The 115,343-nt window shown below is 62.5% G+C and carries 84 protein-coding genes, 4 pseudogenes and 1 other annotated feature (1 of these 89 running past the window's edge); of the genes and pseudogenes, 37 read left to right on the forward strand and 51 right to left on the reverse strand.

All coding sequences use genetic code 11. The annotated features are described in order from the left end of the window. Positions 1 to 33: 33 nt before the first annotated feature. The 3 genes from ACEN9Q_RS18150 to ACEN9Q_RS18160 all read left to right on the forward strand — a co-directional run bounded on the left by ACEN9Q_RS18150 (position 34) and on the right by ACEN9Q_RS18160 (position 2,487). Positions 34 to 498 (forward strand): universal stress protein, encoded by a 465-nt coding sequence (locus ACEN9Q_RS18150; protein ID WP_056440489.1) that lies wholly within the window; start codon positions 34 to 36, stop codon positions 496 to 498. Positions 499 to 626: 128 nt separating this feature from the next. Further along, a complete protein-coding gene (locus ACEN9Q_RS18155) occupies positions 627 to 1,271 on the forward strand; it encodes a response regulator (RefSeq protein WP_036232923.1) in 645 nt (214 codons plus the stop codon). A 421-nt stretch (positions 1,272 to 1,692) separates the two neighbouring features. Beyond that, complete coding sequence (locus ACEN9Q_RS18160) at positions 1,693 to 2,487, forward strand: Crp/Fnr family transcriptional regulator (RefSeq protein WP_056440490.1); 795 nt, start codon at positions 1,693 to 1,695, stop codon at positions 2,485 to 2,487. A 96-nt stretch (positions 2,488 to 2,583) separates the two neighbouring features. Here the strand turns inward: ACEN9Q_RS18160 and ACEN9Q_RS18165 are convergent, their stop codons facing one another. From ACEN9Q_RS18165 to ACEN9Q_RS18190, 6 genes are all read right to left on the reverse strand, one after another. Next, the gene (locus ACEN9Q_RS18165; RefSeq protein WP_082547896.1) at positions 2,584 to 3,687 is read right to left on the reverse strand and encodes a glycine zipper 2TM domain-containing protein; all 1,104 of its coding nucleotides are present in this window, start codon (positions 3,685 to 3,687) and stop codon (positions 2,584 to 2,586) included. Between the two features lie 68 nt (positions 3,688 to 3,755). Further along, positions 3,756 to 4,415, reverse strand: a complete 660-nt coding sequence (pdeM, locus tag ACEN9Q_RS18170) for a ligase-associated DNA damage response endonuclease PdeM (RefSeq protein WP_495625541.1) — start codon at positions 4,413 to 4,415, stop codon at positions 3,756 to 3,758. Continuing rightward, positions 4,412 to 6,934: a ligase-associated DNA damage response DEXH box helicase gene (locus ACEN9Q_RS18175; RefSeq protein WP_495625542.1), complete on the reverse strand. Its 2,523-nt coding sequence runs from the start codon at positions 6,932 to 6,934 to the stop codon at positions 4,412 to 4,414. Before ACEN9Q_RS18175 ends, pdeM begins: the two co-directional genes overlap by 4 nt. Further along, positions 6,931 to 8,562 carry an ATP-dependent DNA ligase gene (locus tag ACEN9Q_RS18180; protein WP_495625543.1) on the reverse strand — a complete coding sequence of 544 codons (1,632 nt, stop codon included), beginning with the start codon at positions 8,560 to 8,562 and terminating at the stop codon, positions 6,931 to 6,933. The genes ACEN9Q_RS18175 and ACEN9Q_RS18180 overlap by 4 nt, the downstream gene beginning before the upstream one ends. Continuing rightward, positions 8,555 to 9,604 carry a ligase-associated DNA damage response exonuclease gene (locus tag ACEN9Q_RS18185; protein WP_495625544.1) on the reverse strand — a complete coding sequence of 350 codons (1,050 nt, stop codon included), beginning with the start codon at positions 9,602 to 9,604 and terminating at the stop codon, positions 8,555 to 8,557. The genes ACEN9Q_RS18180 and ACEN9Q_RS18185 overlap by 8 nt, the downstream gene beginning before the upstream one ends. A gap of 19 nt (positions 9,605 to 9,623) precedes the next feature. Beyond that, complete coding sequence (locus ACEN9Q_RS18190; RefSeq protein WP_495625545.1) at positions 9,624 to 11,336, reverse strand: RecQ family ATP-dependent DNA helicase; 1,713 nt, start codon at positions 11,334 to 11,336, stop codon at positions 9,624 to 9,626. Positions 11,337 to 11,892: 556 nt separating this feature from the next. On the opposite strand from ACEN9Q_RS18190, the gene ACEN9Q_RS18195 reads away from it, so the two are divergent. From ACEN9Q_RS18195 to ACEN9Q_RS18210, 4 genes are all read left to right on the forward strand, one after another. Continuing rightward, positions 11,893 to 12,294 carry an ANTAR domain-containing protein gene (locus ACEN9Q_RS18195; RefSeq protein WP_495625546.1) on the forward strand — a complete coding sequence of 134 codons (402 nt, stop codon included), beginning with the start codon at positions 11,893 to 11,895 and terminating at the stop codon, positions 12,292 to 12,294. Positions 12,295 to 12,343: 49 nt separating this feature from the next. Continuing rightward, a protein-coding gene (locus ACEN9Q_RS18200; protein WP_495625547.1) for an IS5 family transposase occupies positions 12,344 to 13,206 on the forward strand; the annotation gives its coding sequence in 2 pieces (ribosomal slippage) (positions 12,344 to 12,713 and positions 12,713 to 13,206; 864 coding nt in all). Between the two features lie 122 nt (positions 13,207 to 13,328). Further along, on the forward strand, positions 13,329 to 13,622 hold the full coding sequence (locus tag ACEN9Q_RS18205) for a hypothetical protein (protein WP_495625548.1): 294 nt from the start codon (positions 13,329 to 13,331) through the stop codon (positions 13,620 to 13,622). Between the two features lie 220 nt (positions 13,623 to 13,842). After that, positions 13,843 to 15,081: a glycoside hydrolase family 30 beta sandwich domain-containing protein gene (locus ACEN9Q_RS18210; protein WP_495625549.1), complete on the forward strand. Its 1,239-nt coding sequence runs from the start codon at positions 13,843 to 13,845 to the stop codon at positions 15,079 to 15,081. A 294-nt stretch (positions 15,082 to 15,375) separates the two neighbouring features. Here ACEN9Q_RS18210 and ACEN9Q_RS18215 read toward each other — a convergent pair whose 3' ends face one another. The 11 genes and pseudogenes from ACEN9Q_RS18215 to ACEN9Q_RS18265 all read right to left on the reverse strand — a co-directional run bounded on the left by ACEN9Q_RS18215 (position 15,376) and on the right by ACEN9Q_RS18265 (position 31,435). Next, positions 15,376 to 16,224: an alpha/beta fold hydrolase gene (locus ACEN9Q_RS18215; protein ID WP_495625550.1), complete on the reverse strand. Its 849-nt coding sequence runs from the start codon at positions 16,222 to 16,224 to the stop codon at positions 15,376 to 15,378. 60 nt (positions 16,225 to 16,284) lie between these two features. Beyond that, positions 16,285 to 17,862: an alkyl hydroperoxide reductase subunit F gene (gene ahpF / locus ACEN9Q_RS18220; protein ID WP_495625551.1), complete on the reverse strand. Its 1,578-nt coding sequence runs from the start codon at positions 17,860 to 17,862 to the stop codon at positions 16,285 to 16,287. Positions 17,863 to 18,109: 247 nt separating this feature from the next. Next, complete coding sequence (gene ahpC, locus ACEN9Q_RS18225; protein WP_495625552.1) at positions 18,110 to 18,673, reverse strand: alkyl hydroperoxide reductase subunit C; 564 nt, start codon at positions 18,671 to 18,673, stop codon at positions 18,110 to 18,112. Positions 18,674 to 18,818: 145 nt separating this feature from the next. Next, positions 18,819 to 20,036: a hybrid sensor histidine kinase/response regulator gene (locus ACEN9Q_RS18230; RefSeq protein ID WP_495625553.1), complete on the reverse strand. Its 1,218-nt coding sequence runs from the start codon at positions 20,034 to 20,036 to the stop codon at positions 18,819 to 18,821. Further along, a complete protein-coding gene (locus tag ACEN9Q_RS18235; protein ID WP_056440514.1) occupies positions 20,033 to 20,647 on the reverse strand; it encodes a chemotaxis protein CheB in 615 nt (204 codons plus the stop codon). The genes ACEN9Q_RS18230 and ACEN9Q_RS18235 overlap by 4 nt, the downstream gene beginning before the upstream one ends. Next, positions 20,644 to 21,474 carry a CheR family methyltransferase gene (locus tag ACEN9Q_RS18240; protein WP_495625554.1) on the reverse strand — a complete coding sequence of 277 codons (831 nt, stop codon included), beginning with the start codon at positions 21,472 to 21,474 and terminating at the stop codon, positions 20,644 to 20,646. The genes ACEN9Q_RS18235 and ACEN9Q_RS18240 overlap by 4 nt, the downstream gene beginning before the upstream one ends. An 8-nt stretch (positions 21,475 to 21,482) precedes the next feature. Further along, positions 21,483 to 24,944 (reverse strand): response regulator, encoded by a 3,462-nt coding sequence (locus ACEN9Q_RS18245; protein ID WP_495625555.1) that lies wholly within the window; start codon positions 24,942 to 24,944, stop codon positions 21,483 to 21,485. A gap of 160 nt (positions 24,945 to 25,104) precedes the next feature. Continuing rightward, positions 25,105 to 27,663 carry an excinuclease ABC subunit UvrA gene (locus ACEN9Q_RS18250; RefSeq protein WP_495625556.1) on the reverse strand — a complete coding sequence of 853 codons (2,559 nt, stop codon included), beginning with the start codon at positions 27,661 to 27,663 and terminating at the stop codon, positions 25,105 to 25,107. A 75-nt stretch (positions 27,664 to 27,738) separates the two neighbouring features. Further along, positions 27,739 to 28,818, reverse strand: coding sequence for an SDR family oxidoreductase (locus ACEN9Q_RS18255; RefSeq protein ID WP_495625557.1), 1,080 nt, complete (start codon positions 28,816 to 28,818; stop codon positions 27,739 to 27,741). Positions 28,819 to 28,860: 42 nt separating this feature from the next. Continuing rightward, positions 28,861 to 30,138 carry a nucleotide disphospho-sugar-binding domain-containing protein gene (locus ACEN9Q_RS18260; RefSeq protein WP_495628970.1) on the reverse strand — a complete coding sequence of 426 codons (1,278 nt, stop codon included), beginning with the start codon at positions 30,136 to 30,138 and terminating at the stop codon, positions 28,861 to 28,863. 379 nt (positions 30,139 to 30,517) lie between these two features. Then, positions 30,518 to 31,435, reverse strand: a pseudogene (locus ACEN9Q_RS18265) (DDE-type integrase/transposase/recombinase). Positions 31,436 to 31,763: 328 nt separating this feature from the next. Here ACEN9Q_RS18265 and ACEN9Q_RS18270 point away from each other — a divergent pair. Further along, positions 31,764 to 32,513, forward strand: coding sequence for a CPBP family intramembrane glutamic endopeptidase (locus ACEN9Q_RS18270; RefSeq protein WP_082547898.1), 750 nt, complete (start codon positions 31,764 to 31,766; stop codon positions 32,511 to 32,513). A gap of 154 nt (positions 32,514 to 32,667) precedes the next feature. On the opposite strand, the gene ACEN9Q_RS18275 is transcribed toward ACEN9Q_RS18270, so the two are convergent. From ACEN9Q_RS18275 to ACEN9Q_RS18285, 3 genes are all read right to left on the reverse strand, one after another. Continuing rightward, positions 32,668 to 32,988 carry an IS5 family transposase gene (locus tag ACEN9Q_RS18275; RefSeq protein WP_056440527.1) on the reverse strand — a complete coding sequence of 107 codons (321 nt, stop codon included), beginning with the start codon at positions 32,986 to 32,988 and terminating at the stop codon, positions 32,668 to 32,670. Between the two features lie 147 nt (positions 32,989 to 33,135). Further along, complete coding sequence (locus ACEN9Q_RS18280; RefSeq protein ID WP_056440530.1) at positions 33,136 to 33,600, reverse strand: cyanophycin metabolism-associated DUF1854 family protein; 465 nt, start codon at positions 33,598 to 33,600, stop codon at positions 33,136 to 33,138. A 3-nt stretch (positions 33,601 to 33,603) separates the two neighbouring features. After that, complete coding sequence (locus ACEN9Q_RS18285) at positions 33,604 to 35,889, reverse strand: cyanophycin metabolism-associated ABC transporter (protein WP_082547899.1); 2,286 nt, start codon at positions 35,887 to 35,889, stop codon at positions 33,604 to 33,606. 339 nt (positions 35,890 to 36,228) lie between these two features. On the opposite strand from ACEN9Q_RS18285, the gene ACEN9Q_RS18290 reads away from it, so the two are divergent. From ACEN9Q_RS18290 to ACEN9Q_RS18305, 4 genes are all read left to right on the forward strand, one after another. After that, a complete protein-coding gene (locus ACEN9Q_RS18290) occupies positions 36,229 to 38,412 on the forward strand; it encodes a cyanophycin synthetase (RefSeq protein ID WP_495625558.1) in 2,184 nt (727 codons plus the stop codon). An 81-nt stretch (positions 38,413 to 38,493) separates the two neighbouring features. After that, complete coding sequence (gene cphA, locus ACEN9Q_RS18295) at positions 38,494 to 41,064, forward strand: cyanophycin synthetase (protein ID WP_495625559.1); 2,571 nt, start codon at positions 38,494 to 38,496, stop codon at positions 41,062 to 41,064. A 188-nt stretch (positions 41,065 to 41,252) separates the two neighbouring features. Next, the gene (locus ACEN9Q_RS18300) at positions 41,253 to 41,615 is read left to right on the forward strand and encodes a hypothetical protein (protein WP_157201824.1); all 363 of its coding nucleotides are present in this window, start codon (positions 41,253 to 41,255) and stop codon (positions 41,613 to 41,615) included. Positions 41,616 to 41,688: 73 nt separating this feature from the next. Next, positions 41,689 to 41,901 carry a hypothetical protein gene (locus tag ACEN9Q_RS18305; RefSeq protein WP_157201825.1) on the forward strand — a complete coding sequence of 71 codons (213 nt, stop codon included), beginning with the start codon at positions 41,689 to 41,691 and terminating at the stop codon, positions 41,899 to 41,901. Positions 41,902 to 42,063: 162 nt separating this feature from the next. On the opposite strand, the gene ACEN9Q_RS18310 is transcribed toward ACEN9Q_RS18305, so the two are convergent. Continuing rightward, complete coding sequence (locus ACEN9Q_RS18310) at positions 42,064 to 42,306, reverse strand: hypothetical protein (RefSeq protein ID WP_495625560.1); 243 nt, start codon at positions 42,304 to 42,306, stop codon at positions 42,064 to 42,066. A 396-nt stretch (positions 42,307 to 42,702) separates the two neighbouring features. On the opposite strand from ACEN9Q_RS18310, the gene ACEN9Q_RS18315 reads away from it, so the two are divergent. From ACEN9Q_RS18315 to ACEN9Q_RS18325, 3 genes and pseudogenes are all read left to right on the forward strand, one after another. Then, positions 42,703 to 44,259 (forward strand): glycoside hydrolase family 43 protein, encoded by a 1,557-nt coding sequence (locus ACEN9Q_RS18315; protein ID WP_056440541.1) that lies wholly within the window; start codon positions 42,703 to 42,705, stop codon positions 44,257 to 44,259. A 108-nt stretch (positions 44,260 to 44,367) separates the two neighbouring features. Next, positions 44,368 to 44,856 (forward strand): annotated as a pseudogene (locus ACEN9Q_RS18320) (beta-L-arabinofuranosidase domain-containing protein); the annotation flags it as partial. Between the two features lie 64 nt (positions 44,857 to 44,920). Next, entirely contained in the window at positions 44,921 to 45,535 is a 615-nt protein-coding gene (locus ACEN9Q_RS18325) for a beta-L-arabinofuranosidase domain-containing protein (RefSeq protein WP_495625561.1), read from the forward strand. Between the two features lie 142 nt (positions 45,536 to 45,677). Here ACEN9Q_RS18325 and ACEN9Q_RS18330 read toward each other — a convergent pair whose 3' ends face one another. Continuing rightward, positions 45,678 to 48,827, reverse strand: a complete 3,150-nt coding sequence (locus tag ACEN9Q_RS18330) for a TonB-dependent receptor (protein WP_495625562.1) — start codon at positions 48,825 to 48,827, stop codon at positions 45,678 to 45,680. Positions 48,828 to 48,887: 60 nt separating this feature from the next. Further along, positions 48,888 to 50,147: a hypothetical protein gene (locus ACEN9Q_RS18335; protein WP_056440549.1), complete on the reverse strand. Its 1,260-nt coding sequence runs from the start codon at positions 50,145 to 50,147 to the stop codon at positions 48,888 to 48,890. A 159-nt stretch (positions 50,148 to 50,306) separates the two neighbouring features. On the opposite strand from ACEN9Q_RS18335, the gene ACEN9Q_RS18340 reads away from it, so the two are divergent. Beyond that, positions 50,307 to 50,855: a hypothetical protein gene (locus ACEN9Q_RS18340; RefSeq protein WP_495625563.1), complete on the forward strand. Its 549-nt coding sequence runs from the start codon at positions 50,307 to 50,309 to the stop codon at positions 50,853 to 50,855. Positions 50,856 to 50,918: 63 nt separating this feature from the next. Here the strand turns inward: ACEN9Q_RS18340 and ACEN9Q_RS18345 are convergent, their stop codons facing one another. Continuing rightward, the gene (locus tag ACEN9Q_RS18345; protein ID WP_495625564.1) at positions 50,919 to 52,118 is read right to left on the reverse strand and encodes a XylR family transcriptional regulator; all 1,200 of its coding nucleotides are present in this window, start codon (positions 52,116 to 52,118) and stop codon (positions 50,919 to 50,921) included. Positions 52,119 to 52,620: 502 nt separating this feature from the next. Beyond that, the gene (locus tag ACEN9Q_RS18350) at positions 52,621 to 53,109 is read right to left on the reverse strand and encodes a helix-turn-helix domain-containing protein (RefSeq protein ID WP_495625565.1); all 489 of its coding nucleotides are present in this window, start codon (positions 53,107 to 53,109) and stop codon (positions 52,621 to 52,623) included. A 675-nt stretch (positions 53,110 to 53,784) separates the two neighbouring features. Between ACEN9Q_RS18350 and ACEN9Q_RS18355 the strand changes: the two genes are divergently transcribed. The 3 genes from ACEN9Q_RS18355 to ACEN9Q_RS18365 are packed head-to-tail and all read left to right on the forward strand — an operon-like array spanning position 53,785 to position 58,228. Then, on the forward strand, positions 53,785 to 54,381 hold the full coding sequence (locus tag ACEN9Q_RS18355; RefSeq protein WP_495625566.1) for a PEP-CTERM sorting domain-containing protein: 597 nt from the start codon (positions 53,785 to 53,787) through the stop codon (positions 54,379 to 54,381). 33 nt (positions 54,382 to 54,414) lie between these two features. Next, on the forward strand, positions 54,415 to 56,766 hold the full coding sequence (locus tag ACEN9Q_RS18360; protein ID WP_495625567.1) for a dockerin: 2,352 nt from the start codon (positions 54,415 to 54,417) through the stop codon (positions 56,764 to 56,766). A 34-nt stretch (positions 56,767 to 56,800) separates the two neighbouring features. After that, positions 56,801 to 58,228 (forward strand): glycoside hydrolase family 43 protein, encoded by a 1,428-nt coding sequence (locus ACEN9Q_RS18365; RefSeq protein WP_495625568.1) that lies wholly within the window; start codon positions 56,801 to 56,803, stop codon positions 58,226 to 58,228. Between the two features lie 241 nt (positions 58,229 to 58,469). Here the strand turns inward: ACEN9Q_RS18365 and ACEN9Q_RS18370 are convergent, their stop codons facing one another. From ACEN9Q_RS18370 to ACEN9Q_RS18380, 3 genes are all read right to left on the reverse strand, one after another. Then, positions 58,470 to 59,684 (reverse strand): glycoside hydrolase family 27 protein, encoded by a 1,215-nt coding sequence (locus ACEN9Q_RS18370; protein WP_495625569.1) that lies wholly within the window; start codon positions 59,682 to 59,684, stop codon positions 58,470 to 58,472. Positions 59,685 to 59,906: 222 nt separating this feature from the next. Beyond that, on the reverse strand, positions 59,907 to 61,952 hold the full coding sequence (locus ACEN9Q_RS18375; RefSeq protein WP_495625570.1) for an alpha-L-arabinofuranosidase family protein: 2,046 nt from the start codon (positions 61,950 to 61,952) through the stop codon (positions 59,907 to 59,909). A 108-nt stretch (positions 61,953 to 62,060) separates the two neighbouring features. Next, complete coding sequence (locus ACEN9Q_RS18380; protein ID WP_495625571.1) at positions 62,061 to 64,223, reverse strand: dockerin; 2,163 nt, start codon at positions 64,221 to 64,223, stop codon at positions 62,061 to 62,063. 781 nt (positions 64,224 to 65,004) lie between these two features. Here ACEN9Q_RS18380 and ACEN9Q_RS18385 point away from each other — a divergent pair. Then, positions 65,005 to 65,970, forward strand: a complete 966-nt coding sequence (locus tag ACEN9Q_RS18385; RefSeq protein ID WP_495625572.1) for a PA14 domain-containing protein — start codon at positions 65,005 to 65,007, stop codon at positions 65,968 to 65,970. Positions 65,971 to 67,067: 1,097 nt separating this feature from the next. On the opposite strand, the gene ACEN9Q_RS18390 is transcribed toward ACEN9Q_RS18385, so the two are convergent. The 8 genes from ACEN9Q_RS18390 to ACEN9Q_RS18425 form a co-directional block, all read right to left on the reverse strand. Then, a protein-coding gene (locus ACEN9Q_RS18390) for an IS3 family transposase (protein ID WP_495625573.1) occupies positions 67,068 to 68,290 on the reverse strand; the annotation gives its coding sequence in 2 pieces (ribosomal slippage) (positions 67,068 to 68,002 and positions 68,002 to 68,290; 1,224 coding nt in all). Beyond that, positions 67,896 to 68,012: a sequence feature (AL1L pseudoknot), on the reverse strand. Its footprint overlaps the gene before it by 117 nt. A 113-nt stretch (positions 68,291 to 68,403) precedes the next feature. Continuing rightward, on the reverse strand, positions 68,404 to 68,871 hold the full coding sequence (locus tag ACEN9Q_RS18395) for a hypothetical protein (RefSeq protein ID WP_495625574.1): 468 nt from the start codon (positions 68,869 to 68,871) through the stop codon (positions 68,404 to 68,406). 22 nt (positions 68,872 to 68,893) lie between these two features. Further along, positions 68,894 to 71,152 (reverse strand): RHS repeat-associated core domain-containing protein, encoded by a 2,259-nt coding sequence (locus ACEN9Q_RS18400; RefSeq protein ID WP_495625575.1) that lies wholly within the window; start codon positions 71,150 to 71,152, stop codon positions 68,894 to 68,896. Positions 71,153 to 71,378: 226 nt separating this feature from the next. Continuing rightward, positions 71,379 to 74,057, reverse strand: a complete 2,679-nt coding sequence (locus ACEN9Q_RS18405) for a DUF6531 domain-containing protein (protein ID WP_495625576.1) — start codon at positions 74,055 to 74,057, stop codon at positions 71,379 to 71,381. A gap of 925 nt (positions 74,058 to 74,982) precedes the next feature. After that, positions 74,983 to 76,338 carry an IS4 family transposase gene (locus ACEN9Q_RS18410; protein WP_495628971.1) on the reverse strand — a complete coding sequence of 452 codons (1,356 nt, stop codon included), beginning with the start codon at positions 76,336 to 76,338 and terminating at the stop codon, positions 74,983 to 74,985. 190 nt (positions 76,339 to 76,528) lie between these two features. Then, the gene (locus ACEN9Q_RS18415) at positions 76,529 to 76,969 is read right to left on the reverse strand and encodes a pentapeptide repeat-containing protein (RefSeq protein ID WP_495625577.1); all 441 of its coding nucleotides are present in this window, start codon (positions 76,967 to 76,969) and stop codon (positions 76,529 to 76,531) included. 4 nt (positions 76,970 to 76,973) lie between these two features. Continuing rightward, a complete protein-coding gene (locus ACEN9Q_RS18420) occupies positions 76,974 to 79,199 on the reverse strand; it encodes an RHS repeat-associated core domain-containing protein (protein WP_495625578.1) in 2,226 nt (741 codons plus the stop codon). A 187-nt stretch (positions 79,200 to 79,386) separates the two neighbouring features. After that, positions 79,387 to 82,101 carry an RHS repeat domain-containing protein gene (locus ACEN9Q_RS18425; protein WP_495625579.1) on the reverse strand — a complete coding sequence of 905 codons (2,715 nt, stop codon included), beginning with the start codon at positions 82,099 to 82,101 and terminating at the stop codon, positions 79,387 to 79,389. 266 nt (positions 82,102 to 82,367) lie between these two features. On the opposite strand from ACEN9Q_RS18425, the pseudogene ACEN9Q_RS18430 reads away from it, so the two are divergent. The 3 genes and pseudogenes from ACEN9Q_RS18430 to ACEN9Q_RS18440 form a co-directional block, all read left to right on the forward strand. After that, positions 82,368 to 83,060: pseudogene (locus tag ACEN9Q_RS18430) on the forward strand (IS5 family transposase); the annotation flags it as partial. A 234-nt stretch (positions 83,061 to 83,294) separates the two neighbouring features. After that, positions 83,295 to 85,940, forward strand: a complete 2,646-nt coding sequence (gene mutS, locus ACEN9Q_RS18435; RefSeq protein ID WP_495628972.1) for a DNA mismatch repair protein MutS — start codon at positions 83,295 to 83,297, stop codon at positions 85,938 to 85,940. A 2-nt stretch (positions 85,941 to 85,942) separates the two neighbouring features. After that, a complete protein-coding gene (locus ACEN9Q_RS18440) occupies positions 85,943 to 86,938 on the forward strand; it encodes a hypothetical protein (protein WP_056443017.1) in 996 nt (331 codons plus the stop codon). Between the two features lie 97 nt (positions 86,939 to 87,035). Here the strand turns inward: ACEN9Q_RS18440 and ACEN9Q_RS18445 are convergent, their stop codons facing one another. Continuing rightward, positions 87,036 to 87,578, reverse strand: a complete 543-nt coding sequence (locus ACEN9Q_RS18445; protein WP_056443020.1) for an FKBP-type peptidyl-prolyl cis-trans isomerase — start codon at positions 87,576 to 87,578, stop codon at positions 87,036 to 87,038. Positions 87,579 to 87,705: 127 nt separating this feature from the next. Here ACEN9Q_RS18445 and ACEN9Q_RS18450 point away from each other — a divergent pair, with 127 nt between their 5' ends. From ACEN9Q_RS18450 to ACEN9Q_RS18460, 3 genes are all read left to right on the forward strand, one after another. Continuing rightward, positions 87,706 to 88,842 (forward strand): JmjC domain-containing protein, encoded by a 1,137-nt coding sequence (locus ACEN9Q_RS18450; protein WP_495625580.1) that lies wholly within the window; start codon positions 87,706 to 87,708, stop codon positions 88,840 to 88,842. 2 nt (positions 88,843 to 88,844) lie between these two features. Beyond that, on the forward strand, positions 88,845 to 89,354 hold the full coding sequence (locus tag ACEN9Q_RS18455) for a DUF7931 domain-containing protein (RefSeq protein WP_495625581.1): 510 nt from the start codon (positions 88,845 to 88,847) through the stop codon (positions 89,352 to 89,354). Between the two features lie 246 nt (positions 89,355 to 89,600). Further along, a complete protein-coding gene (locus tag ACEN9Q_RS18460) occupies positions 89,601 to 89,867 on the forward strand; it encodes a hypothetical protein (RefSeq protein WP_495625582.1) in 267 nt (88 codons plus the stop codon). A 299-nt stretch (positions 89,868 to 90,166) separates the two neighbouring features. On the opposite strand, the gene bamC is transcribed toward ACEN9Q_RS18460, so the two are convergent. The 9 genes from bamC to ACEN9Q_RS18505 all read right to left on the reverse strand — a co-directional run bounded on the left by bamC (position 90,167) and on the right by ACEN9Q_RS18505 (position 98,292). Continuing rightward, complete coding sequence (gene bamC / locus ACEN9Q_RS18465; protein ID WP_229412726.1) at positions 90,167 to 91,282, reverse strand: NlpB/DapX family lipoprotein; 1,116 nt, start codon at positions 91,280 to 91,282, stop codon at positions 90,167 to 90,169. 32 nt (positions 91,283 to 91,314) lie between these two features. Next, the gene (gene dapA / locus ACEN9Q_RS18470; protein WP_056443031.1) at positions 91,315 to 92,211 is read right to left on the reverse strand and encodes a 4-hydroxy-tetrahydrodipicolinate synthase; all 897 of its coding nucleotides are present in this window, start codon (positions 92,209 to 92,211) and stop codon (positions 91,315 to 91,317) included. Between the two features lie 101 nt (positions 92,212 to 92,312). Further along, complete coding sequence (locus ACEN9Q_RS18475) at positions 92,313 to 92,867, reverse strand: class I SAM-dependent methyltransferase (RefSeq protein ID WP_495625583.1); 555 nt, start codon at positions 92,865 to 92,867, stop codon at positions 92,313 to 92,315. Further along, a complete protein-coding gene (locus tag ACEN9Q_RS18480) occupies positions 92,867 to 94,069 on the reverse strand; it encodes a tryptophan--tRNA ligase (protein WP_056443037.1) in 1,203 nt (400 codons plus the stop codon). Before ACEN9Q_RS18480 ends, ACEN9Q_RS18475 begins: the two co-directional genes overlap by 1 nt. Positions 94,070 to 94,076: 7 nt before the next feature. Next, positions 94,077 to 94,670, reverse strand: coding sequence for a site-2 protease family protein (locus ACEN9Q_RS18485; protein ID WP_307188999.1), 594 nt, complete (start codon positions 94,668 to 94,670; stop codon positions 94,077 to 94,079). Positions 94,671 to 94,775: 105 nt separating this feature from the next. After that, entirely contained in the window at positions 94,776 to 95,399 is a 624-nt protein-coding gene (locus ACEN9Q_RS18490; RefSeq protein WP_056443042.1) for an L-threonylcarbamoyladenylate synthase, read from the reverse strand. Continuing rightward, positions 95,396 to 96,295 carry a protease HtpX gene (gene htpX, locus ACEN9Q_RS18495; RefSeq protein WP_056443044.1) on the reverse strand — a complete coding sequence of 300 codons (900 nt, stop codon included), beginning with the start codon at positions 96,293 to 96,295 and terminating at the stop codon, positions 95,396 to 95,398. Before htpX ends, ACEN9Q_RS18490 begins: the two co-directional genes overlap by 4 nt. 194 nt (positions 96,296 to 96,489) lie before the next feature. Then, positions 96,490 to 97,329 carry a 3',5'-nucleoside bisphosphate phosphatase gene (locus ACEN9Q_RS18500; protein ID WP_495625584.1) on the reverse strand — a complete coding sequence of 280 codons (840 nt, stop codon included), beginning with the start codon at positions 97,327 to 97,329 and terminating at the stop codon, positions 96,490 to 96,492. Between the two features lie 84 nt (positions 97,330 to 97,413). After that, positions 97,414 to 98,292, reverse strand: coding sequence for an alpha/beta fold hydrolase (locus ACEN9Q_RS18505; protein ID WP_495625585.1), 879 nt, complete (start codon positions 98,290 to 98,292; stop codon positions 97,414 to 97,416). Between the two features lie 154 nt (positions 98,293 to 98,446). Here ACEN9Q_RS18505 and ACEN9Q_RS18510 point away from each other — a divergent pair, with 154 nt between their 5' ends. From ACEN9Q_RS18510 to ACEN9Q_RS18555, 10 genes and pseudogenes are all read left to right on the forward strand, one after another. Beyond that, a complete protein-coding gene (locus ACEN9Q_RS18510; protein ID WP_495625586.1) occupies positions 98,447 to 98,971 on the forward strand; it encodes a gamma carbonic anhydrase family protein in 525 nt (174 codons plus the stop codon). 3 nt (positions 98,972 to 98,974) lie between these two features. Further along, entirely contained in the window at positions 98,975 to 99,931 is a 957-nt protein-coding gene (gene hslO / locus ACEN9Q_RS18515) for an Hsp33 family molecular chaperone HslO (RefSeq protein WP_056443058.1), read from the forward strand. 136 nt (positions 99,932 to 100,067) lie between these two features. Further along, positions 100,068 to 100,553 carry a Dps family protein gene (locus ACEN9Q_RS18520; RefSeq protein WP_056443061.1) on the forward strand — a complete coding sequence of 162 codons (486 nt, stop codon included), beginning with the start codon at positions 100,068 to 100,070 and terminating at the stop codon, positions 100,551 to 100,553. Positions 100,554 to 100,862: 309 nt separating this feature from the next. Further along, positions 100,863 to 101,282 (forward strand): PAAR domain-containing protein, encoded by a 420-nt coding sequence (locus ACEN9Q_RS18525; RefSeq protein WP_056443064.1) that lies wholly within the window; start codon positions 100,863 to 100,865, stop codon positions 101,280 to 101,282. Between the two features lie 311 nt (positions 101,283 to 101,593). Continuing rightward, on the forward strand, positions 101,594 to 106,150 hold the full coding sequence (locus ACEN9Q_RS18530; RefSeq protein WP_495625587.1) for an RHS repeat-associated core domain-containing protein: 4,557 nt from the start codon (positions 101,594 to 101,596) through the stop codon (positions 106,148 to 106,150). 1,327 nt (positions 106,151 to 107,477) lie between these two features. Next, positions 107,478 to 107,762 (forward strand): hypothetical protein, encoded by a 285-nt coding sequence (locus ACEN9Q_RS18535; RefSeq protein ID WP_495625588.1) that lies wholly within the window; start codon positions 107,478 to 107,480, stop codon positions 107,760 to 107,762. A 155-nt stretch (positions 107,763 to 107,917) separates the two neighbouring features. Beyond that, a pseudogene (locus ACEN9Q_RS18540) lies at positions 107,918 to 107,998 on the forward strand (hypothetical protein); the annotation flags it as partial. Positions 107,999 to 108,089: 91 nt separating this feature from the next. Continuing rightward, the gene (locus ACEN9Q_RS18545) at positions 108,090 to 108,512 is read left to right on the forward strand and encodes a tlde1 domain-containing protein (RefSeq protein ID WP_495628973.1); all 423 of its coding nucleotides are present in this window, start codon (positions 108,090 to 108,092) and stop codon (positions 108,510 to 108,512) included. Beyond that, entirely contained in the window at positions 108,509 to 109,018 is a 510-nt protein-coding gene (locus tag ACEN9Q_RS18550; protein WP_495625589.1) for a hypothetical protein, read from the forward strand. The genes ACEN9Q_RS18545 and ACEN9Q_RS18550 overlap by 4 nt, the downstream gene beginning before the upstream one ends. 559 nt (positions 109,019 to 109,577) lie before the next feature. Continuing rightward, positions 109,578 to 110,117, forward strand: a complete 540-nt coding sequence (locus ACEN9Q_RS18555) for a hypothetical protein (protein WP_495625590.1) — start codon at positions 109,578 to 109,580, stop codon at positions 110,115 to 110,117. Positions 110,118 to 110,329: 212 nt separating this feature from the next. On the opposite strand, the gene ACEN9Q_RS18560 is transcribed toward ACEN9Q_RS18555, so the two are convergent. The 5 genes from ACEN9Q_RS18560 to pyrG all read right to left on the reverse strand — a co-directional run bounded on the left by ACEN9Q_RS18560 (position 110,330) and on the right by pyrG (position 115,081). Beyond that, a complete protein-coding gene (locus ACEN9Q_RS18560) occupies positions 110,330 to 110,608 on the reverse strand; it encodes a hypothetical protein (protein WP_056443074.1) in 279 nt (92 codons plus the stop codon). Positions 110,609 to 110,612: 4 nt separating this feature from the next. Further along, complete coding sequence (gene ftsB, locus ACEN9Q_RS18565; RefSeq protein ID WP_056443077.1) at positions 110,613 to 110,960, reverse strand: cell division protein FtsB; 348 nt, start codon at positions 110,958 to 110,960, stop codon at positions 110,613 to 110,615. A 68-nt stretch (positions 110,961 to 111,028) separates the two neighbouring features. Next, positions 111,029 to 112,315, reverse strand: a complete 1,287-nt coding sequence (eno, locus tag ACEN9Q_RS18570; RefSeq protein ID WP_056443079.1) for a phosphopyruvate hydratase — start codon at positions 112,313 to 112,315, stop codon at positions 111,029 to 111,031. A 238-nt stretch (positions 112,316 to 112,553) separates the two neighbouring features. Further along, positions 112,554 to 113,405, reverse strand: a complete 852-nt coding sequence (gene kdsA / locus ACEN9Q_RS18575) for a 3-deoxy-8-phosphooctulonate synthase (protein WP_056443084.1) — start codon at positions 113,403 to 113,405, stop codon at positions 112,554 to 112,556. Then, positions 113,402 to 115,081 carry a CTP synthase gene (gene pyrG, locus ACEN9Q_RS18580; protein WP_056443087.1) on the reverse strand — a complete coding sequence of 560 codons (1,680 nt, stop codon included), beginning with the start codon at positions 115,079 to 115,081 and terminating at the stop codon, positions 113,402 to 113,404. Before pyrG ends, kdsA begins: the two co-directional genes overlap by 4 nt. Positions 115,082 to 115,238: 157 nt before the next feature. Here pyrG and ACEN9Q_RS18585 point away from each other — a divergent pair, with 157 nt between their 5' ends. Next, positions 115,239 to 115,343, forward strand: partial view of a YjgN family protein gene (locus ACEN9Q_RS18585; RefSeq protein WP_495625591.1) — the beginning only. It continues 1,005 nt past the right edge of the window; 105 of the gene's 1,110 nt are visible here — the first part of the coding sequence; it begins with the start codon at positions 115,239 to 115,241; the stop codon falls past the right edge of the window.

Here is a 115,343-nt window from a genome sequence, read left to right on the forward strand (position 1 = left end):
GAGAATGTAGCGTGACGTGAGGGAGGACTCACCATGTACCAGAAAATTCTGATCACCACCGACGGCTCCACGGTATCGCAGCACACCGCCTGTGCCGGCGTCAAATTCGCCCAACAGATGGGAGCCGAAGTGCTGGCCCTGTTCGTCGCGCCCGAGTACCAGTACCCGGTCTATGTCGAGATCGTTCCGCCCGCCTACCCCAGCGAGGAGGAATACGTCGACCAGATGCAGCGGCTGGGCCAGGAATACATGGGCTCGATCGTGCGCTCGGCGGAAGGCTGCAGTCTCAAGCATGCCTGCATGACGGCGTTTTCCGATGCGCCGGCGCTCAAGATCGTCGACGTGGCGGAACAGCAACACTGCGACCTGATTTTCATGGGCTCGCACGGCCGCAGTGGCTGGGGGCAATTACTGCTAGGTAGCGTGACCAACAAGGTGCTGTCGCACACGAGCAAGCCCGTGCTGGTGCACCGGCTGATCCGCGAACCCGGCACCTGAGCGACTGACTTCAAGTTGCCGCACTGTCATCGGACAGTAGGCATTGTCCAAAAAAAGGCAACGTCAGTGTTGCTGACGTGATATCTTTTTACCTTCTATTTTACAATTGACCCCTTGGGGGACACTTTATGATTCGCATTGTCATCGCCGACGACCACACGATCATGCGCGAAGGTCTCAAGCGTATCCTCGACGGCGCGCTCGACATCGAGATCGTCGGGGAGGCCATCAACGGCTTCGAAGTGCTGTCGCTGGTGCGCCAGGGCGGCTTCGACCTGTTGCTGCTCGACCTGTCCATGCCGGGCCGCAGCGGCGTCGACCTGATCCGCCAGGTGCGCAGCGAGGCGCCCAAGCTCGCCATCCTGATCCTGACGATGCACGAGGAAGAGCAGTACGCCGTGCGCGCCATCCGCGCCGGGGCGCAGGGCTATCTCACCAAGGAAAGCGCGGGCACGCAGCTCGTCGGCGCGATCCGCAAGGTGGCGTCCGGCCGGCCGTACATCAGCACGGAAGTGGCCGAGCAGCTGGCGCTGAACATCATGGCGCCGAACGAACAGCTGCTGCACAAGCAACTCTCGGATCGTGAATTCGAGGTATTTTCCCTGCTCGTGGGCGGCAAATCGATCACCGAGATCGCCAACAACCTGCACCTGTCCGTGAAGACGGTCAGCACCCACAAGACCCGCATCATGCAGAAAATGGGCATGACCTCGCTGTCGGAAATGGTCCAGTATGCGGTCGCGCACCGTCTGCTGGCGCCGATGAAAGCCTGACAGGGCGCCGCCCGAAACAAATTTGACATTCTGACGACACTTTTTGTGCCCTGCTCCGGAGATTTTCCTGAACGCGCAGGGCCCAGTCCTCACTCGTAGTCCTACCCACGTTTCATTCGTATTCCCCTCTGGGCGGCCGGTTGGCAGTAAGAAAATTCCTACAGCTTGACGCTCCCTCCTACTACACATTCAGCCGTTGCTGATATTAATGCCGGACTCGTGTTGGCATACTGACTTCAGCGTTTCGACTTGCCTGCGGTCATACCCGTATCCAGTCAGTCCGCTCTGTGCTCCGACACCGCGCTGGCATCACCGGATCGCAGCTTGCTTCTTTGAAATCCTAAACCTGGAGATGAGTATGCAGTCCCAGCTAACTTCAGAACAACGCAACGCCTCCCCGTCGACCCTGCACTCGTCACAGATGGAAGCCGGACGTCAGCGCCAGGGTCGTCTCTGGTCGAACCTGAAAGAGGTCTGCGACCTGCTTCACATCCCGGCCGCCGTATCGATGAATACGGAGGAACTGTTGTTCCAGCACGTGCAGTTCAAGACCGGGCAGCGCGTGCACACGATCGGCCAGGCCTTCGACACCTTGTACATCGTCAACTCCGGCTTCCTGAAAACCGTGCTGATCGACGAATTCGGCAACGAACAGGTGCTCAGCTTCCCGATGAAGGGCGACATGCTCGGCGTCGACGGCATCCATACGCGCCATTACGCCTCGGAAGCCGTCGCCCTGTCCGATTGCGACCTGATCCTGGTGCCGTTCAAGAAATTGACCGCCCTCGGGCGCGTGCACGCCGAACTCGAGAACCTGATGTATGGCGTGATGAGCCGCGAACTGGTGCGCGAACAGGCCATGATCGGCATGCTCGGCGCCCTGTCGGCCGAAGCCCGCGTGGCGCGCTTCCTGATTTCGCTGGCGGACCGCTTTGCCGCGATGGGGTATTCGAGCAAGTTGTTCAACCTGCGCATGACCCGCCATGAGATCGGCAGCTATCTCGGCCTGACGCTCGAGACAGTGAGCCGTACCTTGTCCGCATTCAACGAAATCGGCCTGATCACGGTCGACCAGCGCACCATCGGCATCAAGGACCCGGAAGCCCTCAAGACGCTGCGCCGCCTGCCGCCATCGCGCGCGCGCGCCAAGCAGAACGCCAAGCACAAGGCCGAAGCGGACACCTCGGGCGATGGCCAGGTGCTGGCCACGGTCTGACGCAGCCACGCGCGGCCCGGCGCCACGCCAGTCTCACTGTCGACGATAAAAGCCGGTTCCGCGCGGAAGCCGGCTTTCTGTTTTTTGCGCCGCCGCTCAATCGCGGATCAGCACGCCATCGTTGACCTTCACCCGATCGCCGACGCGGAAGCCGGGATTGTTTTCGTAGGGGATGGTCTGCGTGGCACCGTTCGGATAGCGTACGACGACTTCGTAGCGCTGGCCCGCATGGGCATTGCGCTCGATCTCGCGGCCCGCGAGCGCACCGCCCACGGCGCCGGCGACGGTGGCCGCCGTGCGTCCGCTGCCGCTGCCGACCTGGTTGCCCAGCAGTCCGCCCACGACGGCGCCTGCGCCCGTGCCCAGGTAGCTGCCGTCGCCGCTGACCTGCACGACGTTGACGGCTTCCACCGTCGCGCAATTCGTGCAGTAGCGCGCCACGCGCGGCTGGCTGTTCGGGTTGATGCCCTGGCCATTGCCGCCCGCCATCAGCGGTTGGCCGAGCGTGGCGACCGAGTACCGGCCGTTGGCGCGGATCGTGGCCGTGACCGGGGCGTCCGGCGCGATATGGTCGTTGCGGCGGATCGTGTACAGGCCGCTGTATTCGCCCGGCCGCACTTCCGGCAGGAAGAAGATGCCGCGCGTGCCGGCGATCTGCACCTCGACCTTGGCGCCCGGCGTGCCGCGCACGGTGAATTTCAGCTCGTTGCCCGGCCCCAGGTCGTCGCTGCCGCGCACGTCGAAGCGGTCGACGTGCGGCATGTTGGACGCGGTACGGTCATTCCGGTCGTCATCGCGCCCCGGACCGCGCACGATCGATTCCGCCAGCAGCCGGGTCGTGACCATATTGTTCACGCGCAGATTGGCGGTGACGGCGCTGCCGGGATTGATGCGGTCGTGCGTGCCGATCGTGTACGTGCCCTGGTAGGTGCCGGGCGACGTTTCCGTCATCGTCAGGTTGCGCGTGGCGCCGTCGATGCGCAAGGTGGCGTAGCCGCCCGGCGTACCGTACAGGTCGAAGTTCAGTTCGGTGCCCGGTTCCAGGCGCCGCACTTCGTCCACGTTAAAACCCTCGATGCGCGGAGCCAGGCGCTGCGCGCGCGGGTGCTCCTGCGCCTGTGCGGGCGTCGTAACGGTCATCGTGAGCAGGGGCAGTGCGGCCACGACGGCCGCGGCCAGTGTCTGACGGGTTGTTGCCATGGAATCCTCCGACGCGTCTTGTTGTCGATACGACCAGCTTACGCCGCGGCCCCGTCGGGCTCGGTGCGTTAGCGTACGCTGTGCACGGCTTCCCCGGAGGTAATAAAAATGCGGTCGCCTTCGTCCGGACGCACGGTGTGTCCGCCGGTAAAAGATCCGAATGAAGGCAGGATCATCCGACGCGCCCCCACGACGAAACACGGCAGGCGCAGCGCGTCGAAACGTGTCGCCAAGACATAAACTGGGTGGACGTGGCCGGCCAGCACATACCCGGGCGCGTCCACGTCCGGGTGGTGGCAAAAGGAAAACGGCCCGACCGTGTACGGTTCGTCGACGAGGTCGATGCCGAGTACGGCGGCCGGATCGCCCGCATGCCTGTCGTGGTTGCCCCGCACGAGCGTCAGGATGAGGTCGCAGCGCCGCCGGCGCCACGCGAGCATCGCGGCCTGCGTGCCGGCCGCGTGGGCCGCGCGCGCGTGCAGGAAGTCTCCCAGGAACAGCACGTGGTGCGCGCCGGTCGCATCGATCACGGCGTCCAGGGCATCGAGGTTTTCGCTCGTCGTCCCGCGCGGCACGGGGATGCCGAACGAGCGGAACGCGGCCGCCTTGCCGAAGTGGATGTCGGCAATGGCCAGCAGCGACTCGCGCGCCCAGTACACGGCCTTTTGCGGCAGCAGCGCCAGCCGCTCGTCGCCCACGGCGATGGTCGCGCTGCCTGCGACGGTCATGCCTCGGCCGCCTTTTCCAGCTCGCGCACCATGCGCGCGACGCGGTCCGCCAGCTTTTCCGTGCTGACCTTTTCGCGGAAGCGCTCGACCATCAGCGGAAAGCCGAACGGCGTGGCGCGCTTGACCTCGCGGAAGGCGACGCGGCGCGCGTGCAGTTCGACGAGCGTGTCGCGCAGGCGCGTGAGTTCCAGTTCCTGCTCCAGCACTTCGCGCTCGGCCTGCGTGAGCAGCAGGTTGCCGCTGTCGTGCTTGCGGAAGACCTCGAAGAACAGCGACGACGACGCCTGCACCTGGCGCAGCGATTTCGGCTGGCCCGGATAACCCTGGAACACGAGCCCCGCGATGCGCGCCACTTCGCGGAAGCGCTGCTGCGACAGCTGCGTCGCGTTCAGGCTGTCCAGCACATCCTCGAGCAGGTGCGACGTGTCGAACAGGCCCACGTCGGCGCCCCGCATTTCCTCATCCCTGGCGGCGAACACGGTGGCCCAGTCGACCGCCTCGGGTGCCAGCAGCTCGAACCCGTAGTCGTTGATGGCAATGGAAAACGTGCTGGGCATGACGCGCCCGACGCGGAACGCGAACAGCGATGCGAGCCCGGTGTGCACGGCGCGGCCGGCGAACGGATAGACGAACAGGTGATAACCCTCGCGGCTCTTCATGCTTTCCACGACCAGCACGTCGCTGCCGGGCAGCGCCGACCAGCGCGCCTGGATCTCCAGCAGCGGCTGCAACGCCCGCATCTCCGGCCCGTCGAACACGCCCGCACTGGCCAGCTTCAACTCGTCCAGCGCCGCGTGCGCGAGCTCGGACGACAGCGGCATCTTGGTGCCCTGCCAGCGGCTGACGGCGCCGCGCGTCGAGTCCGAGCGCTTCACGAACGCCGTCATCTCGTGCACGCGCACGAGTTCCAGGATGCGGCCGGAAAACAGGAAGCGGTCGCCCGGCTTCATGCGCCCGATGAACGATTCCTCCACGCTGCCGATGCGGCCGCCGCTCACGTACTTCACCTGCATCTGCGCGTCGGAGACGATGGTGCCGATGCCCATGCGGTGGCGCCGGCCGATCTTCGCGTCGGGCACGCGGTAGACGCCCTCCTCGTCCGGCAGCACGCGCTGGTATTCCGGATAGATCGTCAGGCTCTGGCCGCCGCGCGCGACGAAGTCGAGCGCCCACTGCCATTCTTCCGGCGTCAGGTGCCGGTACGACCACGCGCTTTTGACTTCCTCGTACAGGTCGTCGGCGCGGAAGCCGCCGCCCAGCGCGACGGTGACGAGGTGCTGCACGAGCACGTCGAACGGCTTGTCCGGCACCTGCCGCGCCTCGATGCGGCGCGTGGCGACGGCCCGCTTGGCGCCGGCCGCCTCCAGCAATTCCAGGCTGTTGGTGGGCACGAGCGTCACGCGCGAGATGCGTCCCGGCGCGTGGCCGCTGCGGCCCGCCCGTTGCAGCAGGCGCGCGATGCCCTTGGCGCTGCCGACCTGCAGCACGCGCTCGACGGGCAGGAAATCCACGCCGAGGTCGAGGCTCGCCGTGCACACGACGGCTTTCAGGTCGCCGCGCTTGAGACCCGTCTCGACCCATTCGCGCACCTCGCGGTCGAGCGAGCCGTGGTGCAGCGCGACGAGGCCGGCCCAGTCGGGACGCGCCTCGATCAGGTTCTGGTACCACAGCTCCGACTGCGAGCGCGTGTTCGTGAACACCAGCGTCGCCGCGTGGCTGTCGATCTCCCTGACGACCTGCGGCAGCATCTGCAGGCCGAGGTGGCCCGCCCACGGGAAGCGCGCGACGCTGTCCGGCACGAGGCAATCGACGACGATCTGCTTTTTCAGGTCGCCCTCGACCAGCACCCCGCCGTCCGGATCGCCCAGCAGCACGCCGCGCGCATCAAGCAGGTTGCCCATCGTGGCCGACAGGCCCCACACGACGAGTCCCGGATTCCAGCGCTTGAGCCGCGCCAGCGCCAGCTGCACCTGCACGCCGCGCTTGCTGCCCATCAGCTCATGCCACTCGTCGATGACGATCATGTCCAGGTGCTTGAACTGGTCGCACGCGGCCGCGTGCGACAGCAGCAGCGACAGGCTTTCCGGCGTCGTGATCAACACGCCGGGCAGCGCTTTCGACTGGCGCGCACGCTCGGCCGCGCCCGTGTCGCCCGTGCGTGCGCCGATGCTCCATGTGCCGATGACGTCCGGGCTCGCGGCGCCCAGTTCGGCCGCCGACACTTCCAGCGAGCGCTGCGTGTCCGCGGCGAGCGCGCGCATCGGCGTGATCCACAACACGCGCAGGCCTGTGCGTTGGATCGTGCCGGCGCGGCGGGTGCCGCTTTTTCCCAGTTTTGCGCCGCGCAGCAGCGCCGCGAACCACACGGCGTAGGTCTTGCCCGCGCCCGTGTTCGCGTGCAGCAGCCCCGACTCGCCGGCCAGCGCGGCCTTCCACACGGCGCGCTGGAACGGAAAGATTTTCCAGCCGCGCGCGGCGAACCACGCGTCGACGGCCGCTTCCGCCTGCGTCTTGCTCATGGCGTGACGGCTCCCAGCAAACCCTTCAAGGTATCGAGCGTATCGGCCTGCTCGACCGTCTTGTCGTCGCGCCGCCGCAGGATGCGCGGGAAGCGCACGGCGATGCCGGCCTTGTGGCGCGTGGACAGCGCGATGCCCTCGAAGCCGATCTCGAACACCAGCGTCGGCCGCACCGAGCGCACGGGGCCGAATTTTTCCACCGTCGTCTTGCGGATGATGTTGTCGACCTGCGCGATCTCCGCATCCGTCAGGCCGGAATACGCCTTCGCGAACGGGACGAGCCTGCGCGCGTCGCCCTCGCCGTCCCACACGGCGAACGTGTAATCCGTGTACAGCGACGCGCGACGGCCGCTGCCCGCCTGCGCATAGATCAGCACCGCGTCGATGGCATACGGGTCGATCTTCCACTTCCACCACGTACCCACGTCCTTCGTGCGGCCCACGCCGTACTGCGCATCCCTCGCCTTGAGCATCATGCCCTCGACGCCGCGCGCCCGCGATTCCGCGCGCAGCTTGCCCAGGTCGTCCCAGCTGTCGGCCGTCACCAGCGGCGAGATGCGCAGCTGCGCCTGCGCGGCGCCGGTGACGAGCGTCTCCAGCAGCGCGCGCCGTTCGTGCTGGGGCAGCGCGCGCGTGTCGACGCCGTCCAGTTCCAGCACGTCGTACGCCAGCAGCACGGCCGGCAGCTCGGCCAGCAGTTTGCTTGACAAGGTCTTGCGGCCGATGCGTTTCTGCAGGTCGGCGAACGGCGCGGGCGCGTCGCCCCGGGTCCAGATCAGCACCTCGCCGTCGACGACCGTCCCTTCCGGCAGGATCAACCCCGCCAGTTCGGGAAAGCGGTCGGTGATGAGGTCCTCCCCGCGCGACCACAGGTAGTTCTGGCCGCCGCGCCGCACGAGCTGGGCGCGGATGCCGTCGTACTTCCATTCGACCTGCCAGTCCCCCATGTCGCCCAGCGCCGCGGGGTCGCCCTGCAGCTGGTGCGCGAGGAAGAAGGGATATGGCTGGCCGCCGCGCAGCTTGTGCTCGTCCTGGTTCTCCGCCGCGATCAGTTGCAGGAAGCCGGCCGCCGTCGGCTTCACGCGGCCGTCCGTCCAGCCCATCAGGCGCTGCGCGATCAGTTTCGAATCGACGGCCGCGATCGACGCCAGCGCGCGCGTGACGAGCAGTTTCGATACGCCGACGCGAAAGCCGCCGCCGATCAGCTTCACGAACAGGAAGCGTTCGCGCCACGTCAGCTCGTCCCAGTACGAGAACAGCGCCGCGCGGATCGTGCCCGGGTCGGCGCCGCGCAGGGGGCCGATGCGCTCTTCCATCCAGACGGCGAGTCCGATGTCGCTGTGCCGCGTCGGCGGCGGCAGGATGTGGGCGATCGTTTCGGCCGTGTCGCCGACGGCGGCATACGATTCGTCGAACAGCCAGTCGTCCAGGCCCGCGTACTCGATCGCGTACTGGCGCAGGAGTTTGCTCGGCACGGCCTGGCGCGGCTTGCCGCCGGCGAGGAAGTACACGGCCCACGCGGCGTTTTCCGGCGCGGCGCTGGCGAAGTAATTCTGCAGCGCCTCCAGCTTGCGGTTGGTGGCCGTGGTTTCGTCGAGGTCGGCGTACAGGCGGGCGAATTCACGCATCCTTCGCCTCCTCCGCCGGCGCTTGCGGCTCCCCGGGCGTGGCGCCGACGGCTTCGTCGTCTTCCTCGCCGTACTCCGTGTCGAACGCTTTCGCATCGAGCCCGATCTGGCACAGCCAGCGCACCATCACGGGAATCGACCCGTGCGTGACGATGACCTGCTGCGCGCCGGTGGCGTGGATCGCGTCCAGCAGGCCGGGCCAGTCGGCGTGGTCGGACAGCACGAAGCCGCGGTCGACGCCGCGCCGCCGGCGTGCGCCGCGCAGCAGCATCCAGCCGCTGGCGAAAGCGTCGCTGTAGTCGCCGAAGCGGCGGGTCCACGCCGAGCCGGACGCCGACGGCGGCGCCAGCACGAGCGCGTTCTTCAGGTCTGCCTTGTCCGTCTCGCTGACGAGCTGCGTGTGCGGCAGCGCCACGCCGCCCTCGCGGTAGATCCGGTTCAGCGGTTCGACGGCGCCGTGGCAGACGATCGGACCGATCGAGGGATCGAGGCCGCACAGCAGGCGCTGCGCCTTGCCGAACGCATAGGCGTACAGGATGCTCGTGCGGCCCTCGCCTGCATTGCGGCGCCACCAGCGGTTGATCTCGTCGAACACGTCCTGCTGCGGGTCCCAGCGGTAGATCGGCAGGCCGAACGTGGATTCCGTGATGAAGGTGTGGCAGCGCACGGCTTCGAACGGCGCGCAGGTGGCGTCCGGCTCGACCTTGTAGTCGCCCGACGCCACCCAGATCTCGCCTTCGTGTTCCATCCGGACCTGGGCGGAGCCGAGGACGTGGCCGGCCGGGTGCAGCGAGATCGTCACGCCGTTGTGGACGATGCGCTCGCCGTAGCCGACGCCGTCGATGTTGATGTCCTGGCCGAGCCGCGACTTCAGGATGCCGACACTTTGCACCGACGCCAGGTAGTGCTTGTGGCCCCAGCGCGCATGGTCGCCGTGCGCATGGGTGATGACGGCCCGGTCGACCGGCCGCCACGGGTCGATGTAGAACTGGCCCGGCACACAGTACAGGCCTTCCTTGCGTACGACGACCATGTCTCCCATGCGGTTGGCGTCCTCCCCGTCAGGCCGGGCTGACGAAACCGGCGACGAAGGCGCGCTGCTCGCCGTCCGGGAATGCGATGTGGACCTGGCCCCCGGCCACGGACAGCACGATGCCGTCGCCATATTTGGGCACCGTCACGCGCGCGCCCGCGTCGAACGCGGGCGCGGGCGGCGCGTCGCTGTCCGGCTCGCGGTCGAATTCGTCGTCGCGGATGTCGATGTCGTCGAGCAGCACGGCGGCCGGCGGATTCAGGCAGTTGTCGCAGCGGCAGCACTTCTCGAAGCCTTCGACCTCGTCGCCGAAGTAGTCGAGCAGCAGCTTCCAGCGGCAGAAGCCGCTGACGGCATACGACACCATCTGCTCCAGCGCTTCCTTGTCGCGCTCCTGCTTCTGGCGGTAGATCTCGGCCAGCGCCGCGAACAGCTTGTCGGCCGGTTCCGCGCTGCCGAGGGCATACGCGAGCTTGCGGTTCTGGCGCAGCAGCTTCGCATCCTTCAACAGCTTCAGGCAGACTTTCACGTGCGGCCCGGCGAGGTCGCCCGTCACGTCGCCGACCCGGTCCGGCGTGGCCGCCTCGTTCTCGGCCAGTGCGCGCACGGCCTCGTACACGGTGCGGATTTCGTCAGCCGTCGGGTAGTGCTTGACGAGGAAGAACTGCTGCACGCGCTTGTCGTCCTGCAGGAACAGCAGGGTGCAGCTCGCATCCTGGCCGTCGCGGCCCGCGCGCCCGGATTCCTGGTAATAGGCTTCCAGGTTGGCCGGAATCTGCAGGTGGACGACGAAGCGCGTGTCCGGCTTGTCGATGCCCATGCCGAACGCGTTCGTCGCCACCATCACGCGCCGCTCGCCGTTCATGAACAGGTCCTGGTTCGCGCGGCGCTCGGCGGCTGCCAGCTTGCCGTGGTAGAGCGTGACGGATTCGCCGGCGTCCAGCAGCACCTGGTGCATCTCCTCGGCCGCCTTGACGGTGGCCGCGTAGACGATGCCCGTCCCTGCCGTCGCGCGCACGAGGCGCAGCGCCTCCTCCAGCTTTTCGGCGGGGTTCGTCACCTGCACGACGCCGTAGTGCAGGTTCGGCCGGTAGATGCCCGTGTTGATGACCTTCATGCGCGGGCGGTTCAGTTGCCGGCCGATGTCATCGACGACGTCCTCCGTGGCCGTCGCCGTCAGCGCCAGCACGGGCGGGCTTCCCAGCGCGTCGATCGCACCGGCCATCTCGAGGTAGGCCGGCCGGAAGTCGTGGCCCCATTGCGAGATGCAATGGGCTTCGTCGATGACGACGAGGGCGATGCGCACCGGCTTGAGCACGTCGACGAAGTCCGGCATGGCGAGCCGCTCGGGCGTGCAGAACACGATCTCGCAGCGCCCCTCGGCGATCGCGGCCAGCGCCGTCCGCTCCTCCTCGGCCGACAGGCTGCTGTTGACCTGCGCGGCGCGGATGCCGAGTTCGCCGAGCTTTTCCAGCTGGTCCTTCATCAGCGAGATCAGCGGCGAGACGACGACCGTCATGCCGCCCATGATGCGGGCGGGGATCTGGTAGCACAGCGATTTGCCGCTGCCGGTGGGCATGATCGCCAGCGTGTCCTTGCCGTCGAGGACGCTGTCGATGACGCGCTGCTGGCCGTCGCGCAGGTGTTCGATGCCGAACACGTTATGCAGCAGGCGCCGGATGGTGTTGCGGCGGACCGCGAGCACGCCGTTGTGGAGGAGTTTGGGGTCGTGGGTCGTCATGATGAACCCACTCTAAGCCTGAGCACGGCGACACGCCATAGGACGCAACCTACAGCCACCGTAGGAGCGCTACGACGAGCTACCACAACCGCTCATACAGTGTCACGAGGCTTATTCCTACAGCACGACGGATTGCCAGCCGATAGTTTCCATGAAGCATACGACCTACCATGATATCAACACGACAGCATTCCGCACTCCCGGAGGTTCATCATGACCCGCATGTTCCCGACAGCCTGGACCGCAGCCTTCATCGCCCTCACGAGCACGGCGACGTGGCTGCTGTGCGCAACCGACGCACTGGGCGGCGTGCCGCCGCTGTTCTTTCACTGACGATGCAGCACCGTACCGCTGTGCCGGCCATGTGCCGGCGTACCCGCGTTTCGCTCTCCGCCTGAACCGCGTGCGGCCCGCTGGGGCTGCCCGCGCGCGTCCGCTGCACCGTCCACCGCATGACCCGCCGCAGCGCACCCGCCGCGGCTTTACATATTTGTTACAAATTAGCAGTTGAACAACACGAAGAAGGCCGCCATACCTGTGGCAGGAGGACTCATCCATGAAGTACGCTCTGTTATACGACGATGACGCGGCCGCGCGCCGCCACAGCGCCACCCTGCTCAAGTCGCTCGGCTACGTGGTTGCCGAGGCGGCGACGGCCCAGGCGGCGCTGAACGCCACACGGGCGCTGCACTTCGATGTGATCCTCACTGCGAGCGCGCACGCCGACGGCGAGCGGCGCGCGCTGCCGGGCGAGCTGTCGCGCCTGGCGCCCGACACGCCCACGATCCTCCTGCTGGACGACGACGAACCGTTCCCCCCGCTGTACGCCGCGTTCAGCGCCACCGTCACCAAACCGGTCACGGTGCGTGCCCTGCGCCATGCGCTGGAGTTCGGGCTGGACGGCCTGGGCGCTCGGCCCGTGCCGCCCGCCGTCCGGTACGAGCGGCGCGTGGGCTAGGGTCTGTCTGACTGAGGGAACGAAATTTTGTTTGGTTGGTCAGATGGCGATGAGCCGAACTGACCTAACTGAACAGCAATGGCGGCAGCTGGAACCACATTTGCCGCCCAATCCACATCACGGTCATGCTTATGTCGGGCACAGACACGTGATTAATGGGATCGTGTGGCGGTTGAGGACTGGCGCGCCTTGGCGCGACATCCCACCCCGCTACGGTCCTTGGCAGACCTGTTACGACAGGTTTGTGCGTTGGTCGCGCAACGGCACATGGCAACGTCTACTCAAGATCATGCAGGCGGCCGCGGATGCATCCGGCCGCATCGACTGGGACGGAGCCGCGCTTGATGCGACCCACGTGAAAGCTCAGCGAAGTGCCGCTGGGGCTCGAAAGACACTTCCTGCGGCAGAAAAAAGGGGGATGTAATTGACGAGTGGCTGGGGCATTCTCGTGGTGGACTCACCAGCAAGATCCATCTTTGCGTGGATGGAAACGGCCTGCCATTGTCCTTCATCGTCACGGCCGGCCAATGCAGCGACGCGGCGAACATCGGCCCTGTTCTTGACGCCATTTCAGTACCCCGACCAGGGCGAGGCCGGCCACGCAAACGCCCGACATGCTTGCGTGTCGACCGCGCTTACGGTGCCCGGCATTATCGGCGACAGATCCAACAACGGGGCATCCGCTGCGTGTGCCACGAACGACTTGATGCGCAGAACAGCCGGCTGCGCAAAGGGCGTCGCGGTGGCTCGCCTCCACGATTCGACGCCGAAGCGTACAAGGGCCGCAACGTCGTCGAACGCGCGATCAACCGATTAAAAGACTTCCGCGCCGTCGCAACGCGATACGACAAACGCGGCCATAACTTCTCTACGGCCGTGCTTGTCGCGACAATTATTTTATGGCGCCTCTGAGATCAGTCAGACACGCCCTAGGCGCCCGTCCGCCACCGCCCGCCCATCCCGCATAAATACATTAAGTGAATTGTAGACAACACTCTTTGGTTTGATCGGCGGCTTGCGCCGGCATAAGATATTTGCAACAAAAACTGTTATCGCAAACATTAAGTATTAAAATAACAGTTAAAAACATGATGCCGCTTTCCCTGTCGTCCGGCATGCTTCTTTTCTTCATCGTCGATGCTGATGTTCCCGCTAACATCCAGGCCTCGCGCGCACGCCGGATCGAGCAGCAAAACAAGACAAATAATCGGAGGAGATATGCTGCAGGTATATTCGAAGACCGTTATCCCACGACGTCGACAGGGCCCGATCCGCATCGCGCGCGGCCCGCAACGCTGATCCGGCAACAACGCAATCGCACAATTTGATGGTCGTGCCTGACCTCCCGGCCAGGTGCCGCCTTCGCTCGCCCGTGCGATCGCCAGAACTCTCCTGAACCCGCAATCGGGCTTTCCCGCCCGGTGCCCCGGTACGGCCGGACAGCGCATTGCTGCCGGCATGCAGTCACGCGGTTTGCAGCAAGCAGCAGTGGACTCCGGGGCCGCCTGTGCGCGCCTCGGGCATTCAACCCGAACCATGGAGATGTTCATGACCAACGCTTTATCGCGCGCCACCCGACGCGCCGCATCGGCTTCCCTCCTCGCTGGCGCACTCGCCGTGCTGGCGACCTGCGCATCGGCGCAGACCGTCGCCATCAACCCGGGCACGACCTACCAGACCGTGCGTGGATTCGGCGGCTTCAGCGGGGCCGGCTGGGCGGCCGAACTGACCAGCGCCCAGGTCGACGCCGCGTTCGGCACCGCCACGGGCCAGATCGGCCTGTCCATCATGCGCATCCGGATCGATCCCGATTCCAGCAAGTGGTCGACCCAGCTCGCGTCGGCGCAACTGGCCAAGGCCAAAGGCGCGCTCCTGTTCGCCACGCCATGGTCGCCGCCGGCGAGCATGAAGACCAACAACAGCGTCATCTCGGGGCGCCTGGCGTCGAGCCACTATGCGGATTACGCGACCCACCTGCTGAATTTCGCGAGCACCATGCAGGCGGGCGGCGCCGCCCTCTACGGCTTTTCGATCCAGAACGAACCGGATTACGATCCGGGCACCTACGAAAGCTGCCTGTGGAATTCGACCGAATTCATCAACTTCCTGGCCGGCCAGGGATCGCGTTTCGGCAGCTACAAGGTGATGGCGCCCGAGTCCTTCAACTTCAGCAAGACGCTGACGGACCCGATCCTCAACAGCGCGACGGCCGCACCGCAGTTCGACATCGTTGCCGGCCATCTGTACGGCGTCAGTCCGAGCGATTATCCGCTGGCGCGTTCCAAGGGCAAGGAGTTGTGGATGACCGAGCACTACACGGACAGCACGTCCGACGCCAACGACTGGTCGAAGGCGCTGCCGGTGGCGCTGGAACTGCACAACAGCATGGTGTCGAACTACAGCGCCTACGTGTGGTGGTACATCCGCCGCAGTTACGGCCTGCTGACGGAGGACGGCAAGGTGAGCAAGCGCGGCTACATCATGTCGCAGTTCGCGAAATACGTCCGCCCCGGCGCCACGCGCATCGCCGCGACGGAAAAGCCGTACAGCGACGTCTACGTCACGGCGTTCAAGACCAGCGCCGGAAAACTGGTCGTCGTGGCGATCAACAACGGCACGTCCCAGCGCCAGTTGCAGCTGCAGGCGGGCAGCGCGGCCACGAGCTTCACGAAGTACCGCACCACCTCGGCCGACAACGACGGCTACGCGGGCCAGTACACGGTGACGGGCGGCGTGGCGACCGCGTACATCGATCCCGGCAGCGTCAACACATTCGTCGGCCAGTGACCGCCCCGACGACAATTCATGACGAGAAGAGAACGGCATGTTGAAAAGCTGTCCGGCACGATCGGGAGCGTCCCTGCTGGGCGCGGCGCTCACGGTGCTCGCGGTGCCCGGGCCATGGTCCGGACGGTCGCCATCGACCCGGGCACGACCTACCGGGTGATCCGCGGGTTCGCGGGCATAACGGGGCCGGCTGGATTGCCGACCTGACGGCCATGCTGACGAAGGCGAAAGGCGTCACGCTGTTCGCCGCGGGCCTGATGCTGGTGGCGCTGGGCCTGCGGCGGCGGCGCGGCGTCAGGCGGCGATGAACCGGCGCAGCCGCGCGAACGCCGCATCGGGCGCGTCGCGCCACACCCCGTGGCCGCAGCCGTCGAAGCGGGCGAACTCGACGAGATGCGGCGGCAGCGCGGCGACCGTATCGAGCGCGTCGTCGAGCGTGCAGACCGGATCGAGCTCGCCCGCCAGCACGAGCACCGGGCACTGCGCGTGCGCCAGGCCCGGCAGCAGGTCGAACGTCTGCTGCTCGCCGCCGGCCCAGGTGAACAGGATCTCGGGATTGAAGATGGCGCGCCGCGCGGCGTCCTTGCTCGTGGCCGGCGTCGCCGAATACAGCGGCTTGCATGCCTCGAGGTAGGGAGCGTACGTTGCCGCGCCGGGCGCCGTCCAGAACCGCTCGGCGGCGGCGCGCGCGGCCGGGCCGCCGAGGCGCTCGAACATCGCGAGCTTGCGCGCCAGCCCGAGCCGGGACGACGTGCTCGACAGGACGACCTTGGCCGGATGGTGCGGATGCCGCGCCAGGTAGCGCTGCGCGACGAAGCCGCCGAACGACTGGCCGAGCACGATCGGCTTGTCGACGCCGAGCGCATCGCACAGGCGCACCACATCGTCGGCGAAGGTGTCGAGCGTCCACTCCTCGCGCGGGCGCGCGTCGCTCCGGCCATGGCCGCGATGGTCGTAATACACGATCTGGGCGACGTCGGCCAGGCGCGAGAACGCGGGCTTGAAGCTCGCGTGATCGTAGCCCGGCCCGCCATGCAGCAGCACCAGCGTCGGCTTGGCGCGCATCGCCGGCCCGTCCGGCACCAGGCCGGCGCCTTCGATGTCGACGAACAGTCGCACACCGGGTTCGATAAGAATATTCACAAGGCAATATTCTACGCGGGCCTGGCACGATAGCCAAACCTGCCGGACCGCGGGCCCGCGTTACGCCGCTTCCACCGCCACCGGCATCCGGATCAGGTAATCGAACGCCGACAACGCCGCCTTCGCACCGTCGCCCGCCGCGATCACGATCTGCTTGAACGGCGTCGTGGTCGCATCGCCCGCCGCGAACACGCCCGGCACATTCGTGCGGCCGTGCGCATCCACGACGATCTCGCCGAAGCGCGACAGTTCCACCGTGCCCTTGAGGAACTCGGTGTTCGGCACGAGGCCGATCTGGACGAACACGCCGGCCAGCGGCACGAGGTGCTCCTCGCCGGAGAGGCGGTCCTTGAACTTGATGCCGTTCACTTTGCTGCCGTCGCCGGTGATTTCCGTCGTCTGCGCGTTCACGTGGATCGTCACGTTCTTCAGGCTCTCGACCTTGTTGACGAGCACCGCATCCGCCTTCAGCTGCGGCGCGAATTCGAGCAGGGTCACGTGCTCGACGATGCCCGCGAGGTCGATTGCCGCTTCCACGCCCGAGTTGCCGCCGCCGATGACGGCGACGCGCTTGCCCTTGTACAGCGGGCCGTCGCAGTGCGGGCAATAGTTCACGCCGGCGTTCTTGTATTCCTGTTCGCCCGGCACGTTCACGTTCCTCCAGCGCGCACCCGTCGACAGGATCACGGTGCTCGACTTCAGCGAGCCGCCGTTGGCGAACTGTACTTCGACCAGTTCGCCCGGCGCGGCCGGCGGGATGATCTTCGCGGCCGCCTGCTGCGTCATGATGTCGACGCCGTAGTGGCGCACCTGGGCTTCCAGCGCGGCGGCGAATTTCGGGCCGTCCGTTTCCAGCACGGAGATGTAGTTCTCGATCGACATCGTGTCGTTCACCTGGCCGCCCATGCGTTCCGTCGCGATGCCGGTGCGGATGCCCTTGCGGGCCGCATACACGGCGGCCGCGGCGCCCGACGGGCCGCCGCCGACGATCAAGACGTCGTACGGGTCCTTCGCGTTCAGCTTGGCGGCGTCGCGGGCGCCGGCGCCCTTGTCCAGCCTGGCGACGATCTCCTCGATCATCATGCGGCCGGACCCGAACATCTCGCCGTTCAGGAACACCATCGGCACGGCCATCACCTTGCGCGCCTCGACTTCGGCCTGGAACGCGCCGCCTTCGATCACGGTCGTCTTCACGCGCGGGTTCAGGATCGCCATCAGCGAGAGGGCCTGCACGACGTCCGGGCAGTTATGGCAGCTCAGCGACATGTACATCTCGAAGTCGTAGTCGCCGTCGAGCGCCTCGACGGCGGCGATCGTCTCGGCCTCGACTTTCGGCGGATGGCCGCCCGTCCACAGCAGCGCCAGGACCAGCGACGTGAATTCGTGGCCCAGCGGCAGGCCGGCGAAGCGCAGGCGCGTGTCGGTGCCGGCGCGCCGCAGGGTGAACGACGGCTTGCGTGCATCGTTGCCGTCGGTGCGCAGCGTGATCTTGTCGGCGCGCAGGCCCTGGATCGTCTGCAGCAGGTCGAGTGTCTGTTTCGACGTATCGCTATCGTCGAGCGAGGCGACGATCTCGAACGGTTGCTGGACGCGTTGCAGGTAGCCGGCGAGTTGGTTTTTCAGGTCTTGTTCGAGCATGATCGTATCCTTTCGTTCAGTCGTGTTCAGGCCGATGCATCGCACACATGCGGACGCATCCATCCAATCTAAATAGTGAATCTGGAAGGCAGATCGACTAGCGAGATCGCCTGTCTTGCTGTGGCGGGCCCATTCCGGTCGGGCTCGTGGGGAGGGGGGCGGACACGAACCGCCCCTCGCGGTCCGTGCCTGGTACTACGGTGCTGCAGTATCGTAGGGTGGGCACCCTGTGCCCACCGCACGTTACTTAGATCTTGCCGACCAGGTCCAGCGACGGCTTCAGCGTTTCGGCGCCTTCGGTCCACTTGGCCGGGCAGACTTCGCCCGGGTGCGACGCGACGTACTGGGCGGCCTTCACTTTGCGCATCAGTTCGGAAGCGTCGCGGCCGATGCCGTTGTCGTGCACTTCCATGACCTTGATCTGGCCTTCCGGATTGATCACGAAGGTGCCGCGCAGGGCCAGGCCTTCTTCTTCGATCATGACTTCGAAATTGCGCGTCAGCTCGCCGGTCGGGTCGCCGATCAGCGGGTAGTTGACCTTCTTGATCGCTTCCGAGGTGTCATGCCATGCCTTGTGGGCGAAGTGGGTGTCGGTCGACACGCCGTAGACTTTCACACCCATCTTGGCGAACTCCGGCTGGAAAGCAGCCAGGTCTTCCAGTTCGGTCGGGCAGACGAAGGTGAAGTCCGCCGGGTAGAACATCAGGACCGACCAGGTGCCCTTGAAGTCGGCTTCGGTCAGGTCGATGAACTTGCCTGCGTGGTAAGCGGTTGCTTTGAACGGCAGGATTTCGGTGTTGATGATGGACATGCAGTACTCCTCTTTCGGGGTTAAAAAAATGCTCAGGTGCGTACTATACCTTGCGCACCCATTCATGTGAAATTGATTGAACAGATTCTATCAATTGATTTTACCTATCGCTGGGTGGACACAATGGTGCCACCCGACGGAGATATCAGGCCGACGCTGCCGCTGCCAGCTGGGCCATTTCCGTGCACGGCAAGGTGAGGCTGAAGCAAGCGCCCTGCCCCGGCACGCTCTCGACCGTCAGCTGGCCGCCATGCGACGCGGCCAGCTGGCGCGAGATGTACAGGCCAAGGCCGAGGCCCTTCGGCTCGCCGCTCTTGGCGCCGCGCTCGTAGGGCTCGAAGATGCGGTCGATGAAATCGGGCGCGATGCCCTTGCCGTGGTCGCGCACGGCGATGCGCACGTTGCAGCCTTCGTCGTGGACGCTGACCTCGACCGCACCGCCGCCGCCGTAGCGCAGCGCATTGGTCAGCAGGTTCACGACGACCTGCTCGATGCGGAATTCGTCCCAATAGCCTTCGACCGGGTGGTGCGGCGCGAGCACGACGTTGGCGCCGGCCGCCGCGGCCTGCAGCGACAGATCGTTGACGACGCGCTCCAGCAACGCGAGCAGCTCGACCTTGCCGGGCCGGATCGAGAGCGTGCCGCTCTTCATGCGCGAGACGTCCAGCATGTCGTCGATGAGGCGGATCATCGCCTTGATCTGGCGCTCGTCGCGCTTGATCATATTGCCCATCTGCTCGGGATTGAACGCCGGCAGGTTGCCGCGCTTGAGCTGCAGGCTGCGCATCTGCGTTTCCAGGAACAGCGTGTTGAGCGGCGTGCGCAGCTCGTGCGCGACGAGGGACATGAATTCGTCGCGCATGCGCAGCGAGCGCTGCAGTTCGGCCTGCGTCGCGTTCAGTTCGCGCAGCAGCACTTCCTGGTCGCGCCGCGCCGCTTCCAGCGCCTCCATCTGGCGCTGCATCTCGCGCCGCTGCTGGTCGAGCGTGACGAAGACCTTGACCTTGCTGCGCACGGCGTCCGGGTCGAGCGGCTTGTACAGGAAGTCGACGGCGCCCGTCTCGTAGCCCTTGAATGCATAGTTCAGCTCGCGGCCGGCGGCGGACACGAACACGATCGGGATGTTGCGCGTGCGCGAGGTCGAACGCATCAGCTCGGCCAATTCGAAGCCGTCCATGCCCGGCATCTGCACGTCCAGGATGGCCAGCGCGAACTCGTGCTCGAGCATCAGCGACAGGGCTTCCTCGCCGGACTGGGCCTGGAACACCTGGCGCTGCTCGTCGCGGATCAGGGCGTCGAGGGCGCGCAGGTTTTCCGGCAGGTCGTCGACGATCAGCAGTTTGCTAGGGTCGTGTGCGCTCATGGTTCATTCGTCTCCAACATGGGCAACAGGGCGTGGATGCGCGCCAGCGGCAGGATCAGGTTCGGTGCGCAGCGGTGGATGGCGCTCACGGGCATCGTGGGAACGTGCGCGTCCGCCGGGTCCTGCACGACGGTGAAGCCGCCGCGGGCGCGGATGCGCGCCATGCCGTCGGCGCCGTCGTGGTTCGCGCCCGTGAGCAGGATGCCGGCCAGGGCGGGGCCGTAGACGTCCGCGCTGGATTCCATCAGCACATCGATGGCCGGCCGCGCGAAGTGCACGGGCGGCTCGCAGCTGAGCGAGAAGGTGCGGTCGCGCTCGACGGACAGGTGGTAGCCGGCACCGGCAAAATACACGGTGCCGGGCGCGATCTCTTCCTTGTCGGCCGCTTCCTTCACGGGCATGGGCAGGCGCTCGTCAAACAGCTCGGCCAGCCGGCTGTCGCGGTTGCCCGGCACATGCAGGATACAGAACACGGACAGCGCAAAGCCGGCCGGCAATGCCGGCAGCAAGGCCACGAGGGCATCGACGCCGCCGGCCGAGCCGCCGATCACGACGGCCTCGAAGCGCCGGCCGCGCAGGCTGGCACGCAGCGCGTCGTCGGCGGGCGTCATGGCGCCACCTTGCGGAAGAGGCGCTCGCGCTTCGCGAGCGGCTCGAAACGCTGGGCATAGGTGGAAAAGTCGATGCTTTCCTTGCTGCCGAGGCCGAGGAAGCCGCGGTGGCACAGCGATTCGTGGAACAGGCCCAGCACCCGGTTCTGCAGGCGCCGGTTAAAGTAGATCATCACGTTGCGGCAGCTGATGAAATGCGTCTCGGCGAACACGCTGTCGGTCGCCAGGCTGTGGTCCGCGAACGTGACGTTGTCGACCAGCGCGCGGTCGAACAGCGCGCCGCCATACGCCGCCGTGTAATAGTCGGAAAACGCGCGCGTGCCGCCCGCCTTCTGGTAATTCTCGGTGTACACGCGCATCTTATCCAGCGGCATCACGCCGCGCCGCGCCGCTTCCAGCGAATCCGGATTGATGTCGGTCGCGTACATTTGCGTGCGCTCCAGCAAGCCCTCCTCATGCAGCACGATCGCGAGCGAATACACCTCTTCGCCCGTGCTGCAGCCGGCCACCCACACGTTCAGCGACGGATACGTCTTCAGGAACGGCACGACCAGCCGGCGTATGGCCAGATAATAATCCGGGTCGCGGAACATTTCCGTTACAGGGATGGTCAAAAACTGCAGCAGCTGCGTGAACGCGGCCGGGTCGTGCATGACGCGCGCCTGCAAGGCCGAGATCGTATCGCACTCCATCGCACGCAGGGCGGCGAGGACGCGGCGTTTTTGCGACGCCCCCGTGTAATCGCGGAAATCGTAGTTGTACTTGAGGTAGACCGCTTCGATCAGCATCTGCAGCTCGATGTCGACGTCGCTCGCAGGATTGTGCATCGGTTTCTTCAAATGCGCTCCAGCGTCGGCATCCACACGCGCAGCAGCGAGTACAGCCGGGTCAGGTCGATCGGCTTGGCCAGGTAATCGTTGGCGCCCGCAGCCAGGCATTGTTCCTGGTCGTCCTTCATCGCCTTCGCCGTGATGGCGATGATGGGCAGGCGCGCGAAGCGCTTGTCCTGGCGGATGCGGCGGGTCGCTTCCAGCCCGTCCATGCCGGGCATCATCACGTCCATGAGGACCAGATCGATCGCTTCGTTATCGTCGAGCTTGGCAATGGCTTCGAAGCCGTTGCGGCCCACTTCCACCCTGGCGCCGCGTTGTTCCAGCGCACTGGTCAGCGCGAACACATTGCGCACGTCGTCGTCCACGAGGAGGATCGTGCGGCCTTCGAACACACGATCGCGCCCGCGCACCGTCTTGAGCATCGACTGGCGTTCCGACGACAGCTGCGATTCCACCTTGTGCAGGAACAGCGTCACCTCGTCCAGCAGGCGTTCCGGCGAGCGCGCGCCCTTGATGATGATCGAGCGCGAATATTTCAGCAGCTCCGCTTCCTCGTCGCGCGTCAGGTTGCGGCCCGTGTACACGATGACGGGCGGGAACGAACACAGTTCTTCCAGAGACATCCGCTTGAGCAATTCGTTGCCCTGCATATCGGGCAGCTTCAAGTCGATGATCATGCAGTCGAAAATCTGCGTGCGCAACAAATCCAGGGCTTCCGCGCCCGATCCGACGGCCGCGATCTCGACGTCGGCATCGGCGATCAGCTGCACGACGCTGTCGCGCTGGCGTTCGTCGTCCTCGACGAGCAGCACGCGCTTGATGGTCTGCGACGACTTGTCCTTGAGCTTGCGGAACACCTCCTCCAGCTGCTCGCGCGACGTCGGTTTCAGCGCGTAGCCGATCGCGCCCAGGTGCAGCGCCTCGCCGCCATTGTCCTGGCTGGACACGACGTGGACGGGGATGTGCCGCGTGGCCGGATTGTCCTTGAGCTGTTGCAGCACGGACAAGCCGGAGCGGTCCGGCAGGCGGATGTCGAGCAGGATCGCATCCGGGCCGCCGTTCGCGGCCAGTTCCAGGCCTTCCTGCGCCGTCAGTGCGACGAGGCAGCGGAATTCCATGTCGTGCGCGAGGCCGTACAGGATGCGCGCGAATTCCGGCTCGTCCTCGATCACGAGCACCGTGCGCACGCCGGCGGCGGGCTCGCGGCGGTCGTCGGCGAACGTCGGCGGCGCCTCCTGCGGCAGCGCGGCGTCCGGCGCGGGAACGGGTTCGGGCGCGGCCGCCTTCGGCTGGGCCGGCGCCGGCACGGGCGGCGTGGCCGCGACGGTGCCGTTACGCGGCAGGCACAGCGTGAACGTGCTGCCCTCGCCCGGCGCGCTCGTCAACGTCAGCGTGCCGCCCAGTAACGCCGTCAGGTCGCGCGAGATGGACAGCCCCAGCCCCGTGCCGCCGTACTTACGCGCGGTGGAACCGTCGGCCTGGTGGAAGGCGTCGAAGATCTTGTCCTGCTGCTCGGCCGCGATGCCGATGCCGGAATCCTGCACGGCGAACTGGATCCAGCCGTCCGTGCCCGCGCTCACGTGCAGGGTGACCTTGCCGGCATCCGTGAACTTGACGGCATTCGACAGCAGGTTCTTGAGGATCTGCTCAAGCCGCTGGCGGTCCGTGTGGATGCTCATCGGCACGTCCGGCTCGACGCTCAGGTCGAACGTCAGGTGCTTCTGGCGCGCCAGCGGTTCGAACACGCGCGCCAGACCCTCGATGACGCGGCGCAGCGGCAAGTCTTCCGGCACGAGCTCCAGCTTGCCGGCCTCCACCTTGGAAATATCGAGGATGTCGTTGATCAGGTTGAGCAGGTCGTTGCCGGCCGAATAGATCGTCTGGGCGAAACGCACCTGTTCCTCGTTCAGGTTGCCGTTGCCATTGTCCGCGAGCAGCTTGGCGAGGATCAGCGAACTGTTCAGCGGTGTGCGCAGTTCGTGCGACATGTTCGCGAGGAATTCGGACTTGTAGCGGCTGGCCCGTTCCAACTCCAGCGCCCGCTCGCGCAATTGCTCCTGGGCTTGCACCAGCGCCGTGTTCTTGTTGTCGAGGTTGGTGGCCTGCTCGGCCAGCTGTTCGTTCGTCTGCTCCAGCTCGGCCTGCTGGTTTTCCAGCGCCGACTGCGATTCTTCCAGCGCGCGCGACTGTTCTTCCAGTTCCTCGTTCGCCGTGCGCAGCTCTTCCTGCTGCACCTGCAATTCCTCGTTCAGCGCCTGCTGCTCTTCCAGCGCCGCCTGCAGGCGCTGGCGGTGCAGCACATTGGCGACGGCCGCGCCGATCGATGCCCCGACCGTTTCCATGAACTGGATGTCGCGCTCGCGCACGCCGTGCAGGAAGCCGATTTCGATGACGCCCTTGATCTTGCCGAAGTTCGACACCGGCGCGATCAAGAGTTCGCGCGGCGCCGTCTCGCCCAGCGCCGAGCCCACCTTGATGTAGTCCGGCGGCAGCTCGCGCAGCAGGACGACGCGGTTCTCGTTGGCGGCCTGGGCGGCCAGCGACTCGTTCGGCTGCAGGATGCGGCCCTGCTCCGTGTCCGCATGGGCGAAACCGTAGGCGCCGATGCGGGTCAGCGTGCCGTCCTCGCCGCGCACGTACATCGCCGCCACGACGCCGTTCAGGTAGCGCGCCAGGTAGCCCAGCACGGCCTCGGCCAGCGGTTCCAGCGCGATGATGCCGGTCGTCTTCGCGCTCAGTTCGGTCAGGCCGATGCGCTGCCAGGCCTGCTGGCGCAGCTGGTCGTTATGGTCCGCCTCGTGTTGCAGGACGTCGCGGTACGACGCGGACAGCGCCATCAGCTCGCGCCGGCCGAACAGCGCCAGCAGCCCGGCCACGATGAAGCTGAACGCCAGGAACGCGGCGACGGACCAGCTGATCACGGTGCGCGAGGACGCGTTGCGCTCCTGCAGCAGACGCTGTTCGACGAGGATGAAATCGAGGAACTCCTGCCTGACCTGGTCCGTCAGCACCTTGCCGCGGCCGCTCTTGATCGTGTCGATGAAATCGTTGTTCTTGCCGCGCCGCGCGATCATCTCTTCGGCAAAGGCCTGCCAATCCTTTTGCGCGGCGCGCACCCGTTCGATGCGCTCGGATTGCACGGGATTGTCGTCCACGAGACGCGCCAGATTCTTGAGTTCGCCTTCCATGCGCGGCTTGGCCGCGAGATAAGGCGTCAGGAAATCATCGTCGCCCGACAACAAATAGCCGCGCATGCTCGCTTCCATGTCGGCGGACAGACGGCTGACGTCGTTGGCGCGGCCGATCACACGCTCGGAATGCTCGACCCAGCTCAGGACGTTGATGAGGTAGGCAATGATACCGACGAACACCAGCGCGCTGAGGACGCCCATGCCGAGCGGCATGGCGACGTTGCGCGACAGGATGCGGCGGAATTGGTCACTATCGATGCTTGAACCGGCCATGCTGTCGTTGTTGTTAAGAAAAAAATATCCCTAGTGTAACGCAAGCAAAGAAACCGGCGCGTTCGTTTGAACGTGTTTTTTCGCAAAGTCGGCGGCGTTACGTGGCGTTGCCGAGTATTTACAGCAAAAATAGACGACGTTAGAACGCAGTCGCCGACGTTCACGTCGCCCGCCCGGGCAGGAACGCGGCGAGGTACGGCGCCGTGCGGCTCGCGCGCGCCTTGGCGATCTCGGCCGGCGGCCCCGCCGCCACGACCGTGCCGCCGGCCTCGCCCGCGCCGGGGCCGATGTCGATCACCCAGTCGCAGGCCGCGACGACGCGCATCGTGTGTTCGACCATGATGACGGTGTTGCCGGCGTCGACGAGGCGGTCGAGCTGGGCCAGCAGGCGGTCGGCGTCGAGCGGATGCAGGCCCGTCGTCGGTTCGTCCAGCACGTACAGGGTGCCGCCCCGTCCCGTCCGCTGCAATTCCGTCGCCAGCTTGATGCGCTGGGCTTCGCCGCCGGACAGCTCGGTCGCGCTCTGCCCCAGCCGCAGGTAGCCGAGCCCCACCTCGCGCAGCACCTGCAGCGGTCGCGCGACCGGCTCCTCGGCGGCGAAGAAGGCATGGGCCTCGTCGACCGTCATGCCGAGCACCTCGGCGACGTTGCGGCCGTTGTAGCGCACGGCGAGCGTGTCGGCGTTGTAGCGCGCGCCGCCGCAGGTGGGGCAAGGCGCGTACACGCTCGGCAGGAACAGCAACTCGACCATCACGAAGCCCTCGCCCGCGCAATGCTCGCAGCGGCCCTTGGCCACATTGAACGAAAACCGGCCGGCGTCGTAACGGCGTTTCTTCGCGGCCGGGGTCGCGGCGAACAGCTTGCGCACCTGGTCGAACAGGCCCGTGTACGTGGCGAGGTTCGAGCGCGGCGTGCGGCCGATGGGCTTCTGGTCCACGCGCACGAGGCGGCGGATGCCGTGCAGCGCACCGGCGATGTGGCCGACGGTCGGGATGTCGGCCTCCCGTTCGAGGTCCATGCCCTCCTCGGTGTCGTCGGCGGCGCCGCCCTGCCCGAGCGCGGCGCCGACGAGGTCGACGAGCACCTGGCTCACCAGCGTCGACTTGCCCGAGCCGGACACGCCCGTCACGCCCGTCATCACGCCCAGCGGGAAGGCGACGGCCAAGTCGTGCAGGTTGTTGCGCGTGACGCCCTCCAGCCGCAGCCAGCCCGTCGCCGTACGCGGCGTGCGCGCCGGCGGGCGGATCGCATCGGCCGCGTCGGGGAACAGGTAGCGCCGCGTGTGCGAGCCGGCCACGTCGCGCAGGCCGGCAGGAAGCCCGCTGTAGAGGATCTGCCCGCCCTGCTCGCCCGCCTGCGGGCCGACGTCGACGATCCAGTCGGCGTGGCGGATTACATCCAGCGCATGCTCGACGACGAACAGCGAATTGCCCGCCGCCTTCAGGCGCGCGAGCGCGTCGAGCAGCGCTTCGGTATCGGCCGGGTGCAGGCCGGCCGACGGCTCGTCGAGCACGTACACGACGCCGAACAGGTTCGAACGCACCTGCGTGGCCAGGCGCAGGCGCTGCAGCTCGCCCGGCGACAGCGTCGGCGTGCTGCGCTCCAGCGCCAGGTAGCCGAGGCCCAGCGCCAGCATCGTGTCGAGCCGCGCGCACAGGTCCGCGGCGATGCGCTGCGTGACGATCAGCTGCTCGGGATGCTTGCCGCTGCGCGCTCTGCCCCTGGGTTCCGTCCCGTCCACGTAAGGGCGCAGCAGCTGCGCCAGCCGTTCGAGCGGCACGCGCGACAGCGTCATGATGTCCATGCCGGCGAACGTCACGGAGAGCGCTTCCCGGCGCAGCCGGCGGCCCTGGCACAGCGGGCATTCGGTGCTCACCATGTAGCGCGCCACGCGCTTCTTCATCGATGCGCTTTCCGTGTTCGCGAAGGTCTGCAGCACATAGCGGCGCGCCCCGCTGAACGTGCCCTGGTAGCTCGGGGTGTCCTTGCGCCTCAGGGCGCGCCGCGTTTCCTCGGGCGTCAGGCCGGCGTACACGGGGACGGTCGGGGTCTCGTCCGTGAACAGTATCCAGTCGCGCACCTTCTTCGGCAGGTCGCGCCACGGCGTGTCGACGTCGTAGCCCAGCGTGACGAGGATGTCGCGCAGGTTCTGGCCGTGCCACGCGGGCGGCCACGCGGCGACGGCGCGCTCACGGATCGTCAGGCTGTCGTCCGGCACCATCGACGCTTCCGTCGCGTCGTACACGCGGCCGAGGCCCGAGCACTGCGGGCAGGCGCCTTCCGCCGTGTTGGGCGAAAACGATTCGGCATACAGCAACTCCTGGCCGGGCGGATAGTCGCCGGCGCGCGAATACAGCATGCGCAGCGAATTCGACAAGGTGGAGACGCTGCCGACGGACGAACGCGTCGTCGGCGTGCCGCGCTGCTGCTGCAGGGCGACGGCGGGCGGCAGGCCGTCGACGTCGTCCACTTCCGGCACGGGCATCTGGTGGAACAGGCGGCGTGCGTACGGCGACACCGACTCCAGGTAGCGCCGCTGCGCTTCCGCGTACAGCGTCCCGAACGCGAGCGACGACTTGCCCGAGCCGGAGACGCCGGTGAACACGACGAGGGCGTCGCGCGGGATGTCGAGGTCGACGTTTTTCAGGTTGTGCTCGCGCGCGCCGCGCACGCGCACGTAGCCGGTCTTCGGCGGCGGTTTGCTGGATGGGTCGGGCATGCCTGCGGCTCCGGATGCGTCACGATGCCCTATTTCAGCACGCGCGCACCCGGCCGTCCGTGCGCTCGGCCACCGTCAGGGAATCAGCGCGCGGGCCCGCAGTTCGGAAAACAGGTCGAAAAACGAGTCCTCGGTCGACTGCCACGCCGCGAAGCCGAGGCGGCGGCTGTTCGCCATGTCCGTCATCACTTCGATGGGCCGGCCGAGGTCGAGGTCCGTGTGCCAGGGCGACACGAGGCGGTTCAAGTCGGCCTCGTGGAGCTTGTGGCGCGTCGCGATCGCGCGCCACACGGCGTGATCGTTCGCCATCTCCGCCTCGAGCGGTTGCGTTGCGCCCTCGAAACCGGCCGCCTGGACGCCGAACCACGCGGCCAGCCGGCGCCACAACCAGCTCCAGCGGAACACATCGCCGTTCGCGACGTTGAAGGCCTGGTTGCGCGCCGCATCCGTGTCGGCGGCCCAGCGCAACTGCCTGGCCAGCATGCGCGCGTCCGTCACGTCGGACAGTCCTTCCCACTGCGCCTGCGAGCCGGGAAACCGGAAGGGGCGCCCGGTTTCCTTGCAAATCGACGCGTACACGGCCAGCGTCGTGCCGAGGTTCATCGCATTGCCGACGGCCATGCCGATCACCGTGTGCGGCCGGTGCACGGTCCACGTCAGCCTGTCGCGGGCGGCCGCGGCGTAGACCTCGTCCTCCTGCACATAATAAAAATTGTCGAGCGGGAGGCGCGGCTGGGATTCGCGCAGCGGCGTGTCGGGCAAGGTGCCGGCGCTGGCATAGGCGTCGAACGGGCCGAGGTAGTGCTTCAGGCCCGTGACGAGCGCCACGTGGCGCACGGTCTTGCGATGGCTGAGCGCATCCAGCAGGTTGCGCACGAGGGCGGCGTTGACGCGGATGTTCTCGGCCTCGCTGTCCTGGCGCATCCACGTCGTGATGAAGACGTGGGTCGGTCCGGCGCTGCCGAACGCCGTCGCCAGCGCCGCGCCGAGGCGCTCCGGGTCCAGCAGGTCGGCCGGCACGGGGATCAGTCCCGGCAGATCGGCGGGCGGCCGGCGCGCCAGGCCGTACACGGTCCAGCCGTGGGCCAGCAGTTCCCGTGCCGTGGCATGGCCGCCGATGCCGCTGGCACCCACGACGAGTGCGCTTCTTTGCATGTCCGCCTCTCCGTTGACGATCGCCCCATATTCTTGCTTGCTTCAGGAATGGACGTCGCCCTGTTGCCGGGTCGCCGCGAGGTCGTCGAGCGCGGCGCACATCCTGTCGACGCCGGCGCGCGGCCGGCATCGCTGCGCCACGGCGCGCGTGCGCTTCGCCAGGCCGGGGGCCGCCAGCAACGCGTCCAGCCTGCGCGCGAGCCGTGCATCGTTCAGCCGCCCCGCGGGCAGGCTCGCGCCGACGCCGAGCGCCGCCACGCGCGCGCCATTGTCGAACTGGTCGTGCGCCAGCGGCACGACGAGCTGCGGCGTGCCCGCGCGCAGCGCCTCCGCCGTCGTGCCGATGCCGCCGTGGTGGACCAGCGCGGCCGCATGCGGCAGCAGGAGTCGCAGCGGCACATAGTCCTGCCACAGCATCGTCGGCCGGAGGTCCGGCGGCACCTGGTCGCGATGCGGCGTGAGGAAGATCGCGCGCCGGCCCAGGCGCGCGGCCGCCGCACAGGCAGCGCGGAAGTACGCCGCCGCCTGCGTGTTGCCGGTGCCGTGCGTGAACACGAGCGGCGCCGCGCCGGCCTGCAGGAACGCTTGCAGACCGGCGGCCAGCGACGCATCGGCGTTCGGATCGAACAGGGGAAAATCGCCGCGGACCAGCGGCTGCGGCCAATCCGGCTGCGTGAGCGCGAACCAGTCGGGGAACAAGGTCAGCGACAGGTCGGGCACGGCCGCGATCCAGTCGACCAGCGTCGCCACGGGCGCGCACCCGCGCGCGATGCGCGCCGCGTTCACGTCCGCCAGCGCGACGGGATCGACGAAGCGCTTGCCCACCCAGCGCCAGAAGCGGCGGCGCGCCGCCAGCGGCACCCACGCGGGCACGCGCCACGGGCCGACCAGCAAGGGATCGTGCACCGTCACCAGGTTCGCCGGCGCCAGGTAGGCCGCCGCGATGCTGACGCCGGGATGCACCGCGCGGCACAGGTCCGCCTCGGGCAGCGCGAGCGGGTGCACGAGCAGAACGCAGCGTTCATTCGCCGGCAGCGCCTCGACGAACGGCACGATGCGCGCCATCGCCGGCCGCGTCGCGCGCCAGACGACGCCGAAGCCGCGCGTCGGGTGCCACAGGTCCGGGTCGCGCAGCACGGCTTCATCGGCCGGCAGGCCGGTGAACGGCAACCCTGTCGGCCGCACCCACGGACCGTGCTGCTCCGGCGCGAGGAAACTCACGCGGTGGCCGCGCGCGCGCAGCGCGAGGGCCAGCGCCAGGAACGGGAACAGGTCGCCGGCCGAGCCGATCGTGACGACGACGAAGTGGACGGGTTCGATGCGGGCCTCCTTGTTGCGTTGCCGCTACTGTACCCGAAGCATGCGGCCAGCTTGCGTAGCAAACGCTGAGGCTCGGACAGCGGTCCAGAATTGTCCACTTGTCACGCCACGGACACGCAAGGGAAAAATGAGCGCTTATCCACCTGCCTCGCTGCCAACCGGAAGGACGAGCGATCAATCAAGTTTAAAGATTCCGGGAGAAAAATTCACCGATGCCTTTGCCAGTGACAAGCATGACACGGTGACGAAGCGAATGCCGCAGCCGTGCAATTGAGCATTTGTTGTTGCAAATCAGGAATGTCGTCCTTGCGTGGTCTTTAAATGTCGAGACCGGCTGGTTATACACGCGTTTCCTGAACAATTCAGGGCGTTTTTCGTGTCAGTCCTTGAGTGCCTGAACAGGTATTTTATGGTTGAGCGCCCGCTGCGGAATGCTGTGGTTATGAATCTTGACGTAATTGCGCAGCGTCGATTCCAGGTCGGCGGCTGAACGGAAACGTGTCTGGTTGACGATGTCGCTGACGCGGCCATTGAACCGCTCGCCCATACCATTGGTCTGCGGGTGGCGAGGCGGAATGAGGCGATGCTCGATGCCGAACTGCTTGCACAGCCGGTCGAACACGTGTGTGCCGCCGGGTTCCTTTTTCTTGCCGTCGGCCGTGAAGCGATCAGTGAACTGGCTGCCGTTGTCGGTCAGCAGCTTAACGATCTTGACGGGGCAGGCCTGCCGCACCTTCGCCAGCAAATCGACGCTGCTGCTGCCGGTCTGGTCGGCATTCAGTTCGATGTAGACCCAACGCGTGGCGCGGTCGATGGCGACGAACAGGTAGTGGCGCGACGTCTCGTCGGGCATCTGCGGCAGGTACTTGATATCGATGTGCACGAAGCCCGGCTCGTAATCCTTGAAAGCTTTTTCGTGACCGGCGTGGCGCCCTCCTGCTCGACCAGATCGCGCAGGTCCGAGACCCCATGACGGCGCTGACAGCGTCCCGGGCCGGCGCGAGAGGCGGCAGGATTGATGAATTCACGCCTGATCGTCAGCAGGCCGTCGGTCGGTAGCAGCAACGTTTTGCGCAGTCCCACCACGATGAGTTCCTGTTCGGGCGACAGCGTGGTGTACATCTTGACCGGCGCGTTCGATTTGTCTTCCGGTGTATCGCGGTTTTGCCACTTCCGGATGGTCTGGCGAGTGACGTTGTTCAGTCTGGCCAGTTCGGCTTGTGGGAGCGTCGAGTTCCTGATTTTCCTCGCGGATCAGGTGGGTCGTACGGGCTTGGCTGTGGAGCGCTTGGATCATTGAATTGCCAGTGAAAGATCGAATTGGAACAGTGTACGCAAAACGTTTCTGGCCTTGAAAAGCGGCCAGCTACGGATGGGTACACGATCCCACGAGTCTAAACACTTGGAGACACCGTTGAGACAGTGAACTGGAGTGGCTGGATGGGGGCTGTTGGCAATACGCAATCGGCGCAATCCGATGCATTGTCTCACGCTGCGCAAAAGCAAAACGGCAGATGAGTCCGCATCGGATGGCGGATTTAACAATATCTATCGCCAGATGATATTTAACTAACCAATCGACGCCCCAACTTAATAGGTTGGGGCGCAAATGAAATCCAGAGAAGATGGAACATATAAAAAAAATCAACATTTGGCTTTTTTTGCCTGTTTTGTTCGTGGCAAAATTATGGGCTGCGATAGATAAAGGCAATGCGGGACCGTGGAACCTAGCAATAATGGTCACTTGCTCAGTGCTGTTGTTGCTGTACGTCGAAAGAAATACCGCTATGCGAAGTATAGCTTGGCAGGGCGTGCTATGTATTTCATATATAGCTCTTGTGCTATTCATTCTCTTCGCCTTGGGGCTCAGAGAAAAGGAATTATCTTTCGTAAAATCTTTAATTCCTTACAGCCGTTGGCCAATGTTTCTAATTGATGCGTTTGGCGCAGCTGTTTCGGAAGAAATAATTTTCAGAAAGTTTCTTCTGTGCTCGCTTCTAAAAAGGATGAGACCGATATATGCCATAGTTTTATCCTCGCTAATCTTTTATCTTTGCCATTTCTCAATAATGGCAACAATCATAATCAGCGGGATATTTTATGCAAGCGTCGCTCTTAGATGGAATTCGCTTTTGCTGGCAATAGGAATGCATACTATATATGATTTCCTTGGAAATATGGCATTATCTGTTGGCCAAGTATCTGTCACTATCATAGGAGACCTTAATGCGTACCAAGTGTTGCATGGAGCAGCTGCCCTTTCTGACTTTATATTCATTGCCGCATACTTCACGATGATCTTTGCTTTTGATATTATCTCCGCCTGCGCAGTCAAAATAAAAACAAGGAGAAAAATAGAGGAGATTGCGTCATAAGTTAAGGCCACGTCGAATAACCCGGCTTTCGGCATGAGCCAGGCAATGTAGTGCTTGATTCGGCGTTGCTACGCGGCTCCATCAACGTGATTTCGATAGCCGCTCGTATCTGGATGAGGTCAGTTTGGCAAGCGCAGGGTGCCAAACTGCTGGTTTAGAACGGTGCCACCCGATGTTCTTTCAGGAAGACCAATCGCTTGAGGTTATAGCTGCGACGGTCCAGCAACTGGTACTCCAGCGCGTCGTCGGCAAGGTTATATAACTGTTGAAGCACCAGGGTCTTGATCATCAAGACTGTCGGGTACGGCGGCCGACCACCATTGGCGCGCGAAGGCCGCGGTGTCGCTGCATCGATGCACGCGGCCAGCGCCTCAAAATCGACGTGCTCGGCCAGACCGACCAAAGGATCGCCTGTTTTTGCTCGCCGGTCTTCGCGCTCCTGCTCGGCAAAAAGGCTGAGCCGGGGTTTCATCATGACGACACTCGCCGGCTGCGTCGATGTCAGGATGTTACTCAGCCATCGTCAGCCTGGCCGAGGTTTTTCGAGGTGGCCTTAACAGGATCCAGATCCCGCCAGCCGTGAATTCCTGGCCACGATAGCGCCCGCATCAGCCAGGAACGCTTATAGGAACCGGTCCAGAATCTTCCTGCTCCCCTTGTCGATCGCGAACATGTCGCGGATGAGGAAGTGGATGCCGTGGCTGTCCGCGATCAGCAGCGAATAGGCGCCCAGGCGGCGGATGTCTTCCTCGCCTTTCAGCACGAACTCGGTGTCGCCGCGGTCCGTTTTGACGGTCCACGTACACGGCGTGGCGAAGCTGGAGACGGCCTTGATCGACTCGATCGCGGGCATGAATTCGCGGCCGTCCAGTTCATCGGTGACGAGCGCGCGGAGGTCGGCCGGCAGGGTCTCGAGGTCGTCGATCCACGCGACTTCCTTGCCGCCGTCGCGCACGAGCGAGATGCCCTTCGTCGGCGCCTGCACGGGGAACGAGCGCACCGGCGCCACGCCGACGAATTCCTCGCCGTCGCCGTTCGTCAGTACCAGCTTGCCGAACGCATCCCGGCGTAAAGTAAAAGTGGTCATCGTTCAGTCTTCCTTGTTGCCGTCGTCCGGGTCCTGGTCGACGTTGCGCGCCTGCGCCTCGTACAGCCGGAAGTAGGCGCCCTGGCGCGCCATCAGGTCGTCGTGGTTGCCCTCTTCCACGACCTGGCCGCGGTCCAGCACGACGAGGCGGTCGGCGCGGTGCAAGGTGGAGAGTCGGTGCGCGATGGCGATCGTCGTGCGGCCCTGCACGAGGTTGTCCAGCGCCTTCTGGATCTCTTTTTCCGTTTCCGAATCGACCGAGGACGTGGCCTCGTCGAGGATCAGGATCGGCGGATCGATCAGCAGCGCGCGCGCGATCGAGATGCGCTGGCGCTCGCCGCCAGACAGGCCCTGGCCGCGCTCGCCGACCATCGAATCGTAGCCCTGCGGCAGGCGCAGGATGAATTCGTGGGCGTGCGCGGCGCGGGCGGCCGCGATGATCTCTTCGCGCGTCGCGTCCGGCTTGCCGTAGGCGATATTTTCCGCGATGGTGCCGAAGAACAGGAACGGCTCCTGCAGCACGAGGCCGATGTGGCGGCGATAATCGGCCACCGCGAAGCTGCGGATGTCGCGGCCGTCCAGCAGGATCGCGCCTTCGGCCACGTCGTAGAAGCGGCAGATCAGGTTGACCAGCGTGCTCTTGCCGGAACCCGAGTGCCCGACGAGGCCGACCATCTCGCCCGCCCTGATGTTCAGCGAGATGCCGCGGTTGACGGCGCGGTTGCCGTAGCGGAAGCCCACTTCGCGCAGCGCGATATTGCCTTCGACCTTGTCCAGCTTGACCGGATTGACGGGGTCCGGAACGCTCGACACGTGGTCGAGGATGTCGAAGATGCGCTTGGCGGCCGACGCGGATTTCTGCGTGACGGACACGATGCGGCTCATCGAATCGAGGCGGACGTAGAAGCGGCCGCTGTACGCGATGAATGCCGAGAGCACGCCGACGGTGATCTCCTGCTGGCTCACCTGCCAGATGCCGAAGCACCAGATGATGAGCAGGCCAAGTTCCGTCAGCAGCGAGACGGTCGGCGAAAACAGCGACCACACCTTGTTCAATTTGTCGTTGACGGCCAGGTTGTGCTTGTTCGCTTCGCGGAACCGCGACGCTTCGCGGTGTTCCTGCGCGAAGGCCTTCACGACGCGGATGCCGGGGATCGTGTCGGCCAGCACGTTCGTGACCTCGCCCCACACGCGGTCGATCTTTTCGAAGCCCGTGCGCAGCTTGTCGCGCACGACGTGGATCATCCACGCGATGAACGGCAGCGGCACGAGCGTGATCAGCGCCAGCTTGGCGTTAATGCTGAACAGGATCACGCCCGTCATGATGATCATGAGGACGTCCGACAAAAAGTCGAGCAGGTGCAGCGACAGGAACACGCAGATCCGGTCGGAGCCGCTGCCGATGCGCGACATGAGGTCGCCCGTGCGCTTGCCGCCGAAGAATTCCAGCGACAATCGCAGCAGGTGTTCATAGGTTTCCGAACGCATGTCGGCACCCATGCGCTCCGACACGAGGGCCAGGATGTACGTGCGGCCCCAGCCCAGCGCCCAGGCCAGGATGGAGGACGCGAACAGGCCGCCCATGTACTGGTAGACGAGGCGCGTGTCGATGTGCTTGCCGTTCTGGTACGGGATCAGCACGTTGTCCATCAGCGGCATCGTCAGGTATGGCGGAATCATGTGTGCGCCAGTACTTGCCAACATGAGCAAGAATCCGACGAGCAACTGACCGCGATACGGCCTGGCGAAGCGCCACAAACGGAACAGCGTCCAGGTCGACGGCGGGGTGTGGAGGACCTTCGTGCAGATCGGGCAGTCTTCCTGGTCCGGTTCGAGCGGCGCCTTGCAACTCGGACAAGTGTGCTGTTCGGGCGGCTGCACGGCGACGCCGCTGACGTGGCTGTCGACCTGGTCGTGGAACTGGTCGACGACGCGGATGGCCTGCAGGTTCTGGCCCAGGGTGAAGCGCCAGGCCGCCAGCAAGCCGTTCTGGTCGGTCAGTTCGAGGTGGCCGACGCCGCCGTGGTCGTAATGGCGCATTGTCAAACCGGCACGATACGGCCAGTCGCGCCACATCGTGTCGCCGGGCGCGCGCGTGAGCAGGCGATAATTGGTGACGACGAGAATACCTTTGGTGAAACGTAATTTCGCATCGAGGTCAACCTCGACGCTGTTTAAAACGTTTTCCCCGGGCGCAAGCTTTTTCGCGACGTCCGCCTGCCAGTGCTCAGGCAGGAAACCGGCGGTCAACGCCGGCGGAACGGAGGGAACGAGTTGTTGAGTTGTCATGTGATGCCGCCGGTAAAGGCAAAGTTTCCGGTTCTATTTCGGGATTGGAGCAGCCAAAGGCTGGCAGATCTGTACGATGGAACGTTGTGGGCGGTGTTGCCGTTGACACGCACGCCGGCTGAAAGGCGGCGCGTGGGCGTGTACGGTATTCTATCGGAGGGGCCCGACTGGCAGAAATCGGTTCGGCACGGTAAGCTTCGTTCCGGCAAGTATACAACATGTGCATTGTGGAAAGAGAGGAAGACGGGCCGTGATCCGGCGCCGTCTTTGACCAACGATGTGCAAACTTAGGCAACGCCACGCGATGAGAGAGCGGTCGTCGCGTGGCTGGATATTTTCATGACAAACAAGAAAGACATTGCAATTCTTCGTGTAAACCACCTGCGTGGACCGAACATCTGGACCTATCGCCCTGTCATCGAAGCATGGCTCGACATCGGCGAACTCGAAGAATGTCCTTCGAACAAACTTCCCGGCCTCTACGAACGCCTGACCGCCTGGCTGCCGGGCCTGATCGAACACCGCTGCGGCGTCGGCGAGCGCGGCGGTTTCCTGGAGCGCCTGCGCGACGGGACGTGGGCCGGCCACATCCTCGAACACATCGTCCTCGAACTGCAAAACCTGGCCGGCATGAAGACCGGCTTCGGCAAGACCCGCTCCACGGCCGACCAGGGCATCTATAAAATGGCATTCCGCACGCGCGACGACACCGTCGGCCGTGCCGCGCTGCAAGCCGGCCACGCCCTCTTGATGGCCGCCATCAACGATACCCCGTTCGACCTGCAGGGCAAGGTGGACGAGCTGACGGAACTGGTCGACCGCTACTGCCTGGGCCCGTCCACGGGCCACATCGTCGAAGCCGCCACCGACCGCCGCATCCCGTCGATCCGCCTGACCGACGGCAATCTCGTGCAGCTGGGCCATGGCGCCGCGCAGCGCCGCATCTGGACGGCCGAGACCGACCGCACGAGCGCCATCGGCGAATCCATCGCCAGCGACAAAGACCTCACCAAGACCCTGCTCGGGTCCTGCGGCGTGCCGGTACCGGAAGGCACCGTCGTGCGCAGCCGCGAAGCCGCGTGGGAAGAAGCGCAGGACATCGGCCTGCCCGTCGCCGTCAAACCGGTCGACGGCAACCACGGCCGCGGCGTATCGTTGAACCTGATGTCGGAAACGGACGTGCACGCCGCGTACGCCATCGCGTCCGAGGAAGGCGATTCCAGCGCCGTCCTCGTCGAGCGCTTCATTCCGGGCAACGAACACCGCCTGCTCGTCGTCGGCTCGAAAGTCGTCGCGGCGGCAAAGGGCGAATCGCTGTGGGTCGTCGGCGACGGCGCATCCACCGTGACCCAGCTGTGCGACAGCCAGATCAACATCGACCCGCGCCGCGGCAACTCGGAAGAATTCCCGCTCAGCCCCGTGGTGCCGGCCGAGAGCGACGAAGTGAAACTCGATCTCAAGCGCCAGGGCCTGAACCCGGATTCGATCCCGCAGGCCGGCCAGAAGGTGCTGATCCAGCTGAACGGCAACGTGGCCGACGACGTCACGGACGAGGTGCACCCGGACGTCGCCCACGTGGCCGCGCTGGCCGCGCGCGTCGTGGGCCTGGACATCGCCGGCATCGACCTCGTGTGCGAAGACATCGCGCGTCCGCTGGAAGAACAGCGCGGCGCCATCATCGAAGTCAATTCCAGCCCGGGCCTGCTCGCCCACATCAAGCCCGCGCAGGGCGAGCCGCGCAACGTCGGCCGTGCGATCGTCGAGCACCTGTTCGCCGATGGCGAGACGGGACGCATCCCGCTCGTGGGCGTCACCGGCACCACGGACGCCGCGCTGGCCGCGCGCCTCGTCGGCACCGTGCTGAACCTGTCCGGCAAGCACGTGGGCGTGGCGAACCGCGACGGCCTGTTCCTCGACAGCCGCCAGGTCACGACCCAGGACGGCACCGGCTTCGACGCCGGCCAGCGCCTGCTGATCAACCGCACCGTGCAGGCCGCCGTGTTCGAATCGAACGCGCGCACGATCCTTTCCGAAGGCCTGCCCTACGACCGCTGCCAGGTCGGCATCGTGACCGACATGGGGAACGTGGCCGACGTGGCCGACCTGTACGTGCGCGACGAGGATGCGCTGTACAACGTCGTGCGCAGCCAGGTGGACGTCGTGCTGGCCGACGGCGCGGCCGTGCTGAACGCGCATGACCCGCGCGTGGCCGCGCTGGCCGAACTCTGCGACGGCGCCGTGCTGTTCTACGCGCAGGACGAAGCCAACGACGTGCTGCGCGCGCACCGCGCCGCCGGCGGCCGCGTCGCCTTCGTGCGCGACGGCCACATCGTCCTGGCGCAGGGCAGCGAAGACATGCCGCTGCTGGGCATCGACAAGGTCAGGCCCGCCACCGCCGCGCAGCCGGACGCCCTGCTGGCCGCCGCGCTGGCCGGCTGGGCGCTGGACGTGCCGACCGACTTGATCTGCGCCGGCCTGCGCACCTTCGACGCAGCCGGCAAAAAGAAGGGCAAAGCCTCATAAAGATACGTGCCCGGCATGACCGGGCCGGTGCGCGCCAGCTACCAGGAGCTCTGGCGCCGCAAGACCCTAAAGGAAAGACCCATGGAAGTAACACGCGTACGGGCCCTGCGCGGCCCGAACCTCTGGAGCCATCACACGTCGATCGAGGCGATCGTCACCTGCGCGCCCGAGGAAGAATCGATCGGCGCCCTGTCCGGTTTCGAGGCGCGCCTGCGCGCCCTGTTCCCCGACATCGGCGCGCTGCAGCCGACCGGTCATGACGACAAGATCCCGCTGGCCCACGTGCTGGAAGTCGCCGCGCTCGCCCTGCAGGCGCAGGCCGGCTGCCCCGTCACATTCAGCCGCACGACCGCCACGCTGGAGCGCGGGGTCTACCAGGTCGTCGTCGAATACAGCGAGGAAGACGTCGGCCGCCTGGCCATGCAACTGGCCGAGCAGCTGTGCGCCGCGGCCCGCAACGACCAGCCGTTCGACCTCGACGGCGCGCTCAAGCAGCTCCGCGACCTCGACGAGGACGTGCGCCTCGGCCCGTCGACGGGTTCGATCGTGCACGCCGCCGTCGCGCGCGGCATCCCGTTCCGCCGCCTGACCGAGGGCAGCCTCGTGCAGTTCGGCTGGGGCAGCCGCCAGCGCCGCATCCAGGCCGCCGAGATCGACGCCACCGGCGCCATCGCGGAATCGATCGCCCAGGACAAGGAACTGACCAAGACCCTGCTGAACGCGGCCGGCGTGCCCGTGCCGCTGGGCCGCAGCGTCGCCGACCCCGAGGACGCGTGGGCCGCCGCGCAGGAAATCGGCGTGCCGGTCGTGATCAAGCCCAAGGACGGCAACCAGGGCAAGGGCGTGACCGTGAACGTCACGACGCGCGAACAGCTGGACGCGGGCTTTGCCGCCGCGTCCGAGTTCCGCGCCGAGATCATGGTCGAGAAATACCTGCCGGGCCACGACTACCGCCTGCTCGTCGTCGGCAACCAGCTCGTCGCCGCCGCCCGCCGCGACCCGCCGCATGTCGTGGGCGACGGCGTGCACACGGTGCGCCAGCTCGTCGACATCGTCAACAAGGACCCGCGCCGCGGCGACGGCCACGCGACGTCGCTCACCAAGATCCGCTTCGACGACATCGCCCTGGCCTCGCTGGCCAAGCAGGGCTACGACGCCGACTCCGTGCCGCCGAAAGGCCAGCGGGTCACTCTGCGCAACAACGCGAACCTGTCGACGGGCGGCTCCGCCACCGACGTGACGGACGACGTCCACCCCGAAGTGGCGGCCCGCGCGATCGCGGCCGCGCACATGGTCGGCCTGGACATCTGCGGCGTCGACCTCGTGTGCGACAGCGTCCTGAAACCCATCGAGGAGCAAGGCGGCGGCATCGTCGAAGTGAACGCCGCGCCGGGCCTGCGCATGCACATCTCGCCGTCGTTCGGCAAGGGCCGCGCCGTCGGCGAAGCCATCATGGACACGCTGTACGCCCCGGGCGACGACGGCCGCATCCCGGTCGTCGCGGTGACGGGCACGAACGGCAAGACCACCACCGTGCGCCTGATCGCGCACCTGCTCGCGAGCTCGGGCCTGCGCACCGGCATGACGAACACGGACGGCGTGTACATCCAGGGCCGCCGCATCGACAGCGGCGACTGCAGCGGCCCGCGCAGCGCGCGCAACGTGCTGCTGCACCCGGACGTCGACGCGGCCGTGTTCGAGACGGCGCGCGGCGGCATGCTGCGCGAGGGTCTGGCATTCGATCGCTGCCAGGTCGGCGTCGTCACCAACATCGGCGCCGGCGACCACCTGGGCCTGAACTACATCACCACGCTGGAAGACCTCGCGGTACTCAAGCGCGTGATCATCCAGAACGTGGCCCCCGGCGGCATGGCCGTGCTGAACGCGGCCGACCCGATCGTCGCGGGCATGGCCGAAAACACGAAAGGCGACGTCACCTATTTCGCGCAGGACCCGTCGCTCCCGACCATGCAGAAGCACCGCGCGCAGGGCCGCCGCATCGTCTACGTCAAGGACGGCCACCTCGTCGCGGCGCAGGGCAAGAAAGAAGAGCGCATCCCGCTGGTCGAGGTGCCCATCACCCGCGGCGGCGCGGTCGGCTTCCAGGTCGAGAACGTGATGGCCTCCGTGGCCGCCGCGTGGGCCGTGGGCATCGCGTGGGACGCGATCCGCCTGGGTCTGAAAACCTTCGTCGGCGAAAGCGACAACGCGCCGGGCCGCTTCAATGTGTTCGACTACCGCGGCGCGACGGTCATCGCCGACTACGGCCACAATCCGGACGCGATTCAGGCTCTGGTGAACGCCGTCGAATCGATGCCGGCCAGGCGCCGCTCGGTCGTGATCTCCGGCGCCGGCGACCGCCGCGACGAGGACATCCGCGACCAGACCCGCATCCTCGGCAAAGCCTTCGACGACGTGCTGCTGTACGAAGACCAGTGCCAGCGCGGCCGCTCGGAGGGCGAAGTCGTCGCCCTGCTGCGCGAGGGCCTCGCCGGCGCCACCCGCACGACGCACGTCGACGAGATCAAGGGCGAATTCGTCGCCATCGACCAGGCGCTGGCGCGCCTGCAGCCGGGCGACCTGTCCCTGATCCTGATCGACCAGGTCGACGAGGCGCTGGCGCATATCACCAAGCGGGTGAAGGAAGGCTGACGTAGGCTTCGCGCTGTTCCGGAACGGGCGCCGCGTGCGCCCGTTTTGCTTTTTGTTGGTGCCGCTCAGAAACGTGGAGGGCCGCGCACGCTACGTTAGTCAGCGAACGTGCTCTGAGCAACATCTGGCATACCATGGGTGATCGTGGCCAGGTGTGATTACCTGCCATTCAAGCGAGCGGTGCAACCATGACGATCGACAAGGACACGCAACATCAGCCCGTACCGGCCCCCGAGATGCCGTTCCGGCGCCTGCTCTACCGGTTCCTGTTCTTCGACTGGCTGTTCCACGACGTCAGCGCCGCGCGCGACCGCTTCGAACGGCACGCCGCGCACCAGCACAACCGCAGGATGAGCCGCTACCTGCCCGTGTATCTGCGGCGCTGGTCGTTCCTGACCGCGTTCGATTTCGCGCTGGGCATCCTGTTCGAGAAAGTCCTGCAGGCGGGGTTGCTGTCGGCCTGGTTTTTTACCTGGTCGTGCGTGACCTTTACTGGCATGGTCGTCATCACGGTGGCGTGGCTCATCCTGAATCATGCGCGGTTCTCCTGAATTTGATGTTCGGTAAGTTGCCGCTGTGCAATTGCGCGACGATAGAGTCCGCAACCACCACGAGGAGGATGTCATGACTTACCGATGGATCGACGACCAGGGCTTGCTGAAGAAAATGCTGGGCGAACGGCGGATCGACCGCTGGACGGCCGATAACGTGCAGGACGCCTTGCGCGCGCGCGGGGTGCACGCGGCGGCGCGGGCGATGGAGTACCGGCGGGTGCGGATGGAAACGGCGCTCAGGGTGCTGGCAATGGCTAAAAGCCGGCGATCCACTTCCACCTGACGGCGCGGATGGTTCCCGCGCCCGGCAGTACGCTCAAGATCACGTCGCTCGGCTCGCGCGAGAACCTGCTCGGCAAACCGGTCACCGCGGTGCCCCTGGTCGGCCACGAGGGCGCTCCGATGCCGATGCCGTGGCGGCCTGGCACCGCTTGGCTGGTGTAGATCAGTCATCGAGCCTCAAGCGTTCGCCGATCGCGCGGGCGTTCTCATTGCAGCTCACTGCGAACGGCAGGTCGTCATGCACCCGGGCGTTGCCGCGGTCGCCGGGTGCACCCGCTCCCCTGGCCTCGGCCACCGCGTCGCATTCCCCGAAAACAAGCAATTCAAAAACAAGAATTGGCTGCCTCCCCCTGTCAAAAGAAAAATGGCTACGCGCATTGGCGATTTTGAAAATTGCGGCGTACACGGGGAGCGCGCAGAATGTAGCGCATCCTCTGGTGACCATTCGTGCGACATCGCGCCATGCCAGGCGCACTCTTGCCGGCACCGGCCTTGGCCGGCAGCGGCTCGCCACCCGTGCCCGGGCCCCTAAGGCAACGCCGACGCCGCCAATCGTCATCCCGGATCCCGCCGTTCCGCCAGCCCCGACGCAGGCGTCCGGCCTCTACAACCACGGCCAGGACTTTGCCGCCGACAGACACCTGGTGCCGCCGCCGCGGGGAAGCGATGCTGCAGGACCTTTTGCAGTCGTTTGTCAGGCGTCCTCGGACCGCCACGCACGATGGCAGCCGTGTTACACGTCGACTGAACGGGCGCCACGCGGCCTCGATCTCGCCGAACTCTCAATTTATTCTTTTATCCCATGAAAAATAAGCTTAGCCTCATTTTAGCGTTGCTGGTCTTGCCAGTTCAGGGCGTGGCTTTGGCGCAAGCGCAAAACCCCTTGATTTTTGCCGATGTGCCAGATATGTCCATGATCAGGGTTGGCAATAATTATTATATGAGCAGCACGACCATGCACATGAATCCGGGTGTGCCCATCATGAAATCAACCGATCTCGTCAATTGGAAGATGATCAATTATGCCGATGAGAAGTTGGCGGACATGCCGGAGCTGAATTTAACAGAAGGCAAAAACGCATACAGCAGGGGCACCTGGGCCAGCAGTCTGCGCTTCCATAAGGGCATGTATTACGTCACCACGTTTTCATACACCACGGGTAAGACCTATATTTTCAGGACCCGGGACATTGAAAAAGGAAACTGGAAGCGGACATCCTTCGAGCCAGCGTATCATGACAATTCGCTGGTTTTCGACAATGGCAAAGCCTACTTGATTCATGGCGCCGAAAATCTGAAGATTGTTGAATTGAAGGATGACCTGACGGGAGTGAAGCCGGGCGTTCCCGAGAAAGTTCTCATCGAAAATGCCAGTGCCCCGACAGGAAAGGAAATAGGCCTTAACGCGGAAGGATCCCAGCTATTTAAAATAAACGGGAAGTATTATTTATTTAACATATGCGCGCCACGCGGGGGAATGCGGACTGTCCTGATACATCGGGCAGACAGTCTCGATGGCCCGTGGGAAGGACGAGTTGCTTTCCAGGACAGAGGAATTGCCCAAGGCGGACTGATCGACACTCCTGATGGGCGCTGGTTCGCCTATCTTTTCCGCGATTATGGGTCAGTTGGCCGCATTCCTTATCTGGTGCCGGTCAAGTGGGAAGACGGATGGCCTGTATTGGGAGAAAACGGGAAAGCCCCGGACAAGCTGGACCTGCCGGCCAGCACGGGTTTGATTCCGAATCTGGTTGCCTCCGATGAATTCGATCGCAAGGCAGGACAGGCAGCATTGCCTTTGGTCTGGCAATGGAACCATAATCCGGATAATAAACTCTGGTCGGTACGGGAAAGAAAGGGATATCTCCGGCTGAAGACAGCCCGGATCGACACCTCATTTGTACAGGCAAGAAATACGCTTACCCAGCGCACGATCGGCCCGGCGAGCACCGGCTCCACCCTGGTGGATGTTTCCAGAATCAAGGAAGGCGATTTCGCGGGACTCAGCGCCTTCCAGAAGAATTTCGGACAGGTTGGCGTCAAGCTCGAAAACGGGCAAAAATGGATCGTCATGGTCAACGCCGCCTCCGATAAACCGGTGGAGGTACAGCGGATTCCTCTGACACAAAATCAAGTCTATCTAAAGGTCGATTGCGATTTTACCGATCTGAAAGACCAGGCCACCTTTGCGTACAGCCTGGATGGAAAGGCGTGGAATCGGATCGGCGACACGTTGAAAATGACCTACGCCATCCCGCATTTTATGGGCTATCGCTTCGCATTATTCAACTATTCAACGAAAAATCCTGGCGGATATGCAGATTTTGATTGGTTTCGAATCAAATACAAAGATAAATGATGAGCCTCCTGCAAAACCTCATTGTTCTTTAGGATTTACTCGCGGGAGCGGCAATGAACATGAAATTTCAACGCGCGCTACCTCGAGTCACTGAACTGCGACCGCCTGTTGCACAATTTCCGGAAAAATGCGGGACTGGAACCGAAGGCGCCGGTGTACGGCGGATGGGAGGCGGAGCGGCTTTGCCCAGGACACACCCTGGGCCATTTTTTGAGCGCCTGCTCGATGTCTTGGGCGTCCACCGGACGGGAGGGGCTGCGCGCCAGGATAGACTACGTCGTCAGCGAGCTCCACGCCTGACAGGAAGCGGAGCATGGCGGCCTGGTATGCGGCGTCCCCGATGACGATACGCAACTGCGCAATTGTCTGGCCGGCCGGCCCGTCGTTGGCGTGCCCTGGTGCACGCTGCACAAGTTGATGGCCGGGCTGCGCGACGCATTCCTGCTCCGGCAGAATGCCCAGGCGCTCGCGGTCCTGGTGCGGATCGCCGACTGGGTCGACGAGGCCGCGCGGCCAGTCGACGAGCCGCGCTTCCAGAAGATGCTCGAGCTGGAGCACGGCGGCATGAGCGAAGTGCTGGCGGACCTGCACGCGCTGACCGGAGAGACGCGCTACCTGCGCCTGGCCGAGCGCTTCAGCCACCAGGCACTGCTGGCGCCGCTTGCCGAAGCGGAGCGACACGCTCGACGGCTTGCACGCCAACACGCAGATTCCGAAAGTAATCGGATTCGCCCGGCTGCACAGCCTCACGGCACAGGCGCACTACCGGCAGGCCGCGCGCTACTTCTGGCGCACCGTGGTCGAGCAGCGCTCATTTGCGACGGGGGGACATGGCGACGGCGAGCATTTCTTTCCGCCCGCCGAGGTCGAAAAGCATCTGGCCTCGGCCCAGACCATGGAAACCTGTTGCACCTACCATATGCTGCGCCTGACGCAAGCCTTGTTCGCCGAGCAACCATCGGCCACCTACGCCGACTATTACGAACGTGCATTGTTCAACGGCATCCTCGCGTCCCAGGATCCGGACAGTGGCATGTTGACCTACTTCCAGGCCACCCGGCGCACCTATCCGAAGCTCTACTGCACACATGAGCATTCGTTCTTCTGCTGTACCGGCACGGGTATGGAAAATCACGCCAAGCACGGCGATTCCATCTATTTCCACGATCGGGATGTATTGGATGTGAGCGGGCCGGGCCTGGGCGATGGGTACGAACTGCTGCCGCTCCATAAAATCGCGCACGGCTACTACGACTTGTATTGGCGGGTCGGCTGACGCGTCCTGCGGCGTCCTTCAGATTCCGCCTTGCGGAGCGCTTCACACCATGCCTGGCGCAACGAAAAAAGCCAGTCCGAACCGGACTGGCTTGTCGACGAAGAGGCCGGGGCGGCCCCGCGAGCGGGACCGCCTTTGCTCTTTAGTACGTGTAGCGCAGGCTCAGGCGGTAGCTGCGGCCTGGCTCGAACCAGGCGCGGGCCATGGTGCCGATGCCTTGTTGCTGCGTCTGGCGCACGACCATGTCCGTCAGGTTGCTCGCCGAGAAGTTGCCTGAGATGCGCTCGTTGAACCTGTAATCCAGGCCAAAGTCCAGCTGGCCCGTCGCTTCCTGCCAGGTCGGCAGGCCGAAGCCCACGTCCGTCGGTGCCACGCCTCCGTTCGCGGCGGCGCGGGCCGGATCGGCGCTCGTGGCGTTATCGCCGCCCGTGCCGTTCGCACCCACGCCCTGCAGGAAGCGGCTGCGCCAGCTATAGGCCAGGCGTGCCGACAGCGGGCCGCGGTCATACAGGAACATCAGGTTGTACGCGTTCTTCGACAGGTACTGGATCGGCATCGACGTGAACGGCAGACCGTTGGTGTCGCAACCATACAAGCTCAGCGAGGCGTTGTTGAACGATCCGTTCGCCGGGCAATACTTCTGGGTGAACGGATGGTACAGGTCCTGCTTGCTGTCGATGTACGTGTAGTTCGCCGAGATGCCGAAGCCCTTGGCCCAGTCCGGCAGCATATGGGCCAGCGCCGGCACGTTGTTGAGATAGGTCTGGCCCGCCAGTTCCAGGCCCGTCACCGAACCCTTGGCGACGTTGTCCGGCCCCGTGATCAGGAACGTCTGATCGTTGCCGGCCAGGTCCTTGTAGCTCCGGGTGAACGCCGTGTTCAGGATGATGTCACGCACGTTCTTGCGGAACAGGGCCAGTGTCAGCGACGAACCGCTGCCCGGATACCATTCGAGCGTCCAGTCGAAGTTGTTGGAGCGGATCGGCTTCAGGTTGGCGTTACCCCTGTCGTTGCCCGTGTAGTTGATGCTCTTGATGACGTTACTGTCTGCGCCGGTGCCCATCGTGATGTTCTGGTTCAGCGTGATGTACTCGTTCAGGTTGTTGAACGGCGGACGGTACATCGACTTGGCGAACGCGAAGCGGGTTTGCAGCTTGTCCGTCAGGTCGGCCTTCAGGTTCAGGCTGGGCAGCACATCGACGTACTGCTGCGACGCATTCACCGGATCCTTGATCTTGCCGAAGCGCGGGATCACTTCCGACGTGTTCGAGCCATACGACGGATCGAAGATCGTGAAGCCGTGGGCCTCGCTACGCGTGTGGATCACGCGCACGCCGAGATTGCCCTCGACGGGGAAGCGCAAGTTGTCGAAGCCGAAGCGCAGTTGCCCGTAGCCGGCCTCGGTACGTTCCTGCTGGCGGCTGGTCTGGGCCGGATCGTCATTGTAGGCCAGCGGTTTCCAGCTGCCATCCGCGTTCGAGCAATCGTTGTTGGTGCCATAGTATGCGTTGGCGTCCTGGCACTGCATCAACATGTACGGTTTGATCAGCGCATTATTGGCCAGGTTGCGGACAAAGGCCGGGTCCGGCACTACCATCGTCGGCACTTGGGGAACCTTGCCGTTGAAGAAGGTCGGGAAGTTGTACTGGGTCGTCTTGACCAGGTCGCCGTAGCGCGGGTCGCTGAAGTAACTGTTGTTGGGGCGTGATTGCCAACCCTTGTCCCCAACGAGGGGCAGCGTGCCCGGAACCTTCGTCTGGTTGATGGCCCATGGCTCGGAAATGCTCTTCCAGCCGCCGATGCCGGAGCTGGCGTCGACCCGGACCGCCGTACGCTTGGTCAGGCGCACGCCGAAGCGCAGGTCGCGCAGCACCTCGTCGTCGAAGCGGAAACGTGCGTCAGTCTTCCAGGCATACAGGTCGCCCTTCGCCTTGGTCGTCGACGGCATCACGAAGCCCATGTAGTAGTTGTCGCGATTCGCCAGGAAGGCGCGCGAGTTGTCGTCGAACGTCACCTTCGGCAGATTGCCCGACAAGTCGATGCCCAAGCTCGGCACGAACGTGCCCAGGGTCATGACGTTGCCCTCGGCGCTGTTCGTCGCATGCACCCACTGCATGTCGTTCTGGACCGCCCAGCGGTCGTTGATGGTCCACTTGAAGTTCCAGGCGATTTCGCGCGTCTGCGACCTGTTGGTGTCGAAGCCGCTGTCCGACTGGTAGCCCAGGCCGCCGGCCGCGAAGTTGTTCGCGCCCAGGCCGCCGGTCGGGTAGGTGTAGGTCGCCTTTTGCAGCACGCCGTTCTGGTTGAACTCCGGATCGAGTGGCTTGACCAGGTACGGCGACTCGACGGCCGTGAACGTGGCGTTCTCGGTGTTGGCCGACTTGTAACCGGAGTGGAAGTACGTCAGGGCCGATTCCATGCCGTTGTTCTTCCACTGCAACGCGCCATAGACACCGGCACGATCGTTCTGGCTCGTGTTGGTGCGGAAAGACGCGGACTTCGGTATCCAGACGGTCTGGCCAGCCACGAGGTCGGTGCGCGGGAAATACGCATCCACCTGGACCGTATCGTTGTGGGAATTCGTGCGGTTGGCCGACAGGTCGATCAGCGCGCCCCATTGCCCGGTGCGGGTATGCCAGCGCTTCGACACCAGAGCCGACACGCCCGGCGACTTCTTGCTGCCCAGGGCGTTGTAGTTGCCGTTCGCCGACAGGGCGACCTTGCTGTCCTTGTAGTCGAACGGCAGCGCGGTACGCAGATCCACCTGGCCGCTGACGCCGCCTTCGACCAGCTCGGCGGGCGGATTCTTGTGCACGACCACCGCAGACATGAGTTCCGGCGGTATGTCGCCCCAGCTCAGTTCACGGCCCGGATAGCCGGCCGAGAAGGATTCGCGGCCGTTCAGCGTGGACGAACCCCAGGTCAGGCCACGCACCGAGATGCCCGACCCTTCGACCGAGAAGTGTTCCGGGTCGCCGCGCGAACGGTTGCGGTCGATCGTGACGCCCGCGACGCGCTGCAGCACCTCGGTGATCGACTTGTCCGGCAGCTTGCCCGCTTCTTCCGCAACGACGGCGTCGATGACTTCGTCGGCGTACTGCTTGAGTTTCTGCGCCGACTGCATGGCGGCGCGCTGGCCGCTCACGACCACCGTCGGCGTGACCGAGTCGCCGGCCGGCGTGGACTGCGCGTGCGCCGCGCCACCCCAGACCAGTGCAGCCTGCGCCACCGCGAACGACAGCGCGGTCATCTTGATCGGCTTACGCACGATCTTCGTCTCAATTCTTGTCATTATCTATGTCCTCTTGTAGATGCCTTGGCTGCCACCGCACCGGGCGGTGGCTTTATGCTGTCACTGGAAAATGACGGGGCCGGTCAGCGTGAGTTGGGTCGAGTAGGTCAGGTTGGCCGCGCCCGCGGTCGCCATCGAGGTGTTCGCGCTCACTGCGGAGAATTCGACCTGCGAGATCGGGTAGTCCTGCAACTCGTTCCAGAGGTCGAGTCCCGTCAGGCCGCACGACTCGGCAATCGTGAACTTGTCCTTGAGACCGACGCTGTAGCTCGTGGCGGCTGCCGCGGTCGGCGTCACCACCGCGTGCAGCTTCACGTTGCAGGCCTCGCCTTTCGCGTTGAGAGCGAAGTGGCCGAGGTACAGGTTGACATCGACCGCGTTGTTACCGGTGCCGAACCATTCGGGGTTCTCCGCGAGAGTGAACTTCAGCGCTCCCTGGGCATCGATCCGTACGCCGGTGGTCGTGTTGCCGTTGTTGACGAGCTGCGAAAGGCCGGGAGCGAGTAGCTTGAGGCCGTAGTAGGCACCCAGTCCAACGCCGGACTTCGGCTGGATGTTGTAGTACCAGGTGAAACTGCTGCCGTCCGGGGGCACGGTACGACCGCACCAATTCGTGGCACACCACCAACCATCCTCGCTGCTGCCGGCGTACGTGTCGACATGGCCCTGCTCGTTGGTCGTGGAAGCGTCCTTGTAGCCGCTCAGGAACGTCAGCTGATCCGCCTGTGCGGTGCCGATCGGGATGCTCCGGACGACCGTGCCGGCGGCATAGGTATCATCGACTACCTCCGCCTTGATGGTGCACAGTCCATTGCCAACCTTGGTCATCGTATTGCCACTGACCGTGCACACCGTGGGCGTACTGGACGTAAAGGTAACGGTTTCGCCTGCAACGTTGGACGTCGCGACCAGCGGTACCGGCGTCGTATCCAGCGGCAGCGCGCCCGGATTGCGGAAGGTTACCGTCTGCGGCTGTTTGGGAATGCCGAAAAGCTGTCGTTCCGAAGCTGGAGCGTAGCCGTTGCCGCCCGCCTGGCTGGCGGTCACCGAGCACTCGCCCGCTTTGATCAGCGACAGCGTAGCGCCGTTGACGGTGCAGGTCGTCGGCGTATTCGACGTGTAGGTCACCTCGCCACCGCCGCTCGCCGTCGCCGTCAGCTGGACGGTCGCGACGTTGGGGGGGACGGCGAGCGTCTGTCCGCCCACGAATGGGAACGAAATGGATTGCGCCATCGCGCCTTCGCTCGAACCGCCACCACCGCCGCAGCCGGCCAGCAACGTGGCACAGGCCAGTCCGACTGCCGTCAGCTGGAATCTCATGGTATGTCTCCTCATTGGAATATTCCTTCTTTTGTGTTTGCTGAAATTGCTCGGCACCGGCTGCGCCGATGACAAGAAAAATTGGTCCCTGCCCCGCTTCGCGGCAAGGACAATGGTCCTGGTCAAGGATGTATGGACTGGCACTGCCTCGCTGTCGTTATGAAATCGTTTTCAAAAACGCAGGAAAAAATAGCGCGCGAGTATGTGCGCAAGGCCGGCGATGGAAAGGTCCGTGGGCCGCTTGCTGCTGTGTTCAATGAGCCTGATGTGCACGTCTTGTCTCCCTGCTTTTATTATCGATACCGGTCAATCGGCTGTTTCCACGGCGCCGTATTGACATTTACCGATTTTTATATATTTAAAACATTTATCGTCGGCACTATGCTTTCATTGCCGATCCAAGGTGTCCTGCTGCAATCGCATATGTGCAACAGGACAATCGGCCGAGTCGCTATTTTTCAAGTGGCTCGAGGATCACCACCGCGCCCCCGCGGACGCCGGGTGCAGTTCAGGACCATCGCTGGCGCCGACCTCCGAGGCCGTGGCGCGGTACTCGCCTGGCCTCGGGAAGTGCAGCGGCATGCGCAACGCAATGCGGATGCCACCCTGTGCTTTGCGCGCCTTCATTGGTTTACATCTCGACATCCGCATTACTCCCTGGGAGGAAGCAGTACGATGGTTGCGACATCTCATCTTTCGGTTGGGTGAGCTTCATCAATGATGTGCCGCTCACATAAAACTCGTCGGCTTGCGCTGAAACGTCCTCAGGTTCTAAGCGGGCGACATCTGTCCACGCTCGCCAAGCACGCGGTCGCGATAGGCGCGCGGCGTGCAGCCGAGTTCGCGCTTGAACACCCGATGCATTTGCTGGATGGACGTAAGGCCGCTGCCCAGCGCCACGTCCTCGATGCTGCAGTCCCCGCTTTCCAGGCCGGCCTTGGCGGCATTGAGCTTGAAGCTCAGGATCACGTCGTGCACGCTGCATCCCAGTTCCCGGCGAAAGCTGGCGTCGAGCGAAGAGCGCGACACGCCCACGTGTTCGGCCACCTGTTCGGTCTTGATGCCCTGGCAGGCATACTGGCGGATGAAGTGGCGCGCCCGCATCACGTTCGGGTGCTTGATCAGCTGGTAGCGGCTGGACGCGTGCACGTTGATGCCGGCCGGCGGCACGACGATCGGCGTCTCCGGCGGGCGCACCCCGTGCAGCATCTGCTCGATCAGATGGGCTGCCGCGCGCCCCATCTCCTGCGCGCCCTGGATCACGGAGGTGAGCGGGATGCGGGTGAGCCTGCGCACCAGCGGGTCGTTGTCGATGCCGATGATCGCCACCTGTTCCGGCACTTCGATGTCGGCGATGATGCAGGCCTGCAATAGTTGGCGTGCGCGCGCGTCCGAGACGGCGATGATGCCGACAGGTTTGGGCAAGCTGCGCAACCAGTCGATCTGTCCCTGGACCGCCCCGTCCCACGAGTGGACGCTGGTTTCGCAGCCCCGGAAAACCTTCGCTTCCAGCCGGTCGCCCCGCATCAGGCTGCGGAACGCATTCTCGCGCTCCTGCGCCCAGCGGTTTTCCTCCGTGGCGGGAACGCTGAACATGGCAAAATGGTGCAGGCCGACGTCAATCAGATGCTGGCGTGCCAGTTCGACCAGCTTGACATTATCGGTCGCCACATAAGGCACCCCGGCGGGGTAATTGGCCGGGTCGGCATAAGAACCGCCCACCGCCACCACCGGTACACGACAGCGCGACAACGCTTCCGCCACTGCCGGATCGTCAAAATTGGCGATAATGCCGTCGCCCTGCCAATGCTCGATGCCTGACAGCCGTAATCGGAAATCTTCTTCCAGGAAGATATCCCAGGCCGCGCGGGTATTTCCAAAATAGGCGGCAATGCCGTCAATGACGTCGTGATCGAATACATTGTTCGCGTTAAATAACAGCGCGATCCGGTGTACTTTCGTCGTCTTCATTTTACTTATGTTCTTAGAAAACATTTCCGAAACTTCCACAGTTGCGTTTCGCTTCTCTCGCCGGCTGATCGCGGCGCGACTTGCACCCACACGCATGCACCACGCGCCGGCTTCAAAAAGCGGGGCAGCCAAGCTGCCCCGCAAACCACTGCGGAAACCCGCCGCGGAGGAGATAAAACTGTGTGAAGGCCAGGATAGACGCGATCTTCAACACGCAGCCCGGCCACTTACGTCCGCGGGCGGGAGGTGTCAGCAGAACCCGGCCCATGTGTGAAGCGTAGGCCGTCTGCCATGGGCGCCGATATCTCCGCCGGTAGAATTTCTTGCAAACCGCAGAAATTGCAAGCAATGTTTGCCAGAGTGAAAATTGGCCGTGGCCGCCGGCGCAAGGTCGGGCAAGCGGGCCGGACGAAATGGCAGGCGCGCCCCCGTGCTTGGCGCGGGCGCTGGACGGCAGCGGTTCAGCCGCGGTGTTCAGGACGGGTGGTGAGGGCGAACAGGATCAGGCGAGTGGTTCTGTCGGCGGGCTGCCAAATTCTTCCTTGAACAGCTTGTTAAAATAAGGAACATTCGCGTAGCCAACGAAATACGCGATTTCCGAAACGGCGGCGCTGCTTTTTTCAGTCAGCAACCGGGATGCCTCAGTCAGCCGCAGTTTATTCACGTAACTGGTGAATGTCGTGCCAAGTCCGGATTTCAGCACTTCATTGATTTTATAACGGTTAGCCCCAGTCCGTTCCACCACGCCTTCCATGTCCAGTTTGGGATCGGTATAAGCGCTGGCGATATACCGCAAGACCGATTCCTTTTCCTTATAGGGCTCCAGCGTTAACTGGCGACAGCCCTCCAACGGCAAATTTGTTTTCATTTTTGATTCCACACCGGCCAGACAATGCGCGGGAATGGGCCCGGAACAACCAGGCACCAAATGCAATGCAACCACCGAGGATAATGACCGCCAGCGCCGCCGGATAGCGATAATCGCGACCATGCAATGTCAGTTCGCTGACCGGCCTGGCCCGGCCGGTCGTCAGCGCGCAACCTGTGCACCGCGGCTCGATCCGCTGCATCCCGCACTCGCGCAAGGCACTCGGGAGACGCCCGCTCCTGTCCGTGCCCATGTCTCCCGCCGATCCCGACTGCTCCACGATCAGGCCGTGGGATGGCAGCCATTTCTTCCGGCCCGCTGGCGCGGGCTTCCGCCAGGGGGCCGAGTTTCACCATGGCCGGCTTTGCTTGCAATTTCTGCGGTTTGCAAGAAATTCGCCTTCCAGCGCTATCGTTGCCCATGACGACCAGCCTAAGCTTCGGACACGGGCGAGGCTCCGTTACCGTCCCCCGGTCGCAGACGAAAAATAATTGGGGAGGCAGTTCCACTGTCGAGCGTGTGCTGCCTTCATGCGGACGGCGCGGATCGCGCAAATCCTGGTGTTTGCACAATTTTGACTCTCTTTCACTTGTGCGTTCGCGCAGTGATTTTCACTGGGCAGCCATGGCTGCCCCTTCTCTTGCGTGCGCCAGGCACGCTGTGGCGGCATCTGCACACCCGGCAAGGGGAAGTGCTGGCTGAACGGCAAAGGTGTCCTTCGCAAGGCGCAATCGCGAGCTGGCGCTGGAGCCGCACCGGGAACAAGAAGCGCAAATCACAACAACACAGGAGAATGAAATGACGACAATGAAGTCGAAGAAGATCTTCACTGCCCTGGCCCTGGCCACAGCGGCCACGAGCGCCAGTGCCACCGTCCTCACCTTCGACAGCCTGACCGCGATGGTCTACGGCGACGGCGCACCGCTGCTCGCCAACATGAACTACAACGGCCAGAACCTGACATATCTCGAATCGGGCTTTCAACTGACCTTGAACGCGCCCAATGCGGCCCCGGGCGCCGCCCATATCAGCGACGGCACGTATTCGGAGCAAACCTACAACTGGCACGACGGTTTCGAAAACGGCTCGGATACCTTCGTGAGCCTGACCCGTGTCGGCGGCGGCCTGTTCAATCTGCTCGGCTTCGATTATTACGCCGACGGAAGCAGCGTCTGGGCGGACGGCAGCCTGGTCGGCTTCATCCAGGACGAGGGCAGCTGGAGCATGGGTTTAAACGGCATCGGCGAGCTGCGTCTCAGCTCAGGCGCATTCAACGAACTCGACAACCTCAATGTGGAAACGGCGGCGGCTGCGGCCGTGCCGTTACCCGGCACCTTGTCTCTGCTGCTGGCAGGTCTTGCGGTCGGCGCCCTTTCGCGTCGTCGCCAGCAATAACCGATACACTATTTTTCTGAAGATAAAAAGAATATGAAAATAAATAAAATCATCGGTCTTGCCAGTGTCGCGGCAATCCTGCTGTCCGGCTGCGGTGGCGAAGGCGGCGACGCCTCGAAGCCTCTGCCTGTCGCCGCTGGCGCCAGCGTCGTCTCCACCAGCGTCACCGCCGCCAGGGTGGCAGCGCCAACCAGATGGGCAAACGTGAAGATCGGCGGCGGCGGCTATGTGCCCGGGCTGATCTTCCATCCGACCAGCCCGGACGTGCTGTACGCGCGCACCGACATGGGCGGCGCCTACCGCTGGAACGCCGCCAACGCGGCCTGGGTGCCGATCACGGACGGCTTCGGCGCCGCAGACACCTTCTACCACGGCTCCGAGACCATGGCGCTCGATCCGAACGACGACAATCGCGTCTACATGAGCACCGGCATGTACCTGTCGGATCAAGCCGACGCGCGCCTATACATTTCCACCGACCGTGGCGACCACTGGACCTACGTCAACTTGCCCTTCTCGGCAGCCAGCAACGCCCAGGGCCGCGCCGTCGGCGAGCGCCTGATGGTCGACCCCAACGATCCTGCGATCCTGTTCTACGCAACGCGCACGACCGGCCTGTGGAAGAGCGCCGACCGCGGCCAGACCTGGCAGCAACTGACCTCGCTGGCATCGCACAAGATGACCAATGCAGAAATTGACACCGCCCAATGGCGCGGCGTGGTCGGCATGGAGCAGGTGATCTTCGACACCTCGACCAAGGGCACCGGCAACGCCACGCAGACCATCTACACGGCCGTCGCGCCGGACTACGCCGCCGTGGCGGGGCTGGCCTACAGCATGTACAGGACGACCGACGGCGGCGTGACCTGGACCGGCATCGCCACGCCTGTGACGGGCTACTACATCCCCCACATGGTGCGCGCCAAGGACGGCATGATGTACGTCGCCTTTACCAAGACCACTGGCCCAGGCGCCGAGGGTCCGGCAAGACTGTACAAGTTCGATGGCAGCAATTGGACGCTGCTGAAGCAGTATGACCCCACGTGGGTCAACTTCGGCATGGGCGGCCTGTCGGTGTCCGGCACCGGCGCGACCACCCGGATCGCGCTCGGCGTGACCAATTCCTGGGGCAACTGGGAAGGCCAGCATATTGTGCAATTGTCGGATGATGCAGGCGCCACCTGGCGCGAGATTTCCGCCCAGACCCCGCACGTCGGCGAACAGGCCATGTGGTCGGGCTGGCCCGACGACGTCGAGATCGACCCGAACAATCCTGAACGCATCCTGCATGTGACTGGCGGGGGCGTGTGGGAAACCAGGAATGCGTCGGCGGACAAGCCGACCTGGAACTTCATTACTGCCGGGATGGAGGAAACCGCGACGCTGGCCCTGATGGCGCCGCCGCCGGGCGCGAACTACCAGCTGCTCAACAGTTCGGGCGACATGGGCATGGTCGTCCATACGGAACTCTTCAAGGCGCCGACGCGCGGCCCGCAAGGCTGGTTCAGCAACAGCAACAGCGCCGACATGGCCTGGTCCAATCCGGCGTATATCGCCACGATCGGCACCACGACCTGGAACCACCCCAACGTGGCGGGTGCCTACTCCACCGATTCGGGCCTGACCTGGACTGCCTTCGCAGCCAACCATCCCGACGGCATGACCCACCAGGGCGGTGACTCGACGCTGGCGGTCACCGAGCCGGGCCACATCGTCTGGGCGCCGAACGATTCCGTGCCGGCCTACACCACCGACAGTGGGGCGAGCTGGACCTACACCAATCTGCCGGCCGTGGAACCGGGCACAAGCTACCGCCTGGCGGCCGACCGCAGGAATCCGAACCGTGTGTATGCGTACCAGGCGGGCGGCGGCTGGTGGCGCTCGGCGCCGAAGGCCTACTACTCGACCGATGGCGGCCATACCTTCACGGAGAGCAGCCAGTTCTCCACCCTGGGTCCGCGTCCCGAGTTCGTCTCCAACACCTCGCTGGCCGTCAATCCCAATGCCGAAGGCGACGTGTGGGTGACCGACTCGCACAGCATCTTCCACTCGCTCGATGGCGGCGCCACCTGGACGAAGCTGAGCGTGACGGCATCGATCTGGGGTGATCACCCGACCTGGTCATGGCCCGTTGTGTATGGCGCCACCAGCATCGCCCTGGGCAAGGCCCCGCCCGGCGCGAGCTACTCGGCCTCCGTGTATGTGGTCGGCGTGATCAACGGCGTGTGGGGCGTGTACCGTTCCGACGATGGCGGCACCACCTGGCGCCGCTTCAACGACGACACGCACCAGTACGGCGGTATCGGCGTTCTGGCGGCCGACCAGACGGTACCCGGCCGCCTCTATATGGCTGGCAGTGGCCGCGGCATCCTGTTCAGCTACTGACACACGGTGCCCGACGCTTTGGAGAAGTAAGCTCATGCAAAAAACAACCCGTTCCGCTGTCGTTCTCTTGTCCGTGCTGGCTACGCTGCCCGCGGTGTCATCCGCGCTCAACCCGGTCGTTCAGACGATGTACACCGCGGATCCAGCCCCTGTGGTCCATGACGGCACGCTCTACCTGCTGACCAGCCACGATGAAGAAGTCGGGAAAGCCGGCACCTTCAACCTGAAGAACTGGGTGCTCTCCTCGACCACGGACATGGTGAACTGGACCCAGCATGGTGTAGTCGCCTCGCTGCGGGATTTCCCGTGGGCCGCCAAGGAGATCTCCGGCTGGGAAGGTTTTGACAACGGCGCCTGGGCTCCGCAGATGATCGAGCGCGATGGCAAATGGTATCTCTATGCCCCGCTGCAAGGCCGCGGCATTGGCGTGCTGATGGCCGATAATCCCCTCGGCCCCTTCATCGATCCCATCAAAAAACCGCTGATCAGCGGCAACTACGACAGCATCGATCCGACCGTTTATATCGACGCCGACGGCCAGGCCTATCTCGCCTGGGGCAACCCCGGTCTGTGGTCGGTGAAGCTGAACAAGGACATGATTTCCTACGACACCCGCGTTGGGGAGAACGGCATCATCCGCCATCCGATGACCGTCAAGGCCTTGGGCGGGCGCGTCCCTCAGGACGCGCAGCGCGGCACGTCGTACGAAGAGGGTCCCTGGCTCTATAAGCGCAAGAATCTCGATTACCTGTTTTTTGCCGCGGGTCCCATCCCTGAACATCTCGGCTACTCCACCGGCCCCACACCCGAAGGCCCGTGGACCTACGGCGGCGTCGTCATGACCCCGCAAAGCGCCTTCACCAACCACCCGGGCGTCGTCGATTTCAAGGGCAAGACCTACCTCTTCTATCACAACGCCGCGCTCCCGGGAGGCGACGGTTTCAAACGTTCCGTGTGCGTCGATGAATTGAAGTTCAACCCGGATGGCTCGGTCCAGACGGTCCAGCCGACCAGGGAAGGCCCGGCACCGGTCGCCACCCTCGATCCCTACCAGCGCGTCGAAGCCGAGACCATCGCCTGGTCTTCCGGTGTCAAGATCGAACCCAGCAGCGCCGGCGGCCAGAATGTGCGAGACATCCACGACGGGGCCTACATCCAGGTGCGCAATGTCGATTTCGGCGCAGCCGGCGCGCGCGCCTTCATGGCCAGCCTCTCCAGCACAGCCAAGCTGAAGCAGGCCACTGGGGCGACGATAGAGATTCGTTTGGGCAGGCTCGACGGCAAGTTGATCGGCACGCTGCCGGTCGCGGGAACCGGCGGCCAATGGAAGCCGCAGTCTGTCCGGATCGCCGGCGCCTCCGGCGTCAAGGATCTCTTCTTCGTGTTCCACGGTGCGGCCGGCGAAGAACTGTTCAAGTTCGATTACTGGCAATTTTCCGAGCGCGAGTTGCCTGCGGACTAGGCGGCTGACGAGCGCCGCGACGCCGGATAAGTGGAATCGACATGCTCAGTACCCAATTGGGGCGAGCAGGGAAAACGGAAAAGATCGGGCGCCAAGGCATGGCTGGATTCACGCCTCCCTGTCACACTGAGGATGATCACGAAGCGCCAGCACCATCACGGCCTTGGCAGGGCGCCCTCAGGAAGGTCGCGTAATTCCTGATGACGCATTGGCGCGGGAGCGTCGCGCGGCCAGGCGCGCCCTATGGTTTCGCAGGGCCACTCAGGAGCAGCATCAGCACGCTGTGCGGCGCCAGTCGCGCGTCCAGCTTGGCGCTGGTGTCGCCTGTCTTGTTGCTCCACAGGTCGGACCAGCGGTAGACGGTCTGCTTGAAGTCAACCGACCGCTTGCTCAGGTCATCGATCAGAACTTGCTTCTTCCAGTCGTGGTGAACGTCGGCAGGCTGGTTGGAGCGGTTCAGGAACATCAGCGCCCATTTGCCGCCGTCGAGCGGCTTGGCATAGACCTCCAGCGGACCGTCGGCCAGGACGCGCAGCGCCTGCACACCCAGCTTGTCCTGGTTCACCGCGATCACGCCGGGGTTGGTCAGGATCCGGCGGGTCGACTCGGACATGGAACGCAGGTCGTTGCCCAGGATGAGGGGCGAGGCCATCATGGCCCAGATGGACAGATGGGCGCGGTCTTCATCCTCGCTCATGCCATTGCCCACTTCGAGCATGTCCATATCGTTCCAGTGGCCGGGCCCCGCGAACTTGCGCAGGTTTGCCTGCTTGTCGAGAACGCGCAGCACGCCCAGGCCGGTCGAGAAGCCGGGACTGAATTCGCAGTCGAAGCAATTATAGATATCGGGCGTGGTGCGCCACGAATGGGCGACCTTGCCGGCCCACTCCCATGGCTTGCTCATGCCCCATTCGCACACGCTGAATACCATCGGACGGCCCGACTTGGCGATCGCGTCGCTCATCGTCGTGTAGGCCGCTTCGGCGTTCAAGCCCGCAGTGTCGCACCAGTCGTACTTGACGTAATCGATGCCCCAGCGCGCATAGGTCCGCGCATCCTGATACTCGTGGCCACGGCTACCGGGACGGCCGTCGCAGGTGGTCGCGCCGGCGTCCGAGTAGATGCCCAGCTTGAGTCCCTTGCCATGCACATAGTCCGCCAGCGCCTTCATGCCGGATGGGAAGTGCTTGGCGTCGGGCTGGATGTTGCCGTCGGCGTCGCGCTGGCCTTGCCAGCAATCGTCAATGTTCACGTACTGGAAGCCAACGTCCTTCAAGCCCGACTTGACCATGGCATCGGCGGTCTCGCGGATCATGCGCTCGTCGATATTGCAGGCAAATTTGTTCCAGCTGTTCCAGCCCATTTGCGGGGTGGCGGCCAGGCCTTCAACCTTTTGAGCCCAGCAATTGCCTGCCGAGCCAACGAACAGGGTCAATGCCGTGGCGGCCGCTCTCATTGTCGTGCTCGTCAACAGCGGCTTGGGTGGTATGTGCTTTGTTTTCATCTCTAAATCACTCGCAAAAAAATGGGGGGCATCGTGCAAATTCATGACGCAAAAAAAATGCTAACGTCTCAAAACGTGCAATCCGGCGGCGCGGAAACCGAGGCCTCCGCGCCTCATGCCGTTTAGTGAAGGCGGTTTTTCGACCTGACGGACGGCATAGCGCTTCGGCGCTGCCTATTTGGTCGACAGCACCAGCACGGTGACCGAATACGGCGCGAAGCGATAGCTGAACTCTTTGCCGAGCCCGCTCGCCTTGCTGGTCACCGGCACCACCTTGTTCGGCTCGGCGATGGTGTTGGTGTCCTCCTTCTGCGCCGAGCTCAGTACGATCGCCTTGCCTTCGGCAGCCACCCTGGCGGCGCCGGCAAGGTCCACCTGCACCGTCTGCGCACTGCCGATCGCGTTGACGACCTTCAGGTAGATCTCGCCGCGCTGCGCCGACCTGGTCGCCGAGAAGAACATGGTCGGCACTTCCTGCGCCGGCGGCAGCACCTGCGGCGTCTCCTTCCGGGCCGCCTCCTGCCAGGTCTGCGTGCCGACTTGTTGCGCGGTCACCGGCAGCGACACGTTGCCCAGATAATTGCTGAACATTTTCTGCGCGTAGTACGACGGCGAGCCATAGCTCGCTTGCGCGTCGTAGCCGACGAGGTTGTATCGCCACTGCACGCCGCCCGGATTGGCGTTCACCAGCAGCGGCGCGTAGCAGGCCATCTCGACGACGTCGGCGTTGCGCTCCATGCCCGTCATGAACGCGGCGTCGGCCAGCGCGGAATGCAGGTCGGTGGTCGGCTCGCCCTCTTGCGAAGCCCATTCGCCGATGAACACTTTCGGCCCCTTGCGCTCGTAGCTGTCGTAGCGCGCGGCGTCGTGCATCATCTGCAGCGGCTTGTAGTAGTAATGCTCGTCGACCAGGTCGGGCACCCGGCTGATCACCTTCTGTTGCTGGCCCAGCCAGTCCTTGCCATTGACGGTGGAGATCAGCTTGAGCTGCGGATACTTCGCCTTGATGGCGTCGTGGAACTGGGTGTAGCGGCCGTCGTAGGTCTTGTGCTTGTCGAAGCCGTCCTCGTTGCCGATCTCGACGTAGCGCAGCTTGAACGGCGCCGGATGGCCGTCCCTGGCGCGCCGCGCGCCCCACGTCGTGCTGACGTCGCCGGTGACGTATTCGATCTCGTCGAGCGCTTCCTGCACGAAGGGCTGCAGCGCCGGGCCGGCGGGAACGTTCTCCCCGTTGAGCGCGTAACCGGCGAACACCGCCAGCACCGGCTCGGCCTTCATGTCCTCGGTCCACTCGAGAAATTCGAGCAGGCCCATGCCGTCGGACGAGCGGTATCCCCAGGTGCCGGGATGGCCGGGACGCTGCGCGATCGGACCGAGCGTTTCCTTCCACTTGAAGCGGGTATCCACGGTAACGCCCTCGAGGTAGTTCCCGCCCGGGAAGCGCAGGAAGCGCGGCTTCATGTCGACCAGTTTCTGCATCAGGTCGACCCGGTTGCCGTTCGGCCGGTCCTTGTAGGTCGGCGGGAACAGCGAGACCTGGTTGAACCAGACGGTGCCCGGGCTTTCGGTGGCGATCACCAGGCGCGCGTCGGCGGTCGGCTTGACGTCGGCGGCGGTCGCCAAGGTGACGCTGTAGCGCTTCCATTCGCCGTCGATGCGGCCGCCCTCGGCCTGCGCGTACACGGTCTTGCCGTCGGTGCCTTCGATGCTGACGGTCAGCGGCACGCCGCCCGCGCCGGCGGTTTTGGCGTAGAAGCTGGCGCGGTAGCGGGTGTTCGGCTTGACCGGAATACCCCAGTAGCCGGCGTTGGCGATGCCGACCCGGTGGCCCTGCGCGGCGCGCGCGGCGTCCAGGCGCAGGCTGGTGGTCAGGGCGGTGGCGGGGACGGGAAAGCGCTGGTCGAGCGCGATCGCGGCGCTGCCGCCGGCATCCTGCACCACCGACCAGTGCACCGGCGTCTTGTCGTCGTCCTTGAAGACGCGGTTGCGCACCAGTTCCGCGTACAAGCCGCCATCGTAGGAGTAGTTGATTTCCTCGGTCATCAGGCCGTACAAGGTCGGACTGACGGGAATGCCCGGCTTGGCGAGGTCGATCCTGACGGTGGTCTGCGCCATCGCCAGCGGCGCGATCAGGGCCGCCAGCGACAGCAGGCGGTGGGCGCGGAAGCGGCGTTGCGCGACCGGCACGGCGGCGCGGCGCGAAGAGATGTTCGAGTTCATGGGGGGACGGGTAGTGATGTTCGCGGCATGTACACCGCGAACGCGGTTGACAAAAACTGAAGGCCAGGCGCTCGACAACATTGCGCCTGGCCCCTTCCTGCATGACGATCAGTTGCTGTAGAGCAGACCGCGGCCGGTGCCGGAGACGTAGATCCGTCCGTAGGTGTTCCAGTCGCCGGCCATCATGCCGATGCCGCCGAACTGGTGCGCGTCGTCGTTGAAGCGCGTCCAGGTCGCGCCGGCATCGTCAGAGCGATGCACGCCCCACACGCCGTCGATCACACCCACGACGTAGACCGCAGCGGAGTACGGCGCGCCGGCTTTGGCCTTGCCCAGCGCGACGATACTGGCGCCCTGTACCTGCGCCCACTGATTGCCGGCAAAGATCGACGCGAAGTTGCCGAGCTTGGTCCAGGTCGCGCCCGAATCGGTCGAGTGGTACACGGTGTTGCCATCGGCCAGCCAGAGGTCGCCCTCGGCGTTGGGGTTCACCGCCAGCGAGGTGTTCGCGAAATAATTGGGGGCCAGCCCCGCGGCCACCGAGCCCTGGCTCAGCGTGAACGTATGGCCGCCATCCGTCGACACGTAGACCTTGCCCGGCGTGCCCCACCAATGGCCACCGGAATCGTAGGCATAGACCTTGTTCGGGTTCTTGCGATCCGCGACCAGGTGGTAGGCGCGGGGGAAGACGGTGTTGATTGCCGGCAGATCGGTCGGGACCCAGGTAGCGCCGTTGTCCGTGGTGTACGACGGCACGGAGTTGCCGGGCGCCCAGACCGCCTTGTTGCGCCCGGTGACCGCGATGCTCGCTTCCTGGTTCGTATTGGTCGCGGCGCCGGGCGCATAGGTGGCGAACTTCGCCCAGGTCTTGCCGCCGTCGCCAGACCAGACGCCGTAGCTGGTGTTGTTGCCGAGGACGGCGCCGATGGCGGTCATGTATTGCGGATCAGACCACGCCATGTCGGCGGCGAAGCCGTTGCTCCAGCTGGTGGCCGGCGTCAGGGTCGGCTTGGTCGCGAGGCTGGTGTGCACCCAGGTGCCGACGTCACCCGAACTGTTGATCACGGTGTACGTTGCGCCGGCCGGCGGCGTGGCCAGGCTCAGGACCGCGGTTTCCTCGATACCGTCGATCGCCTCGTTCCAGCTCGGCGTCGAGGAGGAGGCGTTGCGGGTCTCCCAGACCCCGCCGCCATGGACGTACAGGATGTGATCCCGGTTGGAAGGATCGATCTCGACGTCGTCGGGCCATCCCCAGAACGACGCGTCGGCCGGCGTATGCGGCATGGCGGCCGCGATTTCGCGCCAGTTCCCGCCGGCGTCGTCGGACAGCTGGATGATTTTCTGGCCGCTGAAGCTGCCCCAGGTGTTGGTCACACCCAGCGCAATGCGCGTGGCCGGGCCGGTGCCCGAGACGGACAGGCCGCCGTAGCCGGCCGAGTCGTTGCTGTCGAGCAGAGTCCAGTTGCTGCCGTCGAACTTGTAGAGCCGGGCGGGACCCTCGGCGCCTGGTCCGGACGCCTTGGTGAAGACAACATACAACATGCCGTCGGCAGCGCGCACCACGTGCGGGATGTGATAGCCGGAGATCGGAGTCGCGACCGCGGCCCACGACGTGCCGCCGTTGGTGGACTTGTACAGGTTCGAGGCCAGGCCCGCCGCGCTGACGTAGTCCGGCGCGATGGCTACGTAGATGGTCTGGGTGGCCGTGCCGCTCCCCTTGGTGTTCGTGTCGAACACGACCGTTTCGATGCCCATCCCGCTGCCGCCGGCGGCCTTGACCTGGTCCGCGTTCATCGTGACGGACGACAGCGCCGTGACCTGGGCCCACGTGTGCCCTGCGTCCGTGCTCTTCCACAGGCCCGCCTGGCGCGAGCCGTAGAACAGCGTCGACGGCTTGTTGGGGTCGACCATCATGCGTTCGCCCATGGCACGGCCGGGATTATTGCCGCCCAGCGCGAACGGCAGATCGTAGTGCGTCCAGGCGTCGCCGCGGTCGCTCGAGATATAGATGCGGCCAACGCCATCGGCCGTGTACATGCCGGCGGCCATGTAGACCCGCTGGTCGTCGTTCGGATCGAGGGCGATGCTTTCGATGCCGTGGAACCGGCTCTCGGCACCGCCGAAGCCCAGGCCGTCGGTGATCGGCGTCCAGGACGACGTGGCCTGGTTCCAGCGATAGGCGCCGCCGACATCGGTTCTGGCGTACACGAGATTCGCGATGGTCGGATGGAAGACCAGGCCGGTGACGTAGCCGCCGCCGCCCCACTTCACACTGCTCCAGGTGGCAGCCGTTGCGGCCCCGGACGTTGGCGTTGGCGTTGGCGTTGGCGCCGGTGCTGGCGTGGGCGTCGGGGCGGGGGCCGGCACATCCGAAGCCGCCCCGCCGGCATTCCCGGACGAGCCGCTGCCGCCACCACCGCCACCGCAACCGGCCAGCAGGACCATTGCCAGAAGTCCCGCCGAACGAAGTAACCGGTTCTTGATCGCCAAAGGTTGTGTCAGTGTGCGCATTTGCATCTCGCTACGTGATGGTGGAAGCGCGACCGGCCAGTGCCGGCCGCGCCATGGTTCTGAAAAAAGGGAGCCGCAGCTACCAAACCTGCCTGGGTAGCAGACGAGAAAAACCTGACTGCATTGCGCTGTGCTTGCCAGGGCAAGTGCCGGCATGAGCGGCCCGGGACGGTGTGATGCCGCACGAATGGTCTCCAGCGGGTTGTGCTCCATTCTGCGTACTCCTCGTGTGCGTCGCAATTCTCCAAATTGCCAATGCGCGGAGTCATTTTTCGCCGGGCGAGGCCGCCAATTTTTATCAGGCGCCAGCCCGAAACGCACCAGCAGCCGGCGATTTTTCTACCTGGCGCCGCTTCGACGATGACAAGCACGAGTACGGCGGCATGTCCAAGCTGGCGGCCGACGCAGGGACGCCGCCTGCCATGAAATTTGGTTCACCTTGTTGGCGATTTGGGCAATATCGCCGCCGCTGGGTAGCGGGCAAAATGAGCTCAGCCGGTTAGATTTCGACAGATTTGAACGACATTATTTTTGGAAACGAATGCGCGCGACACAGCAGGAACCCAGCCCCCGCCAGCCTGAAGCTGCACCCGATCCGCAGTGGCGACGTGCAAGCAGGCGCCATGCGCTGGCCATTGTCGTACTCATCCATATAGCCTTGCTGACGACGGTGCTGCTGTCGCGCGTCCCCCGCCCCAAGCTGCCTAAAGCGAGCACTACCAATGTGACCCTGTTCCAGGAGAAAGTGCCGAAGGAAAAGATCCTCGAATCCAAGCCGGTGGAGTCGAAGGCGTTCGATCTGCCGCCGCCCACGATGCCCGAGATCAAAGTCCCCCTGCCGCCAGTGCCCGACGTCGTGCCCGACGCGATTCGGTCGCCGGTCACCGCTCCGGCGCCGGTCAGCGCTCCCGTGCCCCGCCCGCCACCGGTCGAGGCCGCAGCCGTGGCCAGTGCCGCCGTAACGGCACCTGCCGCACCGCCCAAGCTGTTCGAAGAATGCGGGGGCGCATCGGATCGGCATATGGTTGCCGACGTCTATCGCCTGCGCAGGGACGCCCGATCGGTCACCGAGATGCGGGGCCAGCCCGTTAAGCGCGTCTGCCTGGCCCAGCTCGATATTACGCCGCGCAGCTTCCTTGAGGGATTTCCAGGCATGGGCTCGACGGTCGAATGGTTCGGGCTGGATATCCGCTTCACGGTGACCATTGCCGAACCCACCACTTGGGAAATTTTACTGTTGGCCGACGACGGCGCCATTCTCAGCATCGATGACGAGAACGTAATCGACAACGATGGCATCCACGCACCGACGCCGGTGGCGACCCAGGTGAAACTGGAGAAGGGGCCGCACAATTTCCGCGTACGCTACTTCCAGGGCCCGGGCCCCGATCTCGCATTGATGCTTGCATGGAAAAAGCCCGGTGCGGCCGATTACGGCTATTTGCCGCGCAGCCTGATCGGGCGGCCGCCGGCGGGCATGCTGAAGGCGCTCCAGCCGAAAGGGTGACCCGGCTTGAGCAATGGTGCGGACCGTGGGGCTCACTGCGCTCGTGACCTCACGGACGTGCACGCCAAAATCCACAAGGAATGGCGCCGTCCTCGAGGTCGACAACGCAACCGGCCTCGCCCACATCACCGGCCGTGGCAGTCGCCGCGGCCGCTTTCGTCTTCGGGGCCGACGCCCCGCGCTCCGTTCGCTGAGCTTAGCGGTAAAATGGCACCCTCACCACTGTACAAGCCTTTCCGCAGCCGCCCCTGCCCAAAACGATGAGTGCACTACACGAAATTAGCGCTGCCGCAGCAAATACGCCGGCTACCCAACCATCCGCCGGAAAACATACCCCTAAGGATCCACAGGGTGCGAAGCCCGGAAAAAGCCAGCACACCCCGATGATGCATGGGTGTGTTCTCGAGTGAGAAGCCGGGATAATTGGGGAAACCTACGCCGGATGCTACGCTAGCGAAGCGCGGCAATTCGTTGGATGTCACAACGTTCATTTGCAGCGCTAGCGCAACGCGATCCGCCTTCTATGTCATAGACTCAGACGAATCGGATAAACGATTTATACTATTTTCCATTTTTAAGAGCAAGTTCTGCGGTTCCAATGACCATAACGATAGTTCACGCGGGCGCCGCTCGGATAAGTGATGGTCTCGAGCTTTCCAATCGCCGAACCCACGCTGCCGTAGCTGTACTGCAGCGTGAACTGGGCACTTGTACCTCCTACGCTGACAATCTGACCGATGAGCACAGTAGGGAGTTCCGGCGGAGTATCGTGTTCGCCCGGCGTTGCGCGGCAGTGGCCGGCGAAGATCCGCTGCCACGCCTACATGACCCCGTCGCTCAATTCATCAGCGCCCGTCGCATGACGATCGGCGGGTTCGAGCAGGACAGCGTAACGGGCCAGAGCCGGGCGTAGTCTTGGTACGTTCAGTTGGTCGACGATGCGGACGGGCCACAATGACAACCACTGCCGTTCCGGAAGACCGCCGCTCAGTCCTCTGGCTCGCGTCGCGGCTATTCCCGCAGCATCGGCATGCGGCGCCCCACCCCGGCCCGTCCAGTGAATCGCCCCGGCTTTCGTGGAGGCCGGTTGGTGTGAGTCAGGCCGGGATGGCTTGACCGCTCAGTTGCTTGTAATAGTTTGCCTCAGCTTCGGCCGGCGGTATATAGCCGAGCGGTTCAAGGAGCCGGTGGTGGTTGAACCAGGCCACCCATTCCAGCGTGGCCAGTTCGACGGCCTCACGTGTTTTCCAAGGGGCGCGGCGGTGGATCAACTCGGCCTTGTAGAGCCCATTGATAGTCTCGGCCAGGGCGTTATCATAGCTGTCGCCTTTACTGCCCACAGACGGCTCAATTCCGGCTTCTGCCAGGCGCTCGCTGTACCGTATCGACACATATTGCGAGCCTCTGTCGCTGTGATGGACCAACGCGTTTCGTTCCGGCTGACGTGCGTACAGCGCCTGCTCCAGGGCGTCGAGCACGAAGTCGGTCCGCATCGAGCTGCTGACACGCCAGCCGACAATGCGCCGAGCGAAGACATCGATGACGAAGGCCACGTACACGAAGCCCTGCCATGTCGAGACGTAGGTGAAATCGCTGACCCACAGCTGGTTTGGCCGCTGGGCTTTGAATTGGCGGTTGACCCGATCGAGCGGACATGGCGCCTCCGCATCGGCAACCGTGGTGCGCACGACCTTGCCGCGCATTACGCCACGCAATCCAGCCTTGCGCATCAGCCGCTCCACGGTACAACGGGCGACGTCAGTTCCTTCACGCCGCAGTTGGCGCCAGACTTTATCAGCCCCGTAGACCTGCAGGTTCGCCTGCCAGACCCGTTCAATCTCGACGCTCAGCACATCGTCGCGCTGGACGCGAGCACAGCGCAATGCCGGGTTGCGCTGCTGCGCCGCGTAGCGCCAATAGCCCGACGGCGCAACCTGCATCACCTTGCAGATCGGCTCGACACCGTAGGCATGGCGGTACTGGTCGACGAACTTCCTCACGACTTGAAGCGGCGGTCGAGCTCCGCCTGGGCGAAAAACGCACTCGCCAGACGCAGAATCTCGTTTGCCTTGCGCAGCTCGCGCACCTCGCGCTCCAGCGCCTTGATGCGCTCCTCTTCGGCGGTGGTCGGCCCTGGACCCTGGCCGGTATCGCGCTCCTGCTGGCGTACCCAGCGACGCAGCGTTTCAGGTGTGCAGCCGATCTTGGCTGCGATCGATTCGATGGCCGCCCACTGGGAGGTGTACTCGCTGGCCGCCTCGCTGACCATGCGCACGGCGCGCTCGATAACTTCGGGGGAATACTTGGGTTGCTTCTTCATAACTCCATTTTCTCAAACAATGGAGCCTCTACAAAACCCCGGGCGGTTCACCAGCTAGCGTTTGCCAGAGTTGGCAAACCACGCGTTTTTTTAAACTCGACGACTAGCATATGCTACGGTGCTATTTCATAAGTAACATAGGCTGCCTCAATCAGAGCATGCTTCCCTACACACTCCGGATGAGATTGCCACGCAATTATCTTGACTCGGACATACTGGTTATCTCGGCAACGAAGCGCATCCCAGTCAAAAAATTTGATAAATGCAAGCTTGGCATTAGAGTCCACTTCAGTCACAGGAAAGTCCCAATACCCGCTATCGAGTTCCCTGTTAATCTGGATAGGCGCAGATTCCACGTCGCTCAACGCTACTGATATATTAGGCTGGAAGTAGCCATACTCTACTTCGTTAATACCAGCGGACACGGCTACAAGTTGCCGAAATAACTCGATCTCCACATGACGAAAACGCTCCTCCCAAACCCAACCATCATTAACATAGGGCTCGGAGACGCTAAAAAAGTTATTGAAAAGCTCACGGCTCGCGATGCGGAAGCGAATGATCAAGTCGGAAATATTCATATGGCACCGGTTAAATTTCGGATTATCTAAGCGTATCTATCGTAGGACCTGATACACGATTTGGGAAACACTGACAAGTTTTTTTATTTTGATTCCAAACTAAACCGTGATAGTGGACCCCGCTCGTGCTCCCATGATCGTTGCCCGGATGCCCCCATATTTGATCAGGCGGGCATGGCTTACAGTTACCATTGCAGTCCCTTCCGTGTTTCATCGGCGAATGCCCTTTCGCAGAGGCTGGGTCACTGCCATCCGTAACCCCGTGATATATTGACGCTCCCGGCACTATGTCAGACCCAGCACCTGCGTCTGTCGGAATGAGGGCTCCGATTATTACCGCACAGAGAGGGCAAGCCACGCCGGCTTCGGATGCGGCATATCGGCCAGCGTTTGCGGCGATTGCTGCGGTTCCAACCTGCCCTACTGTTCCAACATTCGATACCGATATACCGCTTTGCGCCGGCAATGCCTGTAGGCCATAAAAATCCTTGAGCCGTACAGGGTCCGCGTTTACGTATGCGTATGTATTTTCGCCTCCGCTTAGACCGATAGGGTCGCTCTGGATGTACCGTCCGGTCTGCGGATCATAATCTCTGAAGTAGTTATAGAAAAGTCCCGTCTCACTGTCCGCGATTTGCCCAGGAAGGCGATGATCATATCCAGGCAGCAAAGTCGAGATACGCGGCGCATTATTCCCGAAAGGATCGCGACTGCGCCAATCCCAAGCTATTTGCCCATCAGGACTAGCCAACACGAGCGGTGCACCGATGTGATCGGCAAGTACGTAGAAATTCATCGACGGTGTCAAGACCGCAACCGGCAGGTCGCCGAGATAAACCGTCTCGACCGTATCTACGTGCTGCTGGCCATACTCGCCGACCGTGTGCCCTTCTTCATCATAAACATAGAAGATCCGTTGTGCCGTCCCTGTTTTCAGCACACGCTGGCCCAGCGCGTTGTAGTACATGCTCAACTGTGCCGCACCGCCGACTTGCGCCAGCCGGCCGCGATCGCTGTACGTGTAGGTATAGAGACCGTCGGCGATTCTGTTGCCTGGCGCGTCGTACTGATACGTCCTCGGCGTCGAAAACGTAGCAGAGCTCAGACGATTGCTCGTCGCGTCATAGGTATAGGTGACACTTGGACCGGTCTGTTGAGTACGATTACCGTTTGCATCGTAGGTATAAGTCGTCGTCACGCCTCCCTGCGTAAAGCTGGTGAGGCGGTCGGCCGTATCGTAGCTGAACGTTTGATCATACTGGGCCGGACTCTGCCCTCCCGCATGGGTATATGCGGTAACCAGGCTCGCGGCGTTGTACGTCACCGTTCTAGTCGTACCGGCGAGATCGGTCGGATACGACGTCAGGCGCCCGTCGAGGTCGTACGTGCGCTGGTAAATCGGCAAGGCCGAGTTACCCCAGCGCCAGGACTGTACGTTGCCGGTCGGCGTGTACGTGATGTCGGTAAGCAAAGGTACTTCAGCCAACGTACTCGTTCCGCCGCTCCCGTCGGACGGGTTGACAGTCACGCTATTCACCCGACCATCGGCGCCATAACGATAGTTCATGCGGGCGCCGCTCGGATAAGTGATGGTCTCGAGCTTTCCAATCGCCGAACCCACGCTGCCGTAGCTGTACTGCAGCGTGAACTGGGCACTTGTACCTCCCGCACTGACCGTCTGGGTCTTGGTCAGCACCCTGCCTTTCATATCGTGCGTGAAGGTCGTCGAGCCCGATTCGTCGGTGATGCGCGTGAGGTTGCCGATCTCTATCGCCGGGCCACCCGGGCCACCGTCGTATTCGAATTGCGACGGCGCGCCAGATTGATACTGCGCCTGGATGAGCCTGTTAAGCGCGTCGTACTGAAACGCAGTTGTCTTGCCGCGCGCGTCGGTAACGGTCAAGACATTACCGGCTTCATCGGTCGTGTACCCGGTTCCACGTGTATCCGGACTAGTCAGCTGGGTTCTGTTGCCGAGTCCGTCGACGGTATAGGCCGTGACGAGGTTACGCGGATCCGTCACCGTAGCTATTTGATCCAGGCCATCGTAACTTTGTTTGGTGACCAGTGTAGTCGAGCCTACGGTCACGTTCTGCTGTGTCATCCGGTTGAGCGCGTCATAGCTGTACGATGTCGTGCGGCTCAGTGGACGGTTGACCGTTTGGACATTACCTAGATTGTCATACGTAAAGGTAATAACAGTATCCAGGGTTTGCGCCCAAGCGCTGCTGGCCATCAATGCAACAACGTAAAGAACGCTATGGCGGGCCAGCTGGAGCATGTTACTCCTCAGTAAATTAATCGGCATAAGCGAACGACCAAAATTGTAAATAGTCACTGGGCCGCTCCCGCAAGCTGGGACGGACGCGGAAGTGTGACGAATATATTGGCTCCCTGCCAAGTCAGCGTCCGGCTTAGAGTTTTACCCACCTTTCCTTTACGACGTTCCGCTATATCCCGATCGTGAAGACCATCTTTGCCTATTTGGAGGTCACACCAGATCTCGATCATTGAGCACCTCCGATCAGTTTTGTCATCGCATTGTTAATGTCGAAAACTCGGCTGATCTGGCGAGTCAACACGCCGTTTGGATCGCTAATCTGTTCGGACACGATATTTCCTCTGATATCTATCTTGTATCGCACGGAATTTCCGAGTACGTCTGAGATCCCGACTAAACGATGTGCGTCGTCGTAGATGTAACTGAGGAATGTGCCGTCGGATAGCGTTAATTTCTTAAGCTGACCTACACCGTCGTATTCATAAGAAGTGACCTCTGTTACGCCATCTACTTCATTACTCGAACTGACCAGCCAGCCGCGGGGAGAATAGACGAATGATGTCGTGGCGCCGTTCGGGCGCTTGATAGTTCCGACGCGTCCGTTTTCATCGAAGTTGGAGAACAGTGTCACTTGGCCCAAAGCGTTGGTGATGGAGCTGATATTTCCTGCTCCGTCGTACGCGTAGGTAGTGACATCCGTTACGTCCTTTCGCGGTCCAACAACAGAAAGAACTTGCCCGACCGAATTGTATGCGTATGTCCAAATGCGGGGTGTACCCGTCGTCGACGCTGCAAATCCCAGGACTCCAGAAGGATCACTTGTTCCTTGCTCTGTTTTCACGATTACGTTACCTGAAGCGTCGTAGGTAAACGTTGTTAGCTTTTGTGGCCCAGCAATAGCAATTGGCAGACGATAAATATCGTGCCACTTCGTGCTGGTTTTGCGAGCGGGCGGATTCAAAGTCGTAGATGTGAACGCAGAATCGCAGAAATTGAGGCCCTCCACGCGTGCAACCTCCAGATTCCGAGACAGGTCGTACTGGTAGCACGAAGCATGTCCGTTCCAGTCGGTTGTGCTTGCGACGTTACCATTGGCGTCGTAGGTTCTAGCTTTATTAGGCCCGCAGTCCGCGCAAGGTTGGTCTACGTAATAGATCTTTGCAACATTCAAAACTTTCGTGTATGCCAGCGTTCTACTGGTCGTGATCGGCGTCGAAACGTCGCCAGAGTACTGGAGCAGGCTTTGCCCGGCACTCGTCGAATATGTCATCGCGACCTTGTTTGCGCCGCTGCCAAGTTGAGAGGACGTAGCCAAACCATTACAGTCATAAAACCAGGTAATGTATCGCTGCCCGTTCTCATCGATCAAACCCGTCAACGCGTTTACAAAGGGTCCAAGCCCATCGGCTCTACTCGGGAGACCGCTGCAGGTATTTCCATTATTGATTCGCACCGCTTCGTTATAGACATAAGTGCGGGTTCGCCCATCTGGATAAGTAATTTTGGTGAGGTTATTAGCGGTACAGCTAGGGTTTTTCGGATCGAAAACCGAGCACCCCCCGGAGGGCCCGTCATATTCATACGCGTATGACTGCGCTTTGGGATCCAGCATTCTCGCAATTCTGCCGAGGGTGTCGTATTCAAACTGAAGTTGCCTGCCCCACTGATCCGTCACGCAGAGCAACCTTCCCGCCGGAAGCACATCACCCTCCTGAGTATGTGAACAGGCAGGGGCGTCGGCAGGAAGCCTCGAGACTGCAGAATTATTAGTCGTACCGTCGCTGTAAGTCAGCTTTTGAATCATGCCAGCGCGCGTTGCAGTTGCGACCAACACGCCGTTCGCGTCATAATTTTCGGTTACGTCGCCCTCGGCAGATTTATAGATCCATCCGATAACAGCCGTACTGTTAGCGTTATATATTGCTGTCACCTTGTCATTCGTGTCAGCATCACCAAGCCACACACCATTCACCAAATTGAAAAAATAACGCTTCCCGTCCCCTCTCAAAATAGAAATCGCAGACGGGGTCGCCGTCATGGCCGGGGCAGGTGCAGATTCACACCATTTGAAGCCAGTATCACTTCTCTGCCAGCAGACGAAACCTTGAGTTCCGTCCTTGATCGTCGAAGGCGTTTCTTGCCGCAACGCTGAATCATAGCCTTGGGTCCAGTTGTTACCGAATGTATGTTTTACTCTTCCGTCGAAATACATCGGACTGCTGTTGTAAACACGTTTTAAGCCGAGACCACTACCCCCAGGCATTTCAAAGTCGCTTTCGATATGCCACATGTTGCCCGTGCCAGGATTGAGTGGCTCGCCTAACGATGGTTGGGGAGGAGCTTTACAATTGCAATCTGGAACCGGCGGCGGGCCAAAATTCGACCCCTTTGCCGCCGGTGTGTTCGATCCGGTGAGTTGCGTTACCTTAATGCAATTCTGAACATCACTAAACCAAAGCGTTCCTGGAGGACAGACGCACTCCATTTTGAATTGGTCAACCGTAAACGGAGAATTTGCGCGGGAAGCATAATCATCGCCGCAGTATGCAACACCGGGACTTCTTTCATCGGGATCAGAATATATCGATGAAAAAATGCATGTCGCCCCAAAGGGGTTGCCGAAGTTCCCTTGGATAGGATTGGCAATACTATTCGGATAAACCCGAGGATTAAACCAAGTTGGATTACTGGGCGGTGGCGCATTTTTTTCCTGCATCCATGCAGTGCACAACTCCATTCTGTTAGCCACCGGATACGATTTAAGGTAGTACCCTACAGTCGTCAGAAATTGATAACGAACCGGAGGAGCGTTAGGTGTTGACGGATATTGGGCATATACATCGGAAGCTGACATTCCAAATATGCTTAGGAACGCTATCAAGTAACCAAAGACTTTGTTTTTCATAACTCTTTCGAGATTCGACGGAAACATGTATCTCATCTATCATACACATTATTTCCAAGTGGAAACCATCCAAATGTCACAGTCTGCGGCTTTGTGAAACAGATCAACCGATACGGCGGCCGGACTGGCACGCAAGTACACTGCCGAAACGAGTGCCCCAGCAAAACTGGTCTACCGAACGGCCAGTTGGAAAAATGACAACGCCGTGATCAAGCGCTTGACGTGCTGCTCATCGGACAGGACAGGGATAGGTGTTCGCGTATGCACAAACCGACGCCACCGTGCGTGACAACGTCACCCCGACTCTGTCGCTGTATGCGGACCTGATCAGCTAGCAACGTCGAGCGGCATGTGTGCCGATAACCTGAACCGGTTATTGACCCTCGAAAATGTCGGCTGCAGGTTCGATGAATGAGCGCCATGCCTGCGGCGACGTCCTTTGGCACCCCGTTCGAGCCGTAAAATAAGTTAAGCCCGTGACTCAACTTCGCCTTCCCGTAGCCATATTTTGATGCTTCCTCAAACAACATAGGCGGCCATTACCGGATCGAACGCGACAAGGTCCCCCGAGTCGTAACAAACCCCCAGTGAATACAGCGCTGGTCCATATCCTGCTTCTGCTGCCCGCTCCAGGCATGCCACGCTACGTCGCTCAAACTCTTCGTCAGTCTCAGACTTCAGGGCAAATTTTGAATAGAGGAACAATGCCTCCGCCTCGCCCTTGTCGATGAGGGGCCTAACCAACTGGTATGCCTCACCACAGTCGCCGCTTTCAATCGCCTGCGCGGCCGTCGAATATAGAACGTTGTCATCCTTGTGGAATCATCCTATCTCCATTCGGAAAATCTCACATATGGACTCCTCCTCTTTTGCAACAATCTGTCTTCACGCCATAAGTTACGAATGCTCACGTATATCCATCTCGTTATACACAACTCGACAGTACGCCCATTTCGCGTAGCGTTTTGATGGTATGAGCGGAGGCACGAACATCGCGAAGCCCTTCCCAAATGGTTTTGGCACCGGGCTCGCCGTCGCCTTTTCTGGCAAGGAAACCGCCCGCACGAGCGATCATGCGAACCACGTCATTCAGGCGGGGCGCTGGTGGCGCGAGTTTCTTGTTGAGCAGGTAAGCGGCCTGGATCTCGTCGGGGTCGAAAAACAGCTTGGCATCCAGATCAAGGCAGGTGCGCCCCATCCTCATCAAATGGGCGATGCGCCATGCCACCACCAGATACAAGGCCAGTGCGCGTTCGATGCGATCGATCGTGCCCAGTTGCAGTTCCTCCACCTTGCAGCCATTCTTGAGCACATTGAACAGCATTTCGATTTCCCAGCGGGCGCGATACCAGTTGATCAATTCAGCCACCTCGGCCTCGCTGGCGGCCTTCCGGTTCGTCAGCAGACGCCATTCGATCGGCTTGACGCCGGGTGGAGCGTCGAGCTCGCGTGCGATGATGCAGGTGACAGCCAGCACCTCGCCTTTGCCCGCATTCAGTTCGACACGACGTACCCACAGTTGCTGACGCACGATGCGTGCTTTGGTGCCCGGCCGCGCAGCCAGGGCAAACTCGATTTCACCCAACGGCTCACCCTCGGTGACATGAGGCCACAACTTGTCGCTATTGGGCAGGCAGCGGTTATGCGCGGCGCGCACCAGCCAGTCGGCCGCACAATCCAATTGCCGCGCCCGTACCATCAAAGGCAGCATGTCGGCCTCGCGGTCGGCGACGTAGACCAGGCGTGTGGCGGGCAAGCGCGGCGCCAGTTCCGCCAGCCGCTCGTAGCCTACGATCCAGCGCAGGCTTTCCTTCGGCCCGCCGCGCTGGCCGTTGGCGTCGCGCAGCTCGCGCGCCCACATCCACACGTCCAGAATCCCCAGTGGCTGACGTGCCGTCGTTACCGCGTAGGTCGGATGGATGTACATGCCACGCTGCGCTTCGTAGCTGAGCGGCCCGAGACCGCGTGTCCTCTGTCCGTTGAAATCCAGTTCGGTCGTATCCTGCAGACACAACACCACTGCTTGCCCGGCCATTCTCTGTTCTGTTTGCTGCCAGTGCGGTTCCAGAATCGCCTGCCAGTCGACGCCGGCATTGTCGAAAAAGCGGTACGCAGCCATCGTCTCGCCCCAGCCATTACATGCCTTCGGCACGCTCGCCGTCGGTGTCGCTGCCATCGTTTCCATCAGTACCCTCGCTCGCCGGTTCAGGCGCGCATCGCCCAGATCGAGTTGCCGGAATTCCTGTTCAGTCCACTTCGATCCGTTCGCCAATTGCGCCACGCAAAAGACGAGAGTAAACGCGATTTCGCTCACGTTTACAAGGGCTGCGCGACCTCAACGACAAACTTATGTATAACGAGGTGACGTATATCCGGTCTCGTACTACTGCACTTGCTTCAAATGCGCGGCCCTAACGAGCTATTCGAACGCTGATTCCCTCTTGCTTGTTATCGGCAACCGGGGTCTAAAACTACTGCCGTTTCATGTCATAATTAGCGGGATCGAATCCGCTCGGAAATTTCGTGTTCGCGTCATAGAGCGCGCCCTTAAACGTCGCTCCTGACACGCACGCATCGGTAAGATTTGCGCCAGTGAGATTCGTTGCGCCATTCATTTGATCACATGAAAGGTCCGCACCAGTGAGGTCGGCACCAGATAAATTGGCCTCGCATAAATCAGCACCATTGAGACGAGCCCCTTTCAAATTCGCGTAGCTCAAATCTGCGCGAAAAAAGAAGGCCCAATAGAGGTCCGCGTTCTCGAAGTCCGCGCGACGAAGCCGAGTTTCACAGAATTGCGCTCCCTCAAGCATCCGGCCTCGAAAGCAGGCGGCTTCGAGATCTTGCCCGTCAAACTCAAACGGACCGTTAAAGCCAATCTCGGACCCGCCTTGTGAGTTGTCATTATTCATGGTCTTAAGGAATAGGGATCAAATTTCTTGGCGGAAATACAACACGCAGACCTTCGCTGATTATCCAGTAGGTTGCGCCTAACCCACCAGCCGCCGCTGCCGCCTTTTCTGCGTTCTGGGTTGCCGAAGGAATGGATTGTTGCGGGGCAGCATTCAACGCAGGACTTCCGCCTGAACCGCCGCCGCATTTTTGTGCATAAAGAGCTTCATCGTCGGCTGTGGTGTCCTTCAAGTCCTGGATTAAATCTTCGTGGCCCTGCACCGACATTCGAGGTGGAGCCCCAGCGTACGGAGGGTAGTAAGGCAGATACTGTGGGTTAGCCTTGCATTCCTGAATACGCTTATTGATGTCTTGCTTTTTGCGGGCAATCTTCTCACGCAAAGCCGTACACTCCTGCCCTTTCGGATCCAATTGGCGGGCTAGTCCAAATGGATCAGACCCAGAGACCGGATTTCCCTCAACATAACCATAAGTATTGACGCCTCCTTGCAGTCCAATAATATCCGATTCAATATACCTCCCCGCCTGCGGATCATAGTCGCGGGAGTAGTTATAGAACAGTCCTGTTTCCACATCAGCGACCTGCCCAGGAAAACGATGATCATATGCTGGCAATATTGGTGTAGTGATCGGTGCATTATTACCGAACGGGTCGCGGTTTCGCCAATCCCACACGTTCATACCGTCCGCCTGAGCCAGAACAAGCGGCGTGTCGATGTGATCCGCGACCACGTAGAAATTTCCCTGCGGCGCGAGCACTGCGATTGGTAGATTACCCAGATAGATTGTTTCGATTCCGGATAAAGTACCCTGAGCGTATTCGCCTACCACATGCCCCGCTTCATCATACACATAGTCGTTGAAGCCGTTCGCCCCAGCTTTCATGACCCGCTGGCCCAGCGCGTTGTAGTACATGCTCAGCACTGCATTTCCACCCACTTGAGCTAACCGTCCGCGATCGCTGTAGGTATAGGAATAGAGACCATCACTGATCCGGTTACCCGCAACGTCATAGGTGTACGTCCGCGGTACCGAAAACGTCGCTGAGCTCAGACGATTACTCGTCGTATTATAGGTGTAGGTGACATTCGGATTCGTCTGCTGGGTACGGTTACCGTTTGCATCATAGCTATAGGTCGTCGTCACACCGCCCAGCGTAAAACTGATGAGGCGGTCCGCGGTGTCATAGTTGAACGACTGGTTGTACTGGACGGGATTCGGTCCTCCAACATGGGTAAAAGCAGTCGGCAGGCTAGCGGCGTTATAGGTCACCGTCCTTATAGTGCCGAGCAGATCGGTTGGGTACGACGTCAAACGCCCATCGAGGTCATATGTACGCTGGTAAGCCGGCAACGCGGAAGTCCCCCATCGCCAAGACTGCACGTTACCGGTCGGGGTATAGGCGACGTCCGTGAGCAACGGCAGTTCGGCCAGCGTACTCGTGCCACCGCTTCCATCGGACGGGTTGACGGTCACACTGTTCACCCGGCCACTGGCATCGTAGTGGTAGCTCACCCGGGCACCGCTCGGATAGGTAATGCTCTCGAGCTTGCCAATCGCCGAGCCCGCGCTGCCGTACCCGTACTGCATCGTAAACTGGGCGTTGGCACCACCCGCATTGACCACCTGAGTCTTGGTGAGCACCCGGCCCTTCATGTCATGCGTAAAGGTCGTCGAGCCTGACTCGTCGGTGATCCGGGTCAGGTTGCCGGTCTCTGTCGACGGACCTCCCGGACCGCCGTCATATTCAAATTGCGACGCCGGTCCAGACTGATACTGCGCAAGGATCACCCTATTTAGCGCGTCGTACTGGAACGTAGTCGTCTTGCCGCGCGCATCGGTGACAGTGAGTACATTGCCCGATTCGTCGACCGTATAAGCCGAATTTTGCGTATCAGGACTGCTCAGTTGGCTTAGATTACCGAGCCCATCGACCATATAAGTAGTAAGAAAGTTGCGTGAATCTCTCACCGCTGATACTTGGTTGAGACCATCGTAACTCGGTTGGGTTATTAATGTACTCGAGCCTACGGTTATACTCTGCTGTATCATCCGATTAAGAGCATCGTAACTATACGACGTAGTACGTCCCAGTGGACGGTTGACAGTCTTAACGTTACCTAAACTATCATAGGTAAAGGTCGTAACAGTGTCCTGAGTTTGTCCCCATGCGCTACTGGCGATAAACGCAAAGAGGCATGCCAAATTTTGTCGCGTTATCCGATTCATTAGGAGCTTTCGATAAAGGGTCAATCGGCTTCGCTAATGGAACGGAAATGCAATACGCCGACTAAATCTATGTCTAGGCTCATGTTTTGCCCTGCATGTTCATAGGCCGAAAATCCGCCTCGATTAAGGTTTTGTAGAACGAATAATTTCGATTTTCGAAGCATACCAAATATATGAAGCGGCATATTCATTGCATTTTCCCAGTCAATGTGATCACCCGGTCGTTAACATCGAACACCCGACTGATTTGACGGACTAATGCTCCACTCGGATCGGTTACCTGTTCCGCAGTACGATTTCCCCTCACGTCAAGGGTGTACCTAATCGTATTGCCCTGGGCATCCGAAATTGCGATAAGTCGATGGGCGGTATCGTAGATATAAGCCAGCACTGCGCCGTCCGGCAGTGTCACTTTGGTTAGTTGGCCGACGCCATCATATTCGTACGTCGTTTTGTCCGTGACCCCGTCAGCTTGTGTAGTTGAACTAGTCACCCAGCCCCGAGGGGAATAAGTGAGTGTCGTAACAGATCCGTTCGGCCGAACAATCGTACGTGCTCTCCCATTTTCGTCGTAGTTCGAAAAGGAAGAGACATGTCCAAGCGCATTAGTAATCGAACTCATATTTCCCTGAGCGTCATACTGATATGTCACGCGGTCCACAACATCCGTTCGCGGCCCGGTAATGGTAAGAACCTGGCCATTTGAGTTATATGTATAACTCCAGGTGCGCGCAGGGCCGACTACAGTGGCCGCAAAGCCATGTACACCGGAACCATCTGTCGTGGCCTGTTCGCTTTTCGCCAAAACATTACCGGACCCATCGTAGGTAAACGTGGTCAGCTTTTTAGGTTCTGCAATAGCAGTGGGAAGACGATAGACTGCATGCCATTGGGTGCTAACCTTACGGGCCGGCGAGGTTAACGATGTTGTCGCCGATATGTCACTCGGACAACTATATCTATTGCCTTCAATGCGTGCAATTTCCAGATTACGCGAAAGATCATACTGGTAGCAGGTGTATACGTTATTCCAATCGACGATGCTGTTGACATTTGCGTTAACGTCATGAAAACGCCACTTATATAAACCACAGTCAGCGCAGGTTTGGCTTGCAAAAGAACTTTTCGCAATGTTCAATTTCGTATCGGTCGAGATATTGCTAGCAACAGTCGTCGGGTTCGAAGGATCGCCCATGTATTGTGTTAACGTCTGCCCCGTAATGGTAGGATAAGTTAATACAACCTTGTTTATGCCAGCTGCTATTTGAGATGACGTGGCGCGTCCAGCGCAGTCGTACGTCCAAGTAAGATAACGCTGTCCATTCTCATCGATTAAACCAGTCCATGCGTTAAGCCATGGTCCTTGCCCATTACCCACAGAGGTGGAAGAACAAGCTTGCCCATTGTTAATCTGTTGAGCTTCATTATAAAAATATGTCTGACTATTCCCATCTGGATAAGTTATTTTAGTGAGGTTATTCGCTGTACAACTTGGATTATTCTGATCGAATACAGGACACCCACCAGATGGGCCATCGTACTCGTAAAGATAGGTTTGGCCTTTCGGATCAAACATTTTCGTGACTCGCCCAACAGTATCATATTCAAATTGCAGCTGACGACCCCACTGATCAGTCACACAAATCAATCGCCCTGCCGTCAGAATATCGCCGTCCTGGACATGCGAGCAGCCGGGCGCATTGGCTGGCGACCTCGATATGGCAGTGGTATTCGTGCTGCCGTCACTATAAGTGAGGGTTTGTGTAACACCGGAACGCGAGGTTATGGAGGTAAGGCGGCCGTTGAGATCATAATGTTCGGTTACGTCACCTACGGCGGAAACGTACGTCCAGCCGAGAATTGTGGTTCCTGAGGCATCACGCTGCACGGTAACACGATCGTTAGTATCTGCGTCGCCAACCCAAACTCCGTTTACCAGGTTAAAAAAATAACGTTTCCCGTCCCCCCTCGAAATCGAGACAGCGCCAGGGTTAAGGCTTGCTGCCGGCTGTTGGGGGGCTTCACACCAGATAAATCCTGTGTCCTCACGTCTCCAGCAAACGATACCGCGGCTGCCATCTGTGGCAGTTGACGGGACTTCCTGCCTCAGCGATGCATCGTAGATATTTGTCCAACGGGTGCCGAAAGCATGCAACACGCGAGAGTCCGCGTAAAAAGGTGTACTGTTGTAAACACGCCTTAATTCAAGACCACCGGGGGCACTCTCGACAAAATCCCATTCGACATGCCACATGTTTCCGGTATTAGGATTTATAGGCTCTCCGACGCTGGGTTCCGATGGCGCTTCACAATTACAATCAGGTACGGGAGGTGGCCCCATATTCGCACCTTTGCCTGGTGGTAAAGAGGTGCCCGTAAGTTGCGTGGTTTTAACGCATTTGTCCACATCAGGGAAATATTTTGTTCCCTGTGGACAAACGCACGTCGTTGTTGCTGGGTCGACCACATATCCAGCAGGTGACAATTTACTTATGTTGTCTCCACAGTATGCTCTGCCAGGAGTACGCGAGTCTGGGTCACCATAAATAGTAGACGTAAACCAACATGTCACAGGAGTTGGGTTCGCTCCTGCAGTCCACGTCGGTGGGAGCCGTGGATTTGTCCAAGTTGGCGTGCTGGGAGGTTTTGGGTTCCTTTCATTCATCCACGCCGTACACAAATCAAAACGCGTTGGAACATCGTACGTAATTACGTGATCTGTTGCGATGTAGAAATTAAATCGAACTGGCGATGCTGGCGGGGCGGATGGGTACTGCGCGTATGCGCTTAGGGAAGAAAAAACGAAGCAGAAGATCGTAAAAATAAAGCGATTCATTTGTTGAATAAATTGCTTTAATCTATACTTAAATTCGACCTGAGAAGAACAAAAAATTCTAACCATATCGTGGCCTAGGCTTTTCGATTTAGGATTTTCATAAAACTGCTATAACTTATATAATTGCGCAAAGAATAATAAAAAAATTATTGCACGAAAACAATATCACGCCATTATCCAGGTATTTTTGATGGGAAAACTCTCAAAAAATCACTCGCGCGTAAGATTGAACATCGGCAACAAGCCTGTTAGGGAAGTGATTTAATCGCTGAGCCCCCCTGGGCAGCGGGCTCAACTGGCACAATGACGCATCTGATCTTTCCATCATCCCAATGAAGCAAACGAGTTTTTCCGACGCCGAGTTCGCAAGCAAGAAGAGACTGACGCGCCGCGATCGCTTTCTGGCCGAGATCGAAGCCGTGACGCCGTGGCCGTCGCTGGTGGCGGCGCTGCTGCCGTACTATCCCAAGGGCGAAGGACGCGGCCGTCCGCCGGTTGGTCTGGAGCGGATGCTGCGCATGTACATCGCGCAGCAGTGCTTCGGGTTGTCGGACGAGGGTATCGAAGATGCAATCTACGACAGCCAGGCCATTCGCGGTTTTGTCGGCATCGACCTGACGCACGAGTCGGCGCCGGACGCGACGACGCTGCTCAAGTTCCGTCGGCTGCTCGAAAAGCACGACCTGACGCGCAGGATCTTCGATGAAATCAACGGGCACCTGGCCAGCAAAGGCTTGATGATGCGCGAGGGGACCATCGTGGACGCGACCCTGATCGCGGCACCTCCCTCGACCAAGAATCGCGACGAAAAACGCGATCCGGAAATGCATCAGTCGAAGAAGGGGAAGAACTGGTTCTTCGGCATGAAGGCTCATATCGGCGTCGATGCCAAGTCCGGCCTGACGCATGCGCTCGTGACCACCGCAGGCAACGTGTCCGACGTCACGCAAACCCACAATCTTCTTCATGGTGATGAAACGATGGTGTTCGGCGACGCCGGCTACCAGGGTGCCGACAAGCGCCCGGCGGGTGAATTGCCACGCGATCCAACGCTGCCCCTCCCTACGCTGGGCTTAGCGGTACAATAACGGCCTTGTCCTCGTCGGGCTCGTGCCCGGCCGATACTCTCCTGAACCATGACCGTGCCACACGAACTGAATGCAGCGGCGGCCAACAGCTTAGCCGTACAGCCGCCCGACGAAAAACATACCCCCATCAATCCGCAGGGTGTGAAGCCCGGGAAAAGCGCCGTCACCCCCATGATGCAGCAGTACCTGAGCATCAAGGCCGACTACCCCACGATGCTCGTGTTCTACCGGATGGGCGACTTCTACGAGCTGTTCTTCGAGGATGCCGAGAAGGCCGCGCGCATCCTGGGCATCACGCTGACGGCGCGCGGCAGCTCGGGCGGGAATCCGATCAAGATGGCGGGCGTGCCCTTCCACTCGCTCGATCCTTACCTCGCGAAGCTGGTCAAGCTGGGCGAGTCGTGCGCGATCTGCGAGCAGATCGGCGATCCGGCGCTCAGCAAGGGCCCCGTCGAGCGCAAGGTCGTGCGGGTCGTCACGCCGGGGACGCTGACGGACGCCGACCTGCTGCCCGAGAAGGCCGAGCGGCCCCTGCTCGCCGTGTGCACGGTCGCGACGCGCAAGGTCGTCACGACCGGCCTCGCGTGGATGTCGCTGGCGAGCGGCGCGCTCAAGCTGATGGAATTTACGGGCGATGCGCGCGCGGCCGCGGCACGCCTGGTCCAGGAACTGGAACGCATCGCGCCGGCCGAAGTGCTGCGCGCGGACTCGGTTGCCAACAACGGCGCCGACCTGTTCGACACAAGCCCGGTCGGCCACACGGCGCGCGTGCCGGAATGGCATTTCGATGTCGTGCACGGCCACAAGACGCTGCTCGACCAGCTCGGCGTCGCGACCCTGTCCGGCTTCGGCGCGGACGGTCTCGGCGCCGCGTTCGGCGCGGCCGGGGCGCTGCTGCGCTATGCCCGGGCGACGCAGGGCCGCGGCCTGCAGCACGTGAAGCGTCTCGCCGTCGAATCGGAGAGCGAATTCATCGGCCTCGATGCGTCCACGCGCCGCAACCTCGAACTCACGGAGACGATCCGCGGCCACGAATCGCCCACGCTGTTTTCCCTGCTGGATGGCTGCCGCACGGCGATGGGTTCGCGCCTGCTGCGCCACTGGCTGCACCATGCCAGGCGCGACCAGCGGGGGGCGCGCGCGCGCCACGAGGCGATCGCCGCGCTGGCCCAGCGCGAAGCGATGTCCGACCTGGCGGCGACGCTCACGCACGTGCCGGACATCGAACGCATCACGACGCGCATCGCGCTGCTCACGGCGCGTCCGCGCGACCTCGCCAGCCTGCGCGACGGCCTCACGCAACTGCCGGCGCTGCGCGACCAGGTGACGCGCTGCTTCATCCCGGGCGACTCGTGCCTGCTGCGCGACATCTTCGATGCCATCGCGATTCCCGAGGCGTGCCTCGACCTGCTGCGGCGCGCCGTCGCGCCGGAACCGGCCGCGATGGTGCGCGACGGCGGCGTGTTCGCGCGCGGCTTCGACGCGGAGCTGGACGAACTGCGCGCGCTGTCCGAGAACGCCGGCCAGTTCCTCGTCGACCTGGAAGCGCGCGAACGCGCCCGCACGGGCATCGCCAACCTGCGCGTCGAGTACAACCGCGTGCACGGCTTCTACATCGAGGTGACGAACGGGCAGGCCGACAAGGTGCCGGACGATTACCGCCGGCGCCAGACGCTGAAGAACTGCGAGCGCTACATCACGCCGGAACTCAAGGCGTTCGAAGACAAGGCCCTGTCCGCGCAGGACCGCGCGCTGGCGCGCGAAAAGCTGCTGTACGACCTGCTGCTGGCCGACCTCGCGCCGCACATCGTGTGCCTGCAGCGCATCGCGTCCGGCATCGCGCAGCTCGACACGCTGACCGCCCTCGCGGACCACGCCGTGCGCAACAACTGGTGCATGCCGCAGCTGGTCGAGGCGCCGTGCCTGACGGTCGTCGAAGGCCGCCATCCGGTCGTCGAGAACCAGATCGAGCGCTTCATCGCGAACGACTGCATCCTGTCGAACGAGCGCCGCCTGCTCTTGATCACGGGCCCGAACATGGGCGGCAAGTCGACGTTCATGCGCCAGGTCGCGCTGATCACGCTGCTCGCCTACGTGGGCAGCTACGTGCCGGCGACGAGCGCGACGATCGGTCCCATCGACCGCATCTTCACGCGCATCGGCGCGTCCGACGACCTGGCGGGCGGCCGCTCCACGTTCATGGTGGAGATGACGGAATCGGCCGCGATCCTGAACGGCGCGACGGAGCACTCGCTCGTGCTGATGGACGAAGTGGGCCGCGGCACGTCGACGTTCGACGGCCTCGCGCTCGCATGGGCCATCGCGCGCCACCTGATCGAGACGAGCCGCAGCTTCACGCTGTTCGCCACCCACTACTTCGAACTGACCCAGCTGCCGGAGCAGAATCCGAGCGCGGCCAACGTGCACCTGTCGGCCGTCGAGCACAAGGACAACATCGTGTTCCTGCACGCCGTGCAGGATGGTCCAGCATCGCAGAGCTACGGCCTGCAGGTCGCGCAGCTCGCGGGCGTGCCGCCAGGCGTGATCCGCGCCGCGCGCAAGCACCTGGCGCGGCTGGAGGCGCAGGCGCAGGCGCTCGATGCGACGCCGCAGCTCGACCTGTTCGCACCGCCCCCCTGCGACGACGCCGACGCCGATGCCGACGCCGACGCCGCGGCCCCGGCCGCGCCGGCGCCGCTGCACGAGGCGGCCGACTCGCCCGCGCTGGTGCTGCTGGATACCATCGATCCGGATGCCCTGAGCCCGCGCGAAGCGCTCGAACGCCTGTACGAGCTCAAGCGCCTGGCCTCGGCCTGACGATGCAGCGGCGCCGCTTTTCGCTCATCCTGTCCGTCCTGTTTGCCAGCGCCTGCGCCATCGCGGGCGGCGCGCGCGCGGATGGGCTTATCCGCAACACGTACGAGGACGACGCGCACCGCTTCGCCATCATCGGCCACGGCTTCACGGATGGCGGCGAAAAACGCCTCACGCAGGCGTTGCGCGACAACGACGACAATGACGTCGCCTTCCTCGTCGTCACGGGCATCAAGGGTGCGAACGAACCGTGCACCGACAAGCTGTACCAGAAGCGGCGCGAACTGATCGACGATGCGCGCCGGCCCGTCGTCGTGCTGCCGGCCGGCAGCGACTGGAGCGAATGCAAGAACAGCGCCGGCCGCTCCGACGCGATCGAGCGCCTGAACCGCATCCGTGAACTGTTCTACGGCGAGCCGAACACGCTGGGCGCGCGCAAGCTGGCGCTGACGCGGCAGTCGATGAGCCCGCGTTTTCGCAGTTATGCGGAAAATGCCCACTGGTCGGTCGGCAAGGTGTTGTATGCGACCGTCAACATGCCGGCCAATAACAACCACTACCTGAACGAGGCGGGCCGCAACAGCGAGTATGAGGACCGGCTCGTCGCGAACCGGTTCTGGCTGAACCGGCTGTTCGCCATCGCCCGGCGCGACAAGCTGGAAGCGCTCGTGCTGTTTTCCGAGGGCGACGTGAAGGCGCTCTCGCAACCGACCGGCCTGCGCGCCCTGCTGCGCAGCGCCGTGCCGGACAACGACGGCTTTGCCGAACCGCGCCGGCTGATCCTGTCGCTGGCGCAGAAATTCCGGGGCAAGGTGCTGCTCGTCGACGGCACGCGCGTGCGCGCGAAGCCGGCGATCGAATGGCGCGGCAACGTCGGCCACCTGGCGGCCGGCGCGGATGCGCTGGAGGTGGTCGTGGACCCGGCGATGAAGAGCCTGTTCAGGGTCGATCAGCGCAAGGTCGAGGCGGCGAAGCCGGCAAAGCCAGCGAAAGGCCAGTGATCACGTAACGGTGGATTCGTCCGCCGCAATACGCACGTCGTCCCCGCGCAGGCGGGGACGACGAAGTAACGACGTTACCGCGCAGGCCAGCTGCAGATTACTGCAGCGGCTGGCTACGGAAGTGGTCGCCCTCTTCGCTGTCGCCGATGTCGTCGTGGCCGTGATCATGGCCGTGGGCGCCGTGCACGTGGCCGTGGGTGATCTCTTCCGGCGTCGCCGCACGCACGTCGATCACGGACAGGTCGAAGCGCAAGGCCATGCCGGCCAGCGGGTGGTTGCCGTCGAGGACGACCTTATCGTCGGCGATTTCGGTGACGGTGAAGATCACCGGCTCCTCGTCGCCGCCCTCGGCCATGCCTTCGAACTGCATGCCGACTTCGATCGGCTCCGGCAGGCGGTTGCGCTCTTCGACCTTGACCAGGTTCGGGTCGTAGTCGCCGAACGCGTCTTCCGGCTCGATCTGGATCGTCGACGTGTAACCCACGTCCTTGCCGTCCAGCTCTTCTTCGATCTTGGGCAGCGTGTTCTCGTAGCCACCGTGCAGGTAGACCATCGGCTGGGCGCCGTCTTCGATCAGGTTGTTCTGGGCGTCGGACAGTTTGTAGTTCACCGACACAACCGTGTTCTGGGCAATCTTCATTGCACTTCCTTTCGTGGGTAAGGTTGCGATTATAACCCTACCACCAGTGGCTCCAAAAACCTACTGCGCGTCGCACTGCAGGGTTTTAGAAGCCACTTGCGACAACGGCCGCTGGTTATAATGACGCATGCAAAAATTACAGCTCCTCGGGAACCTCACCCCCGCCCAGTTCCTCCGCGACTACTGGCACAAGAAACCCCTCCTGATCCGTCAGGCGATCCCCGATTTCAAGCCGCTGCTCAAGTTCGAGAAGCTGGCCGAACTGGCACAGCTGAACCACGTGGAGTCGCGCCTCGTCACGCTTGCGGACGGCACCGGTAGCGACCGCCGCTGGGAGATGCAGCACGGCCCGCTGGCCGGGCTGCCGCCGCGCACGCAGCGCGAGTGGACCATGCTCGTGCAGGGCGTGAACCTGCACGATGCGAAGGCGGACGCGCTGCTGCGCCAGTTCCGCTTCGTGCCGGACGCGCGCCTGGACGACCTGATGGTCAGCTATGCGACGGACGGCGGCGGCGTCGGCCCGCACTTCGATTCCTACGACGTCTTCCTGCTGCAGGCGCAGGGCAGGCGCCGCTGGCGCATCGGCGCGCAGCAGGACCTGACGCTCGTCGACGGCCTGCCGCTGAAGATCCTCGCCAACTTCGAGCCCGAGGAAGAATTCGTGCTGGAACCGGGCGACATGCTGTACCTGCCGCCGCACTACGCGCACGACGGTGTGGCCGAGGGCGAATGCATGACGTATTCGATCGGCTTCCGCTCGCCGTCGTTCCAGGAACTGGGCGAAGCCTTCCTGCAATTCATGGCCGATTCGATCGACCTGCCGGGCCGCTACGCCGATCCGGGCCTGGCGCCCGCGAAGAACCCGGCAGAGATCCCGCGCGACATGCTGGCGACCGTCACCGAAGAGCTCAACAAGGTGCGCTGGGACGAGGAAGACGTGACGATCTTCCTGGGCGAACACCTGTCCGAGCCCAAGCACAACGTGTTCTTCACGCCAGTGGCGAAGCCGCTGACGATGGGCCGCTTCATGGAGCAGGCGGCGAAGAAGGGCCTCAAGTTGTCGCCCAAGACATTGATGCTGTATCGCGGCAAGCACGTGTTCATCAACGGCGAATCGTTTGCCGTCGGACGCGCCGACAAGACCGTACTGGACGTGCTCGCCAACGAGCGCGGCCTGGCCGGCGCCCTGCTCGCCCAGGCGTCCGACGACGTGCTGGAAGCGCTGTACACGTGGTACCAGGACGGTTGGCTGGAGCTGAACTGACCATGGCCGCGCCCGCGCCCGAACCCTTCGACACCCGCGCCGCGTTCCAGCAGCGCCTTGGCGACGTGCTGGCGCGGGCGCGGACGACGCTCGTCATGTTCGATCCGGACTTCGTCCCGTTCCGCCTGGGTGCGCCGGACGTCGATGCCGCCCTGCGCCGCTTCCTGCACGACGGCGGCCGCCTGCGCCTGGCGCTGCACGATGCCGCGCACCTGGAGCGGGAGGCGCCGCGCTTCCTGCGCCTGCTGCGGGATTACGCCCACGCCATCGAGTGTCGCCGGACGCCGCGCGGGCTGCGCGACCTCACGGATTCGTTCTGCATCGCGGACGACCTGCACATCGTGCGGCGCTTCCACAGCAATCACATGCGCGGCGAAGCCGCTTTTGATGCGCCGCAACAAACCGAGCTGTCACGCCTGCGCTTCGATGGAATTTGGGCAGAATCACAGCCTGGTCTGCAGGCCGGTGTTACCGGGTTGCAATCACTAGTTTTCGCTTGCTTTCGCCTATGAGAACTAGCGCACGGACAGGCGCCGTCATGTTACAACAAAATGAAGATTGCCTGTTCTGGCAACTGTTACGTCTTGACACGACTTTTCTATTGCGATTCAGTAAATTTGGCTATAATATCGGGTTAGGAAGGTTCCGTTGTCTGTAGGCACTTTTTCCAAAGTATACAAACAAGAGAATTCCTGACGAGCGATAATTACCGGTAATTATTCATCGCACCACCCTTTTGAATCAATTAAGGAAAAACCATGAAAAAATCTCTGCTGATCGTTTCCCTGCTGGCTGTTGCTCTGGCTGCCTGCTCGAAGAAAGAAGAAGCTCCGGCCGCTGCTCCGGCTGCTGAGACCACCGCTCCGGCTGCTGCTCCGGCCGCTCCGGCTGCTGACGCTGCCGCTACCCCGGCTGCTCCGGCCGCTGCTGACGCTGCTGCTTCGGCCGCTTCGGCTGCTGCTTCGGCTGCTTCGGCTGCTGCTGACGCCGCTTCGGCTGCTGCTGCTCCGGCTGCTTCGAAGTAATCAGCACCGCGCTGAAAAAACCGGCCTGCGGGCCGGTTTTTTTACGTCCGCAGGTTTTGTATAGATTGGTGGGCACAGGGTGCCCACCCTACGGCCCCGTTCAGGCATCCCGTGCCCATCGCGGATCAGCCAAACTCGGTCCGGTGTAATTCGTAGGGTGGGCACCCCGTGCCCACGACGCATCAGCCAAACCACGGCCCGGTTCAATTCGTAGGGTGGGCACCCCGTGCCCACGACGCATTCGCCGGGCAATAAAAAACCGGCCGCGCAGGCCGGTTTTTCGTTCGGGCGATACGGGCTTATTTCAACTCGTCCGCCAGCAGCTTGAGGATCTTGGCGCCGGTCGGCGACGTCTCCGGCTTGCCGTCGTTCGTCTGGACGGTCACGTCGGTCGACGTCGCGTTCGGCACGGTCGAGACGAGCACGCGGAACTTCTGCGCTTCCTTGTTCTTGTCGTCGCTGCCGAACAGCTTGCTGAAGAAACCTTCCTTCTTGACCGCATCCGGGTCGACGTAGCGCACGAAATAAATGCCCTGCACGCGGTCGCGGTCTTCCACCGTGAAGCCGACGCGGTCCAGTGCCAGGCCGACGCGGCGCCAGGCGCGGTCGAAGCCTTCGTCGACGACGACCTTGCTGCCTTCCAGCTTGGCGTGCTGCGGCTCCAGCGGGGCGTTGGTCACGAACGCGGTCGCTTCCTTGACCTTGGTGCCGGTCAGCTGGGCCATCAGGCGGCCCAGGAATTCGGCTTCCAGCTCCGGATCGTTCGGACGCGCGGTCCACGTCGACGTTTCCTTCTGCGGACCAGTCAGCACTTCCTCGGCGCCGCGGTGGCTGATGTAGATCTCGGTCATGCCGTCCGGACGGCGCTCGAGGCGGGTGCGGAACTTGTCGCGCTCGCCCGTCGAATACGCGGAATCGAACACCTTGCCGATCGTGCGGCGGATGAAGTCCTGCGGGATCTTGGCGCGGTTCTCGGCCCAGTTGGTTTCCATGATGCCGGTCTGGGCCGACTCGGTCTCGACGGTGAAGCCCGAGTTATGCCAGAACTCCAGCAGTTGCGGCCACAGCTGTTCCGGGGTTTCCTTGACCACGAGCCAGCGCTGGTTGCCGTTGCGCTCGATACGGATGGTGTCGGTAGGCACTTGCCCGATCTGTTCGCCCGACGCCGCGGCAACGGCCGGATTGGCGCTGCGCTGCTGCTGGAAGCCGGAAGCGGTGGCGACGCCGCGGCCATCCGGCACGGCGTAGCGGTTGTCCTTCTGCAGTTGGGTCAGGTCCGGCGGAATGTCCAGCGGCGCGGCCTTCTTGGAGGCTTTGTAGTCCACCTTGTCCGATTCGAACACGGTCGTGCACGCGGCGAGGCTGAACGCGATGGCGGTCAGCGCCAGGGTGCGAGCTGCGGTGGAGGTCATCATCTTGCGGTTCGTCATATCGTTAAAGCTGGTAATCAAAGGACGCCGGAGGCGCGCAGGGCCGCGCGGACGGTGTCGTGGTATTGCGCGGACAGCGGCGCCAGCGGCAGGCGCAGGCCGGCCGGCATCTTGCCCATCTCGGCCAGCGCCCACTTGACCGGCACCGGGTTCGGTTCGACGAACAGTTTGCTGTGCAGGTCGAGCACGCTGTTGTTGATCTCGATCGCGCGCGCGGTCTGGCCGCTCAGCGCGGCCTTGCACATCTCGGCCATCGCGCGCGGGGCCACGTTCGCGGTCACGGAAATATTGCCGGCGCCGCCGCACAGCATCAGCGCCAGTGCGCTCGCGTCATCGCCCGAGTACACGCCGAACGATTTGCCTTTGCCGGCGAACGAACGGTCGATGTCGCGCAGCAGTTCGATGCAGCGCGCGAGGTTGCCGGTCGCGTCCTTGATGCCGACGATGTTGTCGATGGCGGCCAGGCGCACCACGGTCTCGTTGCTCATGTCGGCCACGGTACGGCCCGGCACGTTGTACAGATACACCGGCAGGTCGGTCGATTCGGCGATCGCCTTGAAGTGGCGATACATGCCTTCCTGCGACGGACGGTTGTAGTACGGGACGACCTGCAGCGAGGCGTCGGCGCCGACTTCCCTGGCGTGGCGGGTGAGCGCGATCGCTTCGACCGTCGAGTTGCCGCCCGTGCCGGCGATGACCGGGACACGGCCGGCCACGTGGTCGACCGTCAGCTTGATCAGTTCGCAGTGCTCTTCCGGGCTCACGGTGGCCGATTCGCCGGTGGTACCGACGATGCAGATCGCGTCCGTACCTTCCGCCACATGCCAGTCGAGCAGTTTGCGCAGGCTGTCCCTGTCCAAACTTCCATCCTCGAACATCGGTGTGACGATTGCTACTATGCTGCCCTTAATCATAATCAGTGGACCGTGCCGTTAATAAATAATTGTCGATTGTAGCGGATAGCCTGGCGTTATGGTTCATTCCACACCATATAAATGGCATGGTTACAGGTTGGTTACATATCCAGTCTGACCGCCGCCGGATCGAATGCCGGCCCCGCCGCGCACAGCCTTTGCACGCGTGCCGGACGCGGCGCGTCGACCACGCCGTCCTCGTACGCGAGCACGCGCAGGCCGTGGCGCGATGCCATGTCGAGCAGCTCGCCGGGCGCCAGCAGGAAGGCCGGATTCGACGGCTTGCCGAAGCGTTCGTTCCCCAGGGCGAAGGTTTCGTAGACGAGCATTCCGTCCGGCGCCAGCGCCGCCGCCAGGTGCTCGAACAGCGGCCGGTGCAGGTAGTTCGTGACGACGATGCCGGCAAAGCGGCCCGGCGCGAAAGGCCACGTGGCGCCCTCCGCTTCCAGGTCGGTTTGCAGCGTCGTGATGCCGGGCCCGGCCGCCAGCGCCAGCGCTTGCGCGTCGCGGTCGACGGCCAGCACGGGGTGGCCGAGCGCGGCCAGCAGGCGCGCATGGCGGCCGCCGCCGCAGGCGAGATCGAGCGTCTCGCCCGGCGGGATCGAGCGCGCCCAGCGCGCGACCCAGGCCGATGGATTGTCGCCGGCGCCGTGCATCAGCTGTACGAGAGGCCCATGACTTCGCGCACGTCGCGCATCGTCTCCTGCGCCAGCTTGCGGGCCCGCTCGCAGCCGTCGGCGACGATGGCGCGCACGAGCGACGGGTCGTCGATGTATTGCTGGGCGCGCTCGTGCATCGGTTCCTGCTCGGCCAGCACGGCTTCCACGACGGGTTGCTTGCACTCGAGGCAGCCGATGCCGGCGCTCGTGCAGCCCTTCATGACCCAGTCCTTCGTCGCCGGCGCGGAATAGACCTCGTGCAATTGCCACACTGGGCATTTGAGCGGATCGCCCGCATCGCTGCGGCGCACGCGCGCGGGGTCGGTCGGCATCGTGCGGATTTTCTTCGTGACCGATTCCGGATCTTCGCGCAGCGAGATCGAGTTGCCGTAGCTCTTGGACATCTTGCGGCCGTCCAGGCCCGGCAGGCGCGACGCTTCCGTCAGTTTCACCTGCGGCTCGACGAGGATGATCTTGCGGCTGCCTTCGAGGTAGCCGAACAGGCGCTCGCGGTCGATGTTCGACAGGCTGCCCGCCTCGTCCAGCATGGCCTGCGCCTGCTCCAGCGCGGCGGCAATGCCGTCCTGCTGGTAGGACGTGCGCAGTTCCGCGTACAGCTTGGCGCGCTTGCTGCCCAGCTTTTTCACGGCCTCCAGCGCCTTCTGCTCGAAGCCCGGTTCCTTGCCGTACAGGTGGTTGAAGCGGCGCGCGATCTCGCGCATCATTTCGATGTGCGGGACCTGGTCCTCGCCGACCGGCACCTGCGTGGCGCGGTAGATCAGCACGTCGGCCGCCTGCAGCAGCGGGTAGCCGAGGAAGCCGTAGGTGGCCAGGTCGCGGCTGGACAGGTTCTCGATCTGGTCCTTGTACGTCGGCACGCGCTCGAGCCAGCCGAGCGGCGTGGCCATCGACAGCAGCAGGTGCAGTTCCGCGTGCTCCGGGACCTTCGACTGGATGAAGATCGTGGCCTGGGCCGGATCGATGCCGGCCGCCAGCCAGTCGATGACCATGTCCCAGGTGCTTTTTTCGATGATCGTCGGGTCGTCGTAGTGGGTGGTCAGCGCGTGCCAGTCGGCCACGAAGAACAGGCATGGCAGCTCGGACTGCATGCGGATCCAGTTCTTCAGGGCGCCGTGGTAGTGGCCAAGGTGCATCAGCCCGGTGGGGCGCATGCCGGAAACGACACGGTCGGGAAACATAGCGGTATCAGGTCAAGAGAATGTTCAGGGGAGAGACGATCAGGTGCAGCAGCAGCTTCGCGATCAGCTCGACGAAGAACAGCCAGTAACCGATCACCTTCAGGAAGATCAGGGCCAGCAGGATGATGAAGCCGTACGGCTCCAGGCGCGCGAACTGGAACGCGGCCTTGTGCGGCAGCATGGAAAACAGCACGCGGCCGCCATCCATCGACGGGATCGGCAGCAGGTTGAACGCCATCAGCCACAGGTTGGTCTTGACGCCCGCGTCAGCCACGAGGTGCGGGAAATCTTCCTGCACGCCGAAATACTGCAGGAAGATCGCGATCAGCAGCCACATCAGGGCCATCACGAAATTGGCGCCGGGACCGGACAGCGCCACCCACGCCATGTCGCGCTTGGGATGGCGCATCTGGCCGTAGTTGATCGGCAGCGGTTTCGCATAGCCGAACACGAAGCCGGACATCAGGTACATCACCACCGGAATGACGATGGTGCCGATGGGATCGATGTGACCGAGGGGATTGAAAGTGGTACGCCCTGCGGCGTGGGCGGTGTTGTCCCCGAAGTACCGTGCGGCGAATGCCTGGGCGGCATCGTGCATCGTGATCGCAAAGAGGACAGGCAGTGCATACACTGCCAGATTGCGTATGAGTTCATCCATAGACTGCGATTCTATCAGAGCGCGCGGTCACGACGGCCGCGGGCGCTAGAGGCCGAACGCGGCGGGGTCGCCGCGGCCCTCGCGCACGAGCTCGGCGTCAGGTCCCGTGAGGTCGACGATGGTGGTGGGTTCGAGCGTGCCGGCGCCGCCGTCGATCACGAGCTCGATCTGGCGGTCGAGGCGCGCGCGCACCTCGTCCGGATCGGACAGCATCTGGTCGTCGCCCGGCAGTTGCAGCGTGGTGCCGATCAGCGGCTCGCCCAGTTCTTCCAGCAGCGCGAGCAGGATCGCGTTTTCCGGCACGCGGATGCCGATCGTCTTGCGCGACGGATGCGACAGGCGCCGCGGCACCTCTTTCGTCGCCTCCAGGATCACCGTGTACGGTCCCGGCGTGACGGCTTTCAGCTGCCGGTACTGGCGGTTGTCGACGCGCGCATAGGTGGCGATCTCGGACAGGTCGCGCACGAGCAGCGTCAGGTGGTGCTTCTCGTCGACGCCGCGGATGCGCCGCAGTTTTTCGACGGCGGCCTTGTCGTCCAGGCGGCACACGAGGGCATAGGCGGAATCGGTCGGCGCGGCGACGATGCCGCCCGACTGGATGATCTGGGCGGCCTGGCGGATCAGCCGCGCCTGCGGATTGTGGGGGTGGACTTCGAAATATTGCGTCATCGCGCCAACCCCGTCTGGCGCAAGGCTTGCAATGCCGCGATGCGTTCTTCCATCGGCGGGTGCGACGCGAACAGCGCGCCCCAGCCGCTGCCGTGGCCGGAGATGCCGGACGCCGCCATCGACTGCGGCAGCGCGCCGGGTTGCAGGCCGCCCAGGCGCGCCAGCGCATGCTGCATCGGCAGCGCGCTGCCCAGCAACTGGGCGGAGCCGGCGTCCGCGCGGAATTCGCGCTGGCGCGAGAACCAGGCGACGATGAGCGACGCGACGAGGCCGAACAGGATCTCGCACACGAACACGGTGACCGCGTAACCGATGCCGGGGCCGCGCCCGTTGTCGCCGCGCCGGAACACGACGTTGTCGACGAAGAAGCCGACGACGCGCGCGAGGAACACGACGAAGGTGTTGACGACGCCCTGGATCAGGGTGAGCGTGACCATGTCGCCGTTCGCCACGTGCGCGATCTCGTGGCCCAGCACGGCCTCGACTTCCTCGCGGTTCATGTTGGCGAGCAGGCCCGTCGACACGGCCACCAATGCGGAATTCTTGAAGGCGCCCGTCGCGAACGCATTCGGTTCGCCCTCGTACACGGCCACTTCCGGCATGCCGATGCCGGCGCGCTGCGCGAGGTTGCTCACGGTGTTCATCAACCATGCCTCGGTGGCATTGCCGGGCTGCTCGATGACGCGCGCGCCGGTCGACCATTTGGCCATCGGCTTGCTCATCAACAGCGAGATGATCGCGCCCGTGAAGCCCACGACGAGCGAGAACACGAGCAGCGCCCCGACGTTGATCCCGGCGCCGCCGACCGGACGCCCGACGCCGAGGACGTTCAGCACGATCGACAGCACCAGCACGACGGCGAGGTTGGTGGCGAGGAACAGCAGTATGCGCTTCATGAGGAAGGATCTCCGGCCGGGTTCGATATCAGTCGGACAAGATAAGGGCGGGATGATGAAATTTCAAGCGTCGACGATGATACGCGGCCGAAAAGCCGTCGTTCCCGCGAAGGCGGGAACCCAAGTTTTGTGCGTCGACGCGGCGTGAACTGGATCCCCGCCTTCGCGGGGACGACGTATGCATGGGCTATCGCTTAAAACCAGTCGTGCCAGACCGGCACCACCCCGCTCGGCAGCGGCGGCAGCTGGTCGAACTCCACGCGCGCTTCCCCCGGCGCATGGAAATCCGTCCCGCGCGACGCGAGGAAGCCGTAGCGGCGCGCCACCTCGGCATAGGTCGCGTACTGGTCCGGCGTGTGGCTGCCCGTGACGACTTCGATGGCATTGCCGCCGAGCTGCTTGAATTCGTCGAACAGCGCGCCCTCGGCCGTCGCGTCGAAGCGGTAGCGGCCCGGGTGCGCGATCACGGGAATGCCGCCGGCGGCGCGGATCCAGCCCATCGCGTCGGCCAGGGTGGCCCAGCGGTGCGGCACATAGCCCGGCTTGCCTTCGGTGAGGTAGCGGCGGAACACCTCGGACGTCGTCGAGCACGCGCCGATCTCGCACAGATAGCGCGCAAAATGGGTGCGCGACAGCAGGTCCGGATTGCCGACGTATTTCAGCGCGCCCTCGTACGCGTTCGGGATGCCGGCCTTGTCCAGCTGCGCGGCGATCTCGCGCCCGCGCGCGTCGCGCCCGTGGCGCGTGGCGGCCAGGCCCTGCACGAGGATGGGATTGTCTTCATCGACCTGCAGGCCGACGAGGTGCACGGTCTCGTTCGCCCACGTCACGGAAATCTCCACGCCCGGCACGAAGCGCATGCCGAGCGCCAATGCCTCCGCACGTGCGGCCTTGACGCCTTTCAGCTCGTCGTGATCCGTCAGCGCCCACGCGTCGACGCCGCCCTTGCGGGCATACGCGGCCACGGCGGCGGGCGTGAGCACGCCGTCGGAGACGTTGGAGTGGCAGTGGAGATCGACTTTCATATGCGGCATCCGGACCTTGGGTGTCTTTGCGAAATACCATTGTACGCGGTTCGCATCCGGCGCGAATCGTGGGCACCCGTGCCCACGAGAACGTCAAGCGGCCAGGAATTCCTCGATCATCCGCGCCAGCGCCTCCGGCTGGTCGTGATGCAGCATATGCCCCGCGTCCGGCATCATGCGCGGCGTGACGTCCGCCAGCTGGGCCAGGCGGCGGTCGACCTCGTGGCGCGCCTCCTCCTTCGGTCCCATCCAGCGCCACATGTCCGTGTGCTCGGCCTCGACCCACAGCACGGGCGCCGTGATGCGGCGCCAGCAGGCGAGCACCTCTTCCACCTGGTACAGCAGCGGTCCCGTCATCTTGTGCGCCGGGTCGCCCAGGATTTCCCACGCGCCCTGCCCGTTCCGCGCGGACCAGTGCTGCGCGAGGAACGTGGCGCGGTCCGCCGGCAGGCGCGGATTCGTCTTCTGCAGGCGCGCCGCCACCGCTTCCAGGCTGGCATAGGCGCTCATGGCCGGCGGCGCCTTCACCTCGTCCAGCCATTTGGCGTAGCGGCCCGGCGCTTGCGCGGGATGCGTCGCGGGCAATCCGAAGCCTTCCAGGTTGATGAGCTTCGCGATGCGCGCCGGGCGTACGCCCGCGTACACGCTCACGATATTCCCGCCCATGCTGTGCCCGAGCAGGTTCACGGGCGCGTCGGGCGAATAATGGTCCAGCAGCGCTTCCAGGTCGGCGAAGTAGTCGGGGAACCAGTAGGTGTCGTTGCCCGTGCGGTCGGTGAGGCCGAAGCCGCGCCAGTCGTGGGCGATCACGTGCCAGTCGCCGGCCAGCGCGTCGACGACGAACTGGAACGATGCCGACATGTCCATCCAGCCATGCGCCATGAACAGCTTGGGCGCGCCCGCGCGGCCCCAGTGACGGACGTGGGTTGCTAGGCCGCGGATGGTGAGGAATTCGGAGCGGGACGGTGTCATGGCGTTTCCTGTCTGGGATTTAAATTAGTACGACCGTTCGCATTATAAGCATGAAGCTTGTATTCCCGCTGGCCGGCCCCATCTGGGCGACTTGCCGGACGATGCAGGCGGGAGGGCGTAAAATACGGCCATCTCAACCTTCCGCGAGCACCCCATGGCAATTTACCAGTTGGGCGAGCATGCGCCCGAGATTGATCCTTCGGCCTATGTCGCCGATTCGGCGAACCTGATCGGCAAGGTCTCGGTCGAGGCGGATGCCTCGGTCTGGTTCGGCGTGACGATCCGCGGCGACAACGAACGCATCACGATCGGTGCCGGCAGCAACGTGCAGGAAGGCACGGTGATGCACACGGATATGGGTTTTCCGCTCGTGCTCGGCAAGAACGTCACCGTCGGCCACCAGGCGATGCTGCACGGCTGCACCGTCGGCGACGGCGCGCTGATCGGTATCCAGGCCGTGGTGCTGAACGGCGCGAAGATCGGCAAGGGCTGCCTCGTAGGCGCCGGCGCCGTCGTCACCGAAGGCAAGGACTTCCCGGACCACTCGCTGATCCTGGGCGCCCCGGCCAAGGTGGTACGCACGCTCACGGAAGACGACCTGCTCCGCCTGCAGGGCAATGCCGCCAGCTATATCGAGCGCGGCAGGCGCTTCAAGGCGGAGCTCAAGAAAATCGGATAAAGAATGACGACTGAAACCAGCAAGGACATCCTCCAGAAATTCATCTTCGACAATGCGGCCGTACGCGGCGAGCTCGTCGAGATTTCCAACGCGTGGCGCGAGATCCAGTCGCGCCACGCCTATCCCAAGGCGGTGCGCGCCTTGCTGGGCGAAATGGTTGCCGCGGCGGCGCTGCTGTCGGCCAACCTCAAGTTCAACGGCTCGATCGTGATGCAGATCCATGGCGACGGCCTGGTGAAGCTGCTCGTCGTCGAGTGCGACGCGAACCTGCGCCTGCGCGCCACCGCCAAGCTGCGCGACGGTGCCGAGGTGCCGGACGACGCCACCGTCGTCCAGCTGCTGAACCAGCATGGTCGCGGCCGCTTCGTGATCACGCTCGACCCGCAGGACAAGGTCCCGGGCCAGCAGCCTTACCAGGGCGTCGTGCCGCTCGTCGGCGAGGACATCGCGACCGTCATCGAAAACTACATGCTGCGCTCGGAACAGATGGACACCAAGCTGTGGCTGGCGGCCGACGAGAACGTCGCGCGCGGCCTGCTGCTGCAAAAGCTGCCGCGCAACAGCGCCGTCGAAGGCCAGGTCAAGCAGGCCAGCGAGGAAGAAGATCTGGAAACGTGGACCCGCGCCGTCATGCTGGGCCAGACGCTGAAGCAGGAAGAGTTGCTCACGGCCGACGTGGAAACCTTGCTCAAGCGCCTGTTCTGGGAAGAGACGATCCGCGTGTTCGACCCGCTGCATCCCGAGTTCCACTGCACGTGCTCGCGCGAAAAAGTCGCGAACATGCTCAAGATGCTGGGCCAGCAGGAGGTCGAGTCCGCCCTGCACGACTTGGGCGAGCTGGGCATCAACTGCGACTTCTGCGGCAAGCACTACGGCTTCGACGCCGTCGACTGCGCCCAGCTGTTCGCCAGCGACACGACGGCCGACGCCGTGGCGCCCGCGTCCAGCGTCAAGCACTGACGCAGCGCCGGTGATGGGGCATCCCATCATCGGCTTTTCCTATCAATTTGATTAGGAATATAAACAACGTCTATTGGTTAATCCTGTTAAGCTGTCGTTCATCCATGCAGCAACGACAACCTGACAGGAGAACACCATGAGCAAGATCAATATCGGCATCAGCACCGAAGACCGCGCCAACATCGCCGCGTCGCTGTCGCGCGTTTTGGCGGACAGCTACATGCTGTACCTGAAGACGCACAATTTCCACTGGAACGTGACGGGCCCGATGTTCCAGACGCTGCACATCATGTTCATGGAACAGTACACGGAATTGTGGAACGCGCTGGACAACATCGCCGAGCGCATCCGCGCCCTGGGCCATTTCGCGCCCGGCACCTATGCCCGCTTCGTGGAACTGTCGTCGATCAAGGAAGAAGCCGGCGTGCCGAACGCACAGGAAATGATCCGCCAGCTGGTCGAGGGCCAGGAAGCGCTGATCCGCACCGTGCGCGAAGCGTTCAAGATCGCCGACGACGCCAACGACCAGCCCAGCGCCGGCATGCTGAGCGACCGCATGGAAATCCACGAAAAGAATGCGTGGATGCTGCGTTCCTTCCTCGAGAACGGCCAGGCTTCCTGAACTCGCGCCCGGTACGGCCGGGCACCTCCCCTTTCATGCCGCATCGACCTGTAACCGCCGGTCGATGCGGCATCGTCTTTATTGCTGATCGGAAGTTAACCAGCGGGCCTGTCGGAATCCCCTGATTCCCGGCGAGTGCCAGTTTTGACTTGCGCTGCATCAATTGGCATAAATCAACCCCGCGCTTCAATGAGCTCCGGTGTACGAACCCGTGCACCCGTTGCCGGGAATGTGTCGCTTTTTTACAGCCTTTTGACAATCATAAGCGGCGATAGCATCCCACTCATTTGCAAACTTCTGGAGAACCGGATGAAATCAGTACGTGCCAATGATGCAGCCTCTGCCACCAACACAGCCCAGGGCGCAGCCGCGCCGCGCAAGGTCATCGCCCGCTACCCCATCGCGACGATCGGCTCGCGCACCCGCCGCGGCGGCGAAGTGGTCCTCGCATCCCAAGGCGAACCCGCGGACGATTTCCGCATCGCCTGCGTCGGCGACCGGGTGCGCTACCCGGACGGCAGCGAAAGCGTGATCGTGTCGGGTGCCGGGCATGCATCGACGTATGCGAACCGCCCCATCGCCCTCGTCGGCAGCCACATCGCGAACGGCGACCGCATCGTCGCGCGCGCGCAAAGCATCGGCGAGATCGTCGTGGTGGAGGGTGAACCGATTCCCGGCCTGCTGGAGCCGGGCTATGCGCTGCCGGCCGGCGTCGGCGCAGGCGCCTGACGCGCTCGCCGCCGGCGTGCGGCGCTGCCCAGGGCGGCATCGCACGCCGGCGGCGCGAACTGACTTGTCGGCCATCGATCTTTGTCATCGAACGCAGCGCGTGCCAGTAATCCCAGGCGCCAGAACTGACCGAATCGAGGAAGTTGCCTCTGAGCCAGGACAGACCTGCGCCAAATTTTGACGAATCATCAATTTCCGACACTTCATAAAAATAAATTTTTTACAATTAAGTTATATATATTGCAATTTCTCAAAATTCACTTTGATGTGGGAGGCTACCGTTCCGTCCGTACATTTCTCATGGAACGGCAATGGAAAATACCTCCCTGGTATACAAAGCAACTTGGCTTCTCGCGCTTGGGATGGCCGGATATGCAAGCGCGTCCGATACTGGATTGCCCGAGGGAACAATCGGTTGGTGGTACTACACGGGTACCAATGCCCCGGGCGATTACGCCGCTACGCCCGAAGAGGCATGCAGGCGCACAGCGAAAAACCACATGGGCACGACCTTGGTGGACATGCGGCCGTATAGCGCTAACAGTCTGCTGGTCCAGTGCAAATATCCGAGTTTTATCCAGGCTGGCGGTGTCGATTGGTTTGGCTTGACCTACCTGGCGTGTCAGTCGGGTTATCATGCGACCCGCGAAGGCATCTGCGTCAAACGCCAGGAACCGGCGGTGCCGCTCGCTTGCCAGTCCGGGCAAGCGGGTTTTGCGCAGGGTAATCCGGTGATCGTCTCGACTGGCGCGAAAGTCCAGCGCGAAACCGATCTGGTGGGCGGCGTGACGGAATCGCTAGCCGTCACGCGCACTTACCGGATATTCAATGACGCTTCGACGGCATCATCGGGAGGCGCAACCTGGTTCTTCTGGTTCGACCGCGCTTTCAGCATCACACGGCGCTCGGCGACTAATGCCCGGCCTCTGACGATCGAAGGCAGCCTGGGCGACGGAACGGATTTCAAATTCGACTGGAACGCCGTTGCCGGCAAATATAAATCGTCTCGAGACCAAGCGGCGACGCTGGAGGCCCTCGATGCGTCGTATGAGGATTGGCTGCTGATCCAGGATGGACGGGCCGAGCACTACAAGAGAATCGCCTCGGGGACAAATGACCGTTTCGTTCTGCTCAGCTCCCAGGCATGGGACGGCGCCACCCAGCATTTTACTTATGCTTCGGATAGCCTGTTGCTCCAGGAAGTGCTCGACGATCAGGGCCGGAAGCTCGACGTGGACTGGGGCTCGAACGGCCAAGTCGCTTCGATCAGCGGCCCCGATGGCAAGGTTCTCTACAGTTATGACACCCCGTGGGGCGACTATCCGTCCTGGGGCACCAAAGCGCGCCTAATATCGGTCGAGTATACGGATGCGTTTGGCGTGGTTCTCGGCAGCAGGCATTACCATTACGAAGACACGCACAACCCCTTTCTGCTCACCGGAATCACCGATGAGAACGGCCAGCGATTCGCGACGTATGCATACGATGGGAATAGCCGCACCGTGTCATCGGAACATGCCGGCGGCACCTATCGCTACAGCTTCGCTTATCCGGACGACTTCACGCGGATCATTACCGATCCGCTGGGCACCCAACGCACGATCGGGCTGCAATATATCAATAATTTAGGCGTCGCCACAGGCGAAAGCCAGCCAGGCGGGGCTGGCTGCACGGCTGGATCGAACGCGATCACGCACGACCCGCAAGGGAATGTCACCAGCCGGACGGATTTCAACGGCAACATGACTTGCTATCGCTACGACGCCCGCAATCTGGAGACGAGCAGAGTCGATGGATTGCTGAACAGCGATGGCTGCCCGGCCAGCGATACTGCTGTGCAGCCCAGGAAAACGGCACGCAGGACGGCCACCCAGTGGCATCCCGATTTCCCCCTCCAGACCATTGTTGCGGAACCCAACCGCATAACGACCTATCGCTACAATGGCCAGCCTGACGCCAGCGGTATGACAGCCGCGTGCGCTCCCGAAGCCGTGCTCGCAAACGGCAAACCCGTTCCCCTATTATGTTCGGTAAGCGTTCAGGCGACGTCCGACGTGAATGGCAGTGCTGGCCTATCGGCGCTGCGCATCGGCGCCGCGCGGGTATGGGATTACATCTACGATACCAACGGCAGGATCCTGCAAGCGCGCGATCCCGCGGATGCGGAAGGGCGCCGCGCCACGACCACCTACGTCTATTATCAGGATGGCTCGGCAACACATAACGCCGGCGACCTCGCCAGCGTGACCAATGCGGCTGGAGACGTGACGCACTATTCCGAATATTCGCTTGCCGGAAAGCCCACTGTCATTCGCCTGGCCAACGGGAATACCATGCGTCTGCGCTACGGCCCGGACCAGCGGCTGTCGGGCACGGTACTCGAGGATGGGAATGGCGACGTCGAACGCCGGGAATTCGGCTATGACCTCGTCGGCAACCTGACGCGCACGACCGATCCGGATGGCGCGTCGTTCACCTACGCTTACGATGCCGCTCATCGCTTGACCGATGTGACCGACAACGCCGGCAACCACAAGCATTTCGATCTGGACGGATTCGGCAATGTGATCGGAGAGCAGGTCTACGATCCCCAGGGCACGCTGGCCTTCAAATTGTCGCGCTCTTTCGATGCGTTGAACCGCTTGCAGCGCGAGCAGCACGCCCTGCAGCAGACTGGCACGAACTTCGAATACGACCGCAACGGCAATCTCACCAAATGGACCGATCCGCTGGGACGCTACACGACCCGGCAATACGACAGTTTCAATCGCGTCGTGCGCGAACAACTGCCTACACCGATGTCGAACTCGAGCCGGCACCTGATCGACTACACCTACGATCAGCAGGGTGAACTGCTCACGCTGCGGGACCCGAAGGGTTTGACGACCCGTTATACAGTGGACGGGTTCGGCCAGCGTACCGCGCTGTCCAGTCCGGACACCGGCACCAGTTCCTATCTGTTCGACGGGGCCGGCAGACTGGCATCCCGTACAGATGCGCGTGGCGTCGTCACGCGCTACGGCTACGACCCGATCGGACGCGTAACGCGTGCCGGCGTCACTTCCCCGTCGATCAGGATCACCAGTTATCAGTACGGCGCACCGGACACTCAGGCGGCTGGGCAATTGACGGGGATGCGCGACGACTCGGGGCACACGGAATTCGCCTACGACGGTTTCGGTCGATTGATCGGCAAGACCCAGACCGTCACCGGCGCCGTCACATCGACCTTCGCCGTGCGTTACGTCTACGGAAGCGATGGCCCCGGTACCGGACACCTCGTCTCGATGACTTACCCGAGCGGTATCCGCATCGACATCGCCCATGACGACACGGGACGGCCGGCCAGCCTGGCGCTGTTGGCCCCCGGTACGACCATGTCGACGCCGCTCCTGACCGAGATCGCCTACCGCCCGATGGGTGCCGTCAGCGGCTGGACCTGGGGCAACCACACCTCGACCAGTCCGAACCGGTACGTCAGGGGATTCGATCTCGACGGGAAACTGGTCAGCTATCCGCTCGGCCATCCCGCACATCAAGGCGTGATCCGCGCCTTGCACTACGACGCCGCGGACCGCATCGCGGCCACGACGCACACCGGGAATGCGCAAGCAAGTGCATTGGATCAGACATATTCCTACGATGACCTGGACCGCCTGACCGGCTTCGATGGCATGGGAACCAGCCAGCGCTATGCGTACGACAAGAACGGCAACCGTATGCAGGTCAGCTTTGGCGCCGCCAACTATGCGTACACGCTCAGTGCGACGAGCAACCGCCTGCTCGCCACGACGGGACCGGCGCCGGCCAGGACCAATACCTTCGACGCGGCGGGCAATCTGCTTGACGATGGCGTGGTCCGCTATACGTACAACGCGAATCACCAGATCGACAGCGCGACGAGGGCCGGGATCATGACGCGCTATCTCACCAATGGCCGGGGTGAGCGCGTGTTCAAGACCTCCTCCGCCGGCACGACATATTATGTGTATGACGAACAAGGACATCTGCTTGGCGAATACGATGCACACGGCAAGCCGCTACAGGAAACCGTTTATCTCGGCGACCTGCCGGTTGCGGTCATCAAGCCGGGCGCGTCCGGCCCTGCCGTCTACTATGTCTATGCCGACCATCTGCAGGCGCCGCGCGTGCTGACCCGCGCGGCCGACAACCAGATCGCGTGGCGCTGGGACCAGGCGGATCCGTTTGGAATGATACCGCCGGATGAGAATCCGAGCGGGTTGGGCATGTTCGGCTATGACCTGAGGTTTCCGGGGCAGGTTTTTGACAGGGAAACCAATAATCACTACAACATGTTCAGAGATTATGATCCGCAAACGGGACGATACGTGCAATCCGATCCGATTGGCCTGGCGGGAGGGACGAATACATATGCATATGTCGGAGGTAACCCAATCAGTTCCGTTGATTTTAAGGGGCTCGCGAATGGCAGTGCAGCACAGATGTGGATGAAGGGTTCCGGCGTAAGTTTTGCTAAAGTTGATGATCCGTGTGTTCAAAAAATTCTGAATGACAATTACGGGGATGTTGGGGGATTTGTTGCAAACCTGGGTAATATTCAGCAATTTTTCCCAAGCGCAAATAGTGATTGGAAGAGCGCTGGTAAGGATGGTATCGAGGTTGGGGCCGAAAAGGGCCTGATGTCGAAGGTCCCGAGCTTTACAGGAAAAGCTCTTATGTCTCGTGCAATCCCGGGAAGCATCGGAGGTGGACTTGGAGCAGGATTGAGTACGTTTGGCGGAGTTGCATCAGGAGTTTTCGAGGTCGCCGGTGCGGCAATGACACCGTTCTCCAGTGTCGCGATGATGATTGCACAGGAATCTTGTGGATGCCAAGGGAAAAAATAATTTCTCAATAAATTGATTGGTAGCTGAATATGCCATTTTGGATATTGCCGATTCAGAAGCTCCCCATGTTTATTTGGGGATTTATATTCATGATCATATGTGTTTTTGAGGCTTTTGATCATCAGAGATTGTCTACTGCGCAAATTTTTTATGGATTAGGGGCTGTCGGTAGCTTCATGTTGACTTTAATTGACTTGAAGATAAGAATTGGCGAGCGCAGGAAGTTAGGTGAAAATGAGGGCAATCGAGGGAGAACGGACTCATAGTCGCCGTTCCGTTTGAATTGAGACAACGGACCCTGCGCAGCGATCGCCTGCTTCCATTGTCGGCGGCAATCCAGTGGTACGCTTCGACGCCAACGGGGAAAACTGGGGGGGGTGGTAATTGCAGCGGGCTTATACTTTACGGGGAAGGCAATTTACGAAGCCTACGAGACTTGGAACCTTGGTAAAGAAGCGGTTCACTCGGTCGAAAGCTATAGGAATACCAAAAATCATGAACAGGATCAGATTGATTTGATGATGCATCCTAAGCCCGGCGTGCGAATTGACGAATCTGCACCATCAAATAAGGTCGGCCGCAGGTCGCGGCCAGGTGCGGCATCGCCATATTCCGGAGAAATAACGTCTGATTGCAAGACAGGGAAACTCGGAAAAGCTTATGGCACAGCGAAGGTTCTAACCGGAGATCCGCGCTCTCGATGGGTACACGGAGGGGGCAGTTCTTTGCGTGACCCTTATGCTCCGCAACAAGGATGGCGGCCAACTATGGGATGCACAAGAGGACAAAACGAAGACGTCGAGAATTTATGCAGTGCAATCTGGAAATTTAGAGCGACTTATCCAGATCGAAAAATACTTTATCGTCGAGACTAAAATGAGATTGATTTTTCTGTTTATTTTTATTTTGAACCTATTCCAGTAACACCGTCAAACCCATCGTTGCCGTCACTTGGCCAAAACAACGATTGGTTTAAACCAAGTCCATATCTGCCAACATGGAGCATGAATGGGATCATTCAACCACAGGATTTTCCAAACGGCATATCTTGGCCACCAAAGAAAGCTCCGGAAAATTGTTATGTTGAAGTGCCGCCCCTAAGTTGCCTCCTCCTCAAAAGCCGGATTGTGAGACGATTTTTGATGTTTGCAAGAAGTCTGCGCAAACTTTCACAAAAGATTATTTAAGCAAATTTGTCGGCTACGGCGGATGCATTGCATCTTATCTTATTTGTCGGCTACGGCGGATGCATTGCATCTTATCTTATATGCAAAAATGTTCTCGGCGGAGGGCATGGATGAAGATAATATATCCCAGTAAAAATTTCATGAAAAACATAAAGCGAGCTTTTGATGCTCGTGACACGCTTGAGATTTCGATCCATGGTGGCTGGAGAGGAAAGATACTTGCCAAAGAGGTTGGGTTATGGCTGCCGGTGAATGAAATTGAATTGATGGAGAAAGGGCCATGGAGGGGGCCTTCAAATTGGTGCGCGATGTTTATGATTTCGCTACAAACTGCACATTATATGGCCATATCCGCTGATTATGAGTTAAAAGTCGCACTAAACGGTAGTCACGTCATTTTGAATTACACGCCTTTAGGAAAATAAGGTATGGGATTTTGGTGAAGTACAGGTCACTTGGGCTGTACTTAGCGCGCGCCGCACGTGCTCACCCGCGCAGTCAACAACCAGATCGTGTGGCGCTGGACCAGGCGGATCCGTTTGGAATGGTGCCGCCGGATGAGAATCCGAGCGGGTTGGGCATGTTCGGCTATGACCTGAGGTTTCCGGGGCAGGTTTTTGATAGGGAGACCAATAATCACTATAACTACTTTAGGGATTATGATCCGCAGACGGGGCGGTATATCGAGAGTGATCCAATTGGGCTTAATGGGGGGGCGCAATACTTATGCATACGTTGGAGGAACCCCGACCATGCTTACGGATCCTTCTGGATTAGCTTGGGTGGTGAGTCAGTCGAGCGGCCAACTCACCCATGTCCCAACAGATGGCGTCGGGCCGCCGGAACCGATTTTCGACGGCGCTTATACCGGACAGGGCATCGGAGTCAACAATTCTGCTCTCTCATTCGTTCCAAGTATAGGCCCTGTTCCAATTGGCGACTATTCAATGGGCCCCCAGCAAGACAACAGAACTGGAAGTGGACATACGCTTAAAAGCTCGATCCGCCTTACCCCGGCCGCTTCAAATTGGATGTTTGGACGAGGAGGATTCTTGATACATGGCGATAATGCAAGGTATAACCGCAGTGCATCCGAAGGATGTATCATCGTGCCGCAAAATATAAGAGATAAAATGGGACGCAGTAGCGACAAGACCCTACGGGTGGCGCCATGAGAAATAGAATTTTAGGCCTGATATTCCCGCTGGCGCTCACTTTGTTCAGCTTGGGCGTAAGCGCGAGCGAATCGATTTCGCCTCGTGGAAGGACAGTTATCCTGAATTCGATTGATGGACACAAGGTAGTGGCTGAGTTTGTCACGCATGAAGTCAACATACGTCCACCAAATACGAAGCAGCGCCTGCCTTCCGTGCCTGGATGTACCTACGCCCGGTTCCCATGTATTTTTCTCGACAGTCTGAGAATTGCGGTGGATGGAAGCCAAGTTGCCGTTCCTCTTTCTGTGTCGGCGACACTTCCAGACCTGATGACGGCAGAATTGCGAAAAAATGAGCAGAACTTTGTTTTGATTCTCAAGGGGGGCGATGCATCAGAGGGATATAAAGTAATCGTCGAATTTGACAAGTCAGGAATAAAGTCGCGCCGGCTTTACGGGCCCTTCGATCCTGACTTCGTATTAGAGGAGACCGTTTATCATCAGGAAAATGCCGCAGACAACTAATATTTAGGGCGGGCTGAGGCGCTGTTGCATAGTGTTTAATTGTCCAGCCCCGTTTGATCGTAAGCGCAGTTGATGAATAATTCTTGGAGCTTCTTCTGCCGTTCCTTGTGCGCCAAGATGGGCAGCCTTACTGCCCATACCTTTATGCATATGTCGGTGGTAACCCAATCAGTTCTGTTGATTTTAGGGGGCTCGCGAATGGCGGTGCAGCACAGATGTGGATGAAATCGCGCGGAATGGACGTTGGTGCATGGAAGCAATGCTTGGCGAACGACCCGCTGTTGCCGTATGTGGCGCCGTTTTCCTTGCTGCCGGCCGTCAACCTCAAGACACCTCGCGACTTGCGCCTCCCCGGAAGTTCGCCATGGACTAGCGTCGACCGAAGGTTCCCAGGTTTGCCAGGAGCTAATCCAAATGGCGGTGCAGTCGCCCGCGTAAGCGGTACGGTGCGGAGAATCAAGTTTGCTGGGACCTATTGAACAGCTGCAGTCGCGGTAGGAACCTTCGCGACCACGTACTCAGCGACGGCCATGGCTCGCTGCGCTTGCGAGGCCGGTCAATGATGCTCACAGCACTGGCAATCTTGTTGGCGGTTGGCTTGACCGCAGCACTCGTGTCCAACAGATTGAATCGCCACAAGATTGACGAGCTCGAATCGGCGCGAGCGCTGGCACGACAGCGCCTCCAAGCAGCGTCTTTGGGCCGCGATGTCGAAAAGGTTCTTGCGCAAAGCGGAGTCTTGCCATCCGACTTCGAAAGAGCGCGTCGCATTATTGATGTAATTCCGCGGACATTTGGCCTGGCGAACCTCGCGCCGCCAGCTGACCTGGTGCTTGGCGACGTGATGCGCGTTCATGTGCCGGGGAAAGTCGGAGTGAATGATGGTCATCCTGCAGGTGACTCTCGGCTCACGGACCCTTTCACCTACGACCTGATAGCGAATCTACTCGTCGTGACCGAAAAGAAGTTGTGGGCACAACATGCAGAGGTCGACTCGAGGTTGTCTGCTGACGAAGAGGCTCTAGGAGACCTGATTGCAGGTATGACGGTAGCTGGCTTTGTGCAGCTCTTTACCCCATTGGTAAAGGCGAAACGATAGCCAGCGCGAGGCATGATGCACTTCGACCACCAATGCGGAGCTACATCCAAAGTGCCCCCATTAGGCTTGCGGGTGGCATCGACACGTATGCATATGCAAATATCAATCGGCCAATATCGGTCGATTACCTAGGCCTGAACGGGGTGATGCCATCAACCATTGGCTGTGATGGCAATGGCAATTTGGTTGTAATCAATAATGACCATAGGTTCTTAGTTCGGCGCACCGTCCGCCGGACGGTGCAGGTCGATGACCTTCATGATCGCCAGCAGCGTGTCGAGGCCCATCTCGCCGCGATTCATCGAGGCGGCGAGCAGTTCGCGCGGCACGCCGGCCGCCGCGGCCAGGTGCGCGAGGCCCGGCGAGCGCGCCACCCGGGACAACGCTTGCGTCATGGTATCGGGATCGCCGGCCTCGAAGGCGGCGGCGAGGCAGGCGGCAACGGCCTCGAGCGTGTCGAGCGCCGGCGGGGACGGTTCTGCGGGGGTCATGGCGTCAACGCTCGCCCTTCTGCGCGCCCTTCTTGACCTTCGGCGGCGGCGGTTCCGTCATCATGACGGCCGGCTTCTCGTCCTTGCGCAGCACCTGCACGAAGATCTCGTTCGATTTGATCATGCCCAGTTCATAGCGCGCGCGTTCCTCGACGGCGCCGAGGCCATCCTTCAGGTCGTGGACTTCGGATTCGAGCTTGGCGTTGCGTGCCTTGAGCTGTTCCGTGTGGGCATGGGTTGCCGCCACCTGGGCTTCCAGGTCGGCCACGGTCAGCCAGCCGCCCTTCCCCAGCCACAGGGGATACTGGATCAGCAGCAGCAAGGCTGCCAGGGCAAGGGTGATGATGCGCATGGATGAAAACGGCTGTGCGGAATGAAAACACGGGCCCGGCGAACCGGACCCGTGTCCATACTACTCGATTACTTCAGGTTATAGAAGGCGTCGCGGCCCGGGTAGCTGGCGATGTCGCCCAGGTCTTCCTCGATGCGCAGCAGCTGGTTGTACTTGGCCATGCGGTCCGAACGCGACAGCGAGCCCGTCTTGATCTGCAGGGCGTTCATGCCGACGGCGATGTCGGCGATGGTCGAGTCCTCGGTCTCGCCCGAACGGTGCGAGATCACGGCCGTGTAGCCGGCGCGCTTGGCCATTTCGATGGCGGCGAACGTCTCGGTCAGGGTGCCGATCTGGTTGATCTTGATGAGGATCGAGTTGGCGATGCCCTTCTGGATGCCCTCTTTGAGGATCTTGGTGTTGGTGACGAACAGGTCGTCGCCCACCAGCTGGACGCGCTTGCCCAGGGCGGCGGTCAGCGTGGCCCAGCCTTCCCAGTCGCCTTCGGCCATGGCGTCCTCGATCGAGACGATCGGGTATTTGTCGCACCAGGTCGCCAGCATGTTGGTGAAGTCCTGCGCCGTCAGCTGCAGGCCGCCTTCGCCTTCCAGCACGTACTTGCCGTCCTTGTAGAACTCGCTGGCGGCGCAGTCCAGGCCGATCGCGATGTCCTGGCCGGCCACGTAGCCTGCCTGCTCGATCGCCTGCATGATCAGCTTGATGGCTTCTTCATGGTTCGCGACGGACGGGGCGAAACCGCCTTCGTCGCCGACGGCCGTGTTCAGGCCCTTGCTGTGCAGGATTTTCTTCAGCGTGTGGAACACCTCGGCGCCGTAACGCACGGCTTCCTTGAACGACGGTGCGCCGACCGGGATGATCATGAATTCCTGGATGTCCAGGTTGTTGTCGGCGTGCGCGCCGCCGTTGATGACGTTCATCATCGGCACCGGCATCTGCATCGCGCCCGAACCGCCGAAGTAGCGGTACAGCGGCAGGCCGGATTCTTCCGCGGCGGCCTTGGCGACGGCCATGGAGACGGCCAGCATCGCGTTCGCGCCCAGGCGGCTCTTGTTCTCGGTGCCGTCCAGGTCGATCAGGGTGCGGTCCAGGAATGCCTGTTCGTTGGCGTCCAGGCCCATGATGGCTTCGCTGATCTCGGTGTTGATGTTCTCGCAGGCCTGCAGCACGCCCTTGCCGAAGTAACGCTTGGGATCGCCGTCGCGCAGCTCGATGGCTTCGCGCGAACCGGTCGAGGCGCCCGACGGGACGGCGGCGCGGCCCATCACGCCGGATTCCAGCAGCACATCGCACTCGACGGTCGGATTGCCGCGCGAGTCGATGATTTCGCGGCCGATGATGTCAACGATAGCACTCATGGTAGTTCAATCTCCAGAAATTAATAAATAGCCAAAGCGCAGAACAGGTGCACCGAGCCGCATGGTGACCCTGCCGTCGTTCCCGCGCGGGCGGGAACCCAATCTGCTCGCGTTTCAATAACGCCGGCACGACCTGGATCCCGGCCTTCGCGGGGACGACGTATTTGTCGTACTTGTCGTACTGGTGAATCAGCCGAACGCGGGACCCCTTGGTACACTCGAGCCCCGCTTTCGAATATCAAGAGAAATCGGACTCGATAAATCCAGCCTTCTTGACGATGCGGTCGATATCGACCAGGGTGGTCAGCAAATCCTTCATGCGGGCGAGCGGCACGGCGTTCGGGCCGTCCGACAGCGCGCACGCCGGGTCCGGATGGGTTTCCATGAACAGGCCCGACACGCCCGCCGCGACGGCGGCGCGCGCGAGCACGGGCACGTGCTCGCGCTGGCCGCCGGACGACGTGCCCTGCCCGCCCGGCAGCTGCACGGAGTGGGTGGCGTCGAACACGATCGGGCAGTTCGATTCGCGCATGATCGCCAGCGAACGCATGTCGGACACGAGGTTGTTGTAGCCGAACGAGACGCCGCGCTCGCACGCCATGAACTGGTCGGGCAGGCCCGCCTCGGCTGCCGCCGCGCGCGCCTTGTCGATCACGTTCTTCATGTCGCCGGGGGCCAGGAACTGGCCCTTCTTGATGTTCACGGGCTTGCCGGAACGGGCGCAGGCGTTGATGAAGTCGGTCTGGCGGCACAGGAAGGCCGGGGTCTGCAGCACGTCGACGACGCTCGCCACGACCGGGATTTCTTCTTCCGTGTGCACGTCGGTCAGCACCGGCACGCCGATTTCGCGGCGCACGTCGGCCAGGATCTCCAGGCCTTTTTCCATGCCCGGACCGCGGAACGATTTGCCGGACGAACGGTTCGCCTTGTCGAACGACGATTTATAGATGAACGGGATGCCCAGCGCGCTCGTGATTTCCTTCAGCTGGCCCGCGACGTCCATGGCCATCTGGCGCGATTCGATCACGCAGGTGCCGGCAATCAGGAAGATCGGCTGGTCGAGGCCGACGTCGAATCCGCAAAGCTTCATGCCGCATCTCCTTGGACAGCCGGCGCATTGGCGGCCTGTTGATTACCGTGTTCGGCCTGGTGTGCGAGCGCCGCGCGGATGAACGACGAGAACAGCGGGTGGCCGTTGCGCGGCGTCGACTTGAACTCCGGGTGGAACTGGACGCCCATGTACCACGGGTGGCTGCTCCGCGGCAGTTCCATGATCTCGCACAGGTCTTCGTTCGGCGTGCGCGCGGCCACGACGAGGCCCGCTGCTTCGACCTTCGGCAGGTAGTAATTGTTCGCCTCGTAGCGATGGCGATGGCGCTCCGTCACGACGTTGCCGTAGATCTCGGCGGCCAGCGTGCCCGGATTCACGGCGCAGGTCTGCGCGCCCAGGCGCATGGTGCCGCCCAGGTCGGAATTGCTGTCGCGCTTCTCGACCTTGCCGTCGTGGTTCTGCCACTCGTTGATCAGGGCGACGACCGGTTGATCCGTCTCCGGATCGAATTCCGTCGAGTTGGCGTTCGGCAGGCCGGCCATGTGGCGCGCGTATTCGATCAGCGCGACCTGCATGCCCAGGCAGATGCCCAGGTAGGGAATGCCGTTCTCGCGGGCATAGCGGGCGGCCATGATCTTGCCTTCCACGCCGCGCTTGCCGAAGCCGCCCGGCACGAGGATCGCGTCGTACTTGGCCAGGCTGGCGCAGCCGGTCGACTCGATTTCTTCCGAGTCGATGTACTCGATGTTGACGCGGCTTTCCGTGTGGATGCCGGCGTGGCGCAGCGCTTCCGTCAGCGATTTGTACGACTCGATCAGGTCGACGTACTTGCCGACCATGCCGATCGTCACTTCATGCTTCGGGTTTTCCAGCGTGTGGATCAGCTTCGTCCACATCGACAGGTCGGCCGGCGGCGCCTCGATGCCGAGGGCATCCAGGATGATGTCGTCCAGGCCCTGGTCGTGCAGCACCTGCGGCACCTTGTAGATCGTGTCGACGTCCCACACCGAGATGACGGCCTGCTCTTCCACGTTGGCGAACAGCGAGATCTTGGCGCGCTCGTCGTCCGGGATGCGGCGGTCGGCACGGCACAGCAGCGCGTTCGGCGAAATGCCGATCTCGCGCAGCTTCTGCACCGAGTGCTGGGTCGGCTTGGTTTTCAGTTCGCCGGCGGACGAGATGTACGGCACCAAGGTCAGGTGCACGAACGCGGCGCCCTTGCGGCCCTGGCGCAGCGACAGCTGGCGCGCGGCTTCCAGGAACGGCAGCGATTCGATGTCGCCGACGGTGCCGCCGATCTCGACCAGCGCCACGTCGACGCCTTCGGCGCCGCGGCGGACATAGTCCTGGATCTCGTTGGTGATGTGCGGGATCACTTGCACGGTCTTGCCGAGGTACTCGCCGCGGCGTTCCTTGCGGATCACCGATTCATAGATCTGGCCGGTCGTGAAGTTGTTCACCTTCTTCATCCGCGTGCTGATGAAGCGCTCATAGTGGCCCAGGTCCAGGTCGGTTTCGGCGCCGTCGTCGGTGACGAACACTTCGCCGTGCTGGGTGGGGCTCATCGTGCCCGGGTCCACGTTAATGTACGGGTCGAGCTTGAGCATGGTGACTTTGAGACCGCGCGATTCGAGGATCGCGGCGAGGGAGGCGGCCGCGATCCCTTTACCCAGGGAAGACACGACGCCGCCAGTGACGAATACGAATTTGGTCATTGTGCAGAAGGTGCCGAACGGCACGCGCGGGAAATAGAAATTATACCTTAAACGCGCAAATACTTCCTCATTCCATATTGGCAACATATCTTACTGACAACGGCCGGGAGTCGGGCTACACTGGACGTCTTTCTTCCATGTCAAGAAAAATCCGGCCATGCACGAGTCACCCACCTCGCCAGCGGAAACGCCGCTGCCGCTGACGTTTTCCGGCAGCGGCGCCGAATACTTCCGCATCTGGATCGTCAACCTGCTGCTGACG

Source organism: Massilia sp. Masssp93, from assembly GCF_059491295.1.

Bases quoted from the DNA above. Each gene is read 5' to 3' on its own strand.
- ACEN9Q_RS18490 (WP_056443042.1), bottom strand. From the start codon at position 95,399: ATGACGCAATATTTCGAAGTCCACCCCCACAATCCGCAGGCGCGGCTG.
- ACEN9Q_RS18420 (WP_495625578.1), bottom strand. From the start codon at position 79,199: ATGAATCGGATAACGCGACAAAATTTGGCATGCCTCTTTGCGTTTATC.
- pyrG (WP_056443087.1), bottom strand. From the start codon at position 115,081: ATGACCAAATTCGTATTCGTCACTGGCGGCGTCGTGTCTTCCCTGGGT.
- ACEN9Q_RS18190 (WP_495625545.1), bottom strand. From the start codon at position 11,336: ATGACGACCCACGACCCCAAACTCCTCCACAACGGCGTGCTCGCGGTC.
- ACEN9Q_RS18270 (WP_082547898.1), top strand. From the start codon at position 31,764: ATGGAACATATAAAAAAAATCAACATTTGGCTTTTTTTGCCTGTTTTG.
- ftsB (WP_056443077.1), bottom strand. From the start codon at position 110,960: ATGCGCATCATCACCCTTGCCCTGGCAGCCTTGCTGCTGCTGATCCAG.
- ACEN9Q_RS18275 (WP_056440527.1), bottom strand. From the start codon at position 32,988: ATGATGAAACCCCGGCTCAGCCTTTTTGCCGAGCAGGAGCGCGAAGAC.
- ACEN9Q_RS18375 (WP_495625570.1), bottom strand. From the start codon at position 61,952: ATGAACTCGAACATCTCTTCGCGCCGCGCCGCCGTGCCGGTCGCGCAA.
- ACEN9Q_RS18520 (WP_056443061.1), top strand. From the start codon at position 100,068: ATGAGCAAGATCAATATCGGCATCAGCACCGAAGACCGCGCCAACATC.
- ACEN9Q_RS18255 (WP_495625557.1), bottom strand. From the start codon at position 28,818: ATGCAAAGAAGCGCACTCGTCGTGGGTGCCAGCGGCATCGGCGGCCAT.
- bamC (WP_229412726.1), bottom strand. From the start codon at position 91,282: ATGATGACCTCCACCGCAGCTCGCACCCTGGCGCTGACCGCCATCGCG.
- pdeM (WP_495625541.1), bottom strand. From the start codon at position 4,415: ATGACCGTCGCAGGCAGCGCGACCATCGCCGTGGGCGACGAGCGGCTG.
- kdsA (WP_056443084.1), bottom strand. From the start codon at position 113,405: ATGAAGCTTTGCGGATTCGACGTCGGCCTCGACCAGCCGATCTTCCTG.
- ACEN9Q_RS18280 (WP_056440530.1), bottom strand. From the start codon at position 33,600: ATGACCACTTTTACTTTACGCCGGGATGCGTTCGGCAAGCTGGTACTG.
- ACEN9Q_RS18555 (WP_495625590.1), top strand. From the start codon at position 109,578: ATGATGCTCACAGCACTGGCAATCTTGTTGGCGGTTGGCTTGACCGCA.
- ACEN9Q_RS18425 (WP_495625579.1), bottom strand. From the start codon at position 82,101: ATGGTTAGAATTTTTTGTTCTTCTCAGGTCGAATTTAAGTATAGATTA.
- ACEN9Q_RS18545 (WP_495628973.1), top strand. From the start codon at position 108,090: ATGCTTACGGATCCTTCTGGATTAGCTTGGGTGGTGAGTCAGTCGAGC.
- ACEN9Q_RS18155 (WP_036232923.1), top strand. From the start codon at position 627: ATGATTCGCATTGTCATCGCCGACGACCACACGATCATGCGCGAAGGT.
- ACEN9Q_RS18240 (WP_495625554.1), bottom strand. From the start codon at position 21,474: ATGCACAATCCTGCGAGCGACGTCGACATCGAGCTGCAGATGCTGATC.
- ACEN9Q_RS18525 (WP_056443064.1), top strand. From the start codon at position 100,863: ATGAAATCAGTACGTGCCAATGATGCAGCCTCTGCCACCAACACAGCC.
- ACEN9Q_RS18365 (WP_495625568.1), top strand. From the start codon at position 56,801: ATGCAAAAAACAACCCGTTCCGCTGTCGTTCTCTTGTCCGTGCTGGCT.
- ACEN9Q_RS18180 (WP_495625543.1), bottom strand. From the start codon at position 8,562: ATGCGTGAATTCGCCCGCCTGTACGCCGACCTCGACGAAACCACGGCC.
- ACEN9Q_RS18355 (WP_495625566.1), top strand. From the start codon at position 53,785: ATGACGACAATGAAGTCGAAGAAGATCTTCACTGCCCTGGCCCTGGCC.
- ACEN9Q_RS18160 (WP_056440490.1), top strand. From the start codon at position 1,693: ATGGAAGCCGGACGTCAGCGCCAGGGTCGTCTCTGGTCGAACCTGAAA.
- ACEN9Q_RS18285 (WP_082547899.1), bottom strand. From the start codon at position 35,889: ATGACAACTCAACAACTCGTTCCCTCCGTTCCGCCGGCGTTGACCGCC.
- ACEN9Q_RS18455 (WP_495625581.1), top strand. From the start codon at position 88,845: ATGGCCGCGCCCGCGCCCGAACCCTTCGACACCCGCGCCGCGTTCCAG.
- ACEN9Q_RS18195 (WP_495625546.1), top strand. From the start codon at position 11,893: ATGAAGTACGCTCTGTTATACGACGATGACGCGGCCGCGCGCCGCCAC.
- ACEN9Q_RS18210 (WP_495625549.1), top strand. From the start codon at position 13,843: ATGACCAACGCTTTATCGCGCGCCACCCGACGCGCCGCATCGGCTTCC.
- eno (WP_056443079.1), bottom strand. From the start codon at position 112,315: ATGAGTGCTATCGTTGACATCATCGGCCGCGAAATCATCGACTCGCGC.
- ACEN9Q_RS18300 (WP_157201824.1), top strand. From the start codon at position 41,253: ATGACGATCGACAAGGACACGCAACATCAGCCCGTACCGGCCCCCGAG.
- ACEN9Q_RS18175 (WP_495625542.1), bottom strand. From the start codon at position 6,934: ATGAGCAAGACGCAGGCGGAAGCGGCCGTCGACGCGTGGTTCGCCGCG.
- ACEN9Q_RS18340 (WP_495625563.1), top strand. From the start codon at position 50,307: ATGAAATCGTTTTCAAAAACGCAGGAAAAAATAGCGCGCGAGTATGTG.
- ACEN9Q_RS18360 (WP_495625567.1), top strand. From the start codon at position 54,415: ATGAAAATAAATAAAATCATCGGTCTTGCCAGTGTCGCGGCAATCCTG.
- ACEN9Q_RS18405 (WP_495625576.1), bottom strand. From the start codon at position 74,057: ATGAAAAACAAAGTCTTTGGTTACTTGATAGCGTTCCTAAGCATATTT.
- ACEN9Q_RS18460 (WP_495625582.1), top strand. From the start codon at position 89,601: ATGAAAAAATCTCTGCTGATCGTTTCCCTGCTGGCTGTTGCTCTGGCT.
- ACEN9Q_RS18250 (WP_495625556.1), bottom strand. From the start codon at position 27,663: ATGCCCGACCCATCCAGCAAACCGCCGCCGAAGACCGGCTACGTGCGC.
- ACEN9Q_RS18415 (WP_495625577.1), bottom strand. From the start codon at position 76,969: ATGAATAATGACAACTCACAAGGCGGGTCCGAGATTGGCTTTAACGGT.
- ACEN9Q_RS18535 (WP_495625588.1), top strand. From the start codon at position 107,478: ATGAAAAACATAAAGCGAGCTTTTGATGCTCGTGACACGCTTGAGATT.
- ACEN9Q_RS18450 (WP_495625580.1), top strand. From the start codon at position 87,706: ATGCAAAAATTACAGCTCCTCGGGAACCTCACCCCCGCCCAGTTCCTC.
- ACEN9Q_RS18560 (WP_056443074.1), bottom strand. From the start codon at position 110,608: ATGACCCCCGCAGAACCGTCCCCGCCGGCGCTCGACACGCTCGAGGCC.
- ACEN9Q_RS18350 (WP_495625565.1), bottom strand. From the start codon at position 53,109: ATGGTCGCGATTATCGCTATCCGGCGGCGCTGGCGGTCATTATCCTCG.
- ACEN9Q_RS18165 (WP_082547896.1), bottom strand. From the start codon at position 3,687: ATGGCAACAACCCGTCAGACACTGGCCGCGGCCGTCGTGGCCGCACTG.
- ACEN9Q_RS18150 (WP_056440489.1), top strand. From the start codon at position 34: ATGTACCAGAAAATTCTGATCACCACCGACGGCTCCACGGTATCGCAG.
- ACEN9Q_RS18185 (WP_495625544.1), bottom strand. From the start codon at position 9,604: ATGGGAGACATGGTCGTCGTACGCAAGGAAGGCCTGTACTGTGTGCCG.
- ACEN9Q_RS18245 (WP_495625555.1), bottom strand. From the start codon at position 24,944: ATGGCCGGTTCAAGCATCGATAGTGACCAATTCCGCCGCATCCTGTCG.
- hslO (WP_056443058.1), top strand. From the start codon at position 98,975: ATGACGACTGAAACCAGCAAGGACATCCTCCAGAAATTCATCTTCGAC.
- mutS (WP_495628972.1), top strand. From the start codon at position 83,295: ATGATGCAGCAGTACCTGAGCATCAAGGCCGACTACCCCACGATGCTC.
- ACEN9Q_RS18395 (WP_495625574.1), bottom strand. From the start codon at position 68,871: ATGAATATTTCCGACTTGATCATTCGCTTCCGCATCGCGAGCCGTGAG.
- ahpF (WP_495625551.1), bottom strand. From the start codon at position 17,862: ATGCTCGAACAAGACCTGAAAAACCAACTCGCCGGCTACCTGCAACGC.
- ACEN9Q_RS18385 (WP_495625572.1), top strand. From the start codon at position 65,005: ATGCGCGCGACACAGCAGGAACCCAGCCCCCGCCAGCCTGAAGCTGCA.
- ACEN9Q_RS18440 (WP_056443017.1), top strand. From the start codon at position 85,943: ATGCAGCGGCGCCGCTTTTCGCTCATCCTGTCCGTCCTGTTTGCCAGC.
- htpX (WP_056443044.1), bottom strand. From the start codon at position 96,295: ATGAAGCGCATACTGCTGTTCCTCGCCACCAACCTCGCCGTCGTGCTG.
- ACEN9Q_RS18480 (WP_056443037.1), bottom strand. From the start codon at position 94,069: ATGTTTCCCGACCGTGTCGTTTCCGGCATGCGCCCCACCGGGCTGATG.
- ACEN9Q_RS18475 (WP_495625583.1), bottom strand. From the start codon at position 92,867: ATGCACGGCGCCGGCGACAATCCATCGGCCTGGGTCGCGCGCTGGGCG.
- ACEN9Q_RS18345 (WP_495625564.1), bottom strand. From the start codon at position 52,118: ATGAAGACGACGAAAGTACACCGGATCGCGCTGTTATTTAACGCGAAC.
- ahpC (WP_495625552.1), bottom strand. From the start codon at position 18,673: ATGTCCATCATCAACACCGAAATCCTGCCGTTCAAAGCAACCGCTTAC.
- ACEN9Q_RS18335 (WP_056440549.1), bottom strand. From the start codon at position 50,147: ATGAGATTCCAGCTGACGGCAGTCGGACTGGCCTGTGCCACGTTGCTG.
- cphA (WP_495625559.1), top strand. From the start codon at position 38,494: ATGGAAGTAACACGCGTACGGGCCCTGCGCGGCCCGAACCTCTGGAGC.
- ACEN9Q_RS18505 (WP_495625585.1), bottom strand. From the start codon at position 98,292: ATGACACCGTCCCGCTCCGAATTCCTCACCATCCGCGGCCTAGCAACC.
- ACEN9Q_RS18305 (WP_157201825.1), top strand. From the start codon at position 41,689: ATGACTTACCGATGGATCGACGACCAGGGCTTGCTGAAGAAAATGCTG.
- ACEN9Q_RS18500 (WP_495625584.1), bottom strand. From the start codon at position 97,329: ATGCCGCATATGAAAGTCGATCTCCACTGCCACTCCAACGTCTCCGAC.
- ACEN9Q_RS18370 (WP_495625569.1), bottom strand. From the start codon at position 59,684: ATGAGAGCGGCCGCCACGGCATTGACCCTGTTCGTTGGCTCGGCAGGC.
- ACEN9Q_RS18445 (WP_056443020.1), bottom strand. From the start codon at position 87,578: ATGAAGATTGCCCAGAACACGGTTGTGTCGGTGAACTACAAACTGTCC.
- ACEN9Q_RS18485 (WP_307188999.1), bottom strand. From the start codon at position 94,670: ATGCACGATGCCGCCCAGGCATTCGCCGCACGGTACTTCGGGGACAAC.
- ACEN9Q_RS18330 (WP_495625562.1), bottom strand. From the start codon at position 48,827: ATGACAAGAATTGAGACGAAGATCGTGCGTAAGCCGATCAAGATGACC.
- ACEN9Q_RS18400 (WP_495625575.1), bottom strand. From the start codon at position 71,152: ATGCTCCAGCTGGCCCGCCATAGCGTTCTTTACGTTGTTGCATTGATG.
- ACEN9Q_RS18290 (WP_495625558.1), top strand. From the start codon at position 36,229: ATGACAAACAAGAAAGACATTGCAATTCTTCGTGTAAACCACCTGCGT.
- ACEN9Q_RS18235 (WP_056440514.1), bottom strand. From the start codon at position 20,647: ATGACGCCCGCCGACGACGCGCTGCGTGCCAGCCTGCGCGGCCGGCGC.
- dapA (WP_056443031.1), bottom strand. From the start codon at position 92,211: ATGATTAAGGGCAGCATAGTAGCAATCGTCACACCGATGTTCGAGGAT.
- ACEN9Q_RS18315 (WP_056440541.1), top strand. From the start codon at position 42,703: ATGAAAAATAAGCTTAGCCTCATTTTAGCGTTGCTGGTCTTGCCAGTT.
- ACEN9Q_RS18510 (WP_495625586.1), top strand. From the start codon at position 98,447: ATGGCAATTTACCAGTTGGGCGAGCATGCGCCCGAGATTGATCCTTCG.
- ACEN9Q_RS18550 (WP_495625589.1), top strand. From the start codon at position 108,509: ATGAGAAATAGAATTTTAGGCCTGATATTCCCGCTGGCGCTCACTTTG.
- ACEN9Q_RS18230 (WP_495625553.1), bottom strand. From the start codon at position 20,036: ATGAGCGCACACGACCCTAGCAAACTGCTGATCGTCGACGACCTGCCG.
- ACEN9Q_RS18530 (WP_495625587.1), top strand. From the start codon at position 101,594: ATGGAAAATACCTCCCTGGTATACAAAGCAACTTGGCTTCTCGCGCTT.